The following is a 111573-nucleotide window of genomic DNA, read 5'->3' on the forward strand; positions in this document are numbered from 1 at the left end:
GGCGCGGATGCTCACGCCGATGATGGCCGCCTACATCCTGAAGCCCCTGGTCGGCGCCGAGAAGGAACCGCGCTGGCTCAGCTTCTACATGCGCCTGGCCGAGCGCAGCCTGCGGCACCGCTTCACCACCATGGTGCTGGCCACCCTCTTCTTCTTCGGCTCGATCGCGCTGATCCCGCTGCTCAAGACCGGCTTCATCCCGGCCGACGACAACTCGCAGACGCAGGTCTACCTCTCGCTGCCGCCGGGCGCGACGCTGGCCCAGACGCTGGCGATGGCCGAGGAAACTCGACAGCGGGTGATGGCGGTGGACCATGTCAAGAGCGTCTACACCACCGTGGGCGGCGGCAGCGCGGGCGGCGATCCCTTCGCCAGTTTCGGCACGCCGGAGACGCGCAAGGCCACGCTCACCATCAAACTGGCCGACCGCGGCGACCGGCCGCGCAAGCAGGGCATCGAGAACAACATCCGCAAGACACTCGAAACCCTGCCCGGCGTGCGCACGACCGTCGGCCTCGGCGGCTCGGGCGAGAAATACATCCTGGTGCTGACCGGCGAGGAGCCGCACACGCTCACGGCCGCGGCGCGCGCGGTCGAGAAGGACCTGCGCACCATCCCCGGCCTGGGCAACATCACCTCCACCGCCAGCCTGATCCGCCCCGAGATCGCGGTGCGGCCCGACTTCGCCCGCGCCGCCGACCTGGGCGTCACCAGCTCGGCCATCGCCGAGACCCTGCGCGTGGCCACGCTGGGCGACTACGACCAGGCGCTGGCCAAGCTCAACCTGGCACAGCGCCAGGTGCCGATCGTGGTCAAGCTGGAGGACTCGGCGCGGCAGGACCTGTCGCTGCTGGAGCGCCTGACCGTCCCCGGCGCGCGAGGCCCGGTCATGCTGAGCCAGGTCGCCACGCTGACGATGGAAGGCGGTCCGGCGGTGATCGACCGCTACGACCGCTCGCGCAACGTCAACTTCGAGATCGAACTCTCGGGCGTCGGGCTCGGCGATGCCAAGACGGCAGTGGAAGCGCTGCCGTCGGTGCGCAACCTGCCGCCCGGCGTGCGCGTGGCGGAGGTGGGCGATGCCGAGATGATGGGCGAGCTGTTCGCCAGCTTCGGCCTGGCGATGCTGACCGGCGTGCTGTGCATCTACATCGTGCTGGTGCTGCTGTTCAAGGACTTCCTGCACCCGGTCACCATCCTGTGCGCGTTGCCGCTCGCGCTGGGTGGGGCCTTCATCGGGCTGCTGCTGGGGCAGCAGGCGCTGTCCATGCCCTCGATGATCGGGTTCATCATGCTGATGGGCGTGGCCACCAAGAACTCGATCCTGCTGGTGGAGTATGCGATCGTGGCGCGGCGCGGGCACGATGGAAGCGACGGCCGACCGGCCGTCGCGGGCATGACCCGCTGGGACGCACTGCGCGACGCCTGCCACAAGCGCGCGCGGCCGATCATCATGACCACGCTGGCCATGGGCGCGGGCATGGCGCCCATCGCCTTCGGCCTGAGCGCGGCCGACTCCAGCTTCCGCGCGCCGATGGCGATGGCGGTGATCGGCGGGCTGATCACCTCCACGGTGCTGAGCCTGCTGGTGGTGCCGGCCGTGTTCACCTACGTCGACGACATCGAGCACTGGCTGCATCGGATGGTGGCGCGCATGCGCGGGCGCCAGCCCGACCCGGCCGATGCGCCGGAGGGGCCGCCGCCGCTGGCGCGCGAACAGCCGGCCGGCCACTGAGAAGGTGTCCGCGGCACGAACGCTCCTGCTGCTGGGCGCGGCCGCCCTGGCGCTGGGCTTCGCGTTCGACGCGCGCCTGCCCGCGCGCCCCCTGCTTCTGCCGGCCACGCATGCGGATCCGGTCCAGACGGCGGCCGCACAACCGGCCTTCGCCACGCACGTCGGCGGCGTCGACTATCGGATCGCACCGGCCGCCGACTACGACATCGCCGGACTGGTCGTCAGCCGGCACGACGCCGAGGCCTGGTGGGACTGGATTCACGCGGCGAGCAACGACCACCTCAACGTGGTGGACCTCTGCCTGATCTGGGGCGCCAATGCCGCCGACGGTGCCTACGAAAAGATGTCCTTCTCGAGCGGCCAATTTGTTTGCTACGTGAGCAGCAAGGACGCCTCGGTATGGCGGCCGGAATACCTCAGGTCGCTGTCCAACAACCACCTGCTGACCGACAGCGCGGCTGTCGCCCGGCGCCTTCGCGGACTGCGCGTCGGCGACCAGGTTCGCCTGCGCGGGCAGCTCGCGAGCTACAGCCACGACGCGGGCTTTGCCTTCACGCGCGGCACCTCGCTGACGCGCGAGGACACCGGCAACGGTGCGTGCGAAACCCTGTTCGTGCGCGACCTGGAGGTCTTGCGCAAGGCGCCGGCGTGGCCCCGTTGGCTGCAATGGCTGGGCGCGCTGCTGATCCTCGGCGGGCTCTGGCGGTGGTACGCGGCGCCGCATCGGCCGCGCTAGCAGGCACGCCCTTCGCCTACCCGCCTTCGCTGAACCCGCGCACAACACCCGGGCGCGCTCCATGCGAGGCTGCGGGAGCCCTGCGACGGAGAACACCGTGAAGTCTTCCCAGCTGCCCCGTTCCTTCTTCCTTTGCGCCGGCCTCGCGACGGCCTTCGCCGCGGCGGCCCAGCCGGCCCCCGACGCACTCCAGCGCCGCTACGAGCGCGAGATTGCGGCGTGCAACAACGGCACCCTGGCCGCACCGGCGCGTGAAGCCTGCATCCGCGCTGCCGGCATTGCGCTCGATCGCGCCCGCGGCGGCCCGCCGGCTGAAGTGCCCCAGCCCTCGGCGGACGGACGCGCCACGATCGTCGCACCGCCCGGGGCCGCCCCCTCCAGCGGCTCGGATGCGACCACATCGCGCGACGGCCGCGCGACCATCGTGCAGCCGGCTGGCCAGGCAGCGCCGCAGCGGTAGGAAGCAGGACGGGCTCCGTACCTGCCAGCTATTCCAGCGACTCCAGCGCCGAGGTCTGGTCCAGGTGGACCAGGGCGTCGAACTGCTCGGCGACGCGTGCCTCGAAATAGTGGCTCTGCCGCTCCGTCGCCGGTGCATAGATCACCCCGATGGCACGCTGCAGCCGCGCGCCGCGCAGCGCCTCGGCGAGCACTTCGTTGTTGCGCAGGATCAAGGCAAAACGACCGAGCTCGGTTTCGTGCAGCAGCGCCTCGATGCTGCCTGCCAGCGGCGGGTTGACGCGCTTGCGCTCCGCGTCCCGGTCCCAGGCCGAAGCAGCCGTGACTTCGCCGGAGGCGGTGGTGAAGCCGACGTTGAAGCACTGCGGCCCGTAGCGCTCGCGCATCAGCTGGCCCACGTTGAGTTCGCCGATGTCCGCCATCTCCGTGGCGCGCGCATCGCCCAGGTGCGAGTTGTGGGCCCAGACCGCAATGCGGGCGGGCCTCGACCGCTGCGCGCTCAGGTGCACGTGGAGCGCTTCCAGGGTCTGCGCCATGTGCCGGTCCCTCAGGTTCCAGGAGGCCACGCGGCCCTTGAACATGGTGCGGTAGTAGTGCTCGGCGTTGCGCACCAGCCGCGCGTTCTGCTCGGCATGGAAAGGTGCGTCGGCGCCGGCCTGGACCTTCGCCTCGCGCAGCTCCATCAGCTGCGCCACCGCCGCATCCTCGCAACTCGCGCTCAGGTCGAAGGCGGCAGCCTGCCCATAGGCCTGCGTGTCCTCGCCGAAATGATCGAAGCACCCATAGCGGTTGCGCGCCCGCCGGGCGGCCTCAGGATCGACCCGGTCCAGGTATTCGAGCACCGAGCCGATCGACGTATAGAGGCTGTAGAGATCGATGCCGTAGAAGCCGACCCGCTCCTGCGGGGGTCTCCCCTGGTTGAAGGCGCGCAGCCAGTCGACGAACTCGCGCACCGGCTGGTTGCGCCACATCCAGGCCGGGAAGCGCTGGAAATCGCCGAGCGCCTGCAGCGCGCTCGAATCGTCGGACAGGCCACGAACGAAGCGATCGACCCGCAGGGCGTCCGGCCAGTCGGCCTCGACCGCGACCGCCGCGAAGGCCTTGTCCTCGATCAGCCGCTTCGTGATCGCGGCACGCTCGCGGTAGAAGTCGTCAGTCCCGTGCGAGGCCTCTCCCAGGAGCACGAAGCGAGCGTCCGCAATGGCAAAGAGCAGCGCCGCATGGCAGTGCGGCGAGGTGCCGAGCGGGCACGCGGCGGCGCGGATCGCGCGGATCGCACCGTGGTCGTCGCGCCCGCCGTTGCCCATGGCATGCCGGGGAGCTCAGCCCTGCTGCTTGGGCTCGGAGCCCTTGCCGCCGCGCTGGCCGCGGCCCGGCCAGCCGCTGCGCCGTTCGTCATCGTCGCGCCAGTCGCGCACCGTCCCGGAGCCGCCGCGGCGGCGTGCATCGTCGTCGTCACGTGGGTACATATGCCGATCTCCTGCGTGGTCCTCAACCGAAGTGGGACTTGCAGGCTATGACGGCGGCTCACGGACGATGTCGGACCACGCTTCGCGCTGCGTAGGAATGCAGCGCGCAATAGCGCCTCGTCGCGGCCGCCGCCGGGCGGCATCGACAATTCAGCCTTTGGCCGGCGCCAGCGCGACGCCCCCCTCGTCGTGCTCGCCACTGTCCTTGCGCAAGGTCGCGATCAGCTCGTCCAGCGCGTTGACAGCGCCTTCGGCATCCCTGGCCCGCAGGCACTGCACCACCCTGCGCCGAAGCGGGAACGCGTCGGGCCTCGGGCGCGCCGGGATCACGTGCGTCATGCGCTCGCGCAACACGGTGGTCATCGTCTGCGCCATGAGCCGCAGCGCCTCGTTGTGGCCGGCCAGCGCAATCGACGAGAAGAAGCGCGCCGTGGCCTCGATGCGCCGCGCAAGCGCGTCCTTGCCCTGGTGCTGCTCGATCTCGTCCGCGGCGGCTTCGATCACGTCGACCTCCGCATCGGAAGCCCGTTCGCAGGCCAGCCGAAGCAGCGTGCCGTAGAGCGCGCGGTAGGCCTCGTCGATGTCGACCGTGCCGAGTTGTCCCCCCAGCACCAGCTTGCGCAGCGACTCGGCCAGCATCATGTAGGCGCCCTTGTAGAACACCAGTGCATGGTCGGCCGAACCGGTGGCCATGTGCTTCACCTCGCCGATGAAGATCTCGTGGTCGCCAGCCTCGTGGCGCGCGTGCACACGGCACTCGAAGCTGGCAAGGCAGTCGTCGATCAGCGGCGTCCCGAGCGGGCCCGGGCGCCAGGCCACGCCCTCGAACTTGTCGGCAATCTTGCTCGATGCAAATCTCGCGGACAGCACGTCCTGACTCTGCGACAGGATGTTGATGGCAAAGGTATCGGCCTCCACGAACGCGCGCAGCAGGCTGCTTGCCTTGCGCAGGCTGAAGAGCACCAGGGGCGGCTCGAGCGAGACCGAGCTGAACGAGTTGCAGGTCAGCCCCGCGGGCCGCCCGTCGGCGGCATTGGTCGTGATGACGGCCACTCCGGTCGGGAAACAGCCCAGCAACTGGCGAAACAGCTTGGGGTCGATGGCATCGATGTGCGGCGTCGGATGGCTCATGGTGTCTTCGTCCCCTGGCGCATGAAGAGTTGAACGATGTTGCCCTCGGGGTCGCGCAGCGACAGCACCGCGCCGTGCGAGCCCATGTCCCGCGTGCCGAGTACCTCGCCGCCCGCCGCCGCCACGCGCTCAGCGGCGGCGAAGTCGGCGACTTCGAACACCATGACGACGCCGGACGTCGCAGGCAGCGCTTCTTCGCGGCAAGCGAGGGCGACGCTGGTGTTGCCCACCCCGTACTGGATCCAACGATCCTTGTCGCGGAACTTGAGCTGCAGCCCCAGCGCCGATTCGTAGAAGGCATGGAGTTCGGCAGGCCGCTCGGCCACCACGAACACGTTCTGCAGGCGCTTTGGCGATTCCATGGTGTGGCTCACGGTGCGTTGTTGTAGACGTTGGCCAGGGAGGCCTTCAGGAATCCGCCATCGACCACGATGTCCTGCCCGTTGATGTACGTGGACGCATCGCTGGCCAGGAAGGAGACGGCGCCCGCGATGTCCGCGGGGACGCCGATGCGCCGAGCAGGAATCCTGGAGGTGCGGGTCTTCAGCACGGCCTCGTCGCGGTAATGCACCTCCGACAACGGCGTTCTGATCATGCCGGGGCTGACGGAGTTCGCCCGGATGCCGCGCGGCCCCCATTCCACAGCCATCTGATGGGTCAGCGCCCGCATGGCGGCCTTGGTCGGCCCGTAGGCGCCGACCCGTGTGGACACCTGGGCCGCGATCGACGCCACGTTGATGATGCTGCCGGCCTCCTGGTCGAACATCATCGGCACCAATGCCTGCGCGCACAGCAAGGCGCCGCGCAGGTTCACATGGAAGATGCGGTCCCACAAGTCGATCGGGAAGTCCTCGAGCGCCACGGGCGACGAAGTGATGGCTGCGTTGTTCACCAGCACGTCGCAACGACCGAAGCGCGAACGCGTCAGCTCGGCCATCGCGGCGATCGAAGCGGGATCGGAGATATCGCAGTGCAAAGCCAGCAAGCCATCGGCTTCGGTGGGCGCAGCCGGATAGCTGATGTCGGCCTGCACCACCTGCGCGCCGATGGCGCGAAGATGCTCGCAGATGGCGAGGCCGAGACCTCCGCAGGCGCCGGTGACCACGGCCACCCTGCCCTGCAAGGCGTGGCTGTCGAAAGCGTTGGAAGAGGCCATTCGGAAACGCTTCTTCAGGCCGCCACGGCGTTCATCGACTCGACTTCCCTGCGGATGGCCGGGATGATCTTCTCGCCCCACAGCTCGATCTGGCGCAGCATGGTCTTCTGGTCGAAGTCACCCAGCTGGGTCTGCAGCGCGATGTGCTTGGGGCGCAGGATGCTGATCTCTTCCAGCATCTTGTCGATCACCTGGTTGACCGAGCCCACGGGCAGGTTCCTGCGCAGTTGCTCGAAGCTCGGGTCCGTCGGCGACGGCACTTCCTTGACCATGTAGCCGTCGTCGGATTGCGCGCGGCGGAACTTGAGGCTTTCCGAGATGCGGCGCTGGAAGCGGGCGTTGTCCAGGTAGGCGTCGATCTCGGACTGCTTGTCGGAAGCAAACGCACAGCGCAGGAAGCCGAATTTCACGTCTTCATCGAGATCGGCGCCGTTGTCCTGCGCCACCTTCTCCAGGCGGTCACGCAGCGACACGATGGCGTCCGTGCCGTTGAGAAGTGCCGTCACGAAGAGGTTGTGCCCTTCGCGCACGCCGCGCCCCAGCGTCACGGGGTTGCCCGAGGTGATCCACAGCGGAGGCATCGGGTCTTGCAACGGGCGCACGGCGATGGAACTGGGCGGCAGCTTGAGAAACTTGCCGTCGTATTCCACGAGCTTCTGGGTCAGGCCCTTGGGAATGATGTCCAGGAACTCGTTGTAGATCGCGCCCGAGTCCTCGATCTTCACCCCGAAGCGTTCGAACTCGAACTCCTGGTAGCCCGAGCCGATGCCGAGCTCCAGGCGGCCATTCGACACCGTGTCGACGAAGCCCACTTCGGCCAGGAAGCGTGCCGGGTGGTACAGCGGAAGAATGCAGACGGCAGAGCCGAGACGGATGCGCTGGGTCCTGGCCGCCATGTGCGCGATCATCATCAGCGGCGACGGCGAGAGCGAGTAGTTGTTGAAGTGATGCTCGGCGTACCAGGCCGTGTTGAAGCCGGCCTGCTCGGCGACCACGGTCTGCTCGATCGAGTGCTGGATGACTTGCTGCGAACTCTGGTGATAGCCACGTTGCTGCGCCAGGATGAATACGCCGAATTCCATGTTTTCTCCGAGTCGAATGGGTGGATGTGCGATGAAGGGAATTCTCCGGTTGGACTCTTCCTTCGGGAATATGGAAGGAGCGTGATTCAGTCCTGCAAAAAAGTGCGGGATGCCGCCGCACTGCGGGACTCCCATGCTGCATGCGCCAAAAAAACCGGGGCCTTGGGCCCCGGTCCATCGTCCGCGCGGCGCGAGCGCCCAGCCGCTTACTTGTCCTTCAGGTCCGTCGTCTTCGCCAGCCCCTGCCAGATGGCAGCGTCCTTCTTGATCGACGCCGCGAACTGCTTGGCAGACCGCGCCGGGGGCACGATCATGTTCTGCCCTTCGATCTTCTGTCGCACCTCGTCGCTCTTCTGCAGGCGGTTGATCTCCGCGTTGAGCCGATCGATGATTTCCACCGGCGTTCCTGCCGGGGCGAACACGCCGTACCAGCCGTCGGCTTCGAACTTGTAGCCCTGTTCCGCCAGCGTGGGCAGGTCCTGCGTGGCAGGCCAGCGTTGCGAACCCGTCTGGCCCAGTCCCACCAGCCGGCCACTGCGCATGTGCTGAAGAGGGGACTGGATATCCGTGAAGCCCACGCTGATGTTGTTCGCGATCAAGTCCGTCACCTCGGTGACGAGCGTCTTGTACGGCGCATGGGGCATGTCGAGCCCGTAGTGCGCCTTGATGCCTTCCATGGCCAGGTGGCCGGACGAGCCAGTGCCCCAGGAGCCGTAGGCGAGCTTGCCGGGGTTGGCCTTGGCATAGGCCACCATGTCCGCCAGGTTCTTGAAACCCATGCTCGGGTTTGCCACCAGCAGGATGCCCGCCGCGCCCACCTGCGTGATCGGCACCAGGTCCTTTTCGGCGTCGTACGGAAGCTTCGGGTGGATCACCGGGTTGATGAGAATGGCGGACGACGGGGCAAACAGCAGCGTGTAGCCGTCACCCGCCGCCTTGGCCACCGTGTCGCATGCAATCAGGCCATTGGCGCCGGCCTTGGGCTCCACCACCACCGGCTGCTTCAGCACCTTCGACAGGGGCTCCGCGATCAGGCGGGCGAAGGTATCGCCGCCTGCGCCGGCTGAACCGGCAACCACCAGGCGGATGGGGCGCGCAGGCCAGGTGCCCGTGTTGGCAAAGGCGCTGACGCCGGCGCCGAGCAGCATGCTGCCGAGCAATACGGTGCGTCGTTTGATAGGTGTGTGGATCATTATCGAAGTCTCCTTTTTGGGGGCTGCGTGACAGAGAATGAGAAGGACCGCCTCTACGCAGCGAGCGCGCGGGCATCGGGCTGGTTGCGTTCCAGCTCCTTGTTGATGGCGGGGATGATTCTTTCGCCCCACAGCGCGATCTGCTCGAGCATGGTCTTCTGGTCGAAATCGCCCAGCTGGGTCTGCAGCGCGATGTGCTTGGGGCGCAGGATGCTGATCTCTTCCAGCATCTTGTCGATCACCTGGTTGACCGAGCCTACGGGCAGGTTCTTGCGCAACTGCTCCATCGTGGGGTCGGTCTCCGAGGGCACCTCCTTGATCATGTAGCCGTCGTCGGACTGCGAGCGGCGGAACTTCAGGCTCTCGGAAATGCGGCGCTGGAAGCGCGCGCAATCCAGGTAAGCGTCGATCTCCGCGTTGTCGTCGGAGGCGTAGGCACAGCGCAGGAAGCCGAACTTCACATCGCGATCCAGATCCTTGCCGGTGTCGCTGGCCACCTTCACCAGGCGTTCACGCAGATCCTGGATGCCCTCGTTGCCCTTGAGCAGCGCGGTCACGAACAGGTTGTGGTTCTCGCGCATGCCGCGACCCAGGGACACCGGGTTGCCCGAGGTGATCCACACCGGCGGCATCGGGTCCTGCACACAGCGCACCGCAATGGAGCTGGGCGGCATCTTGAGGAACCGGCCCTCGTATTCGAAGATCTTCTGGGTCAGTCCCTTGTTCAGGATGTCCAGGAACTCGTTGTAGATCGCGCCCGATTCCGCAAGCTTCACGCCGAATCGGGCGAATTCGAATTCCTGGTAGCCCGAACCCACCCCCAGGTCCAGCCGCCCGCCCGACACCGTGTCCACGAATCCGACCTCGGCCAGGAAGCGTGCGGGTTGGTAGAGCGGCAGGATGCAGACGGCGGTCCCCAGGCGAATGCGCTGCGTCTTGCCCGCCATGTGGGCCACCATCATCAGCGGAGACGGGGAGAGCGAGTAATTGTTGAAGTGGTGCTCCGCATACCAGGCGTTGTGAAATCCCGCCTGTTCCGCCGCGATGGTTTGCTGGATTGAATTGTCGATGACCTGCTGCGAAGTCTGGTGATAGCCCCGTTGCTGGGCCAAAATAAATACGCCGAATTCCATGAACGTCCCCGCAAAATTAGCAGCCGCCGAGCACCCGCAAAGGGCTGCTAAATTCTAGATAGACAAACAGGATCGACTATGGCAAAAACTGCAGATCTGAACTGCGCAAACCGGAGCATTCATGGATAGATTGCGGGCCATGGAGCTGTTTCTATCGATCTCCCAGACGCGGAATTTTTCCGAGACGGCGCGCCGCTTCGGCATATCGGCCACGGGCGTGTCGCGGATGATCACCGACATCGAGGAGGAGCTGAAGGTCAAGCTCCTGCTGCGTTCCACGCGCCAGGTCGCCCTGACGGAGTCGGGCCAGGAATATGCGCGCCAGCTGGAGGGCATCCTGTGGCGCATCAACGAACTCCAGGCCAACATCACGGCCATCAGCTCCGCGCCCCAGGGCTTGCTGCGGGTGCATTCGCGGGTGATGTTCGGCCTGGGTGTGTTGCCGCCGCTGATCGCTGCGTTCCGCAAGCTGTACCCCGAGATCCACATCGAACTCACGCTGACCGAGGCCGCCGTGGACCTGCGGCGCAACCAGTTCGACGTCGACTTTCGCATCTCGCCGCCCGTGGAGGCCGGCGTGAAGCGCCGCATGCTTTTCCAGAGCGAGCGCCATCTCGCGGCAACCCCCGCCTACCTGGCCGGCAAACCCGCCTTGCAGACGCCCGAAGGCATTCTCGAGCATGACTGCCTGGCCTACGAGCTGCCCGGCAACGAATACACATGGCTCTTCAAGCAGGAGGAGCGGCTCACCGAAATCGCCTTCAAGCCCCGCCATGTCAGCAACAACGGCATTGCCCTGCTGGAACTCGCCCGCCTGGGCGAAGGGCTGGTGCTGCTGGATGACTACACGGTGCACAACGACATCCGTGCGGGCCGGCTCGTCAGGGTGCTGACCGACTATCGCATCAGCAACAAGGGCTTCGATGAAGGCATGTACGCCACCATCCTGGACACCCCCATCATTCCCGCCAAGATCCGGCTGTTCCTGGATTTCGTCGCCGAACACGTGGCGGGACCCGAGCTGCGCTTTGCGGCGCACGGCAAGGCGGCCGGACTCGCGGGACTAGGCTCGACGCCCGCCGCGTAGCCGGCCCCGCCTACAGCGGCATGCGGCACGCGGGCCGCGCGGACCCGCGAAAGCCCAGGCCGGTCACTTTGAGCACGGCTCCGTCCAGGGGCCCCGATGCGCTCAGCCGGCCACTGTCGCTGATGGTGGTGACGAACAGGTCGGCCATCTCCGGCCCGCCGAAGCACAAGGCGCTCGGGTGGGCCACCGGGAGCTCGATCTTGTGGGTGAGCCGACCCTCCATGTCGAAACGCGCCAGTGCTCCCGTGCGGACCAGTGCAGTCCATAGCCCGCCCTCGCTGTCGAAGGCGCAGCCATCCGGCCCGGAGTCATGGACTTCGGTGCGGACGAAGACCTGCTTGTCCGCCAGCGTTCCGTCTGCCGCTAAAGCGTACGAATAGATGACCCTCGCGGCGCTGTCGGCCACATGCAGGCGCCCGCTGACCGGGTTCACGCAGGGTCCGTTGACGATCCCCAGCCCATCGTCGAGCTTGTGCAGGTGCAGCCGGGTATCGAGCCGGTACAGGCCGCCGAGCGGCGGCTCATCGGGCGCACGAAACACATGCATGGTGCCGACCACGAAGCTGCCGTCGGCCAGCGATATGCCGTCGTTCAGCCGCAAATGGGGGCTGCTCGCCTCGATCCTCGCCAGCGTGCGCAACTGCCCGGTACGAAGGTCCAGCGCTGCGATTTCCTCCTTCAGCGACAGCACGATGCAGTCGAGCCCGTCGCCGTTGAACGCAAAAGAGCCCAGGGGTGGCGGCGCTACATGGCGCGCCGTCGCCTGGCCCGTGTCCGGGTCGAGCGCATGGATCAGGCCCTTGCGGCAGTCCAACAGCCACAGTTGCGCCCCGTGCCACACCGGGCATTCGCCCAATGCTGTTTTCAGGTCCCCCAGGCGCTTGATTTCCATTTTCTTTTTCCAATACGCCTCTAATTGGCGACCTGAATTTTTATTTGGATGCGCGATGAATGGGTGAAATCAAAATAGCTGGAAACCCGTGCCATCGGCACGAAGCATCGCCAGCCTGATTTGGGTGTCCGCACATGGTAGCAACGCGGCACCCATACACCAACGGGCGAATGCTTCATTTTTCGCAGAACACTCTCTCGGATTGGTTGGAAATGAATTCGACCGCCATTTCTATAATCAATCGAGCAAATTCCTGCCGCAGCAAGCTGGCTTTTTACAGAGGTGGTGTATGAGTGATGAATGGGTTCGTTTGGAAGTTTCTGACGGCGTGGGCCTGGTCACCATGGACCGCAAGCCCGTCAACGCGCTGAGCCGCGAGATGCGCCGCCAACTGGTAGCCACCTTCGACGCCATCTCCGAACGCGAGGACATCCGCTGTGCGGTGCTCACCGGAGCAGGCGGCGTGTTCTGCGCGGGCGCCGACCTGAAGGATCGTCCCAACGCCGAGATCGCCGGCGACTTCCTCGAGCACAACCGCATCACCCGCGAAACGGGAAATGCCATTCGCGAGTGCGCCAAGCCCGTGATTGCCGCCATCAATGGTGCGGCCTTGGGGGCAGGGTTCGGGCTGGCCGCGGCCTGCGACATCCTGTATGCCTCGGAGAGCGCCACCGTGGGCATGCCCGAGATCAACGTGGGACTGGCGGGCGGCGCCTCCATGCTCAAGACCTTGTTCGGCCGCTCCACCCTGCGTCGCATGTTCTTCACGGGCCAGCGCCTGAGCGCGCACGACCTGCTCAAGCGCAACGTCGTCGAAGAGGTACTGCCCGAGAAGGACCTGCTGCCCGTGACGATGGCACTGGCCCGCGAGATCGCCTCCAAGGCACCGCTGGCCATCGCTTATGCCAAGCGTGCAGCCAACATGGTGGATGTGATGCCGCAGCGCGACGCCTATCGCTTCGAGCAGGAGTTCACCATGGCCCTGTCGAAGACCGAAGACGCCCGCGAAGCGCGCATGGCCTTCCTCGAAAAGCGCGCACCGGTTTTCAAAGGGCGTTGAGCACATGCTGACCCAGGTTCAACCATCACCGGGCGCCGGGCTCGACGCCTTCTTCAAGGCCGACGGCGTGGCCGTGATCGGTGCTTCCGACGACATCACCAAGATCGGCGGCCGTCCCGTCCAGCTGCTGCGCAAATACGGCTATGCCGGCGCCATCTATCCCATCAACCCCAAGGGCGGCACCATCCAGGGCCTTCAGGCCTACGCCTCGATCCTGGACACGCCCACGGCGCCGGAGATGGCGATCCTGGCCGTGCCCGCCGGCGCCACGCTGCAAGCGGTGCGCGACTGTGCCGATCGCGGTGTGCGCGGCGTGATCGTGCTGTCCACCGGCTTTGCCGAGGCCGGCCCCGATGGCGCGGCCCTGCAGGCTGAGCTGGTGAGCGTGGCGCGCAACCACGGCATGCGCCTGCTGGGACCGAACTGCCTGGGCGCCGTCAACGTCGTGGACAAGCTGGTGGGCTCTTTCTCGATTGCGCTGGAACAAGCCATGCCGCCTCCCGGGCAGGTGGGCATCGTCTCGCAGTCGGGCAACATCGGCAGCTTCACCATGCGCAACATGGCCGATCGCGGCCTGGGCGTGAGCCGCTTCATCGCCACCGGCAACGAGGCCGACGTGGACGTGGCCGACGGCATTGCCGCGCTGGCGCACGATCCCGGCACGCGCATCATTCTGTGCTGCATGGAAACCTGCCGCGATGCCGGGCGCCTGGTCGAGGCGCTCGACATGGCGCGCCGGCAGCACAAGCCGGTGATCGTCCTCAAGATCGGCGCCACCGAGCAAGGCCAGGCGGCCGCTGCGTCGCACACCGGCGCGCTGACGGGTTCCGACGCGGTGTTCGATGCCGTCTTCCGCCGCTATGGCGTGCTGCGCGTGCGCTCTTTCGAAGAGCTGCTGGAGGTGGGCCACGCTGTTGCCCTCCTGGGCGCAGCGCGGCTGCCCGCCACGGACGCCGTGACGCTGGTGGCCGCTTCCGGCGGATTCGGAATCATGATGGCCGATGCCATGGTGGAAGCCGGCATGACGCTGCCGCAGCTCGCCGACGCGACCAAGGCCCTGATCCGGGAGGCCGTGCCCACCGCCGGCACCAACAATCCGGTCGACGCATCGGCCCAGATGTCCGCGCGGCCCGACATCCTGCTGAAGATGCTGACGGCCCTCCAGAACGATGAGAACGGCAGCACGCTGGTGCTGCTGCTGGCGCTGTCGCTCTACAACCCCCGCCTGCGCGGCGTGTACCTGGAGGCGCTGTCGAAGATCCGCGCCAGCCACCCCGACCGCCTGCTGATCCTCATCAGCCAGGGCCCGCCCGATGCGGTCGCCGAGATCAATGCGCTGGGCATTCCGGTGTTCCCCGGCATTCCAGCGGCAGCCAGGGGCCTGGCGGGCCTGGTCAGGCTCGGCCGGCTCAACACCCTGCCCACCGCCGCAGCGTATGGTGGCCCGGTCGAAAAGGTCGATCCCGCCGTGTTCCGCAACGAGTTCCATGCCAAGAAGGCACTGGCGGCAGCAGGGATCAGCGTGCCGCGCGAGGAGGTGGTGGTTTCGGCCGACGATGCCGTGCGCAGCGCGCAGGCCATCGGCTACCCCGTGGTCCTCAAGATCGCGTCGGAAGACATCGCCCACAAGACCGAGATCGGCGGCGTGGCGCTGAACCTGCAGGACGACGACGCCGTGCGGGAAGCTTACGGCCGCCTCCTCGCCAATGCCGCCAGGCATGCACCGCAGGCGCGGCTGGATGGTGTGCTGGTGGCCCCGATGGTCCGCGGTGGCGTGGAGCTGATCGCCGGTGTCTCGCGCGACCCCGTGTTCGGCCCCGTGGTCATGGTGGGGCTGGGCGGCATCCATGCGGAGATCCTCAAGGATGTTGCCGTGCAGGTCGCGCCCGTCTCCGAAGACGAAGCCCTGCGGATGATCCGCGGCCTCAAGATGTTCGCGCTGCTGGACGGCGCCCGTGGCCAGCCCAAGGCCGACGTGGCCGCCGCTGCCCGCACGGTGGCCCGGCTCTCGGAGTTTGCATGCCGCCATGCCGAAGACGTGGCCGAAATCGACATGAACCCCATCCTGGTCAAGCCCGAGGGCGAGGGTGTCCTCGTCCTCGATGCCCTGATGGTTCCGACCTCCTGCAACAGCCCTGCACATTGAAGTCCCTCATGCACATGGAAAAGAACCCGGCCATTCCGGACGCTGCAGCGGGCCCGGCCGTCTACCGCCAGTACGCGCGCCAGTGGCTGCGCGCCAACCTGCCCGAGCACATGCGTGCGGACAACGTCAACTACCGCACGCCCACGCTGGACGAATGCCGCGACTGGGAGGCGTCCATGTACGACGCGGGCCTGGCGGGCATGACATGGCCCAAGGCCTACGGCGGCCTGGGCCTGACCCTGCGCGAGCACCTGGCCGTCAACAAGGAAGTGGGTGCGCTGGCCATGCCAGAGAGCGTGAGCTCGATCGGCAAAGAGCTGGCGGGGCCCATCATCCAGACGGTGGGGACGGAAGAACAGAAGCAGTTGTTCCTGCCTCGCATCCTCTCCATGCGCAGCTACTGGTGCCAGGGCTTCTCCGAGCCCGACGCGGGCTCCGACCTGGCGCGCCTGCGTACCAAGGCCGTGCAGGAGGGCGACACGTGGCGCATCAACGGGCAGAAGATCTGGACCAGCGGTGCCGCCAAGGCGCACTACTGCCTGCTCCTCACCCGCACCGGCACGGTCGCCGACAAGCACCGCGGGCTGTTGATGTTCGCAGTGCCCATGGACACGCCCGGCATCCGGGTGGTGCCCATCAAGTCGATCGATGGCAAGGAGTCCTTTGCCGAAGTCTTCTTCGACAACGTGGAGGTGCCCGACAGTGCGCGCCTTGGCGCACCGGACGAGGGCTGGAATGCCGCGATCCGCGTGTTGTCGATCGAGCGCGCCACCAATCGCATGTACCGTGCGTGGCGCTTCGAATGCGAACTGCGCCAGCTCGTCGCCGCGTGCAAGTCCGACCCGCAACTGTCGAAGTTGCTCGACGACGGTTACTACCAGCGCCGCATCGGCGATGTGGTGGGCGAGATCGACGCGCTCAAGGGCCTGGTCGAGCGCACGGTGAACCAGATGATGGCGGGCGACAAGATCGGTGCCCGGGGCTCGCTGACCAAGCTCTTCTGGTCGGAGTGCCATCAGGCCTTCATGGGCCTGGCGCTGTCCGTCGTGTCGCAGGTGAACCCGCGCTCCAGTGCGCAGGCACAGCGTGCCCGCAAGGCCTTCACCACGGGCTACCTGTACGCCCGCGCCGAGACCATCTACGCCGGCACCACCGAAGTGCAGCTGGACATCATTGCGCAACGCATCATGAACCTGCCGAAGGACCTTTGAGATGCCAACATCAGACAACGATCTCGAGCCCGAGGAATTTGCCCAGGCCGCAGCCGAGGCGATCGCGGATGCGCAGACGCGCAACTTCCGCGAGGCTGCCCAGGTCCTCGCCAACGCGGGGCTGTGCGGGGTGTGCGCCCACGAAGATGCCGGCGGGCTCGCGCTGGGTATCGAGTTCGCCCTGCCCATCGCGGCCGAAGCGGGCAAGCTGCGCTTGCGGTGGCCGCTGCTCGAAACCATCCTGATCGCCAAGGCGCTGGGTGACTCCCCTCTCGCTGCAGAACTTGCCAGCGGCGCACGCGTCGCCACATGGGCATTGCACGGCAGTCTTCAGGACCGATGGGCAGGACAGGCTCGCTGCGCCAAGGACAGTGACTGGGTGCTGGTCGCCGACGGCCAGGGCGGCGGCGCCCTGGTGGAACTGAGCTCCGTCGAAATTCAGGACGACGGCGCGCTGGACCCGGAGAGCCCTCAATCGTGGCTGGCGCTGGACAGCGCCCAGGTGCTGGCCACGCTGGATGCTGCCACCTTCGCAGCACTGCAGCGCAACGGCCAGATCCTGATCGCCGGCTTTGTCAACGGCGCCGCCGAGGCCGCGCTGGCCACCACGGCCGAATACATGTCGACCCGCGTGCAGTTCGGACGCCCCCTGTCGGCCAAGCAGGCCGTGCGCCACCTGCTGGCGCGCATGCGCCTGCTGCAGGAAGCCTCCAATGCGGGCATCCAGCGCGTACTCGGCGCCGATGAATACGGCAGCGTGCGCAGCACCCAACCCGTGCTGGCCAATGCCCTGGCCAGTGCGGCCTTCGTGCTGGAAAAGTCCATCCACCTGCATGGCGGCATGGGCTTTACCTGGGAAGTGCCCTTGCACTATGCCCTGCGCGAAGTACGGAAGTTCGACGCCGCATTCGGCTCGGGCGCGCTTGCCAGTCAGGTCGGCCGGGACTTCATCCGGTCCGTATGAACCAAGGAATATCCATGAACCAGGATCTGCTCGGCCGCGTGGCCCTCATCACCGGCGCCGGCGCCGGCATCGGCCGCGAGACCGCCTTTCAGATGGCCGCGCGCGGTGCCATCGTCTGCGTGAACGACCTCAAGGAAGAACTGGTGACACCCGTGGTGGAGGAGATCAAGTCCCGCGGAGGGCAGGCCATCGGCATCGCGCTGAACATCGCCAGCCGCGAAGGCATTCGCGAGGCCATCCAGCGCTCGTTCGAGCAGGGCAAGCGCTTCGACATCCTGGTCAACAACGCGGCCTGGGTGCGATACCAGGCCATCCCCGAAATCATGGCGGACACCGTGGATCGCATGCTGGACGTGGGCTTCAAGTCCGTGATCTGGAGCCTGCAGGAGGCCGTGGCGGTGATGGACCCGCAGCGCGGCGGTTCGATCGTGAACGTGGCGTCGGTCGCGGCCTTGCGCTCGGCCGCGAACTCGGTGGTCTATTCCGGCATCAAGTCGGGCATCCTGGGCATCACCCGCGCTGCGGCAGCAGAACTGGGAGCGCGCAACATCCGCGTCAATGCCGTGTGCCCGTCGGCTGTTCCCACCGAAGGCACGCAGCGCAACCGCAACGCCGAGCGCGATGCCAACCGCATTGCCCGCACGCCGCTGGGCCGGCTGGGCACCGTGGAAGACATCGCACGCAGCATCTGCTTCCTGGCCAGCGATGACGCGGGCTTCATCACGGCGCAGGCCTTGACGGTGGATGGCGGCATCACGCTGACCAACATCTGATCTTCCCAGGACTGCGGATGCCAACGGTTCTGATCACCGGTGCTGCGTCCGGCATCGGACGCGACACCGCACGGCTGTTTGCCGGCGCAGGCTGGCAATGCATGCTGGTCGACAACAACCAGCGGGCCTTGTACCTGTTGGGACAAAGCCTGCCCTCACCTGCCTCGGCCGCGCATGTGCTGCGCACGATCGACCTCACCGACTCGCAGCAAATCGCATCCCTGGGCGAAGGCACGCCCGAGCTGGACGCCATCATCAACAACGCCGGCATGTCCGACACGTCCAATATGCCGCTGGCCGAGCAAGGCGAGGCGCAGATCGGTCGTCTGCTCGCACTCAATCTGGCAGCGCCGGCAGCCGTGGTCGATGCGTGTGCCCATCTGCTCGAGCCCGGCGCACGCATCGTGAACGTGGCGTCCGGCGCCGGCCTGCATGCCATCCCGTGGCGCGGCGCCTACAGCCCGAGCAAGGCGGGACTCATCGCCCAGACCCTGGCGCTGGCGAAGGCGCGGCCCGACTGGTGCGTGACGGTGCTTGCCCCAGGATTCGTCCGGACCGAATTGGTGGACGGACTGATCCAGGCCGGTCGGCTCAGGCCCGAAAACGCAGTGGCGAAGATCCCGCTCGGCCGCATGGCCGCGCCGGAGGAAATGGCGCAGGCACTCTACTTTCTGGCCAGCGCCGGAGCGCAACCGCTGAGTGGGCAGATGCTCGCGGTGAATGGCGGCTCTTCCGTCTACGGCGGCAGTCAGCCGTTCGCGCCGGCCACACTGGACCCGCAGCCCTTCGATATGCCGGTGCGACTGGAAGTCTGCGGCGCAGATGCCGCACCATGGCAAGCCGTGGCACAAGCGCCTGCGGCAGGCCCGCACTATGCAGCCTGCCTTGACCTGTCGCCGCTGCACGGCGCATCTACATGCGTGTTGCAGGCGGTGCATGCTGCCGCCGCGCGTTTTGCAGCGCGCTACGCACAGCAGGCCAGCCTGACTGTGCTGCTGCCGGCCGAAAAGGCCGATCGTTGGCAAGACGCCGGCGATGCCGCCGCGGCCCGCATGCTGGTCTCGGCCCTCGCCTGCGAGTGGGGCAGTCGAGCCTTGCGCATCAATGCACTGGAAGTACCGAGAGATCTGGACCCAGGGGCATTGCACCCGCTGCTGCGCTTCGTCTGCGGATCTGCCGCCCAGTACCTGACGGGGCAGACTCTTGCCTGCCGAGGCACCACTGCCCAGGAGTCGCTATGACAACACCAGACGGTGTGCCCGATGCTGCGCGTGCGCAGATCAAAGAGTCCTTCATCGCGGAGCGAGGCTACTGGCGCCCCTGGACCGAGACCATGCTGCAGGTCTGCCCCGCCTTCGTGCAGCAATACGCGCGCTATGCGGGGTACCCAGCGCGCACCGGACCGCTGACGGAGCGCATGGTGGAGCTCATCTATGTGGCGCTCGATTCCTCCTCCTCCCATCTTTTCGAGCCGGGCTTGCACACCCACATGAAGCGGGCACTCGAGGTGGGCGCCACCCAGGCCGACATTTTCGATGTGCTGCACCTCGTTGCCGTGCAAGGCCTCGCCAGTGTGTGCCAGGCAACCGACATCCTGGCCGAGTTAGCCGACTTGAGCGCAGCGGCGATCGACGAGGCGCTCCAGGCCCGCATCGACAGGCTCGGTCCCGCGCACGCGCTGGCCCTGGCCTCCGTCGCGCGGCTCGACCCCCGCTACGCCGACGTGCTTCTGGACTTTGTCGAACAAGCTCGCCCCGGTGCGGGCCTGACCCCGGCGGAGCGCAGCTTGGTCCAGTTGGCACTGCACGCGTGCTTCACGGCTTTCAATCCGGACGCGATACGGCGGATCGTCGCCACGGCGCTGTCGCAAGACCTCACACCGGCCGAGCTGCTCCAAGCCATCCAGTTGGGCGCCCACCTGGCCGTCCATGGCACCGCACTCGGCACGAATGTATTCCGGCAGACCCAGGGCTGACGCCAGGCTCTCGACCTGGGAGATCGCCAGCATCGCAAGCGAGATGTGGACACCGTCGGGCGCGGCGCAGTAGCGGAACTGCTGCTTCAGCAGCATGGCGTGGGGTCGGCAGCGAGGCGGGGCTCCTCGTGCCATGGGGCGTGCGGCCTGTCAGCGGCCAACTACCATCGACACACCTTGATTCGCCCACGCCCGCCATGTCGAGCCTCCCACTGTCCCAGGCGCTCCTTCTGTCCAACGCCCAGATCGCGATCGAGGCCGCGGCCACGCTGGCGTTTGCGCTCTCGGGCCTGATCGAGGCGGCGCGCAAGCGGCTGGATGCGGTCGGCGTCTGCGTGGTGGCGGGCCTCGCGGCCTTCGGGGGCGGCACGCTGCGCGATGTCCTGCTGGACCGCCGGCCCTTCTTCTGGGTCCAGCACGCGGCCTGGCTCTGGGTGCTGCTCGCGCTGTGCGTCGGCGCCATGTTCTTCATGCGCTCGCGCCATTTCGCGCTCACCGAGCGGGCCATGCAGTGGCCCGATGCGCTGGGCCTGGGCCTGTTCACCGCCGGCGGCACGCAGATCGCGATCGACGCCGCCATGCCGCCCATCGTCGCCGTGCTCATGGGCATGGTGACGGCGGTGTGCGGCGGGGTGCTGCGCGACATCGTGTGCAACGAGATCCCGCGCGCCTTCAGCGACCACCGGCCCTATGCACTGTGCGCCTTTGCCGGGGCGTGGCTGGTGGTGCTGGCCCACCAGCTGGCGATGCCGCAGTGGCTCGGCCTGGCCGCCGCGGCAGGCACGGTCACGCTGCTGCGGGCGCTGGCGATGCTGACGGGGTGGAAGCTGCCGGCCTGGCGGGCTGACTAGCGAAAGCGAAACCGAAAGCGCAATGACACCTACGCACCGCGCACCTCCTCCACCATCCGCACGAGCCGCTGCGCATCGGTCAGCACCAGCGCCCGGCCGTCCTTGGCCAGCAGGCCGTCGCGCCGCAGGGCGTTGAGCTCGCGCGTCACCTGCTCGCGGTTGGTGCTGATCTGGCTGGCCAGCTCGGCATGGGTCGGCGCCGGCTCCAGCCGTGCCCGGTTGCCGTCGATGCCCGCAGCCTGTGCCAGGCGCAGCAGCTCGGCATGGACACGGTTCTGTACGCCGAGCGTGCTGAGGTCGATCACGCGCTCGGACAGCTGGCGCACCAGCGCGGTGAGGCTGCGCATGACACGCTCGGCAACCACCGGCTCGTCACGCAGCAGCGCGAGGAAGGCCCCGCGATCGAGGCTGGCGACCACACTGGGCGAGAGCGTCACCACGTCGGCCGAGCGCGGCTGGCCATCGATGGCCGCGATGTCGCCAAAATGCTCGCCCTCGAGCGAGTCGCGGAAGGTGACCTGCCGCCCGTTGGCTGCGTAGATCGTCACGCGCAGCCGGCCGGACACCAGGAAGTAGACATCGCTCTTGCACTCGGAGCGCAGCAGCAGCGGCTTGCCCGCCGGCAGGCTCTGCCACAGGCAGCGCGCAGCGAGCTGCTCCAGCCGCTCGCGCGACAGGCCCTGCAGCAGCGCGATGTGCTTCAGGCCCAGGCTGGAGCGATCAGGCGGCATGACACCGACTCCGTGATGACGGCCTCTTTGCAAAACCTGTGCGCTAACGCACAGCTCCCGGGGCAGTGGCGACTCACAGTAGGACCGTGATGGATGCGATTTCCGCACCCGCACACCCCGCAGAGGAGATTTCATCATGAATACGAAAGTTCTTGCTTTTTTTGCTGTCACATTCGCTGGTGTCGTATCTGCGCAGACGGTTCCTCCGGAACAATGGGTCGGCGCGCCGATTCCGTCGGCCAGCACCCTGAGCCGCTCGGCCGTGATGGCCGACTACGTCGCCACGGCACCTGCGGAAGGGAGAACGCCGCAGGAGTTCCGCGTCGGGCCGCCTGACGCGCAGCCTGGCGGATTGAGCCGCGCGGAGGCGGTGGCCGACCTCAACCTGTGGCTGCGTTCGGGCCTTGGCCAGAGCGCCTATCGCGACGACTTCGATCCCGCGCGCGGGCACTACCGCGCACAGGTGGCGATGTACCAGCGGCTGCGCCACGGACCGGAGTTCACTGCGGAAGTCGCGCGCATCCAGGGCGCGGGTGGATTCGCGACCGTCGCGCAGTCGGCACCGACGCCGGCCGACGAGTGAGGCCAGGGCGGCGCGCCGCGGGGCCGGCCTTTCAGCCGGGCGCGGCGCGCAGCTGCCTGCGTTCGCTCATGTACTTGGCCGCGCGCGGCAGCAGCAGCACCGCCAGCACGACCAGGATCAGCACGAGCGACATCGGGCGCTGGAAGAACACCACCGCACTGCCCTCGCCGATCGACATCGCGTTGCGCAGCTGCGCTTCGGCCAGCGGGCCCAGGATCATGCCCACCACCACCGGCGCGGTCGGGAAGTCGAAGCGGCGCATCACCACGCCCAGCACGCCGATCACGTAGAGCAGCACCAGGTCGAAAGCGCTCTGGCGCATGCCGTAGGCGCCCACGGTGGCGAAGATCAGGATACCGGCGTAGAGCTGCGGCTTCGGGATCTTGAGCAGCTTGACCCACAGCCCCACCATCGGCAGGTTCAGCACCAGCAGCATCACGTTGCCAATGTAGAGCGAGGCGATCAGCGCCCACACCAGCGCGGCCGAGGTGGTGAAGAGTTGCGGCCCCGGCTGGATGCCGTAGTTCTGGAAGGCGCCCAGAAGGATGGCGGTGGTGTTGGAGGTAGGAATGCCGAGCGTGAGCAGCGGGATCAGCGCGGCGGTCACGGTGGCGTTGTTGGCGGCCTCGGGGCCGGCGACACCCTCGATGGCGCCGCGGGTGCCGAACTCCGCCTTGTCCTGCGGATCCTTCACCAGCTTCTTCTCGGTCGCGTAGCTCAGGAAGGTCGGGATCTCGGTGCCGCCGGCCGGGATGCAGCCGAAGGGCGTGCCGATGGCGGTGCCGCGCAGCCAGGCCGGGATCGAGCGGCGCCAGTCGCGTGCGGTCATGTGCACGCGGCTGAGCTTGTTCTGCGTCTCGACCGTGCGTCCTTCGTAGAGCACCGCGTAGAGCACTTCCGCCACCGCGAACAGGCCGACCGCGACCAGCACGATCTCGATGCCGTCGAGCAGTTCGGGAATGCCGCCGGTGTAGCGGCCCTGGCCGGAGATCTGGTCGAGGCCGATGCAGCCCGCCGCCAGGCCGATGAACAGCGCCGTGAGCCCGCGCAGCGTGCTCTGGCCCAGCACCGCGCTCACGGTGGTGAATGCCAGCACCATCAGGAGGAAGTACTCCGGCGGCCCCAGCTTGACCGCGAACTCGGCCACGTAGGGCGCGAACAGCGTGACGATCACGGTCGCGATGGTCCCGGCGACGAAGGAGCCGATCGCGGCTGTCGCCAGCGCGGCCCCGGCCCGGCCGCTCTTGGCCATCTTGTTGCCTTCCATCGCCGTCACCATGCTGGCCGTTTCGCCGGGCGTGTTCAGCAGGATGGAGGTCGTCGAGCCGCCGTACATGGCGCCGTAGTAGATGCCCGAGAAGAAGATCATCGAGGCGGTGATGTCGACCTTGCCGGTGATCGGCAGCAGCATGGCGACCGCCACCGCGGGACCGATGCCGGGCAGTACGCCGACGGCCGTGCCGAGGGCGCAGCCCACCAGGCACCAGAGCAGGTTCGCGGGCGTGATCGCGGCCGCGAAGCCCTGAAGCAATGCATTGAAAATGTCCATGTCAGATCCAGCCCGAGCCGGTCAGGCCCGGCAGGTTGATGGCGAGGAACTTGGTGAACATCCAGTAGACGGGGGCCGAGATCAGCAGGCCCGTCGCGATGTCGATGAGCCAGGTGCGCGGCGAATTGACGCCGCCCTGCCCCTTCGAGCGCCGCAATCCTTGCACCGCGAACAGGTAGCACAGCGTGCAGCTCAGGATGAAGCCGATGGTGGTGATCAACGCCGCGTTGAGCAAAAGGCCGGCCGAAATCCAGGCGAAGCCGCTCCAGTAGGCAGGCCCGTCCGAGGGGGCCTCCATGTTGCGGAAGCCGCCGGTGCGCGATTCCCAGATGATCCAGGCGCCGCAGAGGGTGAGGGCCACCGACACCAGCCAGGGCAGGAAGTTGGGTCCGACGCCGCCGTAGCCCGCCTCCGACGAGATGCCGATCGCGCCATAAGCCAGGGCCAGGCCGGTGAGGAGAACGCCGGCGCCGACCAGGGTCTGGGGCCAGACCGCTGGCGGCCTCGGATCGGGTTCGAGCGGCACGTGCCCACTCGAGGTGGGGTCGATGTTGGACATTGTTCTGGGCCTTGCGTGTGATCGAAGGAAGAAGGGAGTGCGGCCCCAAGCCGCACTCCGCACGCGCGCGAAGCGCGTCAGACCATGCCGGACTTGTGCATGGTCGCGCGCAGGCTGGCGAACTCCTCGTCCACGAACTTGGCAAAGGCGTCGCCGGACAGGACGGCGGGCGTCCAGTCGTTCTTCTTCATCGCCTCGTTCCAGGCGGGCGTCTTGAGCGCGGCCAGCACCAGGTCGGTCAGCGCCTTGCGCTGCTCGGGGGTGATGCCGGGGGCGCCGTAGACGCCGCGCCAGTTGCCGATCTCGACGTCGATGCCCTGCTCCTTGAGCGTGGGCACGTTGATGCCGGGCAGCCGCTGCGCCGAGGTCACGGCGATCGCGCGCATCTTGCCGTCGGCGATGTACGGGGCGAACTCGCTGTAGCCGCTGCCGCCCACGGTGACGTTGCCGCCGAGGATGGCGGCGGTGGCCTCGCCGCCGCCGCGGAAGGCCACGTAGTTGATCTTGGAGGGGTCGGCGCCGACCTTCTGCGCGATCATGGCTGCGGCGATGTGCTCGGTGGAGCCGCGCGAGCCGCCACCCCACTTGACGCTGCCCGGGTCCTTCTTGAGCTGCTCGACCACGTCCTTCATGGTCTTCAGGGGCGAACTGGCCGGCAGCACGAACACGTTGTATTCGCTGGTCAGCCGCGCCAGCGGCGTGGCCTGCGAGAGGTTCACCGGCGGCTTGCCGGTGATGATGCCGCCCAGCATCACCGCGCCCATCACCATCAGCGCATTCGGGTCGCCCTTGGAGCCGTTGACGAACTGCGCCAGGCCCAGTGCGCCGGCGGCGCCGCCCTTGTTGTCGTAGGTGACGGTGTCGGCCAGCTTGCCGTCCGTCATGGCCTTGCCGAGTGCACGGCCCGTGGTGTCCCAGCCACCGCCCGGGTTGGCCGGGATCATCATCTTGACGTTGGGGGCGGCCCACGCCGACAGCGGCAGGGCACCGGTGGCGGCCAACGCGGCCATGGATTTCAGGAAGGTGTCTCGACGCATGCATGTCTCCTTGAAGAATCGGAAAGGCGGAACGCCGCTATGATGCGCGCCCCTGCTGTCAGTTGGCTGTCCTGCGCACTGGGGTAAACACCGAAATACCGGCCATGAAGCTGCTGTTAGTCGAAGACGACCCGTCGATGCAAACCACGCTGCAGCGCACCCTCGGCCGCCGCATGATCGACGTGCGCCTTTGCGGCGACGGCGCGCAGGCGCTGGCGCAGTGGCGAGCGCTCGAGCCCGACGTGGTCGCGCTGGACCTGAGCCTGCCCAACGTCGACGGGTTGCAGGTCCTGGCGCAGGCGCGCGCCCAGGGCCTGCGCACGCCGGTGCTGCTACTGACCGCGCGCGGCACCGTGGGCGATCGCGTGGTGGGCCTCAATACCGGCGCCGACGACTACCTGCCCAAGCCCTTCGACCTCGACGAGCTCGAGGCGCGCATCCGCGCATTGCATCGTCGCAATCAGAGCGCAGCACCCGACGCCGCGCACAACCCGCAGCAGGTCGGCGGCCTGCGCTACGAGCCCGACAGCGGCGCCATCTACCACCGCGCCGAGGTGCTGGAGCTGACGCCGCGCGAGCTCGCCCTGCTCAAGGCGCTGATGGTGAAGCCGGGCCATGCAGTGGCCAAGGAGCGCCTGTTCGAGCTGGTCTTCCCCAGCGAGACCGAGGTGCAGTACGAGGCGGTCGAGGTGGTGGTGTATCGCCTGCGCAAGAAGCTCGCCGGCACCGGCGCGACGCTGATGACCTTGCGCGGCCTGGGCTACCTGCTGCGCGAAGAACCGTGATGCGCGCCGCCTCGCTGCGCGCCAGGCTGCTCACCGGCATCCTGGTGCCGGTCGCGCTGTTCATCGTGGTCAACAGCGTGAGCCTGTACCGCCAGAGCCTCGCGGCAGCGACCACTGCCTACGACCGCACCCTGCTCGCCTCGGCCAAGACCATCGGCGAGCAGCTCGACGTCGAAGGCTACGACGAGCAGGCCTTGCTGCGCGCCATCGTTCCCTACTCCGCGCTGGAAGCCTTCGAGGCCGACAACCAGAGCAAGATCTTCTACCGGGTCTCCACGCTCGGCGGCGAGATGATCTCCGGCTTTGCCGAGCTGCCCTTCTGGCGCGGCAAGCTGCCGGACCGGTCGCCCTACGCGGCCCTGGTGGACTTCTATGACGCGCGCTTTCGCGGTCAGCCAGTCCGGGTGGCCGTGCTGCTGCAGCCGGTGGCCAGCGCGCGCGGGCGCGGCATGGCCGTGGTGCAGGTGGCCGAGACGCTGGAGCTGCGCGAGACGCTGGTGCGCAAGCTGCTGGTCGATATGCTCTGGCGGCAGCTCGTGCTGCTGGCCGTGATTGCCGGCGTGACCGTGTTCGTGGTGCAGCGCGCCACCCGGCCGGTGCGCCACCTGGGCGAGCTGATCGAAGGGCGTGCGCCCGACGATTTCTCGCCCATCGACGCGCCCGACACGCCGCGCGAGCTGCGCCCGCTGGTCGATGCCACCACCGAGGTCATGGGGCGGCTGCAACGGGTGCTCGACCACCAGAAGCGCTTCGTGCGCGACACCGCGCACCAGCTGCGCACGCCGTTGGCGGTGCTCAAGGCCCAGGTGCAGTCCGCGCGCCGCGGCGACGTGCCGACCGGCGAGGCGCTCGCAGAGATCAGCGATACGGTGGAGCGCGCCACCACGCTGGCCAACCAGATGCTGTCGCTGGCCAAGGTCGAGCAGTTGCGCCAGCAGCCGGATTCGCAGGTTCTGGACCTGGGCGAGGCGGTGCGCCAGGTCGCGCTCGACCTCTCGCCCCTGATGGCCGACAAGGCGCTGGACGTGGAGCTCTCGGCCGGCTCCGCGCCGGTGCTCGTGCGCGCGCACCGCTGGATGCTGCAGGAGCTGGCGCGCAACCTGCTGCACAACGCCATCAAGCACAGTCCGCGCGGGGGCGCGCTGGTGGTGCGCGTCGAGGCCCAGGACGGGACCGCCGTCTTCGTCGTGAGCGACCAGGGCGCCGGCATCCCCGACGAGTTGCGCCGGCGCCTGTTCGCGCCCTTCGCCGCGGGCGACGTGGCCAGCGGCTCGGGGCTGGGGCTGGCCATCTGCCGCGAGATCGTGCTCGCGCTGAGTGGAAGCATCGCGCTCGACAACCGGGAAATCGGCGGACAGCGTCACGGGCTCGATGCCGTGGTGCAGCTGCCGCTGGCCGGCGACAATCGCTGAAACCCCACTCACACGGAGACATGGACCGCCTGCGCATCGACAAATGGCTCTGGGCCGCACGCTTCTTCAAGACGCGCACCCTGGCCGCCGACGAAATCGGCAAGAACCGCGTGCAGATCAACGGCGAGGTGGCGAAGGCCTCGCGCGAGGTGAAGGCCGGCGACCTGGTCGCGCTGCGCGTCGGCGGCGGGCTCGACCGCATCGTGCGGGTGCGGGGCCTGAGCGGCCAGCGCGGCCCGGCGCCGGTGGCGCAGCAGCTCTACGAGGAGACGCCCGAGAGCCTGGCCGCGCAGGCGGCCGCGCGCGAGCAGCGGCGCATGGGCAGCGAGCCGGCGCTCAGCATCGTGCAGGGACGGCCGACCAAGCGCAACCGTCGCGACCTCGACCAGGCCCGGCACGTGGATTGGGACAACCGCTGGAGCGCTTCGCTCGATCCCGACAAAGACTGAACATCGCTTACCCTCGGACCCCGTGCCAGCAACAACCAGGAGTCCTGCGAATGGCCAGCCTCAACAAGTACCGTGTCGGCAGTGGATTCAGCCTCGACAAGATGGACCCCGCCGACTCTGCCTTCCTCGAAGACGACGAAGAGGTCGAGCGCGAACGGCTCGACGCGCTGGCCGGCGAGCTCGACGAGTTGCAGAACCTGCTGCATGCGGAGGGCCGGCGCAAGTTGCTGCTGGTGCTGCAGGGCATGGACACCAGCGGCAAGGACGGCACCATCCGCTGGGTGTTCTCGCGTACCTCGCCGCTGGGCGTGCGCGTAACGGCCTTCAAGGCCCCGAGCGAGGAAGAACGAGCGCGCGATTTCCTGTGGCGCTGCCACGCCAATGTGCCGCGCGCCGGCGAGATCATGGTGTGGAACCGCAGCCACTACGAGGACGTGCTGGTGCCATGGGTCGAAGGCTGGATCGACAAGGCGGAGCTGAAGCGCCGCTATGCGCAGATCCAGGATTTCGAGCGCCTGCTCGTCGAGTCCGGCACGGTGGTCGTCAAGTGCATGCTGCATATCAGCAAGGAGACACAGCGCGAGCGGCTGCAGGAACGCGTCGACGAACCAGGCAAGCGCTGGAAATTTCATCTTGCCGATCTGGACGTGCGCAAGAAGTGGGCGGCCTACCAGCGCGCCTACGATCAGGCGCTGCGCGGCACCTCCACCGACCATGCCCCCTGGCATGTCATCCCTTCCGACAGCAAGCTCAACCGGAACCTGATGGTTGCCCGATTGCTGATCAAGACGATGCGGGGAATGAAACTCGCGGTGCCGCCGGCGGACCCATCGCTGGACGGCCTGGAGGTCAAGTAGGACAGCGCCGCTTTCGACCTTTGGTCCTCCTCCATATGGCGTATTGAGGGGGCGGGATGACGGTGAGAGACTGCGTGGCGCTTGCTTCCGAGCCGCCACCCGTTCCAAGGACCCCAGATGGACGTCTTGACCTTTTCCGAGCTGATGACCGGACTTCTGTCCGTGATCGGCACCGGCATCCTGCTCCTGCTTGCCACCAGCCGCTCACCCAAGCCGCTGCACGACGAGATCGCGCGGAGGGTCGAGCACTCGATCGCGCTCCTCGACACTTGCAAGGACTCCCGCAGCCGCTGACCCGGTGCGGCAGGCGACCCTGCTCAGAGCTCGGCCAGTTCCCGGTTGATCTCCCGCGCCGTCTTCAGCAATTGGGGCACCAGGCGGCGCAGCACCTCCTCCAGTTCCCAGCGCGGTGAAGGCACCGCGATGTTGACGGCACCAATCGGTTCCCCCGAGCGATTGGTCAGGGCCGCCGCGATCGAGATGTCCCCCACGAAGGCTTCCTGGTCGTTCAACGCGTAGCCCAGCTCGCGCGCTCTTGCCAGCGCGGCGCGCAAGCCCGGCAGGTCGGTGACCGTGCGCTTGGTCATCGGTGTGCGCTTGATGGCCGCCAGCATCGCCATGGCCTCGGCTTCATCGAGCTTCGAGAGGATCGCGCGGCCGGCCGCGCTGCAGTATGCCGGCAGCCGCGAGCCGACGTGCAGGTTGACACTCACCGCGTGCAGGCTTGGAAAGCGCACGACGTAGACGATGTCAGGGCCTTCCATCTCCGTCAGGTTCACCGTCTCGCCGGTCTTGCGGTTCAGCGCCTCCAGGTGCGGGCTCGCCTTCTCGCGCAGCCGGTTGGTCGCGAGCACCGTGTGGCCGAACGCCAGCATTCGGCCCGAGAGCGTGAAGGCCCGCGTGAGCGGATGCTGGCGCAGGTAGCCCAGCGCGTGCAGGGTGTGCGTGACCCGCTGCACCGCGCTGCGGTCCAGCTGCGCCAGCGCCGCCAGCTCCGTCAGCGCGACCGCGCGCCCTGCCGCATTGAGCGCCTCAAGCACCTGGAAGGACTTGGCGACGGACGCCATGAAAAGCGGGCTGTCGTGCCCCACGTTCGCCTTGCGCGTTTTGCGCGCGGGGGCGGCTGCGATGGGTCTGGCGTGGGACATGGCGGCCTCGGGAATCGGGAAGCCTCATTATTGCATTCCAATACGCTGTATTGATAAACGATATGGCACGTAATAGAGTCCGCCTTTCGCCTTTCGCCTTTCGCCTTTCATCCGCCAAGCCCCCATGCCGCGCCGCCCCCTCCTGATCACCCCGCTCTCGGTCCTCTGCCTGCCCGGCCTTGCTCGCGCACGGGAAGCCGCCTCGCCTGCGCGGCCGATCCGCTCGGCCAATGGCCGGCGCGCCGGCTCCCATGCCGCCGTCTGAATTGCGGGTCGCCGTGGTCGGCGCCGGCGTGGTCGGCAGCTGCATCGCCCTGGCACTGCGCAAGCGCGGCGCGGCCGTCACGCTGCTCGACCGCGACGAGCCCGGTCGTGGCTGCAGCTACGGCAACTCGGGCGCGATCAGCCCGGGCTCGGTGGCGCCGCTGGCCATGCCGGGCATCCTGTCCTCGGTGCCGCAGATGCTGCTGGACGAAGAGAGCCCGCTGCACCTGCCCCTGTCCTACCTGCCGAAGGCGGCGACCTGGCTGATGCGCTTTGTCGCCTCCGCCCAGCCCTCGCGGGTCGCTCTCTCGGCTGCCAAGCTGGCGGCGCTGCACACGGGCGCCCTCGATCGCCACGAAGCGCTGGCGCGCGAACTCGGCGTGCCCGAGCTCTTCGTGCGCCGCGGCCACCTGCACCTGTACCCCGATGCGCGCGCCCTGGCCAAGGACGCCGCCGGCTGGCGCATGCGCCAGCACTACGGCTACCCGTTCACGCAACTGGACCGCGACGGCATCCTGGCGCTGGAACCGCACGTGGGCGAGCGCTACCGCATCGGGATGTTCCTGGCAGACCACGCCACCATCGTCAATCCCTTCCGGTATGTGCAGGCGATGGTGCGTGCCTTCACCGCGCGCGGCGGCCGGCTGCGGCGAGAGGAGGTGCGCGCGATGACGCCGCTGGAAGGCGGGCGCTGGCGCCTGGCCACGGCGGGCGCTGCCGATGGCGCCGAGGACTGCTTCAACCATGTGGTGGTGGCCGCCGGGGCCTGGTCGCGCCGGCTGCTGGACCCGCTGGGCGTGCACCTGGCGCTGGAGAGCCAGCGCGGCTATCACGTGCAGTTCCAGGGCGGGCGCGGCACGGTCTCGCGCACCGTGGTGCTGGCCGACCGCAAGATCTTCGTGACGCCGATGGAAGAGGGTCTGCGCGTGGGCGGCACGGTGGAGATCGGCGGCCTCGAGCGCCCGCCGGACCCGCGCCGCGGCGCGATCCTGGAGCGCATCGCACGGGAAACCTTCGAAGGGCTCGACGGCCTGCAGGCCACCCAGTGGATGGGCCATCGGCCCTGCATGCCCGACTCGGTGCCGGTCATCGGCCCGGCAGCCGGGCGGCCTGGGTTGTGGCTGGCGGTCGGCCACGGCCACCTGGGCCTGACGGACTCCATCAACACCGCGCAATCCATCGCGAGCGGCATGCTTGGCGCGCGGTCCATCACGCCGTGAACAGGAGAAATGCGATGCGCCCCGATCCAAGCCGAAGTGAAAAGTATCAATGCCGATCGCCGCGACGGTTTCGTGCTCCAGACTCGCTCACCGCAAGCGTCGAGGATTTAACAACGCGGGTGCATTTCTGGCGCCGCGCAGGCGTGCGCTCCCCTGCCAACAACGACACTTCATCGGGTACAACATTGACGACGTGGAGGAGTTGCCATGGAATCACCGGACCTTGAGCCAGTTGAGAAGGCGCGCGCGCTGATCGAAGAAGTCATCGCCGGGCGCAGTCACCTTGCCGCCGCCGTTCCGTACTTCGCCCCGACCGACATCGGTTGCCTGCCGCCCGCGCTGCAGGAGGCGGAATCGCGAATCGAGGAGGAGAACGATTTCGGCAATCGCGTGCGCGCCGCCATTCAGATGAGCCTGGCCGCCGCGGCCGCATCGTTGCGAGTCAGCGAATCGCTGATGCAGGACTTTGCCCAACTGGGGTCCCATGAGCGCCAGAAGGAGCTGGCGCGCTGCGCATGCGAGGCGCAGGCCGCCAGGGACATCACCGGCCATATCGCGGCGATCCTTTCGGGCAAGGAGGCGCCGAAGCTGGATGCGCTGATGGAGATCAAGCGGCTCAAGTCGGCCATCTACGAGCGATTTGGTCGCTGGCCAGGCCGCTGAGGTGGGCCGGTCGGCCCGCCGCTGACTGAGTTGCCGAGGCCCGCGGCACACAGCGAGGCATTGCATGGATTCACGGCGGACGTAGCATGGCGCCAACATGAAAGAAATCCGACTACGTTGGTCCCAGGACATCGCCACCGACGATGAGCAACTCACCGTCGAGGGCGTGCCTGCTCACCACGGCGGCGGAGAATGGCGCGCCGACACGCCGGAGAACCGCCAGGCACTCGAGCAAGCCGCGAAGGCCGGCGACGAAAGCTATGGCGCAGGCACGCACTGGATCGAGGAGCGCGAAGCCTGATCCTGCGAGCGCGTGCCGTGCGGCTCTGCGGCGTACACTGCGTCGTACCGGCATGGCGCCAAGGAGGAGGTCCCGCCCTCCATCATTTGTGCTGCACCTGATCGTCGCCCAGCCCTTGGCGGGGTCCGCGGCAGCTCCTGTCTCGAGAACGCGGCTGGACCGCGTTTCTTTTTGGAAGGTGCACGCGATGAAGAACCTGCAGGATGCCAGCGAGCGCATCTGCGAACTCAAGGGAAGCCTCATCGCCATCGATGCCCTCCTCCCCGCGCTCCTGGAGGCACTGCCGGTCGCCTCCCACGCTCAACTGGTGCGCTCGTTCGAAGCGCATGCCGAGGCCGCGCGCACGGTGATGCAGCCTGTCGCGCTCTCCGAGCAGGTCCTTGCCACCTTCGAGCGCGAGATTGCGCGCCTGCGCGCCGTGCTCGCAGGAACCGCGCCGCCGGCGCCGCGCAGTGACACCGAGGCGGCGCTCCTGACCACGACGCGCGTCAGCACCTTCCTGGGGCCGTGCTCCCTGTCGGGCGCCAGCGGTTTTTTCTTTCGCCGCAATGAGCGGCTGTTCCTCGTCACCAGCCGGCATGTACTTGCCGATGAAACGAGCAGCCACTTCCCCGATCGGATCGAGGTCGAGGTACATACCGACGAACTCGACCTGACGCGCTACGCGGCAGTCTCGGTGCCGCTGTATCGCCAGGGCCTGAGCCAATGGCGGCAGGCCGCCGACAGCGGCGGCGACGTGGATGTGGCCGCCATCGAGATCGACGTCGGCAGCTTGCCCGACTCCAGCATCCTGCACGCATTCGGGCCCGAGCACCTCGAGCCCTCCGGCGACCTTGCCGAGGTCGGCGACGCGCTGGTCATCGTCGGCTTCCCGCTGGGCTTTCATGACACGGTGCACCATCTACCCGTGGTGCGAAGCGCATCCATTGCCTCGGCCTTCGGCGTGCGCTTCCAGCAGCAGGGCTATTTTCTGACCGACGCCCGCACCCATCGAGGCAGCAGCGGCGCCCCGGTGCTGCGGCGCAGCCATGATCCGGACGCGGACCGGTCGCGACTACCCTGGCAACTGCTGGGGGTGCACTCCACGCGCATGGACATGCGCACGCGTGACCTCGTGCAGGACGAATCGCTCGGCCTCAACTGCGCCTGGTACGCGGACGTGCTCATGGCCTTGACCGAGCCCGCTGCGGCCGCGATGGAAGTCTGAACCGCTCACACGATTCGTCGCGCAGCAGCCTCCTAGAGCGAGCTTGCGTTCGCCGCCTCGGCCTCCTTGAACCGTCCCAACGCCCTGTGCCCCCGAGGGGTGATCGAATGAACGGTGGCCCAGACGGCGCGGCAGCTTTCTCGCCACTTGGGCAGCGTCGCCGTCACCATCCCGGCAGACTGGAGCCTCGCCACCTTCTCGATGTCGGCCAGGCCGGTGATGCATACCGGCAAGGCGCTCACGCCCAGCATGCGAAGCAGATGCATCGGCATCGCTCCTCCTTGGACGTCGAACTGAAAGGTCATTGGAGGTCTCGCAAGGCAGGCGCCTCTGGGTCAGCCGAGGCGCGGTGCTGGCGTCGGAAGCGGGTCAGGGCGCTTGGGACGGCGTGAGGCCAGTATGGCCCTATTCCGTCGTCGCGGGTACTTTGCACGCGCAGCCCGGTCGCGATGCCGCCGCGCGATTCGGACGGGCACAAAAAAGCCCCGTCTGGCGGGGCTTTGGGAGTCCTGGCGGAAACGGAGGGATTCGAACCCTCGATGAGGCTCTACACCCCATACTCCCTTAGCAGGGGAGCACCTTCGGCCACTCGGTCACGTTTCCAGGAAGCCGCAATTATGCCAGCTTAAGCGGGCGGTTGATCGAGATCGAAGGCCTTGTGCAGGGCTCGCACGGCGAGTTCCATGTACTTTTCGTCGATCACGACCGAGGTCTTGATCTCGCTGGTGGAGATCATCTGGATGTTGATGCCCTCCTCGCTCAACACGCGGAACATCTTGCTGGCCACGCCCACGTGGCTGCGCATGCCGATGCCGACGATGCTGACCTTGCAGATCTTGGTGTCGCCGACGATGTCGCTCGCACCCAGCGTGGGCAGCACCTTTTCCTTGAGCAGGTCGACGGTCTTGGCGTAGTCGTTGCGATGCACCGTGAAGCTGAAGTCGGTGCGCCCGTCCTTGCTCAGGTTCTGGATGATGACGTCGACCTCGACGTTGGCATCGGCCACGGCGCCGAGGATGTGGTACGCGATGCCCGGCTTGTCGGGCACGCCGATCACGGAGATCTTGGCTTCGTCGCGGTTGAACGCAATGCCGGATACGACGGCTTGTTCCATGTTTTCGTCTTCCTCGAATGTGATCAGGGTGCCCGAGCGGGCCTCTTCCTTGATGTCGATGTCCCAGGGCGTGAAGCTCGACAGCACACGCAGGGGCACCCGGTACTTGCCGGCGAACTCGACCGAGCGGATCTGCAGCACCTTGGAGCCGAGGCTAGCCATCTCCAGCATTTCCTCGAAGCTCACCGTGGTCAGGCGACGCGCGTCCGGCTCGACGCGCGGGTCCGTGGTGTAGACGCCGTCGACGTCGGTGTAGATGAGGCACTCGTGCGCCTTCATCGCCGCCGCGATCGCGACGGCCGAGGTGTCGCTGCCGCCGCGGCCCAGCGTCGTGATGTTGCCGGCGTCATCGACGCCCTGGAAGCCGGTGATGACCACCACCTTGCCGGCATCGAGGTCGGCGCGCACGCGCTCGTCGTCGATGCTCTCGATGCGGGCCTTTGTGAAGGCGCTGTCGGTCCTCACCTGCACCTGCCAGCCGGCGTAGCTGACGGCCTGCACGCCCTCGGCCTGCAGCGCGATCGCCAGCAGTGCGGACGAGGCCTGCTCGCCGGTGGCGGCCAGCATGTCGAGTTCGCGGTTGTGGTCGTCGTCGACCTTGCTGGGGGCCAGCTCTTTGGCGAGGCCGAGCAGGCGGTTGGTCTCGCCGCTCATGGCGCTCGGGACCACGACCATCTGGTGGCCGGCGCGCGCCCACTTGGCGACGCGCTTGGCAACATTCCTGATGCGCTCTGTCGAGCCCATCGACGTGCCGCCGTATTTGTGAACGATCAATGCCATGGGTGAAGTCAAGGAGAAGGATTCGGATACCTGCCGCAATGCCGGCGTCCGGGGCCTTGTCGTATGCCCGTATGCCCGGGTTGTCTGTTTCAGCGCAAGGCTGCAGGCTGCGACGGAGGCCGGGCATTGTACCAACGCAGGAAGTCGCCCTCGCGCTGCACGTAACCGTCCGCAACCTTGAGTCGGATGCGGTGGCCGCGGGTGCTGCAGGCCTCGATCTGGTCGAGCAGCTGTTCGAGCTGGGCCTCGCTGGGCACGGCATCGTGCTCGCGCTTGAGCCAATGGCGCAGCACATTGGCAAGCCGCTCGCGCGGCAAGACACGCAAGGCGGCCAGGGCGGGTGGCGATCCTGCTGCAGCGAAGTCCGAAGCGGCGACCTCGGCCAGCAGCCGCGAGGCCCTGGCGGCGTTGCGGGCGGAGCGCGCGAAGGTCTCGCGGAACTGCGGCAGCGTCGCAGCGAGCGCCGGCAGCAGCTGCAGCCGAATCCGATTGCGCGTGTAGCGCAAGTCGGCGTTGCTGGGGTCGTCGACGTGGCCGATGCCGGTGCGGGCGATCCATTCGCGCAGCGCGACCGCCTGCACCTCCAGCAGCGGCCGATGGAAATTCACGCCATGCCGCTGCATCTGGCGCGGCATGCCGGCCAGTCCGTCGAGGCCGGCGCCGCGACCAAGCGCGATGAGCATGGTCTCGACCTGGTCGTCGGCATGCTGGGCCAGCGCGACATCGCCCAGCCCGTGCGCCCGCGCCAGCGCCGCCAGCGTGACATAGCGCGCGCGCCGCGCCGCATCTTCAGGACTCTCGCCGGGCGCATGCCGAGCGTCGACGCGGCCCACGCGCAGGGGCACGCCCAAGGCCTCGCAGGTCGCGAGGCAATGTGCTTCGAAATCGTCGGCCGCCGCCTGCAGGCCATGATGCACGTGCAGTGCCTGCACCTGGCCCGGCCAGAGGCCGGCGGCCGCATGCAGCAAGGCAGTGGAATCGGCACCTCCGCTGTAGGCGATGCCCAGCGGCAGGGGCACCGCCCAGGACGCGAGCGCGAGGGCGGCGGGATTCTCCATCGGTCATGCGGCAGCCCTTCTGTGGGCCGCGGATTACTTGGTGCTCTCGGCCTTGGTATCGGCGAAGCGCCCGTAGCTCTGCAAGCGCTCGTAGCGGCGCTCGAGCAGTTCCTTGGGCCGCAGATCGGCGACCTGGCGGAAGGCATCGTTGAGCGCGCGCTTGAGGAAGGCAGCCATCTGCCGGTGGTCGCGGTGCGCACCGCCGACCGGCTCGTTGACGATCTTGTCGACCAGGCCCAGCGCCTTGAGCCGGTGCGCGGTGATGCCCAACGCGTCGGCTGCTTCCTGGGCCTTGTCGCTGGTCTTCCAGAGAATGGAGGCACAGCCTTCGGGGCTGATCACCGAGTAGACCGAGTACTGCAGCATCAGCACCTGGTCGCCGACCGAGATGGCCAGCGCGCCGCCGGAGCCGCCCTCGCCGATGATGGTGACGATCACCGGCACCTCGAGCTGCGCCATCTCGAAGATATTGCGGCCGATGGCTTCGGACTGGCCGCGCTCCTCGGCATCGATGCCCGGGTAGGCGCCCGGTGTGTCGACGAAGGTGAAGACCGGCAGCTTGAACTTCTCGGCCGTCTTCATGAGCCGCAGTGCCTTGCGGTAGCCCTCGGGCTTGCTCATGCCGAAGTTGCGCGCGGTACGCTCCTTGGTGTCGCGGCCCTTCTGGTGACCCAGCACCATGCAGGGGGTCCCGTTGAAGCGCGCGAGGCCACCCACGATGGAGAGGTCGTCCGCGAAGTGGCGGTCGCCATGGAGCTCGACGAAATCGGTGAAGATCTCGTGGACGTAGTCCAGCGTGTAGGGGCGCTCGGGATGCCGGGCGATCTTGGTGATCTGCCACGGCGTCAGGTCGCTGTAGATTTCCTTGGTGAGCTGCAGGCTCTTCTTGCCGAGCTGGTCAATCTCTTCCGAGATGTCGACCGCCGATTCGGTCTGCACATAGCGCAGCTCTTCGATCTTGGATTCGAGCTCCGCGACGGGCTGCTCGAAGTCGAGAAAGGTTCGTTTCGCCAACGTCTTCTCCTCTTGTCAGTATGCGACCACCGGCAGGGGGTCGAGCGATCGCCAAATATACCAAGTCGCGACGCTGCAGTAAGGGGCCCAGGCGACGGCCACCTCGCGCGCGTCGCTGCGGCTGACCGGATCGCCCGAGAAATAGCTGCGGCTGATGCCCGTGATCAGCCCGGCGTCGTCAAGCGGAAGGACGTTGGGGCGCATCAAGTGGAAGATGAGGAACATCTCGGCAGTCCAGCGGCCGATGCCGCGGATAGCGACCAGCTCCGCGATGATCATCTCGTCGGACATGTCTTCCCAGGCATCGACGTGCACGGTGCCGGAATCGAAGTTCAGGGCCAGGTCGACCAGGTACTCGACCTTGCGCACCGACAGGCCGGCAGCGCGCATGTCGTCGACCTTGAGCTTGAGCACGTTCGCCGGTGTCATCTTGCGCGGCAGTGCGGCGAAGCGGTCCCACACCGATTGGGCGGCCTTCACCGAGATCTGCTGGCCCACGATGCTGCGCGCCAGCGTGGTGAAGGCGTCGCCGTGCGACTCCAGGCAGGCGTCGCCGAACTGCGGGATCAGCCGCTTCATGACCCGGTCCTTCCGGGCCAGGTGCTTGCAGGCCTCTTCCCAGTAGGGCGGCGTGTGGATGTCGATGATGGGGGACTTCTTGGCGGCAGGCATTATGGTGCTCATGCCCTCACTTGACGGTGGTCCAGGTGGTGCCGGTCGGCGAATCCTTGAGCACGATGCCCTGCGCCAGCAGTTCGCTGCGGATGCGATCGGCCTCGGCGAAGTTCTTCGCCGCCTTGGCCTCGGCACGGCGCGCGATCAACGCCTGGATCGAGGCATCGTCGAGGGCGCTGCCGGCCTGCAGGAAGGCCTCGGGGTCGCCCTGCAGCAGACCGAGGCAGGCGCCCAGCGCCTTCAGCAAGCCGGCGGCCTGCGCCGACTTCGTCCGGTTCACCTCCCCAGCCAGGTCGAAAAGCACGGCCACGGCCTCGGGCGTGCCGAAGTCCTCGTCCATCGCGGCCTTGAAGCGTGCCGCATGCGGCTCGGCCCAGTCGATCGCGACCTCGGCCGGCGCCACCAGGTGCAGCGCCGTGTAGAGCCGCTTGAGCGAGGCGCGCGCATCGTCCAAGTGCACATCGCTGTAGTTGAGCGGGCTGCGGTAGTGCGCGCGCACGACGAAGAAGCGGATCGTCTCGGCATCGAACTGCTTCAGGACGTCACGGATGAGGAAGAAGTTGCCCAGGCTCTTGGACATCTTCTCGTCGTCGATGTTGATGAAGCCGTTGTGCATCCAGGTGCGGGCCAGCGGCTTGCCTGTCGCGCCCTCGCTCTGCGCGATCTCGTTCTCGTGGTGCGGGAATTGCAGGTCCATGCCGCCGCCGTGGATGTCGACAGTCTCGCCGAGCAACTGGCAGGCCATCGCCGAGCATTCGATGTGCCAGCCGGGCCGGCCAGGGCCGAACTGGCTGGCCCACTTGACCTCCTCGGGCTCCGTGGGCTTGGCACTCTTCCACAGCACCGGGTCGAGCGGGTCCTCCTTGCCGTCCAGCACGGCCACGCGCTCGCCGGCATGCAGCTCGTCCAGCGACTTTCCGCTGAGCTTGCCGTAGCCCGGGAACTTGCGCACCGCGTAGTTGACGTCGCCATTGCTCGAGCGGTAAGCCAGGCCCTTCTGCTCCAGCGTGGCGATCATCGACAGCATCTGCGGCACGTACTCGGTGGCGCGCGGCTCGTGCGTGGGCCGCTCGATACCCAGGGCGTCGGCGTCCTCGTGCAACGCCCGGATCATGCGGTCGGTGAGCGTGCGGATGCTCTCGCCGTTCTCGACCGCACGCCGGATGATCTTGTCGTCGATGTCCGTGATGTTGCGCACGTACTCGACCACGAAGCCCGAGACCTTGAGCCAGCGCTGCACCACGTCGAAGGCCACCATCGAACGCGCATGACCGAGGTGGCAGTAGTCGTACACCGTCATTCCGCACACGTACATGCGCACCCGACCGGGTTGCAGAGGAGAAAAATCCTCCAGTTCACGCGACAGCGTGTTGTAGATGCGAAGGCTCATGAGACAGGGGAATGCCGGATTCGCCCGCGCGACATGGCGAGCGACAGAGATTTTTTCAGGGGTGAGGATGCTATGGCAACGAGGGGATGAACGGAGCCCCTCGGCTACAATCCCGCGTCAGTATAAACGGCCGGTTCCGTTATTTTCCCGGGTGTTTTCGAGGCCCGCGTTCCTCCCCATCTCTCGAGGCTCATGAAGCACGCCGCTGCCCCCTCCCCCTCCTTCATCCCGCGCTTCCTGTCGGTTGTCCTGCTCGCCTTTGCCGCCGCCGCGGCATACGCCGACGACTACCTCGACGTCAACACCCTGCTGCGCCAGGGCAAGGCTGCCGAGGCGCTGACCAAGGCCGATGCCTACATCGCCGGCAAGCCGCGCGACCCGCAGATGCGCTTCCTGCGCGGCGTGATCCTGACCGAACAGGGCAAGCAGGCCGAGGCAATCACGGCCTTCACGCAACTCACCCAGGACTTCCCCGAACTTCCCGAGCCCTACAACAACCTGGCCGCGCTCTACGCCAGCCAGAGCCAGTTCGACAAGGCGCGCGCGGCGCTCGAGATGGCGATCAAGCTCAATCCGAACTACGCCACCGCGCACGAGAACCTGGGTGACGTCTATGCGCGCCTCGCCGGCCAGTCCTATGGCCGCGCGCAGCAGCTCGAGACGGGCAACACCAGCATCGCACCCAAGCTCGCGCTGATCCGACAGCTGTTCAGCGCGCCGGGCCGCGGTTCGTTGCCGGCCGCCCCGGCCGAAGCCCGCAAGCCGGTGCGCCGCTAGCCCGCTGCCCGTCCGCGGCGCTGCCCGGGGTTCGTCGTCTTCTTCAGCCCGTCCTACTCTTCACCATGCACATCCTTTCCCGTCGCACGGCACTGATCCTCGTCTCGACGCTGAGCCTGGCAGGCGCCGGCTGGGCGCAACAAGCTGCGCCTCGCGTCAAGCTCGCCACTTCGGCCGGCGACATCGTGGTCGAGCTCGCGCCCGACAAGGCGCCCAAAACGGTCGAGAACTTCCTGCAGTACGTGCGGGACAAGCACTACGACGGCACGGTGTTCCACCGCGTGATCGACGGGTTCATGATCCAGGGCGGCGGCTTCACGTCCGAGCTGAAGCAGAAGCCCACGCGCGCCCCCGTCCCGCTGGAGGCAAGCAACGGCCTGAAGAACGACAAGTACACGATCGCGATGGCGCGCACCTCCAACCCCAATTCGGCGACCTCGCAGTTCTTCATCAACGTGAAGGACAACGCGATGCTCAACGCCCCCAATCCCGACGGCCACGGCTACACCGTTTTCGGCAAGGTGGTCGCGGGCACCGAGGTGGTCGACAAAATCCGCGCCGTGCGCACGGGCAACAAGGGCGGCATGCAGGACGTGCCGCTCGAAAGCGTCACCATTGAATCCGCCACCGTGGCGAAGTAAGCCAATCAACAAGGAGCCCTCATGAGCAACCCCCAAGTCGAACTGCACATCAAGGACCAAGGCGTCATCACGCTCGAACTGGACCAGGACAAGGCGCCCAAGACGGTCGAGAATTTCCTCGCCTACGTGACCAAGGGCCACTATGACAACACGGTGTTCCACCGCGTCATCCCGGGCTTCATGGTGCAAGGCGGCGGCTTCGAGCCGGGCATGTCGCAGAAGCCGACGGGCGCCGAGATCCAGAACGAGGCCGACAACGGCCTGAAGAACGACAACTACACGGTGGCGATGGCCCGCACCAACGCTCCGCACTCGGCCACGGCGCAGTTCTTCATCAACGTAGCCGACAACGGTTTCCTCAACCACACCGCGCCTTCCGCACAAGGCTGGGGCTATGCAGTGTTCGGCAAGGTGGTCGGCGGCAAGGAAGTGGTCGACAAGATCAAGGCGGTGAAGACCGGCCGCAAGGGCTTCCACGACGACGTGCCGCTGGAAGACGTGGTCATCGAGAAAGCTGTCGTCAAAGGCTGAAGATGACCGCTTTCGCCGAGCTCGTGGCTCCTGCGGCGTGGCGCACGGTCGACCTGATTTCCGACCTCCACCTGCAGTCCTCGGACCCGGCGACCTTCGAGGCGTGGCACGGCTACCTGCAGACCACGCCGGCGGACGCGATCTTCATCCTCGGCGATCTGTTCGAGGTCTGGGTCGGCGACGACGCGGCCGCCGAGCCCGGCTTCGAGGCGCAATGCGCGGAGGTGCTGCGCGAAGCCGGCGCGCGCCGGCCGCTGTTCTTCATGCACGGCAACCGCGACTTCCTGCTCGGCCCCGCCTTCGCGGCGCAATGCGGCATGCAGTTGCTCGACGACCCGACGGTGCTGGCCCTGCATGGCAGGCGCTGGCTGCTGAGCCACGGCGATCTTCTCTGCCTTGAAGACACCGAGTACCTGCGCTTCCGCGCCGAAGTGCGCGCCCCGGCCTGGCAAGGCACCTTCCTCGCGCGCCCGCTGGCGCAGCGCCGCGCCCTCGCGCGCTCGATGCGCGCGCAAAGCGAAGATCGCAAGCGCAGCCCCGGCATGGTCTGGGCCGATGTCGATGCCGACGCCGCGCGCGCCTGGCTGCGGCAGGCCGGCGCGACGACGCTGATCCACGGGCATACCCATCGGCCGGCGACCCACGCGCTCGGCGACGGCCTCAAGCGCATCGTGCTGAGCGACTGGGACCTGAAGGCGCACCCGGCGCGCGCGCAGCTGCTGTGCCTGTCGAGCGCGGGCCCGCAACGCGTCGACCTGCGCTGATGTTCGATTGGCTGCGTGGGCTGCGGACCCCGCCTCCTATTCCCGATGCAGCCTGGCAGGCCACGCTGCTGCGCTACCCCTTTCTGGCCGACCGCGCCGGACGCGATGTGGAGCGCCTGCGCCGCCTGGCGGCGGAGTTCCTGCGCGACAAGGAATTCCATGGCGCCCATGGCTTCGCCATCACCGACGAGGTCGCGCTCGCCGTGGCGGCGCAGGCTGTGCTGCCGGTGCTGCACCTGCCCGGTGGCCTGCGCTGGTACGACGATTTCGTCGGCATCGTGATCCACCCTTCCGAGGCGGTGGCGCGGCGCAAGACCGTCGACGAGACCGGTGTCGTCCACGAGTACGACGAGATCCTGGCCGGCGAGGCGATGGACCGGGGCCCGGTGATGCTGAGCTGGCAGGACGTGCTGGCAGGCAGCGTCACGCAGGACGCGGGCTACAACGTCGTGATCCACGAATTCGCCCACAAGATCGACATGAAGAGCGGCGAGGCCGACGGCTGCCCGCAGCTGCCGGCCGGCTTCGCAGGCACGTCGACAGCGCGCGATGCGCGACTCGCCTGGTTCGCGGTGCTGCAGCCGGCCTACGACGACTTCCGTGAGAGGACCATCGTCGCCGAGCGCTTCGGCGGCCAGGCGCCGTGGCTCGATGCCTACGGCGCCACGTCGCCAGGCGAGTTCTTTGCCGTGGCCTGCGAGGCCTATTTCGTGAACCGCGCGAAGCTGGCGTCCGAATTCGCCGGCCTGGTCGCGCTGTTCGACGAGTTCTTCAGGCGCCCGGCCTCGGCGGCGTGACCACCAGGCGCAGGCGCCCTGCCCTCACTTGCGCAGCAGCGCCTTGAGCGCGTTCTGCAGGCGGCGCGCCGAGGCCGCGTCGTGCGCGGCGGCGAGCACCGTGCCGGCATCCTGCCCCCAGGTCTGCGCCGGCGCGGGATCGCCGCGCCGCGTCAACAGCTTCAGCTGCAGGGCGCGACGCGCCTCGAGCTGATCGGCCGGCGTCGGCACCTCTGCCGCCATCTCCAGCCGCAGCAGGGCCTCGGCGGCGGCATCGGGCTTGGCCGAGGGGCTGGAGGCCAGGGCCTGGGTCCACTGCCCGCGCACCGCAGGCGTGACGACACGGCCCAGTTCCTGCACGCTGGGCAGCTTCGAGGCATCGCGCTGCTCCCACGCCCCCAGCACCTGGGTCAGTGCCTCGCCGTGTGCCTGGGCGGCAAGCTTGCGCAAGGCCTGATCGGCACGCTCCAGCGCCTCGCGCTGAGCACGGAAGGCGGCATCGCCGAGGCGCGGGCCACGCTCCTCGCGCGGCGGACGGTCGCCGAAGCGGCCGGCGCCCGGGCCGCGGTCGCCGGGGCGCGACGGTCGCTCGTTGGCGCGGCCGGGTGGGCCGCCACGGCCATCGCGGCGATCGCCGCCGAAGCGGCTGTTGCCTCCGCGTCCCGCAGGCAGGGCTTCGGCCTTCCTGTTGCCGGGCCGGTCGTCACCGCGCACCGCGATCACGGGCTTGGGCGCCGGCTTGGGCGGCGCCGCGAGCGCCGGCGCGGCCCCTGCCTCGGCCTCGGCCTCGCCGGCGTCGGCACGGGCCGACACATCGGCGCCGTCGGCCGGCGCCACCAGGTCGGGCGTCGGCGCCGCGACTTCGTCGGCGGCCGACGGGGGCGAAGCCTCGGCATCGCCCGAGGCGGGCGCCTGCTCGGCACTTTCGCCGAACTCGGCCGCCGCCTGGCCCGGCGCCACCACCTCGGTCGCGCCCACGGACGGGCCGTCCGCAGCCGCGGGCTTGTCGGCGGCCGCGGGCTTGGGCGCGGGCGGTGCCTCGCCGCGCAAGGCGGCTTCGAGCTGGGCCACGGCAGCACGGATCTTCTGGGCATCCCCCGTGGCGTTCGCGGCTTCCAATGCCTTCGAGGCGTCGAGCACGTAGCGGTCGTGCTCGCTCAACGCGGCCGCCGCCTTCTCGCGCTCGGCGCTCTTGCGGTTGAAGGCCTCGTCGATCGGGGCGCGGAAGGCGTCCCAGAGCTTCTGTTCCTGCCGGCGGTCCAGCGGCACGGTCTGCGCCTCGGCCTGCCAGCGCTGCTGCAGGGCCTTGACGGCATCGATGCGTAGCATCGGCGCGGCGCCGAGCTCGGCGGCCTCGGCGATCATGCCCTGGCGACGCTCGATGCTGGCCTTCTGCGCGGCCTCGAAAGGCCCACGCGCGGCACCGAAGGCCTCGTTCCACTGAGGCTGGAGCTCGGCGAATACCTTCTCGCCCACATGGCCTGCGTCGCGCCAGCGATCGGCGAACTGGTGCAGCGCGCGGTTCCAGGACTTGAGGTCGGTGTTGCCGGCCTGCGCCTCGGCCCAGGCCTTCACCTCCTCGATCAGCGCCAGGCGCTGAGCACGGTGCTCGGCCGCATCGGCGCGCACCTTCTCGAGCCAGGCCTCGACGACCTTGTGGGCTTCGTTGCAGGCCTCGTCGAAGCGCTTCCACAGCGCATGGTTCGGCACGCCGCCCTGGTCGGCCTGCTTCCATTGCTCGCGCAGGCTGCGCAGCGTCTCCTGCATCTTGCGGCCGCCCAGGGCCTGGCCCTCGGGGCGCTTGAGCAGTGCCTCGGCCTTGGCCACCAGCTCCTCGCGCACCTTGTCGGCGCTCCAGCGCTGCCAGCCTTCGAGCTCGCCGGCGGCCACCAGGGCCGCATGCACGCGGGCTTCCAGGGCCGCGTCGACCATCTTGCCGTGCTCCTTGAGCACCGCGCGCAGCGCTGCCGCAGCGCCGGCGCTGGCCTTGCCGTGGCCTTCGGCGGTTTCCTGCTCGAGCTTGGCGAGCGCAGCCTCCACGGCCGCCTGGGCCGCGGCCCGCTTCTCGGGATCGACCTTCGGCGCCGGCGGCTTCTGGACGGCGGGCGCTGCCTCGGGCGCACCGCCGCGCGCGACGCGCAGCTCGTCGGCCCACACCGGCACGGGCGGCAGGGGCGCTGCCGCATCCTCGGCGGCGGCCACGGTCTGCGCGAGCGCCTGGTGGAACGCATCGGATACCACCAGCAGTTGTGCCCTGGACGATTCCAGCTGCGGCGCGAACTTGGCATCCAGGCTGTTCCAGTTGGAGTCGGCCGCGATCTCGTCGGCCTGCTGCTGCCAATGCGCCACATCGGCGCGCAGGGATTCTTCGGCAGCCTGGGCATCGCGCCAGCCCTTGGTCGACAGCACCTCGAAGCGCTGCGCCAGCAGCACGGCCGCTTCGCGGTGCACCTGGGCACGGTGCTGCAGGTCCTCGATGCCCTTCACACGCTCGGCGAGACGGGCCTTGAAACTCGCCAGCGGCTCGCGCGACAAGGGGGCGCCGGCCTTGGCGGCATCGCGCTGCCAGGCCAGCGCATCGGCGATGTTGAGCTTGGCCTGGGCCAGCAGCGCTTCCGCCTTCTGGGCCCATTCGGCGGCGATGGCTTCCTGGCCGCGGGCACGCTTGAGCTCGTCGAGCTTCTCGCGCAGGAGGCGCGCGGCGCCCTTGTCGCGGCCGCTCAGTTCCTTGAACACCTCCTGCATCTGCTCGGGCGCCGGATTGCCAGCCAGCCAGTCGCGGATGCGCTGCGCACGCTCCCCCGAGGTCGGTGCAGTAAAGGCGCCGCCCGTCATCGTGTCGAGGGACTGGAGGTCGTGGGGCTTGGTCGATGTTGAAGTCACTGCGCGAATAAAACCTGATCTGTAGAGGAAAAGCGAAGGCGCCGGCATTTGCCGGCGCATTCCGCCATTTTCGCCGACTTGCGGCGCGTGGGGTCAGCGGGTGGCGAGATTCAGTTCCGCACCGGGTTTCCAGTTGGCATCGCCGGCCCGGGTGCGCACCGCGCCGAGAAACAGCCGCTCGCTCGGCAGCTTCTGGGCCAGCAGGTAGTCGCGCACCGCGGCGCCGCGCTCGACGGCGAGTTGGCGTATCGACTCCTCGTCGACCGGGATACTGGCCATCAGCAGGTCTTCCATCTCCTGGGTCGGGACGTCCTTGGCCAGGCCGATCATGTTGCGGGGCTTGGTCTTGAGGTCTGCGCGCTTGTACACGGAGGCCAGCAGCTCGGGGTACTCCGCGTCGGTGACCGGCGCCACATCGGCCGCATTCTGGTTGCCACGCACTGCCGCTCGGCGCTTCTCGGCCTGGGCGAGCTGGCGCAGACGCTGGCGCTGATACGCCTCGCGCTCCTGCTCGAGACTGGCGGTGCCCACCACCGTCATGCGCAGCGCAGGCCGGTCGATGAGCGCCTTGGCGACCTTGTCCAGGCTCTGCTTCGCCTCGGCCGAGAGCGCCGCGCTGCCGGGCGCGAAGGCAATGGTGCTCGAATCCCCGCCGCCCCCACCGAGGCCGCCCGTCAGCAGCGCGAAGGGCGCGGTCGCGGCCTTGACGATCAGGTTGACGATCGCCTTCAGGATGAGGGGCCCGAGGCTGAACTGCGGATCGTTGAGCGACCCGCTGATCGGGAAGTCGATGTCGATCACGCCGTTGCGGTCGGCCAGCAGGGCAACCGCGAGCCGCACCGGCAGGCTGTTGGGCGCACCCTGCACCTCGTCGCCGAACTGCAGCTGGTTCAGCACCAGCTTGTTGGTGGCGGTGAGCTGGCCCTCCGGCGTGATCTTGTAGTTCACCTCCATGCTGAGCTTGCCGCGCTCGATGCCGTGGCCGGCGTAACGCACCGAATAGGGCGACAGCGGCGGCAGATCGAGCTCGCGCATCTTCGCCGTGACGTCGAGCTCCAGCGGCTTGGCCAGCGGGTTGAGCTTGCCGGTGATCTCCAGCGAAGCCGTCTGCTGGGCCTTGCCGCGCAGCTCGAGGTCTGCCAGCGCCGGCTTGTCGCCCTGCGGCTTGGACGAAAAGGCGCTGAGCTTGCCGGTCAGCTCGCTGAGGTCGGCCGAATAGTTGGGCTTGACGAATAGGTCGCTGAAGTCGATGCGCCCGTTGACCAGGTTGATCGGCCCGAAATTGATGACCGGCGCGGGACCAGTACTCTCTGCCTCCGGTGCCCTCGACGTCGTGGCGGGAGCCGCGGCAGGGAGCGGCGTGGGCTCACCCCCGACCATCGCCTCCGCGGACGCCGGGGCGCCGCGGGCGGGCGCGGCCGGCGTCCTGGCGATCGTGGTCGTGGTGGTGCCGCCGAGGCTGCGCCGCGTGCTGGCCTCGCCGGCCGGCAATGGCTGCCCGGGCTTCCTGGTCAGGTCCTGCAGGTTGAGGCGGCCGTTCGGATCGATGATCACACGGGCGAAGAAGTCGGTCAGCGCGGTTTCGCGCACGTCCACCGCCAGCGGCGCCTTGGGCACCAGGTTGACCTGCAGTCCCCGCAGGCTCAGGGTCTTCCAGCTCAGCAACTGGTTGCTGCGATTGGCCAGGCCGGCCGACTGCGTCAGCGTCGCGCTGTTGGCGCGAAAGTCGTCCAGCGTCGTGTCGCCGGCCAGCTTCACGCTCATGCCGGCAGGCGCGGCGGTGTATTTGACCGTGCCGCGGTAGCTGGCAAAGGCGCGGCGGATGTCGATATTGAGCGCGTCCGCGTAGTACGCCTTGAAAGCATGCGCCGGGATGGAGGCCACTTCCAGCCGGCCCTCGGCCGCCAGCGGCTTCAGAACCACCGTGCCCTTGTATTCGAAGCGCCCGGGCTCCGCGCGGCCGGCGGCGATGCGCCCGGACAGCTGCAGCGGCGAGGCGGCGGCGGAGTTGGGCGCTATCTTCTGCGCGTTGAGCTTCAGGGCGCTGATCTCGAAGGCGACCGGCGTCGCGTCGGCCTTGTCCGAATAGGACAGCACGCCGTTGTCGACCGCCACGGTGCCGATGGACAGCTCCCACGGCTTGGCGTCGGCACCGGCTGCCTTCGGATCCTTGGGCGCGGCGACCTTGGCTTCCGTGCCGGCGGTCTGGCTGCCGCCGGGCGGGGCCTTGAGCCAGCGCTCGAACATCCAGCGCTTCTCTTTGTCGCGCTCGACCAAGACCTTGGGGCTGCTGGCGCTGAACGAGGCGATGTTCAGCGTGTGCTTCGTCATGTCGACTTCGGCATCGACCAGCTCGAAACGTCCCACGCTGGCCAGCGCGGTCTTGGCCTGTGTCAACGCCAGCCCGTCGAGGGCAACGCGGCCTGCCTTGAACTTGAGCTCAGGCTGGTTCCAGGCGACATCGATCTTGCCGCTCAGCTTGCCGTCGAGCGTGGGCTCCAGGCTCTGCGCCAGGTACGGCGCAGCCAGCGACAGCGGCAAGGCCTCGACCTCGGCCTGCACCTTCGCGACCTTGTCGGTCGCCTCGCCGCCGAACTTGAGCGCGGCACCGCCCACGGCGGTGGAGCCGTTGAAGACGGCCGGCTTCTCCATCGGCCAGACAATGGCGCTGGCATCGACCTGGAGCTGCTTCATGTCGATCGCCGCCGCCGGCTGGACGCTCTGGTCCCGCCACCCGATCTCGCCGCCGGACAGCGCCAGCTTGTCGACTTGCACGCGCCAGCCCGGCCCCGCCGCTGCGGGCTTGGCGCCGGCCTCGCCGTTCGGCGGACCGCCGGGCGACGGCGCCTTCTCGGCCGTCCCGGCGGGCTGGCCGGCAGGCAGCAGGTTGAGCCGGCCGGCCGCATCGCGGGCCACCACCAGCTGCGGCGCGGCCAGCGCCACCTCGCTCAGGTGCACCACCCGCTCCAGCGGCCGCACATCGGCCAGCGCCAGTTTGAGGGTATCGAAGCGAAGCAGGTCGCGCGCTTTCGCGTCCGCCAGCCGGATGCTGTGCGCCGCCACGGTCCCGGTGATCTTCAGGCCGGTCGTGGTCGTCTGCGCGAAATCGATCTTCAGGTCCGCGTCCAGCTTGCCTGCCTGCAGGGCGACCGGCAAGCCGCCGGGGATATACCCGAGGTACGGCGCCAGGTCCAGGTCCTTGAAATTGATCTGCGCGTCGGTCTTGCGGTCATCGGCGAAGGGCGTGCTCAAGGCGGCCGAATCGAACGCGCTGCCGTTGAGCACGAAGGCCAGCTTGGGCTCGGTCTTGATCTCGCGCTGCGAAGGCAGGTTGCTCAGGAGCGGCACCTTGAGCACGAAGTTGCGCAGCTCATGCTTGCGCTTGATCGTCTGGTCGTCGAAGTCGACCGACCCGTTGGTGATGGCGATGTTGTAGACCGCGAAGCGTGGCGGCTCGCTTTTTGGCGCCTCCGGGGCGCTGGCCAGCTTGGCGAGGATGTCGTCGATGTCGTACTTGCCATCGGCCTGGTGCGTCAGCAGGACGGCGGGAGCGTCGATGGTGACGGCGTCGATCACCGGGGCCAGCCGCAGGATCGACTGCAGTTCGGCATCGGCATAGATGCGACCCACTGCGAGTTGCGACCGGCTGCCGTCGGCTGTCGCGATTCGCAGGTCGTCGAGCGCGAGCTCGAGGGTCCAAGGCTTGAAGTCGATCTTGCCGACAGTCACCTGGCGCCCCAGCTTTTCGCTGGCGATCTTCTGGATCTGGCTCTTGGCAATCGGCGGCACGGCCAGCCAGGCGACGAGCCAGAATACGAACAGCACCAGCAGGGCCAGCACCGCTCGCCGCACCCACTTGTTTTGTTTCAGCGAAGCAGCATTCATCGGACGGCGAGTGTGCCCCAAACCGATGGAGCTTCCCAGAAACAAGAAAGCCCGGACGCCGGACATAACGTCTGGCCTCCGGGCTCGATGGCGGGCGCCACGCCCATGCCATCTTTTCGCTCGACCGGAAGTTGGATTGTTCCGGTCTGCTGGCGGCAAGAGATTGCCACCATGGGGCCTCAGCCACTGAACCGTTCGAGAGTCTTCTCTCCCGGCTACCGGACTTCGGTTAAACGCCTGAACTTCAGGCCACCACAGCGTAAGCCCGCTGTCGCGAGAATGCAAATAACCTTTTCAATGGCTACACGGCAGACAATTTCGCTCGCCTTCCTAAGCTCCCAATAGCATAAAGTGCGACTTCCTTATTCTTGACCGGGTATTAAGCGCCTTTTAAAATCCGCGCTGCCCCAGCCGCCCATTTCCCGGCCGGGACTGCCCTATACCTGCTGCCGAATTCTTTTGGCTTAATCAGGCAACCGCGCCCTCTCCCCTCATCATGCGCGGCACCTGACTCGTACCAATCCACAAGCGCCGTCGCCTTGACCATCGCCTCCCAGGCTTTGCGACCCAGGTGCCGCACAAAGGAGGAAGAGCGATGAAACAGGCGTTTGGTGCCACAGCCCGCGGGCTGCGGACTTTCATGTCCGATGTGGCCGAAGGCTTTTTCGAAGTGACCCACAACGGCTTTGCCCTGCTCGGCTTGGCCATCGTGTTCGGCGTGCTGGCGCTGGCCGCGCGTCCGGATCTGCGCCAGTCGGGCGAAGAGCAGCTGATGGGCTGGCTCCAGTCGCGCAAGCCGCCGCCCGAGGTCTCCGACCTGGAGCCGACGGCCATCGACCGCACGACGGCGGCCAGCCCGCACGAGCTGCCGAAGCCGCAAGCCGCGGTCGCCTACTGGCTGAGTAAGAAGTACCGCGTGGCGGTCGAACCGTTGAGCGTGCTGGTGTCGGAAGCCTTCGAGATCGGCAAGCGCACCAAGCTCGATCCCACGTTGATCCTGGCGATCATGGCCGTCGAGTCCAGCTTCAATCCCTTCGCCCAGAGCCATGTCGGTGCCCAGGGCCTGATGCAGGTGATGACCCGGGTGCACGGCGAGAAGTATGAAAGCGCCGGCGGTACCCTGACTGCCTTCGACCCCGTGACCAACATGCGTGTCGGCGTCAAGGTCCTGCAGGAATGCATCGCGCGGGCGGGTTCGCTCGAAGGCGGCCTCAAGTACTACGTGGGTGCAGCCAACCTGCCGGACGACGGCGGCTATGCGGGCAAGGTGTTGGCCGAGCATGCGCGGCTGCAGCTGGTGATCGCCGGCCGTGCGCCCTCCACCGCACCCACGCCGCCCGGCATGCGGGCGCAGCCCCTGCCGGTGGTCGCGCCGGCCAAGCCGGAAGGCGACAGCCAGCAGAAGGTGGCGCTGGTCTCCGATCTTTAGGCCTTTTTACAGCGGCGCCCGAACCCGTCGGCTACACTCGCACGGCACGCGACTGGCGATAGGCGCCGCACCTATTCAGGTGCCATGCGCTGACGTGGATGACCACTGGGAAGCGTGCCGCCTGCGGCGCACAGCAGGCGTTCCGCCGTTCGCCTGGGCAGCCCTTGTTTGGTTGAAGAACAAGGACCATCCGTCTTAAAGGACTGCCATGTACAACCGCCAGATCCTGGTCGAACAGACCGATCCCGAAATCTGGGCCGCCATCCAGGCCGAGAACACCCGCCAGGAACAGCACATCGAGCTGATCGCGAGCGAGAACTACGCCTCCCCGGCCGTCATGGCTGCGCAAGGCTCGCAGCTCACCAACAAATACGCCGAGGGCTACCCCGGCAAGCGTTACTACGGCGGCTGCGAGCACGTCGACGTGGCCGAGCAACTGGCCATCGACCGCGTCAAGCAGCTCTTCGGCGCCGACGCAGCCAACGTGCAGGCCCACTGCGGCGCCTCGGCCAACGAGGCCGTGATGCTCGCCTTCCTCAAGCCTGGCGACACCATCATGGGCATGAGCCTGGCCGAAGGCGGCCACCTGACCCATGGCATGCCGCTCAACATGAGCGGCAAGTGGTTCAACGTCGTGAGCTACGGCCTCGACGACAAGGAAGAAATCGACTACGACGTGATGGAGCGCAAGGCGCACGACGCCATGCCCAAGCTGATCATCGCGGGCGCCTCGGCCTATTCGCTGCGCATCGATTTCGAGCGCTTCGCCAAGGTGGCGAAGGACGTCGGCGCCATTTTCATGGTCGACATCGCCCACTACGCGGGCCTGGTCGCGGCTGGCGTGTATCCCAACCCCGTGCCGCACGCGGACGTGGTGACCTCCACCACCCACAAGAGCCTGCGCGGCCCGCGCGGCGGCATCATCCTGATGAAGTCGCAGCACGAGAAGGCCATCAACAGCGCGATCTTCCCAGGCCTGCAGGGCGGTCCGCTGATGCACGTCATCGCGGCCAAGGCCGTGGCCTTCAAGGAAGCGTTGTCGCCGGAATTCAAGGTCTACCAGCAGCAGGTCGTGAAGAACGCGCAGATCGTGGCCGAGACGTTGAGCGCGCGCGGCCTGCGCATCGTCAGCGGACGCACGGAAAGCCACGTGATGCTGGTCGACCTGCGCGCCAAGGGCATCACCGGCAAGGAGGCCGAGAGCGTGCTGGGCAGTGCCCACATGACGATCAACAAGAACGCCATCCCCAATGATCCCGAGAAGCCGATGGTGACCAGCGGCGTGCGCATCGGCACGCCCGCGATGACGACGCGCGGCTTCAAGGACGAGGAGGCGCGCCTCACCGCGAACCTGATCGCCGACGTGCTGGACAACCCGCGCGACGCCGCCACCATCGAGGCGGTCCGCGCCAAGGTGCATGCGCTGACCAGCCGCTTCCCGGTCTACCGCTGATCAAGCGCATGGCGTCCGCATGAAGTGCCCTTTCTGCGGTCATCTCGAAACGCAGGTCGTCGAGACCCGCGTGTCGGAGGATGCCGACTTCGTGCGGCGCCGCCGTCAGTGCGGCACCTGCGAAAAGCGCTTTACCACCTACGAGCGCCCGGACGTCAACTTCCCGGTGGTGGTCAAGAAGGACGGCAGCCGCGCCGACTTCGACGCCAAGAAGGTCCGCGCCTCGATGATGCTGGCGCTGCGCAAGCGGCCGGTGAGCATCGAGCAGATCGACCATGCGCTCTTGCGCATCGAGCAGAAGCTGCTGTCCAGCGGAATGCGCGAGATCGAATCCACCAAGGTCGGCGAACTTGTGATGCGCGAGCTCAAGCGCATGGACAAGGTGGCGTACGTGCGCTTTGCCTCCGTGTATCGCAGCTTCGAGGACGTGGACGAGTTCCGGCAGTTGCTCCGAGACATCTGACTTTCTGACAAAAGCTCGCCGCCGTCGTCAGATGGCGCCAGAGTCCCGGGCTCAACGGCTCGACGACGCCGCCCAGCGGCCCCTTCTTCTCCCCCTCTGCCTCCCAGAATCGCCGGCTGAGTCGCCATCCCGGCGGCCTCTTTGCTGGAGTCAGTGGTGCAGTCGAGTATTCAACCGCGCAGGCGAGCATCGGGCTTTTCTCTGATCGAGGTGCTCGTCGCACTGCTGGTACTTTCATTTGGCTTGCTGGGCATGGTGGGCTTGCAGGCAATGGCCTTGCAGAACAACCGCGAAGCCCGCCTGCAATCAGTCGCCGTTGATCTCGCACGCGAACTGGCCGAGATGATGCGCGGCAACAAGAACGTCGCGATGCTGGACGCCTCCAATCCCTACATCGGCGATTTCTCTTCCGCCCCGCTGGCTCCGGCGACGACATCCTCCTGTTTGTCAGTCGGCTCATCGTGCGCCAATACAACGCTGGTAGCCAACGCCGAAATGACAGACTGGCTAGCCCGCGTGGGGGAAGACCTTCCCGGCGCACGGGTCAAGATCTGTTCAGACACGGCGCCGTACACAGGCGACGGATTGCCGCAGTGGGATTGCACGGCAGGTGCAACGAACGATCTTCTTGTCATCAAGATCGGCTGGAGCCACTTGTCCACCAATGCCGCGGAGCAAAGCCGGACCATCCGCGCGACCGCAGCACGCGATGAAAACCGGCCAGGCGTGATCGTGCCTGTTACTGCTGGCAGCACCACGCTATGAAGCACGCAACCCGCTTTCGCTCCCTTCAAGGGCGCCGTCCGCTGACTGGCATGACGCTCGTCGAATTGCTCGTTGCCATGGTGGTGGGCCTGCTGATCGTCTTGGCGGCGACTTCTGCACTGCTCGCTGCGCGCCGCGGCTTTACCACTGTCGATTCGGCTTCGCAGTTGCGTGACAACGCCCGCTTCGCCACCAGCCTCATCCAACGTCTTGCGGTTCAGGCTGGCTACCGAGACGTATCCAATGTCGCAACGAAACGCAGCGCCACTGTTGGATCGGGTGCCAGCGCGCTGCCCTATGTGTTTGGTTTCGACAATGCCCTGGCAAGCAGGACTTCACTGGACAACGGTAGCCCGAGGCCTTCGGGTTCCTTCGGCGATGTTCTCGTCCTGCGCTTCCAACCCACCGAAACCTTTCCTGGCTCGGGGAAGGCAGATTCGGGGATGATCGATTGCGCCGGGCAGCCAGCCGACACGCCAGCGAGCAACCGCGACGACGCGCGAACCAGCGTGTTCTTCGTGGACATGTCCAACGACGGCGAGCCCGCGCTGAAATGCTATCGCTCCGACACAGGTTCACCACCTTTCGATTCAGCAGTGACGCTGATCCGCGGCGTCGAAAATTTTCAAGTGCTGTACGGCGTTGATGGCGTCAATCCCGGGACGGCTATCGACCCCGCAGACACCGCCCGGACACCGGACACTGTGCCCGATAGCTACATCCGTGCCAATGAGTTCGAGGTCGCAGGCGATGCCGCAGCCACCCGCGCCAACTGGCGACGGGTGCGCAGCCTGCGTATCGGACTTGTCTTGCGCAGCGACGCCGCATCCACTCAAAAATCCGAAGCGCGGACATTTTTCCCTCTTGGTAGTGCCAGCTTTGCATCAACTGGCGACGTCGGCAGCCAGTATCAGGCGCCGGTCGATGGCAGGCTGAGGCAAGTTGTGAGCTTCACGGTCCATCTGCGCAACGACCAGGGGGAGTAAACATGAAGCTACCTTTGCAAGCTCGATGCACGAGCCGCCAGAGCGGCGCTTCCTTGATCGTGGTGCTGCTGATCCTGATCGTCGTTTCGATCCTCGGAGTCGGTGGTGCGCAGATTGCCCTCTTGGCCGAGCGCGGCGCACGCAACGACCGCGATATGCAGATGGCTTGGCAAGCTGCGGAGGCGGCGCTGCAAGACGCGGAATTCGACATCCACGGACCTGGCACCGGCAATCGCAGCGCTGTTCTGGGTTCGCTTCAGAACACAAATGTGTTCGTCGCCGACTGTGGAACCAACGTGACCTCGGGGGGCATCAGCACGCTGGGATTGTGCGAACTCGCCATGAGCGGAAAGCCGGCTTGGCAAAAGGTGAATTTCGCCGTCACCGGCAGCAATGCGAAAACCGTCGAGTTCGGCCGTTTCACCGGCCGGAGCTTCGCAGCCAACAACACCAGTGTCCCCAATGGCATAGAGCCCTTCCAAGCACCTCGCTATGTGATCGAGCCCATTCCCGATCCCGGCGAACGGGATCTTTCCTCGGTCAACAAATATGTCTTCCGAGTGACGGCCATGGGATTCGGACCCCGCGATGACATTCAGGCAGTGACTCAGATCATCTATAGAAACTAGCGTAGGGACTCTCATGCTCATGTTCGACCATCTCTGTAATTCCGGGCACTGGCTGCAGAAATTCCTGCGCACACGCCGACGCCTGCTGGCGTGGCTGTCGCTTCCCTGTGTCGCCCTTGCCATTTCGCTTGTCGTGCATAGCCAGACGGCTCCGCCTGCCATTCCGCCCGTGGCGCTTGCGGACGACCCTTTGTACGCGACCGGCACGAGAGAGAAGCCGACCATGGCCTTGGCTCTTTCCGTGGAGTGGCCGACCGCGGGTGCGCAGTACCTCGGTGCGCCAAACAGTACACTCGACACTACCTACACCCCTAGCACTGAATACATCGGCTATTACGATACCGAATCCTGCTACGCCTACAACGACAGCCCAACAGAGACGCCCTTGGCTTCCCAGTCAAAGGCTGACTACAAGCGCTTCGACCGCATTGGTCCCGCAACCGGCCGGACTTGTGCCGATGCATTCAGCGGTAACTTTCTTAATTGGTCGAGTAGTTCCGCCATTGACATGCTTCGCCTCGCACTGTCGGGAGGCGATCGCTACATCGATCGCGAAGATCTGACGATTCTTCAGCGGGCAGTCCTGCCCGACGGAGACCCCCAGTGTTTGTGGAACAGCGTCACCTTTCCGTCCAAAATCGTGCTACGCAATGGCGGAGGCACAGGCAACTACTGGGGCGCTGTTCCAATTGCCATGCGCGCGGCCGCCGGAGCCTACAACATCTATGTACTCAACACGCTCAACAAGATCTATTTTGGGCTAAGCGCGTCCGGTGGTTGCGGCGGCAAGAACGGTGCACAAAGACTGGCGGCCGAAGTTCCCAACAGAGTAGCGCCTGCTGTCAATGTGGCTCAAGCCTTGCCTGCCGATGCTTCGCCTGCATGTGCGACAGAGGATGTTACATGTACATTCAGCGGGATCAAGGAAGTCTGGTATGGCACTGGGACTCAGTGGGCCGTGGCGCCGGCATCGGACAGCGTCCTCTGCAGTGCCTCCGTGTTTGGCGACCCTGCTTTTGGAGTCGCCAAAGCATGCTACACGCGCAATTACACCGGATCATGGGCGCCATCGTCCTCCACAATTGGTCCTCGCACCATATACACGACCCAGCCACTACCTGCGGATGCGGTGGAATGTGCGTCCCAAGGCGGCGCCTGCACACTTACCGGGATCCAGGAAGTCTGGTACGGTACAGGCACCGTATGGTTTCTCCTGCCGGCTTCGGGCACAGTCCCATGCAACGGCCTCGAGGTATTTGGCGACCCTGCCGTCAATGCTGCCAAGAAGTGCTACGTACGCGCCTACACGGGCTCCTGGAAGCCCAAGCCTCTCAACAGCGACGGCTTTTTCTACGCACGCGTCAAGGTTTGCGATCAGGACGCGTCAGGCAATCTGCTGGATGTTCGCGAATACGGATCCGAGCACAACTTCTGCACCCGTTACCCCAGCAATCAGTTCAAGCCCACCGGCACCATACAAAAATACAGCAACTCGTTCCGGCTAGCTGCGTTCGGATACGCATTGGACCAAGGTTACGACGGTACCGCTAGCCGCCGTTATGGAGGCGTGCTGCGCGCGCCCATGAAATGGGTCGGCAGCAAGACCTACGACAACAATGGCCAGGAAAACACGCCTGCCAACGGGAACACCGCAGCCGAATGGGATCGCCAAACGGGCATCTTCAAGTCCAACCCCGATGGCGATACCACGCAGACCCCCCCCATCAGCGGCGTAGTCAACTACCTGAACAAGTTCGGCCGCATCGGTTCCAAGCTGGGGCGCTACAAAGAGGGGGATCCGGTAGGAGAACTCTATTACGAAGCATTGCGATATCTGCAAGGCCTGCCGCCCAGCCCGAAGGCAGTCGAGGGCCTTACGGCGCAGATGTATGACGGCTTCCCTATTTTTGCGGATTGGACAGGGCTTGATCCCTTTGCCAACGGGTCTCGAGCCGGCGACTACACCTGCCTCAAAAACAACATCGTTGCCATAGGCGACATCGAATCCCACGACGGCCTGGACTATGCGCGCTTTCCCGCCGCAAACTCTGCAGCCAATGTTCCGGATTTCAGAACCTGGCGCAACACTGTCGCGGCATTCGAAGGGGGTCTCGTACGTTCATATGTCGATGGAAAGGGCGAGACTCGAAGCACGGGCAACCCTAACTCCCCGAATCCCTATACCTTCGGCGACCAGTTTGATCTCGTCGGTACGGCCTATTGGGCTCACACGCATGACATCCGAGGAACGAACTGGACCGACCAGGAGAGCAAGCAACGTCCCGGCCTGCGGGTCAAGAGCTTCTTCTTCGACGTGAATGCATACGGCAAACAGAATGTCGAAGCAACCCGTCGCTACAAGAACCAGTCTTTCATGGCTGCGAAGTACGGTGGCTTCGAGTCCACAAGTTCTCCGAACAGCCTGGCGCAGCCCTATAACACTTGGGGAAATCCGTTCGTAGACATGAGGAACCAGCCGAACAACAACGTCTGGCAAGACCCCGCCCGTCCCGGTGAAGCATCCGCATATGCACTGCAAAGTAACGGCCGTTCCGTGCTGGCTGCCTTCGACAGCATCTTTGCAAGAGCGGGGGAGCGAATTCGCAGCATCGCCGGCGCGGCTGCGCAATCCAGCACCTTGACCGAGGCAGGGAACTTCATCTATCAAGCGGAGTTCAGTTCCCAAGATTGGAGCGGTGACCTTGCCGCATATGCGGTATCGACGGTGTCGACGGCTAGCGGGAAGGTCGCGCAGTTGTCCAGCACCCCTGCATGGCGAGCCGCGGAAAGACTCAGGGCGCTGACCAACGTCGACGCACGCAAGATCGTGATAGGCAACAGCGGCGCCACGAGCACCCAGACTGCGTCCAACTTCACATGGGATTCGATCAGCGCCGATCTGAAGCAAAGCCTCAACAAGGACCCTGACTCGGAGTCGGCGTCCACATCCGACAACTTGGGAGCGGACCGGCTCAACTTCATTCGCGGAGACCATTCCAACGAGATCACTCGGTTCCGCGATCGCGACGGCCAGCGTATTGGAGACATCGTGAACTCAGGGGTTGCTTACTCCGGCGCACCAAGCAGCACGATTCAATCGACCACCTATCCGGCATTTCTCGAACTCAACAAGAGTCGCAAGGCTGCCGTGTTCGTTGGCGCCAACGACGGCATGCTTCACGCATTCGACGCGAGCAATGGCGACGAACTGTTCGGCTATATCCCCAGTTGGCTGGGCCCGAGGCTCTCGGCCTTGAGCAGCAAGAAATACCTCGACAACCATCAGGCTTATGTGAATGCGAGCCCAAGCGTTGCCGAAGCTCAAGTCGGCAGCGATTGGAAGACCGTGCTCGTCGGCGGCACCGGCGCCGGAGGCCGAGGTGTTTTCGCGCTCGACGTCACCGATCCGACCCAATTTTCCGCATCGAAGGTCATGTGGGAATTCACATCTGCCGACGACATCGATCTGGGCTATGTGGTCGGACGTCCCCAGGTCCTGAAGTTCCGCACCAGCGCGCCGGATGCCCCTCCCGACTACAAGTGGTTTGCGGTCGTGGCCAGCGGGGTGAACAACTACGTGCGCGATAACGCCGGCAACTTCAGCACGACTGGCCGACCTGCGCTGTATCTTCTCGACCTCGCGAAGACCGCAGGCACTGCCTGGGCACTCGGCACCAATTACTACAAGATTTCATTGCCGGTCGATGTCAGCTTGAGCGCCAGCAAGGCGACGGGTCTCCTGAACTTCAAGGCGACGCTCGGTGCACAACAGGAAGTCAGCAAGTTGTTCATGGGAGACCTGCATGGCAACCTGTGGAAGCTGGATTTCAGAGCCCAGGGCTCGACCAACTGGAATATCGGCAAGCTTTCGGCTTTCGTCGACACCAGTGGGAATCCCTTCCCGCTCTATATCGCCAAGGATCGTCTGGGCAATGTGCAACCGATCAGCGCCGCTCCCTTCCTGATCCGCGGCGAGGGCAAGGAATCGATCTACGTCGCTTTCGGCACCGGCAAGTACCTTGAAGGCACGGATCGCTCCTCGACAGCGGCCAATTCGTTCTACATGGTGCATGACAACGGCACCAGCACGGCGGACAGCACCGGTACCCCAACCAGCGCCATCAGCGGCCGCAGTCGTTTGCAAGGCGGAACCTTCGATAGCGAGACGGGCCGGATCGACGTCTCTGCCTTCGTGTGGGGACGCCCTGCCAGCGATGCCGACAACACGCAAAAGTCAGGCTGGTATTTCGATTTTCCGAGCAGTGGAGAGCGCCAGGTATTCGCATCGCTGCTGCGAGGCGACACGCTGGTTTTCAGCAGCCTCATCCCTGATCAAGGCACCAACGCGAGCAGTTGCAGCCCCGCAGGCGGAAGTGGCCGCGAATACCGATTGGACGTGAATACGGGCGATGGCACCTCGTCCGTCTCGACCGTCGGTCTCCTGGGCGCGAGCATGGCCATGGATGTCGAAGCGGCCACAGCCTTCACGACCACCGACAGCACGGGCCGTCGAACGCGCACCATCAAGACACAGACCTTGAGCCAAGGGAGCACCGGCCTGGCCACAAGTGGAACCGTCACGACCGTGCAGATTGCCGGACGCTTGAGCTGGCGGCAGATCCACAACTATCAGGACTTGAAAAATAAATGACGAAACGAATGCAAGTAAAGGGCTTCACGCTCGTCGAACTGATGATCGTGGTGGCAGTCGTTGCCATCCTTGCGGCGATCGCGTACCCGTCCTATGCCTGGGCTGTACGCAAGGGGAAGCGAGCCCAGGCGCGCACGGCGATTCTCGAATTGCTGCAGCAGCAGGAGCGCTACATGACCCAATACAACACGTATCTCAAATTCTCCAATGTTGCCGGTGTAACGACCCCGGGGAACGTTCCATTCAAGACCTTCTCAGGGGACAGTTCAACTGATCCGCCTTATCAGCTCTACGCCGACGAATGCGCCAGCGGTCGGGCAATGACTGAGTGCGTGAAGGTCATCGCGAAACCGACACTTGCAGATGCCGAAGTTGACTCGCTTTGGGCAACCAGCGAGGGTGCCAAGAACTGCACCGGAACAGCCGGCACATCGACATCCTCTCCTCCGAAGGTGTGCTGGCCATGATCTCGAGGCGCAGTCCTGGGGTCGAGGCCGGCTTCACCCTCATCGAGCTGATGGTGACCCTCGCCATCGCCGCAATCCTACTGGTCGTCGCTGTACCCGGCTTCCTGGCGTTCCAGCGCAATTCCGAGCTGACGTCGACGACCAACCGCTTGGTTTCGGCCATTGCGGCAGTCCGGAGCGAGGCGATGAAGACGGGGATGACAGCCATGGTGGTTCCTGCAGACGGGGCCGATTGGAACAATGGCTGGCTGGCGTTCATCGACAAGGATCGAGATCAGAAGTTCACCGCAGCCGGCGACAAAGTCATCTTTGCTCAGGCCCCAATGCCCACCTACCTCACCGCCAGCGCCAATGGCACCGGCGCCTCGGCCAAGCCGTACGTCATGTTCGATGCTTCGGGCTATCCGAAGACCAAAACAGGCGGATTTGGTAACTTGACCATCACCGTGGCCCGGTCCGACCTCACCGGAGCGGCCGCCCTCGGCGATACCCGGAGCGTTATCATTTCCCACGCGGGTCGGGTGCGTTCATGTCGCCCTGTCAGCGCTCCGGATGCCAAGTGCCCCATATCCACCGATTCTTCGAACGACAGCGAGTGATAGCTGCGCGCCAGCCTTTGGCGCGGCAATGCGTCTGGCGCTGGACCTGGGCGCTGCCGCGACGGCACTGTCAGACCCCAATCCGCGCGTAGGCTGTGTCATCTCCGCGCCGGGCGGGCAAACCATCGGGGTGGGCCACACCCAATCTGCTGGTGGCCCCCACGCCGAAATCATGGCCCTGCGCGATGCTGCTCTCAAGGGCCATTCAGTTGTCGGCGCCACCGCCTACGTCACCCTCGAACCTTGCTCCCATCACGGCCGCACTGGCCCGTGCTGCGACGCCCTGATCGCCGCCGGAATCCGCAGGGTCGTCGCCTCGCTCACCGACCCCAATCCGCTGGTCGCCGGGCAGGGCTTCGAGCGCCTGCGCGCGGCCGGCGTCCAGGTCGAGGTGGGTCCCGGAGCCGAGGAGGCGCGCGAACTCAACATCGGTTTCTTCAGCCGCATGATCCGCAAGACCCCGTGGGTCCGGCTCAAGGTCGCCGCCTCGCTGGACGGCAAGACCGCCCTGCCCGACGGGACCAGCCAATGGATCACCTCCGAAGCCGCTCGCACCGATGGCCACGCCTGGCGCGCGCGTGCCGGTGCCCTGCTCACCGGTGTCGGCACCGTGCTCGAGGACGATCCGCGGCTCGACGTGCGCCTGGTCGAGGCGCCACGCCAGCCGCCACTGGTGGTAGTCGACAGCCAGCTGCAGACGCCGCCAACGGCACGCCTCTTCGAGCCTGCCCGGCCGGTCTGGATCTACGCCGCCGCTCCCAATGCGCCCGCTCAGGCAGCCCTCGAAGCGCGGGGCGCCGTCGTCCGCCATGTGGCCAACCCGCAAGGCAAGGTGGATCTCGCGGCCATGCTGCGCGACCTCGCGCTGCGCGAAGTCAACGAGCTGCACGTCGAGGCCGGCCACAAGCTCAACGGCTCGCTGATGCGCGAAGGCCTCGTGGACGAATTGTTGCTGTACGTCGCCCCGAAGTTCATCGGCGACGGCCTCGGCATCGCGCACCAGCCGAATTCCGCTGGCAACCTGACCCGCCTGGACCAGGCCCTCGGGCTGGAGTTCAAGTCCGTCGAAGCCCTTGGTCCGGACCTGCGCATCGTCGCCCGCATCGCAGGCCGCGACCGCTTCTAGCCTTCCCTTTCCAGGGCGGCCTCGCATCTCTGCGAAAATGCCGCGATGTTCACCGGAATCATCACCGGCGTGGGGCGCATCGCCGCCGTCCACGACCTCGGCAGCTCTTCATCCCACGGCAAGCGGCTCGGCATCGCGGCGCCCGCCGGCTATCTGGACGACGTGGGCCTGGGTGACAGCATCGCGCTCAACGGCGCCTGCATGACCGTCACTTCCCTCGATCCCGCGCAGCAGCTCTTCACCATCGACATCTCGGCCGAATCGCTCGACAAGACGGCCGGTCTCGCCGAACCCGGCAGCCGGGTCAATCTCGAAAAGGCCCTGCGGGCCAGCGACCGCCTGGGCGGCCACATCGTCTCCGGCCATGTCGACGGCATCGGCACCGTCAGCCGCTTCGCCCCGGTGGGGGAAAGCTGGGAGCTGCGGGTGCTGGCGCCTCGTGCCCTGGCCCGCTTTCTCGCCTACAAGGGCTCGATCACCGTCAACGGCGTGAGCCTCACCGTCAACAGCGTGAGCGACGGCCCCGATGGCAGTGAGATCAGCATCAACCTCATCCCCCACACCGTCGAGAACACCGCCCTCGGCGGCCTCGAGGCCGGCAGCCGCGTGAACCTCGAGATCGACACTGTCGCACGCTACGTCGAGCGCATGCTCCAGGCCGGCGCCCTGCCCGCCATCCCCAAGGACCCCACCCCATGAACGCTTCCGTAAGCCCGATGCCCGCCCCCCGCAGCGCACGAGCGCCCGCCCCCATCTCGCCGATCGAGGAGATCGTGGCCGAGCTGCGCGCCGGCCGCATGGTGATCCTGGTCGACGAGGAAGACCGCGAGAACGAGGGCGACATCGTGATCGCGGCCGACCACGTCACGCCCGAGGCCATCAACTTCATGGCGCGCCATGCCCGCGGCCTGATCTGCCTCACCCTTTCGCGCGAGATGTGCGAGCGGCTGCAGCTGCCGCCGATGGTGGCACGCAACGGCGCCAAGCATTCCACCGCCTTCACCGTCTCGATCGAGGCGGCCGAGGGCGTCACCACCGGCATCTCCGCCGCCGACCGTGCGCGCACAGTGCAGGCCGCCGTCGCCCCCAATGCGGTCGCTGCCGACCTGGTCCAGCCGGGCCACATCTTCCCGCTGCAGGCCGTCGACGGTGGCGTGCTGATGCGCGCTGGTCACACCGAGGCCGGCTGCGACCTCGCCGCCATGGCCGGCTGCTCGCCGGCCTCCGTGATCTGCGAGGTCATGAACGAGGACGGCACGATGGCGCGCCTGCCCGACCTGCAGCTCTTCGCGGCCGAGCACGGGCTCAAGATCGGCACCATCGCCGCGCTGATCGAGCACCGCAGCCGCACCGAATCGCTGGTCGAGAAAATCGGCTGCCGCGAGATCCACACCGCCTGGGGCTGGTTCACCGCCCATGCCTTCCGCGACAAGCCCAGCAAGGGCGTGCACCTGGCGCTGGTGCGCGGCAAGTGGAATCCGGGCGACACCGTGGACGTGCGCGTGCACGAGCCGCTCTCGGTGCTGGACGCACTGGAAGTCAACCGCTCCCTGCACTCCTGGAGCCTCGATGCCAGCTTGGCCCACATCGCGGCCCAAGGCAAGGGCGTGGCCGTGCTGCTCAACTGCGGCGAGACCGGCGCCGAGCTGCTGTCGCAGTTCGACGGCACGGCACGGCCGGCGCAGGCGCCCGAGCGCGGCCGCATGGACCTGCGCAGCTACGGCATCGGCGCGCAGATCCTGCGCGAGTGCGGCGTGCACCGGATGAACCTCCTGGGCACGCCACGCCGCATGCCCAGCATGGCGGCAGGCTACGGCCTGGAGATCGCCGGCTACCTCAGCAAGGACGAACAATGACCCACAACCCGGGAAGGCAGGAACACTGATGCAGGACGCGAACAAGGGCGGCGCCGTCGCGCTCGACGGCAAGGGCCTGCGCATCGGCATCGTGCAGGCACGCTTCAACGAGGACATCACCGACGCGCTGGCGAAGGCCTGCCTCGGCGAGCTCGAGCAACTGGGCGTGGCGGCCGAGGACATCGACCGGCTCAGCGTGCCGGGCGCGCTCGAGGTGCCTCTCGCGCTGCAGGCCCTGGCCGAGCGCAACCGCTACCACGCGCTGATCGCGCTGGGCTGCATCATCCGCGGCGAGACCTACCACTTCGAGCTGGTGGCCAACGAATCCGGCGCCGGCGTAAGCCGCGTCGCGCTCGACTATCGCATTCCGGTCGCCAACGCCATCCTCACCACCGAGAACCTCGACCAGGCAATCGCCCGCCAGACCGACAAGGGCCGCGACGCGGCGCGCGTGGCGGTCGAGATGGCGCGGCTGATCGGGTCTGCCAACAGGCCCTGACCTCTCTTTCATGACCGACGACACCAAGACCAGCGGCGAGCGGCCGCACCAGTCGCGCCCCGGGCTCACCAGCACCGGCGCCCGCAAGGCCTCCGCCAAATCCACCCGCAGCCGTGCGCGCGAGTTCGCGCTGCAGGCGCTCTACCAGCACCTGGTGGGCCGCAACGACGCGGCTTCCATCGACCAGTTCACCCGCGACCTGGCCGGCTTCCACAAGGCAGACGCGGCACACTACGATGCCCTGCTGCACGGCGCCATTGCCTCCGCGCAAGAGCTCGATGCACTGATCGTGCCACTGCTCGACCGCAAGCTGGAGGAGATCTCCCCCGTCGAGCATGCCGTGATGTGGATCGGCGTCTACGAGTTCCAGAACTGTCCCGATGTGCCGTGGCGCGTGGTGCTCAACGAGTGCATCGAGCTGGCCAAGGAATTCGGCGGCACCGACGGCCACAAGTACGTGAACGCAGTGCTCAACGGCCTCGCGCCGCAATTGCGCCCCGCGGAGGTGGAGGCGGATCGCGCGAGCGGCAAGGCCAGGCCATGAGGATTTCGAAGCGCGCCGAGCGTATCGAGCCCTTCTACGTGATGGAGGTTGCCAAGGCGGCCTCCGCCCTGGCACGCGAGGTTGCGCACACCGATCGGCCGATGATCTTCCTCAACATCGGCGAACCCGACTTCACCGCGCCGCTGCCGGTCCAGGAAGCCGCCCTGCGCGCCGTGCGCGCCGGCGCCACCCAGTACACCCACGCGACCGGCCTCGAGGTGCTGCGCGAGCGCATCAGCGGCTGGTACCGCGAGCGCTTCGGCGTCGACGTGCCGGCGCACCGCATCGTGGTCACGGCCGGGGCTTCGGCCGCGCTGCAGCTGGCCTGCTTGGCGCTCATCGAGGCCGGCGACGAAATCCTGATGCCCGATCCCAGCTATCCCTGCAACCGCCACTTCGTGAGCGCTGCCGAGGGCCGCGCGATACTGATCCCGACCACCCCCGAGGAGCGCTTCCAGCTCAGCGCCGCCAAGGTCGAGGCCGCCTGGACGGAACGCACGCGCGGCGTGCTGCTGGCCTCGCCCTCCAACCCCACCGGCACCTCGATCGAGCCGGGCGAGCTGCGCCGCATCCACGAAGTGGTGACGCGGCGCGGCGGCATCACGTTGATCGACGAGATCTACCTGGGGCTGTCGTACGACCAAACGTTCGGGCAGAGCGCACTGGGCATCGACGACCAGATCATCAGCATCAACAGCTTCAGCAAGTACTTCAGCATGACCGGCTGGCGCCTGGGCTGGCTGGTGGTGCCCGAGGCGCTGGTGCCGGTGGTCGAGCGGCTGGCACAGAACCTCTTCATCTGCGCGAGCACGGTGTCGCAATACGCCGCTCTCGCCTGTTTCGAACCTGCGAGCATCGCCGAATACGAGCGCCGTCGTGCCGAGTTCAAGGCGCGACGCGACTGGTTCATCCCGCAGCTGGAGTCCCTCGGACTTCCCGTGCCGGTGGTGCCCGACGGCGCCTTCTACGCCTGGGCCGACTGCTCCGCGTTCGGCGAGCGCCTGGGCATCGCCAACAGCTGGGACTTCGCCTTCGAGGCGATGAAGAAGGCGCATCTCGCCATCACCCCCGGCCGCGACTTCGGCTCGGACCAGACCGCCCGCTTCGTCCGCTTCTCGACGGCCAGTTCGATGGCACACCTCGAGGAATCGGTGGAGCGGCTGCGGGCGTGGGCGGGCACCGCCGATCCCGCATGAGCTTTTCGTTCCCCATCCGCGTCTACTGGGAGGACACCGATGCCGGCGGGATCGTGTTCTACGCCAACTACCTCAAGTACATGGAGCGCGCCCGCACCGAGTGGCTGCGCTCGCTGGGCATCGCGCAGCGCGCGCTGCGCGAGCAGACCGGCGGCATCTTCGTGGTCAGCGAGACCCAGCTCAAGTACCACAGGCCAGCTCGGCTGGACGATGAGCTGCTCGTCACCGCCGAGCTGCGCCAGATCGGCTCCGCGTCCCTGATAATCGGTCAGCGCGTGCTGGCCCGGCCCGCACACGCCCCCGCCGCCGATCCCACGGCCGATGCCCCGGTGCTCTGCGAAGGCACGATCCGCATCGGCTGGGTCCACGCAGACACGCTGCGGCCCGCGCGCATCCCGGCGCAGGTTTCGGGAACCCTGGCGCGCTGCGCGGGCTCCATGTCTCAACCTCAGAAGCCATGAATCAAGACCTCTCGATCCTTTCCCTCCTGCTGCATGCCAGCCTTCCGGTGCAGCTCGTCGTGCTGCTCCTGATCGTGGTGTCGATCGCCAGCTGGGCGGCCATCTTCCGCAAGTACTTCTCGCTCAAGCGCACGCGCTTGCTCAACGACGACTTCGAGCGCGAGTTCTGGTCCGGCACCAGCCTGAACGAGCTGTTCTCCTCGGCGGCCCAGCACGCCAAGTTCGCCGGCCCGATGGAACGCATCTTCGCCTCCGGCATGCGCGAGTACCAGAAGCTGCGCGAGCGCCACGTGTCCGACGCCGTCACCCTGCTCGACGGCGCGCGTCGCGCGATGCGCGCGAGCTTCCAGCGGGAGCTCGACGCGGTGGAGCAGAACCTCTCCTTCCTCGCCACCGTCGGTTCGGTCTCGCCCTATGTCGGCCTGTTCGGCACGGTGTGGGGGATCATGCATGCCTTCACCGGCCTGGCGGCGCTGGCGCAGGTCACGCTCTCCACCGTGGCGCCCGGCATTGCCGAGGCGCTGGTCGCCACCGCAATCGGCCTGTTCGCCGCCATCCCGGCCGTGGTCGCCTACAACCGCTTCGCGCGCGAGATCGACAAGATCGCGATCGGCCTGGAGACCTTCATCGAGGAGTTCTCGAACATCCTGCAGCGCAACCTGACCGCCCACGTCGTCAACCCGTCCCAGATGGGCCCGGCCACGGTGCGCTGACAGACAGCCGGAGAAATCACCATGCCAGCCATGTCCTCCCGCGGCCGCGGCCGCCGCACGATCAACGAGATCAACATGGTCCCGTTCATCGACGTCATGCTGGTGCTGCTGATCATCTTCATGGTCACGGCGCCGCTGATCACGCCGAGCGTGATCAACCTTCCCACCGTGGACCGCGCCAACAAACAGCCCGACCGGCCGGTCGAGATCGTGATCAAGAGCGACGACGAGGTCCAGATCAAGAAGGACCCCTCCACCGGCACAGGCGCGCTCTCGATCCCGATGACCCAGATCGGCAGCGCCGCGCGCACCGCGCAGAGCGGCGATGCGCAGCGTCCCGTGGTGATCAGCGCCGACAAGTCGGTCAAGTACGAGACCGTGGTCAAGGCGATGAACCAGCTCAAGGCCAGCGGCATCGAGCGCGTCGGCCTCTCGGTCCAGACCACGGGCGCCAAGTAAGCCATGTCGCTGGCCGCAGACCGCCCCGAGTTCGCGCCGCCGCCGCAGCGCGGGACCTTTCGTGCAGTGCTGTTGGCGCTGGTCGCACATGCGCTGCTGATCATTGCGCTGACCTGGGGCGTGAGCTGGCGGCGCGAGGCAGAGAACGACGCGGTCGAGGCCGAGCTGTGGTCCTCGACCATCCAGCAGGCGGCGCCGCGCGCCGTCGCGCCGACCCCGCCGGCACCTGCCCCGGCCCCCACGCCGGCACCGCCGCCACCCCCTCCACCGCCGCCGCCCCAGGCCGCGCGACCGCCGGAGCCCGCGCCGCCGCCACCCAAGCAGCCCGACATCGCCCTCGAGCGCGAGAAGAAGCTCAAGGAGCAGAAGGAGCGCGAGCGCGAAGAAGAAGTGGCCCGGCAACAGCAGCAGAAAAAGCTCGAGGCCGCCCGCAAGGCCGCGCAGGAAAAGAAGGAACAGGAAGCAAAGGAGCGCGAACGCGAGCGCGCAGAGGACGAGGCCGAGCGCAAGAAGGAACAGCAGCAGAAGCTGGCCGAGGCGAAGAAGAAGCAGGAAGCGGAGGCCAGGAAGGAGGCCGAGGCCGCCAAGAAGAAGGAGGCCGAGGCCAAGGCCGCCGCGCAAGCTGCCGCCGACCGTGCCGCCACGCTCAAGCGCATGCAGGCCATGGCCGGCACCGGCGGCGAAGGCAATGCCGCGCGCTCCTCGGGTCCTTCGGGCAGCTACGGCGGCAAGGTCGCCGCGGCGGTGCGGCCCAATGTGGTGTTTCCTGAAGCAGAGCTGGTCAGCGGCAATCCTGGCGCCGAGTTCGACGTCCGCCTTGCGCCCGACGGCACCATCGTCGGCACGCCGGCACTGGTCAAGACCAGCGGCCTGCCGAACTGGGACGAAGCCGCGCTGCGCGCGCTGCAGAAGACCGAGAAGCTGCCGCGCGACGTCGACGGTACCGTTCCGCCGCGCCTGACCGTCGTCCTGCGACCGAAGCGCTGATACCGCTCAGAGAGCCGGCTTCCATGGCGGCCGCGGGCGGCGGGCTGGTCGGAAGCGTCTGAAAGCGGACATCCGGGACCCGCAGACCCGGAGGACCCGGAGCCTATTCGTACACGATCGCAGCCTTGCCCGCCTCGGCCTGCGCCATCCAACTCGCCAGCGCGGCATCGGTCGGAAAGAACTTCGCCCGCTCGCCCAGCTGCAGTTCCACCTGTGCGCCGCCGCGTGCCATCGACAGGCGCACGCCCAGGCCCTGCAGCAGCTCGCCGTGCTCGCTCTGCTCGGTGCGCGGCGGGAACTCGCGCACGAGGCGCGCGATATCGGGCGCCTTGCCGTTGACCGCCACGCGCAGGAACTTGCCGAAGCGGCAGCGCGCGGTGGCGAGGTCCCACACCTGCTGCACCTGGAAGCGCGCCTCGAAGCCGCCACGGCCGGGCTGCAGGCGCCCGCTCACGATCACCAGTTCGTCGTCCTTCAGCGTGTTGCGGTTGTTGTTGATCAGCGCCTCGTCGGCCGTGGCCTCGATGGAGGCAGACTTGTCGTCCAGCTTGAAGATCGCCAGCCGGCCGCGCTGGCCGTTGATCACGCGCATGTCGCTCACGATGCCGGCGATGACCTGTTGCTCGCGGCTGTCGATCAGGTCGTCGATCTCGCGCTTGCAGAATCGCCGCACCTCGTGCGCCACCTCGTCGAACAGGTGGCCCGAGAGGTAGAAGCCGACAGCGGTCTTCTCCAGGGTCAGCCGCTCCTTCACGCCCCAGGGCGTGGCGTCGACCAGCTCGGGCTCCTGCGTGGCAGATCCGTGCTCGCACTCGCCGAAGATGTCGGCCTGCGCGGCATTGGCCTCGGTCGCAGCCGCGAACTCGAAGGCGCGGTCGATCGAGGCGACCAACGCTGCGCGGTTCTGCTGCAAGGCATCGAAGGCGCCAGCCTTGATCAGTGCTTCCACCGTGCGCTTGTTGATGCGCTGGCGGTCCACCCGCACGCAGAAGTCGAACAGGCTCTTGAAGGGCCCACCCTCCTCCCGCGCCCGCACGACGGCCTCCACCGCGAGCTGGCCGGTGCCCTTGACCGCGCCGAGGCCGTAGCGGATCACCTTGTCGGTGACAGGCTCGAAGCGGTAGTTGCCGCGGTTCACATCCGGCGGCTCGAAGGTCATGCCGAAGTTCTTCTGCGCGTCCTCGAACAACACCTTGAGCTTGTCGGTGTCGTCCATTTCCACGGTCATGTTGGCGCAGAAGAACTCGGCCGTGTAGTGGACCTTGAGCCAGCCCGTGTGATAGGCCAGCAGCGAGTAGGCCGCGGCATGCGACTTGTTGAAGCCGTAGCCCGCGAACTTCTCCATCAAGTCGAAGATCTCGTCGGCCTTCTCCTCGCTGATGCCATTCTTGGCCGCACCGGCGCGGAAGGTCAGCCGGTGCTCGGCCATCTCCTCGGCCTTCTTCTTGCCCATCGCGCGGCGCAGCAGGTCGGCGCCGCCGAGCGAGTAGCCGCCCAGGATCTGCGCGGTCTGCATCACCTGTTCCTGGTAGACCATGATCCCGTAGGTCTCGGAAAGCATTTCCTCCACCAGCGGATGCGGGTACTCCACCGGCTCGCGGCCGTGCTTGCGCGCGACGAAGCTGGGGATCAGGTCCATCGGCCCCGGGCGGTACAGCGCGTTCAGCGCGATCAGGTCCTCCAGCCGCGTCGGCCGCGCGTCCTTCAGCATGCCCTGCATGCCGCGCGATTCGAACTGGAACACGGCCTCGGTCTTGCCTTCGGAGAACAGCTTGTAGGTGGCCGTGTCGTCGAGCCGGATGTTCTCGTAGGCGAAGTTCTCCTGGCCCTTGTGGCGCTTGACGATGAACTCCTTGGCGATCTCCAGGATGGTCAGCGTCGCCAGGCCCAGGAAGTCGAACTTCACCAGGCCGATGGCCTCCACGTCGTCCTTGTCGTACTGGCTCACGGCCGAATCGCTGCCGGGCTGCTGGTAGAGCGGACAGAAGTCGGTCAGCTTGCCCGGCGCGATCAGCACGCCGCCGGCGTGCATGCCGATGTTGCGGGTCATGCCCTCGAGCTTCTGCGCCAGCTCGACCAGCATGCGGACTTCTTCCTCCTTCTCGATGCGCGCCGCGAGCTGCGGCTCCATCTCGATCGCGTAGTTGTTCTTGTCGCCCTCGACCTTCGGCACCGGCGGGTATTGCAGCGTGACCGACATCCCGGGCTTGTTCGGGATCAGCTTGCTGATGCCGTCGCAGAAGGTGTAGCTCATGTCCAGCACGCGGCCCACGTCGCGGATCGCGGCGCGCGCGGCCATGGTGCCGAAGGTCGCGATCTGGCTCACGGCGTCGCGGCCGTACTTGTCCTTCACATAGTCGATCACCCGGTCGCGGTTGCTCTGGCAGAAGTCGATGTCGAAGTCGGGCATCGAGACGCGCTCAGGGTTCAGGAAGCGCTCGAACAGCAGCTTGTATTCGAGCGGGTCCAGGTCTGTGATCTTCAGCGCGTAGGCCACCAGCGAGCCGGCGCCCGAGCCCCGGCCAGGCCCCACCGGGCAACCGTTCTTCTTGGCCCAGTTGATGAAGTCGCCCACGATCAGGAAGTAGCCCGGGAAGCCCATCTTGAGGATGGTGTTGATCTCGAACTCCAGCCGTTCCACGTAGCGCGGGCGCTCGGCATCGCGCTTCGCCGCATCGGGATACAGGTGCTCGAGGCGTTCCTCCAGGCCGGCATAGGAGGCGACGCGGAAGTACTCCTCGATCGGCATGCCGTTGGGCGTCGGGAAGTTCGGCAGCCTGGGCTTGCCCAGCGTGAGCGTGAGGTTGCAGCGCTTGGCGATCTCCACGGTGTTGGCGATCGCGCTCGGCACGTCGGCAAAGAGCGCCTCCATCTCGGCCGCCGACTTGAAATACTGCTGCGGCGTGAAGCGGCGCACGCGGCGCGCATTGCCGAGGATTTCGCCCTCGGAAATACACACGCGCGCTTCGTGCGCCTCGAAGTCCTCCGCGGTGGCGAACTGCACCGGGTGCGTCGCGACCACCGGCAGGTTCAGGCGCGCGGCCAGTTGCACCGCGGCCACTACGTGCGACTCGTCCTCGGGGCGGCCGGCGCGCTGCAGCTCGATGTAGAAGCGGTGCGGGAACAGGCCCGCGAGCTGCAGCGCGACCTCGGCCGCGCGCTCGGCCTGGCCCTGCAGCAGCGGCGCGCCCAGCGGGCCGGCCTGCGCGCCCGACAGCGCGATCAGGCCGCCTTGCAGCTCTTCGAGCCAGGCCAGCTTGCACGCCGCCTGCGCCTGGCCACGGCCCACGTTCTGGGTCCAGGCTCGCGCAAGCAGTTCGGACAGGTGCAGGTAGCCTTCCATGTTCTGCACCAGCAGCACGATCCGCGTCAGCGCGCCGGGCTCGGTCCCCAGGCCGTCGACGAAGATCTCGGCGCCCAGCACCGGCTTGACGCCCTTGCCGCGTGCTTCCTTGTAGAACTTGACGCCGCCGAAGATGTTGTTGAGGTCGGTGATCGCCAGCGCGGGCTGCTTGTCGGCGGCGGCGGCCTTGACGGCTTCGTCGATGCGGTTGGTGCCGTCGACGACGGAGAACTCGGTGTGCAGGCGCAGGTGAACGAACATGGGCTCGATTGTAGAAACCCGCCCTTCCACCCTGTGAGTTGGCGATAAAAATATGGCCCCCAGCTCGCCACTTCGTGTGCTTCGCCACCCCCCGAGGGGGAGCCTCGATCGTCTTGGGGCGACCCGGCGGCGACCTACAATCCGCCCCCGTGCAAGAGATTTTGAATATCGCGGCCTACAAGTTCGTCGCCATCGAGGACGGCGAGGCCCTGCGCGAGGTGCTGCGCATCCGCACCCATGCGCTCGCGCTCAAGGGCACCATCCTCCTGGCGCCCGAGGGCATCAACCTGTTCGTCGCCGGTGCCCCCGCCGCCGTGGACTCCTTCCTCGACGGCCTGCGTGCCGATGCACGCTTCGCCGATCTGGAAGCCAAGAAGAGCTGGTCCGAGACCCAGCCCTTCCGGCGGATGCTGGTCAAGCGCAAGCGCGAGATCATCCGCATGGACCATCCCGCCATCCAGCCCGCCGCCGGCCGCGCCCCCAGCGTCGACGCGCCCACGCTGAAGCGATGGCTGGACCAGGGCCACGACGACGCGGGCAAGCCGATCGCGCTGCTCGACACGCGCAACGCCTTCGAGGTAGACCACGGCAGCTTCGAAGGCGCGATCGACTGGCGCATCCGCAAGTTCACCGAATTCCCGAAGGCCTTGCGCACGCACCGCGAGCAGTTGGCCGGCAAGACGGTGGTGAGCTTCTGCACCGGCGGCATCCGCTGCGAGAAGGCCGCGATCCTGATGCGCGAGGAAGGCCTGAGCAACGTGCTTCAGCTTGAGGGCGGCATCCTCAAGTACTTCGAGCAGGTGGGCGGCGCGCACTACCGTGGCGAGTGCTTCGTGTTCGACGGCCGCGAGACGCTGGCGCCGGATCTGAGCGCGCGCTCGAACCGGGCAAGCGCTCGGGCAGCTGAGGATCCGGACCTGGCGATCAAGGGCTGAGAAGCGTACAGCCCGCCCTCACTGCATTCAAACAGGCGTGGTCTTCACGTCGGGCTCCTGCCCCTGCACCCGGAACGGATGTCCCGGCAGCGGGATGAACTCGGTTTCGCCTGGCACCTGGCCCATGCGCTGCGCGGCCCAGGCTTCGCCGGCTTCGAGGATGCGCTCGCGGCGGCTGGAGACGAAGTTCCAGGTGATGTAGCGCGGGCCGTCGAGCGGCTCGCCCCCGATGATCACGACGCGCACCGCGGCGTCGGTTTCGAGCACGCCGCCCTGGCCGTCCGGCAGGGTCGCCATCTGGTGCTGCGCCACCGGCACGCCGTCGAGCCGGATCGCGCCGTCGATCGCATAGACCGCCATTTCATCGGCCAGTGCGGGCAGCTCGAAGCGCGCGCCCGCGGGCAGGGCCAGGTCGAGGTAAAGCGTCTTCGAGTAGGTCTTGACCGGCGAGCTTGCGCCGAAGGCCTCGCCCACCAGCACCCGCACCGCCACGCCCTGCACCTCGACGGCCGGGATCTGGTCGGCCGCGGTATGCGAGAAGCTGGGCTCGACCTCCTCGAAGGCCTGCGGCAGCGCGGCCCAGAGCTGCAGGCCGTGGTTGACGTAGGTGGCCTCGAGCAGCGGCTCGGGCTTGCGTTCGGAATGCACGATGCCGCGGCCGGCCGTCATCCAGTTGATCGCGCCGGGACGGATCTCCTGCACCACGCCCAGGCTGTCGCGGTGCATCATCGCGCCCTCGAACAGGTAGGTGACGGTAGCCAGGCCGATGTGCGGATGAGGCCGCACGTCGTGCTCCTTGCCCGGCGTCTCGGTGGCCGGGCCGAAATGGTCGAAGAACACGAAGGGCCCGACCGAGCGCCGCTTGGCGGCGGGCAGCAGGCGGCGGACCTTGAAGCCTCCGCCCAGGTCCTTGTCGTGCGGTTGAAGGAGCAGTGCTTCTGTCATCGTGAGTTCTCCGTCGAATGGTCGGGAATGGTTCCAGGGTCCAGGCCCTCGCGCAACACGGCCGTGGCACGAAGGCCGGGGAACACCGCGGAACCGGCTTCGCCGGGCCGCTGGTGTTGCCCCCGGCGAGGGGGTGGGCGGCCACACGAAGTGGGCCAACCTGGGGGTGTGCCTATTCTCGTGATGCTGCCACCTCGGCCACGTGCTCGCCAAAGGCGATGGCGGTCTCGAGGTCGCCCTTGGCCATTTCCGCCGGGCTGGCATCGGTCGGCGATGTGGTCAGCAGGCCGCCGTAGCCGCCGACGTAGTTGATCGAATCGCGCCGCGCTGCCTTGTCGTTGCTCGGCATCATGCCGATCGGCACCCACAGCCCGCCATGCTGGCTGGCCAGGTGCCACAGGTAGGTCAGCGTGGCGCCCTTGTCGCCGTTCATCGCGGCGCTGTTGGTGAAGCCGGCGAAGAGCTTGTTCTTCCAGCCCTGGACGAACCAGACCTTGGAGGAGGCATCGGCGAACTTCTTGAACTGCCAGCTCACGCCGCCCATGTAGGTGGGCGAGCCCATGATGATCGCGTCGGCCGCGGCGAGCAGATCCCAGCCCTCGGACGGCAGGTTGCCGTCGGCATCGATCTGCAGCAGCCGGGCCTCCGCGCCATCGGCCACAGCCTGCGCGATGCGCTGCGTGTGGCCGTACCCCGAATGAAAAACAACAACGATGTCGGTCATGCGGGATTATTGGCGATCCACGCTCCGGGCCTTCTTCAGCGCTTGTCGATGCTGAAGCGGCCGGCACCGACGGCCGCGAACGCGAGCAGGCCGCCTGCCACCGCGATGTTCTTGAAGAACATCAGCTGGTTCACGAAGGCTTTGTCGGCCGGCATGCCCCAATAGTTGTGGAAGAAGATGCTGGCCGCGACGGTGAACACGGCGAGCACGATGGCAGCGATGCGCGTCTTGTAGCCGACGAGGAACATGAGCCCCACGCCGAGCTCCACGACGATCGCGATCACCGCGCCCAGTTGCGGCAGCGGCAGCCCGACCGAGCCGATGTAGCCGACGACGCCGGCAAAGCCCGTGAGCTTGCCGAAGCCGGCCGGCACGAACAGGAGCGCGATCAGCACGCGGCCGATCAGGGCCAGCGTGTCCTGGGCCGTGCTCGCCGTCGCTGGCGCGGCAAAGGTCGATGCGGTGGTGGTGCTAGTGGACATTGGAAGAACTCCTCTGGTTGATAAAAAAGAAAAAGGCGGCGGCGCTCAGGCCGCCAGGTCGAACACCAGCACTTCGGCATCCTTGCCGGCGCCGAGCGTGAGTTGCGATTCGCGCTCGATCAGCGCGGCATCGCCGGTCGCAAGCTTCGTGCCGTTGACTTCGAGCTCGCCTTTCACGAGATGCACGTAGCTCTTGCGCTGCGGGTCGAGCGTCAGCTCGGCCTTCTCGTCGCCGTCGAACAGGCCGGCGTACAGCCGCGCATCGGCATGCACCAGCACCGAGCCATCGGTACCGTCGGGCGAAGCCACCAGGCGCAGCCGGCCCCGCTTGTCGGCATCCGGAAAGGCCTTCTGCTCGTAGCCCGGCGCGATGCCGCGCACGTTCGGCTCGATCCAGATCTGCAGGAAGTGCGTGGTCTCGTCGGCCTTGTGGTTGAACTCGCTGTGCATCACGCCGCGGCCAGCGCTCATGCGCTGCACGTCGCCCGGCGGGATCGACTCGACGTTGCCCATGCTGTCCTTGTGCGCCAGCTCGCCCGAGAGGACATAGCTGATGATCTCCATGTCCCGATGGCCGTGCGTGCCGAATCCGGCACCGGCGGCAACGCGATCCTCGTTGATCACGCGCAGGTTGCCCCACCCCATGTGGGCAGGGTCGTAGTACCCCGCAAAGGAGAAGCTGTGGAAGGAGCGCAGCCAGCCATGATCGGCATAACCGCGTTCCTGGGATTTGCGAACCTTCAACATCTCTGAACCTCCTGCCCCGGGTGCTCAAACCTCGGGGCTTTCATATGCCGCGCCGCATGCGCAGCGGATGAATGGAACTTTAGGGCCCGCCCCCTGTCCCGGAAGCGCCACGATTTGATGGCATCATTCAAATCGTTTGAACGATCGGATTCGCCATGCACAGTGCCCGCGACGTCCTCACCCCCGATGCGCTCGCCATGCTGCAGACCGTGGTCGACACCGGCAGCTTCGCCGCCGCTGCACGCCACCTGGACCTGGTCCCGAGCGCCCTGAGCTACCGCGTGCGCCAGATCGAGGACGCGCTGGACGTGCTGCTCTTCGACCGCAGCGCGCGGCAGGCGAGGCTCACCGAGGCCGGCGCCGAGCTGCTGCGGGAAGCGTCCTGGCTGCTGAACGAGATCGATGCCGTGGCCAATCGGGTCAAGCGCGTCGCCACCGGCTGGGAACCGATGCTCACCATCGCGATCGACAGCGTGATCGCGCGCGACCCGATGCTCGACCTGGCCACTGCCTTCTTCGCCCTCGATCCGCCCACCCGCCTCAAGCTGCGCGACGAAACCCTGCTCGGCACCATCGAGGCGCTCAGCAGCGGCGTGGCCGACCTGGCCGTGGGCGCCGTGCTCGACGCCTCCAGCCTCGCCTTCGGCAGCACCGGCATCCGCAGCCGGCCGCTGGGGCACCTGCGCTTCGTGTACGCGGTCGCGCCGCACCATCCGCTCGCGCGCCTCGAAGGCCCGCTCTCAGACGCCGTGCTGCGCCAGCATCGCGCCGTGGCGGCGGCCGACTCCTCGCGCGCCGGGCCGAGCATGACGGTCAATCTCGTGAGCGGCCAGGACGTTCTCACCGTGCCGACCATGCAGGCCAAGCTGGCGGCGCAGCTGCACGGCCTGGGTGGCGGCTTCCTGCCCGAGCCGATGGCGCGGCCCTACATCGAGGCCGGCCACCTGGTCGAGCGCAAGACCGAGCGCGCCCCTCCGACGGCCACCATGCATTGCGCCTGGCGCGAGCGCACCGCGGGCAAGCCGGGCCGCGCGCTCAAATGGTGGCTCGAGCAGTTCGAGCACGAGGGCACGCGCCGCGCACTGCTGGAGCGCCATCGCGGACGCTGAACGCCTCCCGGTATGTCGGGCCGGTTAGAGTCGGCCACTGCCCAGCCAAACCTCGACCGAGACAACGCCATGATCCTCCGCCCGCCAGCCGACCGCCACCGATCCCCCGCTCCGCGCCACTACGCCATCGTCGGCGCAGGCATGGCCGGCGTGGCCTGCGCCCGCACCCTGGTCCAGGCCGGACACCGCGTCAGCGTCTTCGAGCGCGAACCCGCGCCCGGCGGCCGCATGGCGAGCGAGTCGACGCCCTTCGGCCGCTTCGACAGCGGCACCCAGTACTTCACCGTGCGCGATCCGCGCTTTGCACGCGCTCTCGAGACCGCGGATGGCTGCTGCCGGCCCTGGAGCGCCAACCTCGTGCGCGTGCTCGACCCGCACGGCCGCGTGGCAGAGGCGGCCTTGCCGGGCCGCGAGCAGCACTGGGTGGCCCAGCCCGGCATGGATGCCCTGGTCGCGCATTGGGCAGCGCCATTGGGCGATGCGCTCATCACACGTACCCGGGTGACGTCCATCGAGCCCGATGCGCTCGATTCGCAGCACTGGCAGCTGCGCACCGAGGGTGCCGACGATGCGCGGCACGTCTACTCCGGCTTCGATGCCGTCTTGCTGGCCGTCCCACCCGGGAGCGCGCGCGCCCTCCTCGGCGGCAGCGCGGCGATGGCACAGTTGCGCGAAAAGACCGAGGCGGTGCGCATCGCCCCCTGCTGGACCTTGATGATCGCCTTCCCGCAGGCCAACCAGCCCACGCTCTCGCACCTCGGCCCGCAATGGAACGCGGCACGCAGCAACCACCATCGCGTGGCCTGGCTCGCGCGCGAATCCTCCAAGCCCGGCCGCGAGCGCATCGAGCGCTGGACGCTGCAGGCCAGCCCGGCTTGGTCGAAGGAGCATCTGCGCGACGATGCCGCGCGGGTCGAGGCCAAGCTGCTGCGCGCCTTCTCCGAGATCACCGGCATCCGCGCCACGCCTTCGCATGCGCAGACGCGCTGCTGGCCCGAGGCGCAGACCCAGGTGCCGATCGGCGCCCCGCACCTTTGGGATGCCAAGACCCGCCTCGGCCTGGCCGGCGACTGGTGCACCGGCCACCGCGTGGAAGACGCCTTCCTGTCAGGCCTGACCCTGGCGCTGAAGGTGGCCTGACGAAGCGTGCATGCCATGACTGCCGTCGGCCGCTTCGCGCCCTCGCCTACCGGTCCCCTGCATGCCGGCTCGCTGGTCGCCGCGCTCGCGAGCTGGCTCGACGTACGAGCCCACGGGTCGCAAGCGCGCTGGCTGGTACGCATCGAGGATGCCGACACCGAGCGCTGCCTGCCCGGCATGGGCGAGCACATCCTGTCGCAACTGGCGGCCTGCGCCCTGCTGCCCGACGCGCCGCCGGTCTGGCAGACGCAGCGCGGCGCGCTCTACGCACGCGCCCTGGAGCACCTCAAGGCCCTGCAGCTCGCTTACCCCTGCGGCTGCTCGCGCAAGGACATCGACGAGACGCTCGCGCTGCACGGCGAACCGCACCAACGGCACGGCGAGCGCGTCTATCCCGGCACCTGCCGCGACGGCCTGCATGGCAAGCCGCCGCGGGCCTGGCGCTTTGCCGCGGAGCAGTACGAAGCCGCCCGGACCTCCAAGAGGCTCTGCTGGACCGACCGCCGGCTCGGCTGCCAGTACCAGGACGTCGCGCGCGAGGTCGGCGACTTCGTGCTCAAGCGGGCGGACGGCCCGTGGGCCTACCAGCTCGCGGTCGTGGTGGACGACGCCGACCAGGGCGTGACCGACGTGGTGCGCGGCGCGGATCTCGCCGACAACACCGCCCGCCAGATCCTGCTGCAGCGCGCGCTGGGACTGCCGCAGCCGCGCTACCTGCACACGCCGGTGATACTCGGCGCCGACGGCGAGAAGCTGTCGAAGCAGAACGGCGCAGCGCCGATCGACACCAGCACGCCCGCCGCTGCCGTGGCCGCGCTGAATGCCGCGGCCGGCGTGCTCGGCCTCGCTGCCGCGAACGCATCGACGCCCGCGCAGGCCCTGGGCGGATGGGTCGAAGCCTGGCGCGCTCTTTACAATCCGCGCCCGTGATGATGACCGAGCCCGCCAACGATCCCGCGCACGAAGAGGATCCGCCCTCCGGCGACACCCCGCCGCATCCCCTGCACCGCCGCCTCAAGAGCTTCGTCCGGCGCGCAGGCCGCACCACCGATGGCCAGGCACGCGCCTTCGCCGAGCTGGGGCCGATCTTCCTGGTGCCCTACCGCGCCGAGCCGCTCGACCTCGAAGCCGCCTTCGGCCGCGCCGCGCCCACCGTGCTCGAGATCGGCTTCGGCATGGGCGAGGCCACCGCGCACATCGCCGCGCTGAAACCGGAGACGAACTTCCTCTGCTGCGAAGTCCACGAGCCCGGCGTCGGCGCACTGCTTAAGCGCATCGGCGAGCAGCAGCTCGCCAATATCCGCATCTGCGCCCACGACGCGGTCGACGTGCTCGACCACATGCTCGTGCCGGGCACGCTGGCCGGCGTGCATGTGTTCTTCCCCGACCCCTGGCACAAGAAGCGGCACAACAAGCGGCGCCTGATCCAGTCGCCCCTGGTTCGCAAGCTGGCCGAGCGGCTGGCGCCCGGTGGCTACCTGCATTGCGCCACCGACTGGCAGCCCTATGCCGAGCAGATGCTGGAAGTGCTGTCGCAGGAGCCGCTGCTGCGCAACACGGCCGCGGCCTATGCCCCAAAGCCGGACTACCGGCCGCTCACCAAGTTCGAGAACCGCGGCCTCAAGCTGGGCCACGGGGTGTGGGACCTTGTCTTTACGCGCGTGTAGGGCGGCGGAGGCAAATCGCGCCCTGCTGGGTGCAAAAAAAGATGGCTCCCCCGAAGAGGAGCCATGGGAAAAGCCGTTCCCGGCTTTGCCGGCAGGGAGTCGGGTAGTGCTGAAAGCACAACCCATTGAAAACCGGCCGGGCATTACAGCTTTCAAGACATCCATATGCCTCGACCGCCATCTCGCCGATCGCTGCTCCCAAGGCGCCCGCCCCGCACCCGCTTGCACTGTCTGCGCGGACTGCTCCCACCACGCACCCTGCAACCGCGTGCGCGCAAGGCCCTGGGGACCGAAGTCGCCGCGACGCCGGCGCTGATCGCCGCCGACCTGGTTGCGGTCGATCGTGCCGGGGATGCGAACCCCGCGCACACGATGCCCTTTGCTGACACTGCCCAGATTGATGTCACTCTTGCAGAGATCGGCGCCCAGCCGCATTGAGATTGCGCGCGTTGAGCTACTTCTTCGAAACCTCAACTCCTTGCTTCTGCAAGTCCTCCAGTGCCTCGGAAAGATCCACGCCTTCTTCGGTCTCCGCGATCCCGCAGGGTTTCGCGCGCATGCGCTTGCGACGTGGCCACACGGGCTGCGACAGCAGCAAGACAGGCTCGTCGCAACGCAGAGGACGCGAGCTAGCGCTCAGTGTGCGAGGCCGCTGTAGACGCTCTCCGACTGCACCTCGCCCTGCGCCGCGAGCACATGCTTCTGCGCCGCCATGATGAGCGCCGCGCGGTAGGCCGAGCGGCTTGCGATCTTGGTGTGGGCGATGATGGTCTGCCACTCGCGCTCCAGGGTCTGGGGCGAGCGGTCCGCGCTGCGGTTCATCAGCGCCTGGCTCACATCGATGAGCGCGGCGGCCGAGCCGAGGCAGATGTTGATCGCCGATTGCGCAGCGCTGACGCGGAAGCGGTCGTCGCTAACGGCCGAGCCGGAGTCCTGCAACACATCCAGTGGCAGGTTGGCGGTGGGGCCGAGATACGGCGCGCCTTGCATGTCGTTGTCGGCGCGCGCCAGCACCTGTTCGATGGTGGAGAGTGCACTTTCCAGCAGGGAAAGGTCAGAGGGCTTTTTCTTCATGTCGGTCGCCGGGAGGGCCATCAGGATCGATCGGCATGTTGCCATCGGAGGGTTCTTTCGCCGTGTGCAATAAGCCACGAACTACAAACAATAGTTAACACTTGACTTCAGTTAACGAACCTGGCCTAGCGTGAACTTGTGCCTTCGTCCAAAGGCACCGAAGTTGCTACATTTTTCGGTCATATAACGAAAGGGCCTCTCATGGATCGGTCACGAAGGCTCTGGCTGGGCAAGGCGGGTGCAGCGCTGCTGCTGGGCAGCGGGCTGGCCAGGACCGGCCAGGCGCAAACCGCCCGCCCCGCGGGCCGCACGGTGGTTCTGGGACAGTCCGTCCCGCTGACGGGCGCCGCCAGCGAGATCGGGTTGGCCTTCGCAGCGGGTTGCCGGCTCTATGCGAACCAGTTCAACGACGCCAGCGCGGCCACCGGCCTGCAGCTGAAGCTGCTGCAGCTCGATGACGGGTACGACGCGCAGCGCGCCGCGGCCAATGCGCGCACCTTGCTGGTCAACGACAAGGCCGACATGCTGTTCGGGTTCGTGGGCACCGCCAGCAGCGAGGCTGGCGCCGCTGCCGCGGCCCAGCAGGGTACCGTGCTCTTCGCGCCCTTCGCCGGCGCGGACAGCCTGCGCAGCGCGGCCCATCCCAACGTGTTCCACGTGCGGCCCAGCATGGCCGACGAAGCCATCAAGATGGTGCGCCAATGCGCCACCGTGGGCCAGACCCGCATCGCGCTGGTCGGCGACGACGACGCCATGGGCCGTGCCGGCCTGGCCGCGGTGCAGCAGGCCATGGCCGAGCAGAAGCTCGGCCCGCTGGCCGCCCAGGCGCTGGTGCCGGCCGCCGACGGGAAGCTCGATGCCGCGCTGGCCGACGTGCTGAAGGCCTCCCCGCAGGCCATCGTGCTGGTGTCGCTCTCCGGTACCACGGCCGAGGCCATCCGCAAGCTGCGCAAGAGCGGCTACAGCGGCAACTTCATGGCCTTCTCGATCGTCGGCATCGACCCGCTCTACGCCACGCTGGGCAAGGACATCCGCGGCATCGTGATTGCGCAGGTCGTGCCCTCGCCGCGTTCCGCAGCCATCCCCATCGTCAAGGAATACCTCCAGGCTGTCGACAACTCGGACCAGACGGCCTCCTACGAGGGCCTCGAAGGCTTCATCGCCGCCAAGGCCGCCGGCGAGGCGGTGCGCCGCGCAGGGCGCGCCTTCACGCCGGCCAGTCTGCAGCGCGTGATGGCGGGCATGACCGACTACGACATCGGCGGCCTTCGCATCAACCTGCGGCCGGGCCTTCGCGATCCGCAGCGCACCATCGACCTCATCAGCATCACGGCGGACGGGCGAGTGCTTCGGTAGAAGGAAAGGTCCTACGTGACAGCCTGCCGGCCAGCGCATAGGATTCCGCGTTGTCGCGGCACGCTGCCCGCGGCATCCGCCATCCGGGCGCGAAGGACAACATCATGGCCGTACGTTCCATTGCTTCGTTGACGCTGAGTTTCGGGTTGGTTTCCATCCCGGTGCGCCTGTACTCGGCGACCGAAAGCGCCTCCACCGTCAGGTTCAACCTGCTTGCCAAGGACGGTTCGCGCGTCAAGCAGCAGTACGTCTCCGAGAAAGACCAGAGCGTGGTGCCGCGCTCGGAGATGATCAAGGGCTACGAATTCGAGAAGGACCGCTTCGTCCTGTTCACGCCCGACGAGCTGAAGGCGCTCGAGGAAGGCAGCAGCCACATCGTCGAGATCACGGCCTTCATTCCCGAAAGCGCGGTCGACCCCATCTACTACGACAAGGCCTACTTCCTGGCCCCCGACAAGCGCGGCGGCAAGCCCTACGCCCTGCTCACCGAAGCCATGCGCAAGAGCGGGCGCTGCGCCCTGGCCAAATGGTCTTGGAAGGCCAAGCAGTACGTGGTCCAGATCCGGCCCGCGGAAGATGGCCTGATCCTGCAGCAGCTGCTCTACGCCGACGAGGTGCGCTCGATGAAGGAGCTGGACATCGAGCAGGTCAGCGTGTCGCCGGCCGAGCTGCAGCTCGCGCTCCAGCTGATCGACCAGATCTCGGAAGACGCCTACGACCCGAGCCAGTACGTGGACGAGGAAAAGAAGCGCGTGCTCGCCGCCATCGACGAGAAGATCGCCGGCAAGCACATCGTCGCCTCCGCCCGCGCCGAGGAGACGGGCAGTGGCCAGGTCATCGACCTGATGGACGCGCTCAAGGCCAGCCTCGGCAAGAAGCCCCGTTCCACGCCCGCCACCCCTGCCGCGCCCGCTGCACCCGGCAAGACCGCCGCCAAGACGGCGCGCGGCAACGTCTCTCCGATGTTCGAGGCCACCGAGAGAAAGGCGCCCAGGCGCGCCACCAAGAGCAACGAACCCGCCGCGACGCCCGCGCGCGCGCGTGCCAGGAAAGGGTGAGCGCCGCCCGGCCGCCCGAAGGCGCTCGCCCCCTCCTTCAGGAGGGGGTGCGCGAAGTACACGAAGTGACGAGCCTGGGGGAGGTTGCCTTATGACCGCTGCCGGCACCGCGTCGCCGTACACAATGCGGCGCGTGCAGCAGATGCTGGGCATCTCGCGCGTGGCGATCCAGCGCCTGGTGAGCGCCGGGTTCGTCATGCCGACGCGCGGCACGCGCAACGAGTTCCGTTTCAGCTTCCAGGACCTGATGCTGCTGCGCACGGCCCAGGGGCTGCAGGAGGCGCAGATCCCGCCGCGCAAGATCCTGCGTTCGCTGCGCAGGCTGCGGGCCACGCTGCCGGACGAGTTGCCGCTGACAGGCATGCGCATCACCGCCGTGGGCGCCGACGTCGCGGTCCGTGATCGCCGGGGCACCTGGGAAGCGGGTTCGGGGCAGTTGCTGCTGGATTTCGAGGTCGCGCCGGTCGACGGGCGCGTGGCCTTCCTGGACTCGAACAGCGCCCGCTCGACCAGTGCCGTGGACGCGCAACAGCTGTTCGCCCACGCCGAAGCGCTGGAGGACACCGATCCCGCCCAAGCCGAAGCCGCCTACCGCGCGGTCATCGCCGCAGCACCCGACCACATCGACGCGTATGTCAACCTCGGTGCCCTGCTCTGCGATCTGCAGCGCTATGAAGACGCGGTGCAGCTCCACGAATCCGCCCTGCCGCGCCGCCCGGCCTCGGCCCTGCTGTTCTTCAACCATGCGATCGCGTTGGAAGAGCTGGGGCGCCTGCGCGCGGCGGCCCTGAACTACGAGCGCAGCCTGCAGCTCGACCCGGACTTTGCCGACGCGCACTACAACCTGGGCCGGCTGAAGGAGCTGTTCGGCGACGCCCGCGGCGCGCTGCGCCACCTCAACGCGTACCGGCGACTGACCCGCTGAGCGGCCGCGCGCATGAACCTCGAAGGCGTGATCGCCAAGCGCCGACAACGGTATCGGGTTCGACGTCAGCTCACCGATCGGAGGGAGCCTTGGGCTGATCGGCATGCGGGAACGGGTGCTTGCGATCGTTCCCGCTTAAGTTTCCCCTAAGACTCGGGACAGACACTGCATGCCGGCAGCCCGCTCTCTTCCTCCCTCCTCCCTCAACCAGGGCTGTCCTTCACCCGCTTCGGCGGGTTTTTTCTGTGCGCGAGGCAGCGGCGATCCTGGAGAGCGAAACCGTGCGTCGAGGCACGGCCGGCGCCTCATTGCAGCGCCTGCCTCGCAGCGGCAATGAACGGCTCAATGAACGGACTGTCCACATCGTGGCGCCGACTCACGGCCACATCGAAGCCTTCGATGACACCCGCCAGCTTGCGCACGACCACGCCCGAAGGAAGGCCGGCGGCAGCGCACGCAGGAACCACAGCACACCCCTCTCCCGCGAGCACGAGCGCCAGCGCAGCATGTACCGTTTCCACACGCTCGACCACTTGCACCGTCACCTGATGCCGCCGAAGCAACGCGGCGACCATCGACGTGTCGGCGTCCTCTTTGAGTGAGGGCAGCGCGATCATCTTCTGGTCCTGAAGCCGCGCCATAGGAATCGACGTGAGGCGAGCGAGCGACGAATTTGCCGGTACGGCCAGCCGCAGCGGTTGCGAACCGACGATGGTGTTCGCCACCTCGGCACGCTGGATCGGCGGCATGCACAAACCCACCGTCACCTTGTGCTGCAGAACCTGCGCTTCGCAAGTGGCCGCGCTCATCTCGACGAATTGCAGTTCGACATCCGGCATGCTGCGATGGAGAAGCGGGACCAGCTTGGGCAGGATGGCGTAGCCCAGCGAGAACATGTAGCCCACCGTGAGCCGGCCGCGCCGCCCGGCCCCGACCGCGCGAGCGGCCTCGAAACCTTCGTGCGCCAGCGCCAGTGCTTCGCGCGCGCGCGCGAAGAGGGCACTGCCTGCGTCGGTGAGCCGCATCCCCGTCGATTCGCGCAGGAACAGCGGGGTCCCGATCTGCGCCTCGAGGTTGCGGATCTGGACGGTCAATGGCGGCTGAGCCATGTGCAGCCGCTGGGCGGCCTTACCGACGCTGCGGGCCTCCGCCACGGCGACAAAGTAACGCAAGCTCTTGAGGTCCATGCCCATACGATTCCGATATGTGCGGATTGTGAAGGAGTATTGGACCGGCAAGCAGGTCGTTGGCACTCTTTGTCCTGTCGCCGGCCAGTGTGGCCGGCAGCTGACAGAGGGATGCTGGATGGCCGAGGAACTTTGCTTTTGGACTGCCGTGCGCCTTCGCGAAGCGATCGCGCGCCGTGAAGTCTCGCCCGTGGAGCTGACCCGGGCGGTGCTGGACCGCGCCGCGCGGCTGCAGCCGAAGCTCAATGGCTTCATCACGCTCTGCGCGGACGAGGCAATGCGCGACGCCAAGACCGCGGAGCAAGCCGTCATGCGCGGCGCGACCACGGGACTGCTCCACGGCATTCCCTATGCCTGCAAGGACCTCGTCAACACCGGGGGCGTGAAGACCACCTTCGGTTCGCTGCTGTTCGCCGACAACATCCCGGCCGAGGATGCGGTGGTCACCGCTCGCCTGCGGCAACAGGGGGCGATCCTGATCGGGAAGACGACGACGTCGGAGTTCGGTGCGAAATGCCTGACCGATGCGCCCTTGTTCGGGCGCACGCGCAATGCCTGGCACCCGGATCGCACCAGCGGCGGATCGAGCGGCGGCGCAGCCGTTGCGGTGGCGGCAGGGCTCGCGCCGATCGGCATCGCCACGGACGGCGGCGGCTCCACCCGGATCCCGGCGGCTTGCAATGGGGTAGTGGGGCTGAAGCAGTCGATCGGTCTGGTCCCCCATTCGCAGGCAGAAGACGTCATCGGCAATCTCACCTACGTCACGCCCATTTCGCGCACGGTCGCCGACACCGCCCTCATGCTCCAGGCGATGGCGGGCGAGGATGCATGCGACCCCTGGTCTGCCGGCGTTCGGGCCGAGGACTACCTGCAAGCCGTGCAATCGGCGAGGAACCTGCGCGGCAAGCGCATCCTCTTCGCGGATGTGCCCCCCGGAAAGCCGATCGCGGCCGACGTTGCGTTGTGCTTCGAGTCAGCCCTGGGCCTGTTGCGCGACCTCGGCGCGGACCTGGCCGAGATGCCGCCAGGGGCTGACTTCGACGTCGAGCCGCTCTGGCGCACGATCAATCACACGGTGTGGAAGGCACGCTTCGGCAAGATGGCCGAGGAGCAGCCACATCGGCTGAGCCCTTCATTGCTCCAGCAGATCGCCCTCGCGAACGACTACACCGCGGTGGACTACCAGCGAGCGAATTTCGCCCGCACCCGGCTCTTCCGGCAGGTGCAGGCGCTGCTGCAGGAGCACGATTTCATCGTGGTCCCGACGCTCGCGCGAACCGCCCTGCCGATCGACCAGGACCTGTTCGGCAAGCTCGAGATCGACGGGCGGCTCTTCGACGAGGTGCGCTCCAACTGGTTCCCCTGGACCATGCCCTTCAATCTGACGGGCCATCCCGCCATCACGATCCCCTGCGGCTTCGGGCGCGACGGACTGCCGATCGGGCTGCAGCTGGTGGGGCGGCTGCGCGGGGAGTCGGATCTTCTTGCCGCGGCGGCGGTGTTCGAGGCTGCCAGCAATCTTTTGGCCCGTTGGCCGGACATGGAGGTGCAGTGATGAACGTGTTGCAGACTTTCCGTTCCACCTTGTGGATCGCAGCCCTTGCGGCGCTGGCAGTCGCCTCGGCGCCGGTGCAAGCGCAGGCGCAAGTGCCGGCCGCAGGCGCCCATCCGCTGCGCCTCGTTGTCGGATTTCCGCCTGGCGGCGCGCTGGACACGCTCGCGCGGGCGCTGGCCGAGCAACTGCGCACCGGAGGGGAGGAGCAGGTGGTCGTGGACAACAGGCCCGGCGCCGGCTCGAGGATCTCCATCGAGTACGTGAAGCGCGCCGCGCCCGACGGCAGGACCGTGCTCCTGTCTTCCAACGCGCCGATGGTCATCTTCCCGATGACCTACAGGCAGCTGGCCTACGACGTCGATCGCGACTTCATCCCCGTGGCCCATCTCGTCGAGGTTCCCACGGTGATTTCCGCCGGCGCGGACCGGCCCTACAAGACCTTGCAGGACTACGTGAGCTGGGTGCGCGCCAACCCGTCACAGGCGAGCGTCGGGCTCACCAACCTCGGCGGGACGCTCCATTTCGCCGTCCTCGGCATGGCCAAGACCGTGGGCGTTGCGCTGACGCCCGTGGCCTACAAGGGTGGCGCACCGCTCGTGACGGACTTGGTGGGCGGCCACGTTCCCCTGAGCACCGATGCCCTGGCGAGCCAGTTGGAACTCCATCGCGCCGGCAAGGTGCGCATCCTGGCGGTCTCCGGCACGCGCCGCAACGCGTCTCTGCCCGATATTCCGACCGCGCACGAGGCCGGCATCGACGCCTTCGACCATGCAAACGCCTCCTACAGCGCCTTCGTTCCGGCAGGCACGCCCGCGGTGGTCGTGCAGCGTCTGGAGCGGGCCTTCGTGGCGGCCATGCAGCAAGCGCAGGTCAAGAGCGCAATGGCCCGCGCAGGCATGGTGGCGACGGGGCTGCCCGGCGACGCGGTGAAACGCGCGCTGAGTGCGGAGCGTGACTTCTGGCGCCCCCTGGTGCAAGCCTCGGGATTCCGCAGCGAGGAGTGACGGCGCTGCGCCCACCGCGCAACCGAAGGAGATGACCATGCACAGAACGATCCGGAAGTCTTCCGCATGCACGCACCGTCGTGCAGCCGTGCAGGCATTGGCGCTGCTCCTGGCGGCGTGCGTGCTGCCGCCAGGACGCGCGGCCGCTGCGGGCTACCCGGAGCGCCCGGTGACGATCGTCTCTGCGTTCCCCGCAGGCGGCATCGTGGACGTGATTGCGCGCCGGCTCGCGCAGCATTTTTCCGAGCGCTTCAAGCAGAGCTTCGTCGTCGACAACCGCTCGGGTGCTGCAGGCAGCATCGGCTATTCGGCCGTTGCGCGTGCGGCCCCCGATGGCTACACGCTGGTCGTGGCCAGCGGTCCCACGACAATGGCGCCCCCGGGCGCGGCGGCGCCGTCGTGGCAGCCGCAGACAGCGTTCAGCGCGATCGGGATGATCGGCACCATTCCCCAGGCGATCATCGTGAGCAACGGATTGCCGGTGGGCTCGCTGTCCGATCTCGTGGGCTACGCCAAGGCACGGCCGGGCCAGGTCAACTATGGCTCTGCAGGCGCCGGCACGACGCCCTTCTTCACGATGGAACTGCTCAACCGCCAGCAGAAGATCGACCTCACGCACGTGCCCTATCGAGGCCAGCCCGAGGTGATGACGGACCTGATGCGCGGCGAAATCGGCGTCACCGCGATGACCGTGCCCCTGGTCGTCCAGCAGGTCCAATCGGGCAAGATCAAGGCCATCGCCGTCACCTCGAGCGCCCGGGTCGCGGCGCTGCCGCAGGTGCCCACTGTGGTCGAACAGGGCATGCCCGACCTGGCCATCTCGAACTGGTTCGCCCTGATGGCGCCGGCCGGGCTGTCGCCGCAGGTGCTGGCCACGCTCGCCCGCGCCCTGTCGGAAGCGCTCGCGGCGCCCGATGTCCAGGCCAGCCTCAAGGACCTGGGGCTGGTCATTCAACCCGAGCCGCCCGCGCAGACGCAGGCTTTCGTGCAGGCGGATCTCGCACGTTGGATCGCCATGTCCAGAACGCTCGGCACCGACACCCCCAATGCCAAGGAGACAACGAAGTGAACAACGATATCGCGCAACTTTCTTCGCATGCCAAGCCCGAAGCCATCGAGGCCGACGAGTGGCGGCTGCGCTGCGACCTCGCGGCCTGCTACCAGCTGACGGCTCTGCACGGCATGTCGGACTTGGCCTCGACCCACATCTCCGTGATGCTGCCGGGGCCCGAGCATCACTTTCTCGTCAATCCGCTGGGCACCCTTTTCGAGGAGATGACGGCATCCGCCTTGATCAAGGTCGACCTCGACGGGCGCGTGGTGCAAGGGGACCCGTCACTGCTCAACCCCGCTGGCTTCATCATTCACAGCGCCATTCACATGGCGCAGACTCAGCTCGTGTGCGTCATGCACAGCCACACCCGCGCGAACAACGCGATCGCGATGCAGGCCATGGGCCTGCGGCCTCTGAGCCAGAAGGCCTGCGTCATGCTGGACTTCCTGGGCTACCACGACTACGAGGGCACGGCGCTCGACGAAGACGAGCGCGAGCGCCTTGTACGTGACCTCGGCCCCGAGGGTCGCGTCCTGGTCCTGCGCAACCACGGCGCCCTGAGCGTGGGGCGCAGCGTCGCGGAGGCCTTCTGCTGGATGCTGCGCCTGGAGACAGCGTGCCAGTTCCAGATCGATGGCCAAGCCGGCGGCGTGCCGCTCCATGAACTTTCCGAAGCCACCATCCGGCACACCCGCGCCCAGGGCCGCAAGATGCTGGGGCCCGGCGGCTTCATGGAGGTCGGCAAGCTGGAATGGCCGGGACTGCTGCGCCAGCTGGAGCGCGAGCGCGGGAGCTCTTACCGGACTTGAGCAGGCGGCGGCGCCGGCCGCATGGCGCTAGAGAATGGAAAAGGAAATCGAGCTCGCGACCGCGTCGCGAATGTGCCGGATGCGCTCGCGGTTGAGGCGTTCGGCATCTTCGGCATCGCCGCGTGCGATCGCGTCCAGCAGCTTCTGGTGTTCCTCGATGGCGGCTTCCAGGCGCCCCGGCAGCAGCGCAGTGCGGCTACCCGTCAGGCGCAGGCGGTTCTCGATCGCCAGGACATGCTCCGACAAGGTGGCGCTGCGGCAGCATTCCACGAGCGCACGACGGAACGCCAGCGCGTGATCGAGGTACACGGCGACGTCGCCTTTCCTGGCGCTCGCGGCCAGCTGCTGCATCAGCTTCCTGAGCCGTTGCAGGTGGACGCTGTCCATGTTGCGCGTGGCGAGCCGTGCGACCAGCCCTTCGAGGACTTCGCGGATGTCCAGCAGTTCGATCACTTCCTCCGGGCGCAACTGGGCCACAGTGACGCCCACGAATGGCGTTCGGCTGACCAGGCGCTCCACCTCCAGCTGGCGTATGGCCTCGCGGATCGGCGTGCGGCTCACTTCGAGTTCGGCGGCGAGATCCTGTTCCGTGAGTTTCGATCCCGGCTTGAGCTCCCCGTTCAGGATCGCGGCGCGGATGCGATCGCAGACCTGCTCGGCCGACAGCGTCTGGGGAGCTCGCTTGCGCAATGCGTTGGACTTGTCCGATGTCATGCAACCGTTATACAAGAGATGGCGGCGCGTCACCCGGTCGAATATTCGGGCGCGACGGCCGGCATCTGGAGCACCAGCAGGTGAACGCCGCTCGCGCCGGCAGTGCATCCGCCTGCATCTTCGCTGGGCGAAAGGTAGCGGCTTTCCCAGGGTCGCAGCCGCCCCTGCGGCGTTTCGAGCGCGCCGGCAAGGACCAGCTGGAACTGGCCCGAGCCGCGCGCGTCGATCGGCTCGAGTCGCGACAAGGGCGGCAGCTGCAGCGCATAGGCCTCGAGGCCGTCCTGCGGCGCGATCAACGGGACCCGGCGTGCCGACGCCAGGCCGCGAAGCGCGTCGACCGCCAGAGGCGCATGCACCGGCCCGTGGGCATTCCGCTTCGGTCCGCGCCGCAGGCGATCCCGTGCAGCGGGGAGGAAGTTCGCGCCCGTTTCGTACACCGCCCGAATCGTGAAGTAGCTCAGGCCGGCAGGGCCTGCCACCAGTGGCCCGTAGCCCGTGAAGGCGCCGGCGTAGTGAACGCAGCCGGGGCCCAGCGCGTGCTTACCCAGAGTGCCGCTGCCCTCCTTGATGACCTGGAACTGATTCTGCGTGTGGAAGTGCGGCGCAAGCACGACGTTCGGCGGCTGCTCGACGAGGAAGACGGTCGGGGACAGCCCCGGGCCGGGGTCGCTTCGCATCCACTCGCTTCGATGAAAGCTGAAGCCGTTCTCCAGCACACGATGGTGCCGGGTTTCACCGGCGAGGGCGGCGCTGCCGAGTGCAATCATCGTGTCACTCCAGCCGGGCGCCAGAGCTCTTGATGATGGCCGCCCAGCGGTCGACCTCTACCCCCACGAAGCGCTTGAACTCCGCAGCCGGCTTGGATCGGGGCCGCCCTCCAAGGCCGACGATCCGCTGGGAGAAATCGGGCGAGCGCACGATCTTCGCGAGTTCTTCGCTGACCTTGTCGAAAACGGCCCTGGGCGTGCCGGCAGGCGCCAGCAGTCCGACCCACGGCACGAGATCGAAATCGGCCAGGCCGCTCTCCGCGACCGTCGGCACAGAGGGCAGCACCGAAATGCGCTCGCCAGAGCTCACGGCGATCGCGCGCACCCGCCCGCCCGCCAGGAAGGGCTGGGCCGCGCCATATGCGTCGAAGGAGACCTGCACCTGGCCCGCGGCCAGGTCCGTGAGCGACTTGGCCGCGCCCTGGTAGGGCACGTGCGTCATCTCGATGCCGGTGCGTCGCATGAGCTCCGACATGGCCAGGTGCGACACGGAGCCGTTACCCGGCGACGAGTAGTTCACCTTGCCCCGATTCTCCTTCACGTAGGCGACGAGTTCGTCCAGTGACGTGACCGGCAGCCTGCTGTTCACCATCAGCACGAGCGGCGCGTCGTAGATCAAGCCGACAGGCTCGAAGTCCCTCACGCTGTCGTAGCGCACGTTCTTGTACAGGACCGGATTGCCCGCGACGGCTGCGGATGCCGACAAGGTCATGATGCTGCCGTCGGCCGGCATGCGCGCCACCGCCTCGAGGGCGATGCTGCCCGACTGGCCGGGCATGTTTTCCACGATCAGGGACCGGCCGATCGCCGGGCCCAGGCGATCGGCGAGCAGGCGAGCGACCGCATCGACGGACTGCCCTGCCGGATAGCCGACGATCAGCTTGCCCGTGTCCTTTTGGGCAAAGGCGGCGGTGCCGGTGCACAGCAGCGCGACGATCGCGCCGTTGAAGGTGCGGCGGATGATCTTCATGCGCGTCTCCTTGTCTGGCTCGTTCAGGAACGCGCGGGCTGCGCTGCGCCGAGCATCTGGATGATGGAAGAGAAATCGAGCCGGCCCCGGCCCGCGGCGCAATGCATCGCGTAGACGGACGCTGCAGCTGCGCCGAGCAGCGCAGGCGAGTGGCTCTCGACGGCGGCCTGCTCAGCGAGGCGCAGGTCCTTGAGCATCAGCTCGGACGCAAAGCCGCCCTCGTAGCCGCGATTGGCGGGGGCGGACGGCACCAGGCCTGGCTCGGGTGCGTAGCTCGTGAGGGCCCAGCACTGGCCCGACGATGTCGAGGCGATCTCGAAGAACTTCCGGGCATCGAGGCCCAGGCGCTTTGCCAGGTAAAGGGCTTCCGACACCGCCAGCATGGAAATGCCGGCGAGCATGTTGTTGCAGATCTTCGCAGCCTGCCCGGCGCCGGCCGCGCCTGCGTGGATGATGTTCTTGCCCATGGCGCGCAGCAGTTCGAGCGCACGCGCAAAGGCCGCTTGCGTTCCGCCGGCCATGATGGTGAGCGTCCCCGCGGCGGCGCCGCCGACGCCGCCGGAGACGGGCGCGTCGAGGGTGGCGAGCCCCTTGGCTTGCAAGCGCTCGTGGAAGGTGGCGCAGGACGCGACATCGATCGTCGAGCAATCGATGACCAGTGCGCCCGGGGCGAAAGGCAGCGCCCCCGCCGCAAGCACGTCCAGCACGTGGCGTCCGCTGGGCAGCATCGTGATCACGACCTGCGCGCCGGCCACCACCTGGTGGGCCGATGTGCGTGGGTGCAGCCCCGCGTCATGCGCGCGCTCCATGGCGCCCGCGCTCACGTCGAAGCAGCGCACCTCGTGCCCCGCTTCCTTCAGTCGGCATGCCATGGGAAAGCCCATGTTGCCCAGTCCGATGAAACCGATCACAGCCATGGTGTTGTCTCCTTGGTTTGGAAAGCAGTCGACTCAGCTCATGTTGAAGATCACTGTCTTCTTGTGGGTGAAGTGGTCCAGCATCGCTTCCAGGGAGGCCTCGCGTCCCAGTCCCGATTGCTTGACGCCGCCATAGGACAGTCCGGGCTGGACGACGATGTTCTGGTTCACCTGCACGAAGCCGGCCTGTAGTCGCCGCGTGGCGTCCAGGGCCGTCTTCAGGTTCTGCGTCCAGATGGTCGCTGCCAGCCCGAAGTCGCTGTCGTTGGCCATCGTCAAGGCCTCTTCGTAGCTGGAGAAGCGGATCACGCAGGTCACGGGGCCGAAGATCTCCTCCCGCGCGAGGCGGGAGGTGTTGTCGAGCCCGGTGAAGATGACAGGCCGCACGAAGAGGCCCGAGCGAAGCGCTTCGCCCGCGGGCAGCTGCGAGCATTCGTGCGCCAGCGCCCCGGGCTCGGATCGGCCGCTTTCGATGTAGCCCAGGACCTTGTCGAGCTGGGGCCGCGAGATGATGGTGCCGATGTCCGTCTCCTCATGGAGCGGGTCGCCCATCTTCATCGCATCGACGCGCGCCTTGAGCATGGAGACGAACTCGTCGTGAACCTTCTCGTGCACGAGGATGCGGCTGGCCGCGGTGCAGCTCTGGCCCTGCCGGGTGAAGCGCATGCCGCTGACCGCGCCGGCGACGGCCTTGGGAAGGTCCGCGTCGTCCATCACGATCATCGGGCTCTTGCCGCCGAGTTCGAGCGTGACGGGGATCAGCTTTTCCCCGGCCGTGCGCGCGACGATGCGGCCGGTCTCGACGGAGCCGGTGAAGGTCACCTTCCCCACGCCAGGGTGCGCGACGAGCGGCGCCCCGCAGTCCGCGCCGTAGCCGGAGACGATGTTGAGCACACCCGCAGGCAGCTTCTGGTTAAGGATCTGGCACACGCGCAGAACCGCCAGCGGCGCTTCTTCTGCCGACTTCACCACGACCGTGTTGCCCGCCACCAGCGCCGGCGCGATCTTCAGCGCCATCAGCATCATGGGCGCGTTCCAGGGAATGATCACCCCCACGACACCGATCGGCTCGCGCTGCGTGAGGGTCAGCATGTCGGGGCTGAAGGGAATGGTCTCCCCCTTGAGTTCCGAGCCCAGGCCACCGTAGAACTGCAGCGCGTCGGCGACCACCGAAGCCTCCACACGGCTCTCGGTTCGCAAGGCCTTGCCTGTCTCGAGCGCGACCAGCCGGCCGAGCTCTTCCACGTGCTCGGCCAGAAGACGTGAGCATTCAGCCACGAGGGTGCCTCGCTTGCGCGCGGCCGTTGCGGCCCACGCAGGCTGGGCACTTGCTGCTGCGGCGACTGCCTGGTCCACGTCGCTTGCATCGCTATAGGCGGCATGGCCGATCTCGCGGCCGGTGGCGGGATTGACGACCGGGAAGGTGCGCCCAGAGCGCGCCTCGACCAGTACGCCGCCGATCAGGTTGTACCCGCCGATGGCGCGGGCGAGACGGTGCGGATCCGTGTCCGCATTGAGCTTCGCGTGAGTCATGCTGCGCCTCCTTCATTTCCCTGCGGCGGCCAGTGGCGGCCAGCGCTTCTTGACCTTGATCACCCGGGCACTGCCGCGGCGCACGAACCGGCGCGTGTCGTCGGTGCTGGCCTGGTAGTCCCAGACCGGCTGCATGGCGTCGGGCAGCGAGTTGATGAACTTGCGCCTGGCCTGGCTGGCCAGAACCTGCTGCGTGATCGCCTCCGGGTCCCAGCGGGAGAGCACGCGCGCCTTGAGTTCGGCCAGGACCTGCGGTTGCTGCTGCGCGATGTCGACGAGCTCGTTGGGGTCGGCCTCCATGTCGAACAGGAGGTCGGGATGGCCGTGCGTGTACATGTACTTGTACTTGCCGCGCCGCAGCATGCAGCAGGGGCCGGTCACGCCTTCGGCGGTGTATTCGACGAACGCTTCCGCGTCGGCGCTGTCGTCGCCCGTGGCCACCAGCGGCACGAGGCTGCGGCCATCGATCGGTTCGACCCACGCGGGCGACTTCCCATCGGTGGCGTAGTCCACGAGGGTCGGCAGCAGGTCCACGTGCGAGACCGGGTCTGCGATGCGCCGCGGCTTGGGTGCGCGGGGATCGAAGACCAGCAGGGGTACCTTGGCCGACCAGTCGAAGAACACCCGCTTGAACCACATGCCGCGTTCTCCCAGCATGTCGCCGTGGTCGGAGGTGACCACCACGATCGTGTTGTCGTCGAAGCCGGCGCGCTTGAGCGTTTCGAGCAGGCGCCCGACCTTGTCGTCGATGTAGCTGACCATCGCGTAGTAGGCGTGGCGCGCGCGGCGCACCTGCTCGTCGGTGGCGCCCTTCTCATTGAGCCCGTGGGAGTACTGGACCCACTGGCTGAGCTTGTCGCGCTCCTGCATCGGCATGTCGCCGACGATGGGCAAGTTGATTTCTTCCGGCGAGTACCGCTCGAGGTACTCCGGAGGGATGTGGTACGGCGGGTGGGGGTGGGTATAGGACACGCACATGAAGAATGGCTGCTCGTCCTCCCGCGCGAGGTCGTACAGCCGCTGGATCGCCTTGGCCTCCACTTCCTCGTCGAAATCGAGTTGCAGGCTTCTGAAGCAGGAGCCGCTTTCATCCACCGTGCTCAGGTTGTGGCCCGGCGAGTAGAAGCTGAATTCACCTTCCGTCCAGTCCGCCACCCAGCCGAAGTCCGCGGGGTAGATGTCGGTGGTGAGCCGCTCTTCGAAGCCGTGCTTCTGGTCCGGCCCCACGAAGTGCATCTTGCCGCTGAGGATGGTCTTGTAGCCCTGCTGGGCGAGGTAGTAAGGGAGCGTGGGCGTGGCCGCCTGGAACTCGCAGGCGTTGTCGAACGCGCCGATGCGCGTCGCGAACTGGCCGGCAAGAAGCGAGAAGCGCGCCGGTGCGCACAGCGGGAAATTGCAGTAGGCATTCTCGAAAACGGCGGAGCGCTCGGCGAGCGCCTGCAGGTGAGGCGCTTTCACGACCGGGTTGCCGTGGAACGGCAGGACGGGGGCCGACAGTTGATCGGCCATGACGAACAGGATGTTGGGTTTTCGCATCGGGTCTCCTTGATTGCACAATGATTGCATTTCGGTTGTATGCAATATAGACTGGCCTCAGCGATATGACAAGCGGAGAAAACATGAGCGACCCAACATCCCTGCCCCTGTCCGGCGTTCGCGTCCTGGATCTCACCCGCGCGCTGGCCGGCCCCTTCTGCACCATGGTCCTCGGCGACCTCGGCGCCGATGTGGTCAAGGTCGAGCCGACCGGCGGCGACATGATCCGCAACTGGGGGCCCTTCGACCGCGGCACCAGCGCCTACTACCTGAGCGGCAACCGGAACAAGCGCGGCATCGCCGTCAACTTCCGCGACCCTGCGGCGCTGGACCTGTTGCGAGAGCTGGCGGGAAGATGCGATGTCATCGTGGAGAACTTCCGCGCCGGCGCAATGGAGGCGATGGGCCTCTCCCACGAAACGCTCGCGGCCGCGAATCCACGCCTCATCTACGCGAGCGTGACCGGCTTCGGCCGCACGGGACCGGCCAGCGGCCGCCCGGGCTTCGACCAGATTGCCCAGGGCTACTCGGGCCTGATGAGCGTCACAGGGACCGCGGAGTCCGGTCCTGTTCGCGTCGGGGTGGCCATCGGAGATCAGACCGCCGGCATGTGGTGCGCGATCGGCGTGCTCGCCGCCATTTCAGAGCGGCACGTGAGCGGCCGCGGCCGGCGGGTCGACACCTCCTTGCTGGCCGGCCTCGTCGGACTCATGAGCGTGCAGGCGCAGCGCTACCTGAGCCTCGGCGAAGTGCCGAAGCTCGCGGGGAACACCCACCCCGTCATCTCGCCGTACGGCGTGTTCGAGACAGCCGACGGCCCCTTGAACATCGCGCCGGCGACCGCCGAGATGTGGAAGCGGCTTTGCGAGGTGCTCGAAATGCAGCAACTGGTCGGCGATCCGCGCTACGCCACCAACGCCGCGCGGATCGAGCGGCGCCTGGAACTCAAGGAACTCATCGAGGCGAGATTGAAGGAGCGCAGCCGGGGCGAATGGACGCAAAAGCTGCTCGCCGCCGACATCCCGGCAGGCCCCATCAACGACCTTGCCGACGTCTTCGCGGATGAACAGGTGCTCCACTCGCGGCTCGTGGAGGAGGTGCAGCACGCCGAGCTCGGCGTGATCCGGCAGGTGGGCAGCCCGATCTCGTTCGATGGCCGCCTGGGCGGGTCGATCCGCCGCGCACCTCCGGTCGTGGGGGAACACACCTTCGAAGTGCTTCGGGAACACGGCTATGCAGAGGCGGACCTCCAGGCGATGGCTCGCAAGGGGGTGATCGTGCAGCACGCACAAGGGGCCGTCGCATGAGGGGCGACTCGGCACCCACGCTGGAGATTGCGGACTCGATGGCGATCATCACCTTGCGCCGTCCGGGGCAACACAACCGCATCGATCCGGACGACCCCGCGGTCCTGCTGAAACAGATCGAGCAAGTCCGCGCCGCGCCCTCCGTGCGGCTGCTAGTTCTGACCGGTGAAGGTGAAAAGACCTTCTGCGCCGGCTATACGCTGGGGCAGATCGGCGCACGCCTGGATCGATCTCTCGAGGAAATGCTCGATGCCTTGGAGAAGCTCAACGTTCCCACCCTATGCGCGATGAATGGCAGTGCCTATGGCGGCGGCACCGACCTGGCGCTCGCGTGCGACTTCCGGATTGGTGTGCGTGGATGCCGCCTGTTCATGCCCGCAGCGAGGTTCGGCTTGCACTACTACCCGGGCGGGCTGCGACGCTTCGTCACACGGCTGGGCTGTTCCGCAAGCAAGAAGATCTTCCTGACCGGGATGACGATGGACAGCGAAGAGTTGCTAAGGATCGGCTTCCTCACGGAGCTGGTGGAACGCGATGAGTTCCAACCGCGGATCAACACCTACCGGGACCACATTGCCCGGTGCGAGGTGGAGGCCGTCCGCTCGATGAAACGGCACATCGACGCCATCGCGGCAGGCGATTGGAACGAGGACTCAGGCAGGTCTGCGTACCAAGCGTCCTTGTCGTCGAAGGAAACCGCGAGACGGCTGGCGAGCCTGGCGGATGCGGCAACGAAGTGATCTTCAAGCCTGCGTCGGAAGCGGGAGAAGCTCCCTAGAAGCTCTCCCAATCGCCGCCGGCAGGCACAGCCGAAGGCTTGTGCGGCGTTGCGGCGGCGATGCGCTGGACGGGCGCCTTCGCGCGCGGGGCGGCCTGGGTCGCCGGCCTGACCTGGACCGCAATCACGGCCGCGCGCACAGGCGGCGCTTCATCGTCGTCGAGCTTGAAGGTGCCGACCACCTGCGAAAGCTTCCCGGCCTGGTCCTGCAGCGAGCTTGCCGCGGCCGCCGCCTCTTCCACCAGCGCCGCGTTCTGCTGGGTCACCTGGTCCATCTGCGTGATCGCCTGGTTGATCTGCTCGATGCCTTGGGTCTGCTCGTGGCTCGCCGCGCTGATCTCGCCCACGATATCGGTCACGCGGCGGATGCTGCCCACGATCTCTTCCATCGTCTTGCCGGCTTCGCCCACCAGCGCGGTGCCGGCATCGACCTTGCCCACCGAGTCGTCGATCAGGCCCTTGATTTCCTTGGCGGCTGCAGCCGAGCGCTGCGCGAGATTGCGCACTTCCGATGCCACCACCGCGAAGCCCCGGCCCTGCTCGCCGGCCCGCGCCGCTTCCACCGCAGCGTTGAGCGCGAGGATGTTGGTCTGGAAGGCGATGCCGTCGATCACGCCGATGATGTCGACGATCTTCTTGGACGAGGCGTGGATCGAGGCCATGGTGTCCACCACCTGGTCGACTACGCTGCCGCCCTTCACCGCCACCTCGGAGGCCGAGAGCGCCAGTTGGTTCGCCTGCCGCGCGTTGTCGGCGTTCTGCTTGACGGTGGAGGTCAGCTCTTCCATCGACGCGGCCGTCTGCTCCAGCGAACTGGCCTGCTCCTCGGTGCGCGACGAGAGATCCTGATTGCCCACGGCAATCTGCTGCGACGCGGTCACGATCGAATCGGTCGATTCCTTGATGCGGGTCACCACGTCCGTCAGCGTGTCCTCCATCTCGCCCATGCCCCGCAGCAGGCGGCCGAACTCGCCGCCGCGCTCGGTCTCGAATTCCTTGCTGAGGTCGCCGGCCGCCACGGTCTCGGCGATGAAGATGGCCTCGTCCAGCGGCCTGACGATGCTGCGCACCAGCCCGATCGTCCAGGCGATGCCCGTCGCGAGCGCGAGCAGGCCCAGGCCCAGCAGGAGCCAGCGCGCGCCGTCGATCGCCTGCTCGAGCTCGACGGCTGTCGCGCGGGCCTGCCGGCCCTGCTGTTCGGCCAGGGCCGCGAGCTGCTTCTGGACGCCTTCCGGTACCGTGGCGCCCTGCCCCAGCTGCCGGATACCGCCCTGCAGCATCTCCTGTTGTATGGCCTCGGCGCGCTCGTGGATCTCGGCCATGCCGCGCAAGCGCACCATGCCCATCGCGATCGATGCTGCCATCAACAGCAGCACGATTCCGAACCCCCATCCGAGACGGGTCGCGATCTTCATATTCCGCATGCTTGTTCCTCGACGGCCGCCGATGCGGGGCCTGGTCATGAGGCTTATCGGCAGCACCCGCTGGAACTTGAGAGCCCGAGCCTAGGTGTAATCCCCCAGGAAGCTCCGGAATCGCGATTCGCCCGTGCGGCGGCTATCCGTCGATAGGCACGCCGCCGCCGAAGCGGACCACCCACTGGTCCCAGAGCTCCTGGTTGACGGCGGCAAAGGGGCGCTGCCAGGCGGTCAGCATTTGCAGCTGGATCTGCTGCGCCTGCATCAGGCTCTGGATGACGGCGGCCTGCCAGTCGAGCACCGGCTGGAAGCTGCCATAGGGACTGTTCGACAGATCGGCGGCGGAGGCGAGGGTCATTGGATGTCTCCAGGAAGTTCGGATTGAAAGCGGTCGCTCGCAAGGCCGCGGCGCCTTTGCGCCGGGTCGAAACATGAAGCCTAGTGGATCCCCTCTGGCCCTTCAAGTCGACGCGACGAGTATGCGCTGCAACTTGCCGCTGGCGCCCCGGCATTCGCGTTCGCCGCTCCGGCAGCGGATGTGCACGCCGACGGCGCCGATCCGCAGCAGGAAGGCTGACAGCGCCGCGCGCGCGCGGCGCAGGCTCGCGTCCGCCGCCTTGCCCCGCAGGCCGGTGCGAAGGAGCAGCTCGCACGGGCCCTGCTGGACCAGCTGGAAGTCGAACAGGCCGGCGTCGTCCTCCAGCACTGTGCTCACCGCCAGCGGGGGGACGCAAACGGCGCGGGCGCCCGGGCGGCCGAGCCGCAACGCATCGTCGTTGCGGCCCTCCACCTCGATCGCCGGTAAAGCGGAGCCGCAGGGGCAGGGCTCGGCATCCTGCCGCACGCGGTCCCCGAGCTCGTAGCGGATCAGCGGCTGCACGTGGTTGGCGAGGTTGGTCAGCAGCGTGCTGGCGCCGCGCTCCCCGGGCCGGACCGTGCGACCTTGCGCGTCCAACGACTCGAGGATCGCCCAGTCGCTGTTGAGATGAAGCCGCCCGTGGCGGCATTCGCTGGCCAGCGTGAGGAATTCCGAGGCGCCGTAGCTGTCGACCACGGGGCAGCCCAGCGCCTGCGCCACGAAGCCGCGCCGCGTCGCCGACAGTTCCTCGCCTCCGGTCCACATCTCTCGCGGCACCGTGTGCAGCCGGCCGGCCATGCGCTCCTCGGCCAGCAGCAGCGCCACGCTGGGATAGGTGGCGACGACGGCGGGCCGCAGGGCATCGAGCTCGGCCACCAACGCTTCGGAAGACTGCAGGAAGGAGATGCTGTGCAGGCTCAGCGAGAGCGCCGGGTTGAGACGGCGCAGGCGCTCGATCGAGACCGTGCTCGCAAAATGCCCCCCGGTGGCGCCGACGAAGGCAATGCGCTCGCCCAGCCCGAAGGGATTCATCAACCGCTCGAGCGAGCGCGCCGCTGGCCGGCGCACGAACTCGAGCGCGTCGTAGACCGCCATCGCCTGGGCGTCCTGCACGAAGATGCCCGGCTCGCCGCTGCTGCCCGAGCTTTCCCAGACCATATAGCGTTCGGCGAAAGGGTCGGCGATGCGAGAGCGGTCGGCGGTGAAGCGGCGCAGCGCATCGAGGCGCAGCGCCGGGTCGGCGACCCAGTCGTCGAAGGCGCCCATCAGCTCGGCCTTGCGCACGACCGGCAGTTCTTCCAGCCGCACGCTGGTGGGGTCGAGCCCCTGGAACCGTCGTCGGTAGAAGGCCGATCCGCGCACGGCCGCTCGCAGAAGATCTGCCAGGCGCCGCGCCTGGCGATCGGCCAGCGCCTGGGCGCCGGCATGCGGCACCGCGGCCGCATCGAGCGCGATGCGGCTGGTGAGCCAGGGGTCGAAGGGAGGCAGCATCGCAGGCGGGAGCAGGACCCGCCATGGTGGACGCAGCCGCCCGGCTTGCCAAGGACTATCGAAATACCAGTCGAACACGGCAGGCGATCGGCCCGCCGCGCTGCATCAGCGCGTCTCGCGCCGGGCGAGCTGCACGTTGCCGCCGGTGGTGTTGAAGGAAATGGTCGGCGCGCTGAAGTCGCTCAACGGCGCGCCCAGCCCGATTTCCCCGCTCCCGTGCAGCACGCACTCCTCGCGCCGCAGCGCGATCTCGCCGCTCGCGCCGGCAGTACCGTGGAACCGAACCCAGGTGCCGTAGGTGCTGATGTCGACCAGCACACAGCTGCCCTGCCGCGCCTCGATACGCGCATGCAGCCGCGACACGCGCGGATCGTTGACGACGAACTGCGCCTCGTCCACGCGGCCCAGGTGGATGGGCAGCTCGGCGGCGCGGAACATCGAGCGCACGTCGAGCCACGCGAGCTCGATCTGCCCGAAGGAGGAGTCCGCCACGCGCGACGGCACGGCCAGCGTCGCCGGCATGGTGAGGAACTCGGTGACTTCGTCCTGCCAGTCGATGCGGTGCACCACCGGCATCTCGTTCTTGCCGCGGATATTGATCGGACCGAGGCTGCGATGCCGCGCCTCGCCGCCCTGCAGCTGGTCGATGACCGACTCGGTGGCCCAGATCTGCCCCGGGCCGGCCAGGTCGCTGAGCCGGGACGCGAGGTTGACGGCGTCGCCGTAGCAGTCGCCGTCCACCTCCACCACCTCGCCGCTCGCCACGCCGATCTGCAACTCCATGCGCAACGGGGCCGGCCAGGTTTGCAGGCGCTTCTGGTGATTCCGCTGGAGCTCGAGGACCGCCTTGGTGGCATTGATGCCGCTGGTGAATATTGCAAACACGCCATCGCCCAGCGATTTCACGACACGGCCGCCATGCGCCTCGCAGACGCCGCCGATCCACTGGATGAGGCGGGTAACGGTTTCAGTGGCCCTGGCGTTGCCCATGGCCTCGAAAACCCGGGTGCTTCCCGTCAGGTCAGCGAAAACGACAGTGGGATGGCCGGTCATTTGTGCAATTTTTGGTGGCTCGCGCCGAACGATTATGGCAAAGCGCCGCACGAACGCCCGAGGGGGCGTCAAATCTGACGGTTAGCACGCAAAGCTGTTGCTTTTTCATTAGGAACAAGGCTGAACATCAGGTGCACGGCGGCGAGTACAACTTAAGCATCAAATCTTCGTCCAGTGCTTGAAGATATTCGTGAAGTATGTTGTTTTTGAACATGAAATTATGCGCCCAGCCTTGTAAGACGCCATTCCTAGGCTTAACGTTGTAATCCTCTAGGCTCCTGGCACTGCCTTTCATCACATGGCACTACAAAGTTTCTTTCGCTTGTTGTCGTTCCCGGCCCTCGGCTTGCGCCGTTCGGCGGATCGTCAAATGGGCCAGATTCGCAGTGCCATGCTGTCGCTGCTGCAGACCCATGGCGGCCATTCCGCCCAGCGGGTCGCCCAGCGCGTGCGCTTTGCCGGAGACCTCGAAGCGCTCTGGTACCTGCGCCAGGATGTGCTGACGGCCCTGAGCGCGGTGGACGGCGAGGCCGCGGCCCGCCGCCAGATGCGCCAGATCAACCGCATGTTCAAGGGTGGCCTGCCCGGCGCGATGGTGCCGCGGCCGCATCACCGCATCACCACCTGAGGCGTCCCTGCCCTACCGGAAGCCGCTGCCCTGCAGCGGCTTTTGTTTTTCCGGGCCTCGCTCAGTGCGAATGCCGGTGGCCCCACACCATGAAGACGTCCCGGCCATCCGCCGCCACTTCCACCTTGGCACCCACCGGCAGCAGCACCTTGGTCGGGACATGGCCGAAGGGCAGGCCCGTGAGCACCGGCGCCTTGATCAATGTGCGCAGGCGTGCGATCACCGTCCCCAGGTCGAACCCGCGGTCGTGCGGTACCGTGCGCCCTCCGGTGAACTGGCCGAAGAGCACAGCCTTCTGGCGCGCCAGCACGCCGGCATGGCGCAGCTGGTCGAGCATGCGCTCCACCCGGAAAGGATGCTCGTTCACGTCCTCGAAGAAGAGCACGCCCTTGTCGACCGCCGGAAAGTACGGCGTGCCCAGCAGGCTCACGAGCACGCAGAGGTTGCCGCCCCACAGCGTCGCGCCATGCAGCCCGCGGAATCCTGCCACGGCCTCGGCGTCGCGCTTCGGCACGCGCCAGCCGGTGCCTTCGCCCTGGCCGTGCAGCAGGTCGTCGAAGCAGGCTTCCATGATCTCGTCGGCACCCTCCTCGGCGCCGAAGTCTTCGCCCACGGCCGGGCCCTGCCAGCTCACGGCGCCCGTCTTCGCCAGCAGCGCGTTCTGCAGCGCGGTGAAGTCGCTCAGGCCCACGAACTCGGTGCCGCGATCGATGGCCTTGGCGACCGCCTTGTAGGGAATTGCATCCAGGATGCGCGTGAGGCCATAGCCGCCGCGCGATATCAAGGCCACGTCGGCCCGGCTCGCGGCGGCGCGGGAGATGGCCGCCAGCCGGGTTGCATCGTCGCCGGCAAAACGTTGATGGGTGGCCAGCGCGGCCTCGTCGATCTCCACCTCGTGGCCCAGCGCCTGCAATCGCTTGATCCCGCGCCGGAAGGCAGCCTTGTCGCGTACGGCGCTGGAGGGGGAGTAGATATAGATGTGTTTCTTCTTCACGGGCCGAAGTATCCCATCGCCACCTGCGCGAGCCGGGCTGCCTGCGCGGCGCCGGGACCCGAAACGCCCTGCGGAATCGGGCCGAGGGCACGCAGTGCCGCCTCGTAGCCGCGATCGGGAAAGGGCGCGCGCCAGGCATCGATCACGGCCTCGCCTGCATCCGGCGCCATCCGCACCAGCGCGAACCGCCCGGGGGCGGCGCTCGCGATCAGGGATGCGAGCGGCGCCGCGCCGGCACTGTGCACCAGCGCGAGCGGGCCGGGCTGCAGCCGGTCCAGCCATTCGAGCAGCAGGTCGCGGTGCCAGGCCCACGTGTGCACCGTCTCGCGCTTGGGCTTGTCGCTGCGGCCGAAGCCGATCAGGTCCGGCGCCAGCACGCGCCATCCCGGCACGCGCGCGAGGTGCCTGAAGAAGTAGCTCCACTCGCCCGGGCCGTGCAGGCACAGGCAGGCCCATGCTGCGGCCGCCGGCCCTTCGTCGAGGTAGTGCATGCGCCAACCTCGCTGGCTCGGGAGATCGCTGACGTAGCGCGGCTCGAAGCCATAGCCGGCCACGGCCTCGAAGCGCTCGTCCGGGGTGCGCAGCGCATCGTCGCGCAGCGGTTCGGCCGCCTCGCGCGCCGCGCTGCGGCGGCCCTTGAAGAAGTCCTGCAGCAGTCCCTGGCAGTCCGCCGCCAGCACGCCGCCCTGCACTTGCGTGTGGTGGTTGAGCTCGCGCCTTGAGAACAGGTCCAGCACCGAGCCCGCCGCGCCGGTCTTCGGATCGGCCGCGCCGAACACCACGCGTGCCAGCCGCGCATGGAGCATGGCGCCGGCGCACATGGCGCATGGCTCCAGCGTCACGAAAAGCTCGCAGCCGTCCAGGCGATAGTTGCCCAGGGCTGCGCCGCCCGCGCGCAACGCATTCATCTCGGCATGCGCGCTGGGGTCGTGCAGCGCGACCGGGGCATTGCGCCCCGCAGCGATCAGCCGCCCCTCCTTCACCAGCACGGCGCCGACCGGCACCTCCCCGGCCTCGGCCGCCCGGTGCGCCTCTGCCAGTGCGAGGCGCATCCAGTGTTCGTCATCGGGCGTCATCTGGGATGGGACGCGGCTGCTGCATCGCCTCGTCGAGCGATTGCTTGAATTGCTGCTGGACGTGCAGTGCCTGCTCAGGCTGCGACAGCTGCGGGCGCGCATCGGCTGCCGGCGGCGTGACGGCCATGCTGCTCATCTGCCGCTTGACCAGCACCCCGACGATCACGAGCGCGAGCACCAGTCCGATCAATCCGAGGGAGCGCATTCTTCAGTTCTCCTGCGCCTGTGCCGCATCGGTCCGCATGCCCAGGCGCTGCATCCAGGCCGCGAGGGCCTGCTCGTCCGGCGTGCCCGCGCTGTAGCGCGCGTACATCGCCGGATGCGACTCGCGCCGGTGCTGGTTGAGCTTGAGCTTGCATTGCAGCGCCGTCACTTGCAATTCGAAGCCGACGATGCCGTTGAGCATCTTGAGCTGGAACTCCTCGCCCAGGTCGCGCCACTGCTGCGCATAGGCCGGCTCGTGCTCGCCGATCAGGCGCTTGAGCAGCGCGTCCTTTTCGACCGGCGTCTCGATGAGGCGGGCCTCGACCGTGCAGTGCACCGCCAGGTAATTCCAGGTCGGCACGCGCGCGAGGTCCGGGTAGACCGAGGGCGACAGGTAGGCATGCGGCCCGAGAAAGCTCGCGAGCGCCCGCGGCCTCGCCTGCAGGTAGCGCCACTGCGGATTGGGCTTGGCGCAATGCCCCAGCAGCGAGAAGCCACCCTCCGGCCCGCGGTCGTCGAGCACCAGCGGCAGGTGCGTGACGAAAGGCAGGCCCTCCTCATCGGTCGAGATCAGGCTGGCGAAGGGGTGCTGTCGCATCAGCGCCGCGGCGATGGCGCGGTCCTGGCTGTTGAACTGGGGCGGCATGTACATGGACGATCCTCCTCGTGGGACCGCCCATTGTCCGCGAGGCGCTCTACTTCGCGCCTGCCGCCTTGAGTTTGGCGATCATCGCCGCATAGCCGCGCGCACGCGCCAGCTGCAAGGGCGTGTTGCCCTGCCGATCGGCCAGTTGCAGGCTGGCCCCCGCATCGACCAGCGCCGCCAGCGTGCGCTGGTGCCGCGGCCCGCCGTCGCCGAGCACGATCGATTCGATCAGCGCGGTCCAGTGCAGGTTGTTGACATGGTCCAGCGGCGCGCCCGCCACGATCAGCCGCCGCACCACCTCGTCATGCCCGAGATGCGCCGCGGCGATCAGCGCGGTGCCGTCATAGCGGCTGGTGGTCTGCCCGGGGCTGGCACCCAGCGACAGCAGCAGCGACAGCGTGGCAGGGTCATCCGCCACGGCGGCGATGGTGATCGCGTCGTAGCGGTCGTCCTCGAGCACATCGAGCTTCGCGCCGGCCTGGGCCAGCACGCGGATCGCCTCGCGCTGGCGTGCATGCGTCGCCACATGCAGGGCCGTGCGGCCGCGCCCGTCGCGCGCCTCCAGATCGGCACCGGCCGCGATCAGGGCCTTGAGGCGAGCAAGATCGCCGCGCCAGGCCGCCTGGTGCACACCCTCGTAGGCGAGCGCCTCCGGTGCCGTGGGCGGCACCTGCGCCGCCGCCGGCGCCACGCTGCCGATCGCCAGCGCGGCCAGCAGGGCGAGGCTCGCACAATGCATGGCCTTCATCCTCGTGCTCAGAAGAAGCTCAGCCCAGCTGGGCCTTGACCTTCTCGATGCCTGCGTTGGCGCATTGCTCGTCGAGATGCCCGCCCGGTGCGCCTCCGACACCGACCGCGCCGATGACCTCGTTGCCGGACTTGACCGGCACGCCGCCGCCCAGCAGCAGGAAACCGGGGATGTTCACCAGGTTCGCCGCGCCCGGATTCTTCTGGGCGTTCTCCATCATCGCCAGCGTGGGCGCCTTGGCCGAGGCCGAGGTCCAGGCCTTGCGCTCGCTGGCGGCCACGGTGTGCGCCCCGGCGGTGTCGGCGCGCTGCACCGCGCGCACCACGCCGGCCCGGTCGACCACGGTCGCCGCGACCGCGTAGCCGTTGGCTGTGCAGGCGGCCACGGTGGCGGCGGCGATCTGGTTCGCGAGCTCCAGCGAGATGTTGCGCTCGGTGCGCACAGCGGGCGCCGGGGCTTGCTGGGCCTGCACGCTCCATGCACAGAGGGCGAGAGAGACGGCGAATGCGCCGAGGCGAAGGGACGAATGCATGCGGAGTTCTCCGAAGTGGTTCTAGGCAGTTTGAATAAAGCGCCGGCGCCTTGCCGACCGCACCGCCACTGTAGGAATCGCGGCCCTGCGCCGCCATTCGTACGGCTACGCCCGCCCTCCGTAGAACTACGGAGCGTCGCGGCCGGCCAGCGCCGCGTAGCGCCGGATCAGCTGCGCCAGCGACTCGCAGCCCAGCTTCGCGAACAGGTTGGCGCGATGGGTCTCGACCGTGCGCGGCGACAGTGCCAGCGTGCGCGCGATCTCCTTGTTGGTCAGTCCCTCGACGATGAAGCGCAGCACCTCGCGCTCGCGCTCGGAAAGCTGCGCGTGCCGCTCGCGCGCCGCCTGGTCGGCCTGGGTCCGCTCGCGCGAGCGCACATGCTGGCGCACCGCCTGCTGCAGGGCCTCGAGCAGTTGCTCGTCGTCGACCGGCTTCTCCAGGAACTCCGCGGCGCCGGCCTTGAAGGCACGCCGGCACATCTCCACCGTGCCGTGGCCGGTCAGCATGATCACCGGCTGGTCCACGCCCTGCGAGACCAGCGTATCGAGCACCGCGAGGCCGCTGATGCCCGGCATGCGCACGTCGAGCACGATGGCGCCGATGCCGCCGCGGTCGAAGCCTGCGACGAAGGCCTGTGGGTCCGGCCAGCACTGGGTGCGCAGTCCGACCGTGCCGATCAGCAGCGCCAGGCTCTCGCGGACGGCGCGGTCGTCGTCGATCAGGTGGACAAGTGGCGACTGCGGCTCGTTCGGCATCAAGAGACCTCCGTGCTTCGCACTGCGGTGCTCTTCGACTTGGGAGCGGCCCGGCGTCTCATCAGGAAACCTCCGTGCTTCGCACTGCGGTGCTCTTCGACTTGGGAGCGGCCCGGCGTCTCATGCGTTTCCCTCCTGCAGCGCCAACGGCAGGCGCAGCGTGAAGCGCGCGCCGCGCGGCTGCTCGGGCTCGGCGGCCAGCGAGCCGCCCATCGCGCCGGCCAGCGTCTCGCACAGGCTCAGGCCCAGGCCCAATCCACCCTCGCGCGTGCTGAAGAAGGGCTCGAAGATGCGCGCGAGCAGCTCGGGCGCGATGCCGCGGCCGTTGTCGCTCACGCGCAGCACGCCCTGGCCGTCCTGGCGCTCCACCGCGAGCCGCAACTGCCGCTCGCCGGCCGGGAGCTCGTCGAGCGCCTGCAGCGCGTTCATCAGCAGGTTGTGGACGATCTGCTCCAGCGCCACCGGTTCAGCCTGCACGCTGACCGGCGCCTGCGCGGCCCCTTCGAGTACCGGCGCGATCGCGCGCTTGTCGAACTCCGGCGCCAGCAGGTGCAGCGCGCTGCGCACCGCGTCCTGCAGCGGCACGGGCCTGGCGGCGCCGGCCTGGCCCGGCCGCTCGATCACGCGGCGCAGGCGGCCCACGACATCGGCCGCGCGCCTCGCCTGCTCGGCCGCCTGCTGCATCGCACCGCGCGCGGTCGCGAGCTCGGGCGGGTCCTCGTCGAGCAGCCGGCGCGCCGCCTGCGTGTTGGCGAGCACGGCCGTCAAAGGCTGGTTGAGCTCGTGCGCCATGCCGGCCGCGAGCTCGCCCAGCGCATTGAGCCGCGCGACCTGGCCGAGCCGCAGCAGTTCCTCGGCGCGGCGCCGCTCGATGCGCTGGCGCCGCAGCGCGCGGGCGCCCCACAGCACCACGCCGATGGCGCCGGCCCATGCCAGCATCCAGCCCCAGGGCAGTTCCCCCCAGGACACATGGCGCTCGGCCACCAGGTCGAAGGGCTGGCTGTCCGACGCCAGCACCTTGCGAAACGAGAAGGACCAGCCCTGCGGCAACGCGGGCCGCCCGGCCTGCACCACGAACTGCTGCCCGGCGCGCTCCAGCACCACGCGCACCGGGCTGGTCTTCGGCTCCATCGGCCAGTCGCGCGCGGGCACGGTGCCCGCGAGGTCGATGTCGAGTGCATAGCTGGTCGGCGTGGCGCCGATCACGAGCCGGTAGCGGCCCGTCGCGAGGTCCTGGCCGGCCAGCTCGGGACGACGAAGCTCGCGCGACCTCGCTTCGGCGTCTGCCAGCACGCGGTCGGACCAGCCCGCACCGGCCTCGCGCCGTTCGACGCCGAGGATCGACGGGTAGACCGCCGACAGCCGCTGCTCGGGCCGCTCTGCATCCGCCGCAGGCGCCAGCAGCGCCAGCGTGGCCAGCACGGCGTCGTACTGCACCACCTGCTGGCTCATGAGGCGATGCGCGATGCGGCCGTTGACCTCGAATTCCTCGTGCAGCTTAGCCAGCTCGGCGCGCGCGATCCACGTCGCGCCGGCGCCGGCGAGCAGCAGCCATGCGAGCCACCAACCACCCTGCGTGCGCAACCATTGCCTCATGGCGCGAATTGTGCCCGCGCCGGCCGGGAAGCCCGACGCAAGCCGGGGTGTATTGAGCAGGCCGCCACAATGGCACCGATGAGCGTTCGCAGCAGCTTCCCTCGTCTCGTCCTCGCCCTCCTTCTCCTTGCCCTCCTCGGCGCCTGCGCCACCGGCCCCTCGCCCGGCGGGCTCGACCGCGCGTCGCTCGCGCGCATCGAGTCGCTGATCGCGCGCATGACGGTGGAGGAGAAGGTGGGCCAGCTGAGCCTCTACGCCCCCGCCGCGGTCGACACCGTGGCCAACCCGCAGGGCGCGCGCCAGAGCGAGGAGGAGCAGCTGGCCCAGATCCGCGCCGGCCGCGTGACGGGACTCTTCAACAACGAGGGCCTCGAAGGCAAGCGCCGCGCGCAGCGGGCCGCGGTGAACGAGTCGCGCCTGGGCATCCCGCTCATCTTCGGCGCAGACATCATCCATGGCTTCCGCACCGTGTTCCCGGTGCCGCTGGCCGAGGCCGCGAGCTGGGAGCCCACCCTGGCCGAGCGCACCGCGCATGCCTCCGCCGTGGAAGCCACGGCCGACGGGTTCCGCTGGACCTTCGCGCCGATGGTGGACATCGCGCGCGACGCCCGCTGGGGCCGCGGCATCGAGGGCGCGGGCGAAGACGTCTACCTCGGGCGCCAGTTCGCCGCCGCGCGGGTGCGCGGCTTCCAGGGCCCCGAGCTCGGGCGCGCCGACGCCATGCTGGCCACGCCCAAGCACTTCGCCGGCTATGGCGCGGCCGAGGGCGGCCTGGACTACAACGCGG

At 67.5% G+C, this 111573-nt stretch carries 109 protein-coding genes, 1 tRNA gene and 1 riboswitch (2 of these 111 running past the window's edge); of the genes, 62 read left to right on the forward strand and 48 right to left on the reverse strand.

The annotated features are described in order from the left end of the window. The 3 genes from E5P3_RS16490 to E5P3_RS16500 all read left to right on the forward strand — a co-directional run. Positions 1-1735, forward strand: partial view of an efflux RND transporter permease subunit gene (locus E5P3_RS16490; protein ID WP_162586954.1) — the 3' portion only. The gene continues 1424 nt to the left of window position 1, outside the view; only the last 1735 of its 3159 coding nucleotides appear in the window; its start codon lies off the left edge, out of view; its stop codon occupies positions 1733-1735. A gap of 4 nt (positions 1736-1739) precedes the next feature. Continuing rightward, the gene (locus tag E5P3_RS16495; RefSeq protein ID WP_162586955.1) at positions 1740-2471 is read left to right on the forward strand and encodes a hypothetical protein; all 732 of its coding nucleotides are present in this window, start codon (positions 1740-1742) and stop codon (positions 2469-2471) included. A 97-nt stretch (positions 2472-2568) separates the two neighbouring features. Beyond that, positions 2569-2931, forward strand: coding sequence for a hypothetical protein (locus E5P3_RS16500; RefSeq protein ID WP_162586956.1), 363 nt, complete (start codon positions 2569-2571; stop codon positions 2929-2931). A 28-nt stretch (positions 2932-2959) separates the two neighbouring features. Here the strand turns inward: E5P3_RS16500 and E5P3_RS16505 are convergent, their stop codons facing one another. From E5P3_RS16505 to E5P3_RS16540, 8 genes are all read right to left on the reverse strand, one after another. Then, positions 2960-4237 (reverse strand): erythromycin esterase family protein, encoded by a 1278-nt coding sequence (locus E5P3_RS16505; protein WP_162586957.1) that lies wholly within the window; start codon positions 4235-4237, stop codon positions 2960-2962. A 15-nt stretch (positions 4238-4252) separates the two neighbouring features. Then, the gene (locus E5P3_RS16510; RefSeq protein ID WP_162586958.1) at positions 4253-4399 is read right to left on the reverse strand and encodes a hypothetical protein; all 147 of its coding nucleotides are present in this window, start codon (positions 4397-4399) and stop codon (positions 4253-4255) included. 150 nt (positions 4400-4549) lie between these two features. Beyond that, positions 4550-5530 (reverse strand): flavin reductase, encoded by a 981-nt coding sequence (locus E5P3_RS16515; RefSeq protein WP_162586959.1) that lies wholly within the window; start codon positions 5528-5530, stop codon positions 4550-4552. Next, positions 5527-5892, reverse strand: coding sequence for a VOC family protein (locus tag E5P3_RS16520; protein ID WP_162586960.1), 366 nt, complete (start codon positions 5890-5892; stop codon positions 5527-5529). Before E5P3_RS16520 ends, E5P3_RS16515 begins: the two co-directional genes overlap by 4 nt. Before the next feature lie 8 nt (positions 5893-5900). Next, positions 5901-6686: an SDR family NAD(P)-dependent oxidoreductase gene (locus tag E5P3_RS16525; protein WP_162586961.1), complete on the reverse strand. Its 786-nt coding sequence runs from the start codon at positions 6684-6686 to the stop codon at positions 5901-5903. A gap of 14 nt (positions 6687-6700) precedes the next feature. After that, positions 6701-7768, reverse strand: coding sequence for an LLM class flavin-dependent oxidoreductase (locus tag E5P3_RS16530; RefSeq protein WP_162586962.1), 1068 nt, complete (start codon positions 7766-7768; stop codon positions 6701-6703). Between the two features lie 206 nt (positions 7769-7974). After that, positions 7975-8961, reverse strand: coding sequence for a Bug family tripartite tricarboxylate transporter substrate binding protein (locus tag E5P3_RS16535; protein WP_162586963.1), 987 nt, complete (start codon positions 8959-8961; stop codon positions 7975-7977). Between the two features lie 53 nt (positions 8962-9014). Next, complete coding sequence (locus E5P3_RS16540; protein ID WP_162586964.1) at positions 9015-10094, reverse strand: LLM class flavin-dependent oxidoreductase; 1080 nt, start codon at positions 10092-10094, stop codon at positions 9015-9017. Between the two features lie 121 nt (positions 10095-10215). Between E5P3_RS16540 and E5P3_RS16545 the strand changes: the two genes are divergently transcribed. Continuing rightward, positions 10216-11181, forward strand: coding sequence for a LysR family transcriptional regulator (locus E5P3_RS16545; protein WP_162586965.1), 966 nt, complete (start codon positions 10216-10218; stop codon positions 11179-11181). Between the two features lie 10 nt (positions 11182-11191). Here E5P3_RS16545 and E5P3_RS16550 read toward each other — a convergent pair whose 3' ends face one another. Continuing rightward, complete coding sequence (locus E5P3_RS16550) at positions 11192-12073, reverse strand: SMP-30/gluconolactonase/LRE family protein (protein ID WP_162586966.1); 882 nt, start codon at positions 12071-12073, stop codon at positions 11192-11194. 289 nt (positions 12074-12362) lie between these two features. Here E5P3_RS16550 and E5P3_RS16555 point away from each other — a divergent pair, with 289 nt between their 5' ends. From E5P3_RS16555 to E5P3_RS16590, 8 genes are all read left to right on the forward strand, one after another. Further along, positions 12363-13133, forward strand: coding sequence for an enoyl-CoA hydratase/isomerase family protein (locus E5P3_RS16555; RefSeq protein WP_162589715.1), 771 nt, complete (start codon positions 12363-12365; stop codon positions 13131-13133). A gap of 4 nt (positions 13134-13137) precedes the next feature. After that, positions 13138-15279: an acetate--CoA ligase family protein gene (locus E5P3_RS16560; protein WP_162586967.1), complete on the forward strand. Its 2142-nt coding sequence runs from the start codon at positions 13138-13140 to the stop codon at positions 15277-15279. A gap of 8 nt (positions 15280-15287) precedes the next feature. Beyond that, entirely contained in the window at positions 15288-16490 is a 1203-nt protein-coding gene (locus E5P3_RS16565) for an acyl-CoA dehydrogenase family protein (protein ID WP_162586968.1), read from the forward strand. 1 nt (position 16491) lies between these two features. After that, the gene (locus E5P3_RS16570) at positions 16492-17454 is read left to right on the forward strand and encodes an acyl-CoA dehydrogenase family protein (protein WP_162586969.1); all 963 of its coding nucleotides are present in this window, start codon (positions 16492-16494) and stop codon (positions 17452-17454) included. A gap of 14 nt (positions 17455-17468) precedes the next feature. Then, positions 17469-18227 (forward strand): SDR family NAD(P)-dependent oxidoreductase, encoded by a 759-nt coding sequence (locus E5P3_RS16575; RefSeq protein ID WP_174263075.1) that lies wholly within the window; start codon positions 17469-17471, stop codon positions 18225-18227. 17 nt (positions 18228-18244) lie between these two features. After that, complete coding sequence (locus E5P3_RS16580; protein ID WP_162586970.1) at positions 18245-19468, forward strand: SDR family oxidoreductase; 1224 nt, start codon at positions 18245-18247, stop codon at positions 19466-19468. After that, on the forward strand, positions 19465-20202 hold the full coding sequence (locus tag E5P3_RS16585) for a carboxymuconolactone decarboxylase family protein (RefSeq protein WP_162586971.1): 738 nt from the start codon (positions 19465-19467) through the stop codon (positions 20200-20202). Before E5P3_RS16580 ends, E5P3_RS16585 begins: the two co-directional genes overlap by 4 nt. Positions 20203-20399: 197 nt before the next feature. Beyond that, the gene (locus E5P3_RS16590) at positions 20400-21053 is read left to right on the forward strand and encodes a trimeric intracellular cation channel family protein (protein WP_162586972.1); all 654 of its coding nucleotides are present in this window, start codon (positions 20400-20402) and stop codon (positions 21051-21053) included. Between the two features lie 29 nt (positions 21054-21082). Here the strand turns inward: E5P3_RS16590 and E5P3_RS16595 are convergent, their stop codons facing one another. After that, the gene (locus tag E5P3_RS16595) at positions 21083-21784 is read right to left on the reverse strand and encodes a Crp/Fnr family transcriptional regulator (RefSeq protein ID WP_162586973.1); all 702 of its coding nucleotides are present in this window, start codon (positions 21782-21784) and stop codon (positions 21083-21085) included. Between the two features lie 136 nt (positions 21785-21920). On the opposite strand from E5P3_RS16595, the gene E5P3_RS16600 reads away from it, so the two are divergent. Next, a complete protein-coding gene (locus E5P3_RS16600; protein WP_162586974.1) occupies positions 21921-22367 on the forward strand; it encodes a hypothetical protein in 447 nt (148 codons plus the stop codon). 31 nt (positions 22368-22398) lie between these two features. On the opposite strand, the gene E5P3_RS16605 is transcribed toward E5P3_RS16600, so the two are convergent. The 3 genes from E5P3_RS16605 to E5P3_RS16615 all read right to left on the reverse strand — a co-directional run bounded on the left by E5P3_RS16605 (position 22399) and on the right by E5P3_RS16615 (position 25512). Next, positions 22399-23916, reverse strand: coding sequence for a tripartite tricarboxylate transporter permease (locus tag E5P3_RS16605; protein ID WP_162586975.1), 1518 nt, complete (start codon positions 23914-23916; stop codon positions 22399-22401). A 1-nt stretch (position 23917) separates the two neighbouring features. Beyond that, the gene (locus E5P3_RS16610) at positions 23918-24475 is read right to left on the reverse strand and encodes a tripartite tricarboxylate transporter TctB family protein (RefSeq protein WP_162586976.1); all 558 of its coding nucleotides are present in this window, start codon (positions 24473-24475) and stop codon (positions 23918-23920) included. Between the two features lie 77 nt (positions 24476-24552). After that, positions 24553-25512: a Bug family tripartite tricarboxylate transporter substrate binding protein gene (locus E5P3_RS16615; RefSeq protein WP_162586977.1), complete on the reverse strand. Its 960-nt coding sequence runs from the start codon at positions 25510-25512 to the stop codon at positions 24553-24555. A gap of 104 nt (positions 25513-25616) precedes the next feature. Between E5P3_RS16615 and E5P3_RS16620 the strand changes: the two genes are divergently transcribed. The 5 genes from E5P3_RS16620 (at position 25617) to E5P3_RS16640 (ending at position 29309) form a co-directional block, all read left to right on the forward strand. Continuing rightward, positions 25617-26297: a response regulator transcription factor gene (locus E5P3_RS16620; protein ID WP_162586978.1), complete on the forward strand. Its 681-nt coding sequence runs from the start codon at positions 25617-25619 to the stop codon at positions 26295-26297. Then, positions 26294-27709 carry a sensor histidine kinase gene (locus tag E5P3_RS16625; RefSeq protein WP_162586979.1) on the forward strand — a complete coding sequence of 472 codons (1416 nt, stop codon included), beginning with the start codon at positions 26294-26296 and terminating at the stop codon, positions 27707-27709. Before E5P3_RS16620 ends, E5P3_RS16625 begins: the two co-directional genes overlap by 4 nt. Before the next feature lie 20 nt (positions 27710-27729). After that, on the forward strand, positions 27730-28158 hold the full coding sequence (locus E5P3_RS16630; protein WP_162586980.1) for an RNA-binding S4 domain-containing protein: 429 nt from the start codon (positions 27730-27732) through the stop codon (positions 28156-28158). 50 nt (positions 28159-28208) lie between these two features. Beyond that, the gene (locus tag E5P3_RS16635; RefSeq protein ID WP_162586981.1) at positions 28209-29015 is read left to right on the forward strand and encodes a PPK2 family polyphosphate kinase; all 807 of its coding nucleotides are present in this window, start codon (positions 28209-28211) and stop codon (positions 29013-29015) included. A gap of 117 nt (positions 29016-29132) precedes the next feature. Then, positions 29133-29309, forward strand: a complete 177-nt coding sequence (locus tag E5P3_RS16640) for a hypothetical protein (protein WP_162586982.1) — start codon at positions 29133-29135, stop codon at positions 29307-29309. A 23-nt stretch (positions 29310-29332) separates the two neighbouring features. Here E5P3_RS16640 and E5P3_RS16645 read toward each other — a convergent pair whose 3' ends face one another. Beyond that, positions 29333-30163 (reverse strand): IclR family transcriptional regulator, encoded by an 831-nt coding sequence (locus E5P3_RS16645; protein WP_162586983.1) that lies wholly within the window; start codon positions 30161-30163, stop codon positions 29333-29335. Positions 30164-30414: 251 nt separating this feature from the next. Between E5P3_RS16645 and E5P3_RS16655 the strand changes: the two genes are divergently transcribed. The 4 genes from E5P3_RS16655 to E5P3_RS16670 all read left to right on the forward strand — a co-directional run bounded on the left by E5P3_RS16655 (position 30415) and on the right by E5P3_RS16670 (position 33818). Further along, the gene (locus E5P3_RS16655; protein ID WP_162586985.1) at positions 30415-31647 is read left to right on the forward strand and encodes an NAD(P)/FAD-dependent oxidoreductase; all 1233 of its coding nucleotides are present in this window, start codon (positions 30415-30417) and stop codon (positions 31645-31647) included. Between the two features lie 207 nt (positions 31648-31854). Next, positions 31855-32310 carry a hypothetical protein gene (locus E5P3_RS16660; protein ID WP_162586986.1) on the forward strand — a complete coding sequence of 152 codons (456 nt, stop codon included), beginning with the start codon at positions 31855-31857 and terminating at the stop codon, positions 32308-32310. Between the two features lie 97 nt (positions 32311-32407). After that, on the forward strand, positions 32408-32611 hold the full coding sequence (locus tag E5P3_RS16665) for a hypothetical protein (RefSeq protein ID WP_162586987.1): 204 nt from the start codon (positions 32408-32410) through the stop codon (positions 32609-32611). Between the two features lie 187 nt (positions 32612-32798). Next, entirely contained in the window at positions 32799-33818 is a 1020-nt protein-coding gene (locus E5P3_RS16670) for a S1 family peptidase (RefSeq protein ID WP_162586988.1), read from the forward strand. Positions 33819-33850: 32 nt separating this feature from the next. On the opposite strand, the gene E5P3_RS16675 is transcribed toward E5P3_RS16670, so the two are convergent. From E5P3_RS16675 to cysS, 7 genes are all read right to left on the reverse strand, one after another. After that, the gene (locus E5P3_RS16675; RefSeq protein ID WP_232073164.1) at positions 33851-34090 is read right to left on the reverse strand and encodes a hypothetical protein; all 240 of its coding nucleotides are present in this window, start codon (positions 34088-34090) and stop codon (positions 33851-33853) included. 238 nt (positions 34091-34328) lie between these two features. Next, positions 34329-34421 (reverse strand) — tRNA-Ser (locus E5P3_RS16680). A 22-nt stretch (positions 34422-34443) separates the two neighbouring features. Next, complete coding sequence (locus tag E5P3_RS16685; RefSeq protein WP_162586990.1) at positions 34444-35712, reverse strand: aspartate kinase; 1269 nt, start codon at positions 35710-35712, stop codon at positions 34444-34446. Positions 35713-35801: 89 nt separating this feature from the next. Further along, positions 35802-36770 carry a tRNA lysidine(34) synthetase TilS gene (gene tilS / locus E5P3_RS16690; protein ID WP_162586991.1) on the reverse strand — a complete coding sequence of 323 codons (969 nt, stop codon included), beginning with the start codon at positions 36768-36770 and terminating at the stop codon, positions 35802-35804. A gap of 33 nt (positions 36771-36803) precedes the next feature. After that, complete coding sequence (locus E5P3_RS16695) at positions 36804-37784, reverse strand: acetyl-CoA carboxylase carboxyltransferase subunit alpha (protein WP_162586992.1); 981 nt, start codon at positions 37782-37784, stop codon at positions 36804-36806. A 15-nt stretch (positions 37785-37799) separates the two neighbouring features. Further along, the gene (locus E5P3_RS16700; protein WP_162589717.1) at positions 37800-38456 is read right to left on the reverse strand and encodes a DNA-3-methyladenine glycosylase family protein; all 657 of its coding nucleotides are present in this window, start codon (positions 38454-38456) and stop codon (positions 37800-37802) included. A 16-nt stretch (positions 38457-38472) separates the two neighbouring features. Beyond that, positions 38473-39849, reverse strand: a complete 1377-nt coding sequence (cysS, locus tag E5P3_RS16705; protein ID WP_162586993.1) for a cysteine--tRNA ligase — start codon at positions 39847-39849, stop codon at positions 38473-38475. A gap of 192 nt (positions 39850-40041) precedes the next feature. On the opposite strand from cysS, the gene E5P3_RS16710 reads away from it, so the two are divergent. From E5P3_RS16710 to E5P3_RS16730, 5 genes are all read left to right on the forward strand, one after another. Next, positions 40042-40626: a tetratricopeptide repeat protein gene (locus tag E5P3_RS16710; protein WP_162586994.1), complete on the forward strand. Its 585-nt coding sequence runs from the start codon at positions 40042-40044 to the stop codon at positions 40624-40626. 65 nt (positions 40627-40691) lie between these two features. Further along, the gene (locus tag E5P3_RS16715; RefSeq protein WP_162586995.1) at positions 40692-41267 is read left to right on the forward strand and encodes a peptidylprolyl isomerase; all 576 of its coding nucleotides are present in this window, start codon (positions 40692-40694) and stop codon (positions 41265-41267) included. 21 nt (positions 41268-41288) lie between these two features. Further along, positions 41289-41798 (forward strand): peptidylprolyl isomerase, encoded by a 510-nt coding sequence (locus E5P3_RS16720; protein WP_162586996.1) that lies wholly within the window; start codon positions 41289-41291, stop codon positions 41796-41798. Positions 41799-41800: 2 nt separating this feature from the next. Next, positions 41801-42562, forward strand: a complete 762-nt coding sequence (locus E5P3_RS16725; protein WP_162586997.1) for a UDP-2,3-diacylglucosamine diphosphatase — start codon at positions 41801-41803, stop codon at positions 42560-42562. Next, positions 42562-43359 carry a zinc-dependent peptidase gene (locus E5P3_RS16730; RefSeq protein ID WP_162586998.1) on the forward strand — a complete coding sequence of 266 codons (798 nt, stop codon included), beginning with the start codon at positions 42562-42564 and terminating at the stop codon, positions 43357-43359. Before E5P3_RS16725 ends, E5P3_RS16730 begins: the two co-directional genes overlap by 1 nt. Positions 43360-43383: 24 nt before the next feature. On the opposite strand, the gene E5P3_RS16735 is transcribed toward E5P3_RS16730, so the two are convergent. Further along, on the reverse strand, positions 43384-46221 hold the full coding sequence (locus tag E5P3_RS16735) for a DUF349 domain-containing protein (RefSeq protein ID WP_162586999.1): 2838 nt from the start codon (positions 46219-46221) through the stop codon (positions 43384-43386). A gap of 93 nt (positions 46222-46314) precedes the next feature. After that, positions 46315-50106 carry a DUF748 domain-containing protein gene (locus E5P3_RS16740; protein WP_162587000.1) on the reverse strand — a complete coding sequence of 1264 codons (3792 nt, stop codon included), beginning with the start codon at positions 50104-50106 and terminating at the stop codon, positions 46315-46317. A gap of 595 nt (positions 50107-50701) precedes the next feature. Between E5P3_RS16740 and E5P3_RS16745 the strand changes: the two genes are divergently transcribed. The 19 genes from E5P3_RS16745 to tolA all read left to right on the forward strand — a co-directional run bounded on the left by E5P3_RS16745 (position 50702) and on the right by tolA (position 69389). Continuing rightward, positions 50702-51535: a lytic transglycosylase domain-containing protein gene (locus E5P3_RS16745; RefSeq protein ID WP_162587001.1), complete on the forward strand. Its 834-nt coding sequence runs from the start codon at positions 50702-50704 to the stop codon at positions 51533-51535. Between the two features lie 38 nt (positions 51536-51573). Beyond that, positions 51574-51701, forward strand: a riboswitch (ZMP/ZTP riboswitch). Between the two features lie 42 nt (positions 51702-51743). Next, on the forward strand, positions 51744-52988 hold the full coding sequence (gene glyA / locus E5P3_RS16750) for a serine hydroxymethyltransferase (protein ID WP_162587002.1): 1245 nt from the start codon (positions 51744-51746) through the stop codon (positions 52986-52988). A gap of 19 nt (positions 52989-53007) precedes the next feature. After that, a complete protein-coding gene (gene nrdR, locus E5P3_RS16755; RefSeq protein WP_162587003.1) occupies positions 53008-53451 on the forward strand; it encodes a transcriptional regulator NrdR in 444 nt (147 codons plus the stop codon). A 156-nt stretch (positions 53452-53607) separates the two neighbouring features. Continuing rightward, positions 53608-54216: a type IV pilus modification protein PilV gene (gene pilV, locus E5P3_RS16760; protein ID WP_232073166.1), complete on the forward strand. Its 609-nt coding sequence runs from the start codon at positions 53608-53610 to the stop codon at positions 54214-54216. A 50-nt stretch (positions 54217-54266) separates the two neighbouring features. Continuing rightward, positions 54267-55202, forward strand: coding sequence for a PilW family protein (locus E5P3_RS16765; protein WP_232073168.1), 936 nt, complete (start codon positions 54267-54269; stop codon positions 55200-55202). Positions 55203-55204: 2 nt separating this feature from the next. After that, positions 55205-55831 (forward strand): pilus assembly PilX family protein, encoded by a 627-nt coding sequence (locus E5P3_RS16770; protein ID WP_162587005.1) that lies wholly within the window; start codon positions 55205-55207, stop codon positions 55829-55831. 13 nt (positions 55832-55844) lie between these two features. After that, a complete protein-coding gene (locus tag E5P3_RS16775) occupies positions 55845-60482 on the forward strand; it encodes a pilus assembly protein (protein WP_232073170.1) in 4638 nt (1545 codons plus the stop codon). Beyond that, a complete protein-coding gene (locus E5P3_RS16780) occupies positions 60479-60949 on the forward strand; it encodes a type IV pilin protein (protein ID WP_162587007.1) in 471 nt (156 codons plus the stop codon). Before E5P3_RS16775 ends, E5P3_RS16780 begins: the two co-directional genes overlap by 4 nt. Continuing rightward, on the forward strand, positions 60946-61548 hold the full coding sequence (locus tag E5P3_RS16785; RefSeq protein ID WP_162589719.1) for a GspH/FimT family pseudopilin: 603 nt from the start codon (positions 60946-60948) through the stop codon (positions 61546-61548). The genes E5P3_RS16780 and E5P3_RS16785 overlap by 4 nt, the downstream gene beginning before the upstream one ends. A 28-nt stretch (positions 61549-61576) precedes the next feature. After that, a complete protein-coding gene (gene ribD, locus E5P3_RS16790; protein ID WP_162587008.1) occupies positions 61577-62674 on the forward strand; it encodes a bifunctional diaminohydroxyphosphoribosylaminopyrimidine deaminase/5-amino-6-(5-phosphoribosylamino)uracil reductase RibD in 1098 nt (365 codons plus the stop codon). A gap of 45 nt (positions 62675-62719) precedes the next feature. Then, positions 62720-63373 (forward strand): riboflavin synthase, encoded by a 654-nt coding sequence (locus tag E5P3_RS16795; protein WP_162587009.1) that lies wholly within the window; start codon positions 62720-62722, stop codon positions 63371-63373. Then, on the forward strand, positions 63370-64530 hold the full coding sequence (ribBA, locus tag E5P3_RS16800) for a bifunctional 3,4-dihydroxy-2-butanone-4-phosphate synthase/GTP cyclohydrolase II (RefSeq protein WP_162587010.1): 1161 nt from the start codon (positions 63370-63372) through the stop codon (positions 64528-64530). The genes E5P3_RS16795 and ribBA overlap by 4 nt, the downstream gene beginning before the upstream one ends. Positions 64531-64558: 28 nt before the next feature. After that, positions 64559-65029 (forward strand): 6,7-dimethyl-8-ribityllumazine synthase, encoded by a 471-nt coding sequence (gene ribH / locus E5P3_RS16805; RefSeq protein ID WP_162587011.1) that lies wholly within the window; start codon positions 64559-64561, stop codon positions 65027-65029. A gap of 10 nt (positions 65030-65039) precedes the next feature. Continuing rightward, entirely contained in the window at positions 65040-65573 is a 534-nt protein-coding gene (gene nusB / locus E5P3_RS16810) for a transcription antitermination factor NusB (protein ID WP_162587012.1), read from the forward strand. After that, positions 65570-66769 carry a pyridoxal phosphate-dependent aminotransferase gene (locus E5P3_RS16815; RefSeq protein ID WP_162587013.1) on the forward strand — a complete coding sequence of 400 codons (1200 nt, stop codon included), beginning with the start codon at positions 65570-65572 and terminating at the stop codon, positions 66767-66769. The genes nusB and E5P3_RS16815 overlap by 4 nt, the downstream gene beginning before the upstream one ends. Continuing rightward, positions 66766-67230 carry a tol-pal system-associated acyl-CoA thioesterase gene (ybgC, locus tag E5P3_RS16820; RefSeq protein ID WP_162587014.1) on the forward strand — a complete coding sequence of 155 codons (465 nt, stop codon included), beginning with the start codon at positions 66766-66768 and terminating at the stop codon, positions 67228-67230. Before E5P3_RS16815 ends, ybgC begins: the two co-directional genes overlap by 4 nt. Further along, positions 67227-67943 carry a protein TolQ gene (gene tolQ, locus E5P3_RS16825; protein WP_162587015.1) on the forward strand — a complete coding sequence of 239 codons (717 nt, stop codon included), beginning with the start codon at positions 67227-67229 and terminating at the stop codon, positions 67941-67943. Before ybgC ends, tolQ begins: the two co-directional genes overlap by 4 nt. 21 nt (positions 67944-67964) lie before the next feature. Continuing rightward, positions 67965-68402, forward strand: coding sequence for an ExbD/TolR family protein (locus E5P3_RS16830; protein WP_068679857.1), 438 nt, complete (start codon positions 67965-67967; stop codon positions 68400-68402). A 3-nt stretch (positions 68403-68405) separates the two neighbouring features. Further along, complete coding sequence (gene tolA / locus E5P3_RS16835) at positions 68406-69389, forward strand: cell envelope integrity protein TolA (RefSeq protein WP_162587016.1); 984 nt, start codon at positions 68406-68408, stop codon at positions 69387-69389. 103 nt (positions 69390-69492) lie between these two features. Here the strand turns inward: tolA and dnaE are convergent, their stop codons facing one another. Further along, positions 69493-72993, reverse strand: coding sequence for a DNA polymerase III subunit alpha (gene dnaE, locus E5P3_RS16840; protein WP_162587017.1), 3501 nt, complete (start codon positions 72991-72993; stop codon positions 69493-69495). A 149-nt stretch (positions 72994-73142) separates the two neighbouring features. Here dnaE and E5P3_RS16845 point away from each other — a divergent pair, with 149 nt between their 5' ends. Beyond that, entirely contained in the window at positions 73143-73928 is a 786-nt protein-coding gene (locus E5P3_RS16845) for a sulfurtransferase (protein WP_162587018.1), read from the forward strand. Positions 73929-73955: 27 nt separating this feature from the next. Here E5P3_RS16845 and E5P3_RS16850 read toward each other — a convergent pair whose 3' ends face one another. The 4 genes from E5P3_RS16850 to E5P3_RS16865 form a co-directional block, all read right to left on the reverse strand. Then, positions 73956-74873: a pirin family protein gene (locus E5P3_RS16850; RefSeq protein WP_162587019.1), complete on the reverse strand. Its 918-nt coding sequence runs from the start codon at positions 74871-74873 to the stop codon at positions 73956-73958. 172 nt (positions 74874-75045) lie between these two features. After that, positions 75046-75597, reverse strand: a complete 552-nt coding sequence (locus tag E5P3_RS16855; protein ID WP_162587020.1) for a flavodoxin family protein — start codon at positions 75595-75597, stop codon at positions 75046-75048. Positions 75598-75632: 35 nt separating this feature from the next. Further along, a complete protein-coding gene (locus E5P3_RS16860) occupies positions 75633-76079 on the reverse strand; it encodes a DoxX family protein (protein WP_162587021.1) in 447 nt (148 codons plus the stop codon). A 45-nt stretch (positions 76080-76124) separates the two neighbouring features. Next, entirely contained in the window at positions 76125-76826 is a 702-nt protein-coding gene (locus E5P3_RS16865; RefSeq protein WP_162587022.1) for a pirin family protein, read from the reverse strand. A gap of 155 nt (positions 76827-76981) precedes the next feature. Here E5P3_RS16865 and E5P3_RS16870 point away from each other — a divergent pair, with 155 nt between their 5' ends. From E5P3_RS16870 to trmB, 4 genes are all read left to right on the forward strand, one after another. Then, positions 76982-77935 carry a LysR family transcriptional regulator gene (locus E5P3_RS16870; protein ID WP_162587023.1) on the forward strand — a complete coding sequence of 318 codons (954 nt, stop codon included), beginning with the start codon at positions 76982-76984 and terminating at the stop codon, positions 77933-77935. A gap of 69 nt (positions 77936-78004) precedes the next feature. Beyond that, complete coding sequence (locus tag E5P3_RS16875; RefSeq protein WP_232073172.1) at positions 78005-79075, forward strand: NAD(P)/FAD-dependent oxidoreductase; 1071 nt, start codon at positions 78005-78007, stop codon at positions 79073-79075. Positions 79076-79090: 15 nt separating this feature from the next. Then, positions 79091-80005, forward strand: a complete 915-nt coding sequence (gene gluQRS, locus E5P3_RS16880; protein ID WP_162587024.1) for a tRNA glutamyl-Q(34) synthetase GluQRS — start codon at positions 79091-79093, stop codon at positions 80003-80005. A gap of 2 nt (positions 80006-80007) precedes the next feature. Beyond that, positions 80008-80742, forward strand: coding sequence for a tRNA (guanosine(46)-N7)-methyltransferase TrmB (trmB, locus tag E5P3_RS16885; RefSeq protein ID WP_232073470.1), 735 nt, complete (start codon positions 80008-80010; stop codon positions 80740-80742). Positions 80743-81378: 636 nt separating this feature from the next. On the opposite strand, the gene E5P3_RS16890 is transcribed toward trmB, so the two are convergent. Next, entirely contained in the window at positions 81379-81861 is a 483-nt protein-coding gene (locus tag E5P3_RS16890; protein WP_162587025.1) for a hypothetical protein, read from the reverse strand. Between the two features lie 156 nt (positions 81862-82017). Here E5P3_RS16890 and E5P3_RS16895 point away from each other — a divergent pair, with 156 nt between their 5' ends. The 3 genes from E5P3_RS16895 (at position 82018) to E5P3_RS16905 (ending at position 85155) form a co-directional block, all read left to right on the forward strand. Further along, positions 82018-83172: an ABC transporter substrate-binding protein gene (locus E5P3_RS16895; RefSeq protein WP_162587026.1), complete on the forward strand. Its 1155-nt coding sequence runs from the start codon at positions 82018-82020 to the stop codon at positions 83170-83172. A gap of 104 nt (positions 83173-83276) precedes the next feature. Then, positions 83277-84230 (forward strand): non-homologous end joining protein Ku, encoded by a 954-nt coding sequence (ku, locus tag E5P3_RS16900; protein WP_162587027.1) that lies wholly within the window; start codon positions 83277-83279, stop codon positions 84228-84230. Positions 84231-84321: 91 nt separating this feature from the next. Then, on the forward strand, positions 84322-85155 hold the full coding sequence (locus E5P3_RS16905; RefSeq protein WP_162587028.1) for a tetratricopeptide repeat protein: 834 nt from the start codon (positions 84322-84324) through the stop codon (positions 85153-85155). Positions 85156-85460: 305 nt separating this feature from the next. On the opposite strand, the gene E5P3_RS16910 is transcribed toward E5P3_RS16905, so the two are convergent. Beyond that, the gene (locus tag E5P3_RS16910; RefSeq protein WP_162587029.1) at positions 85461-86342 is read right to left on the reverse strand and encodes a LysR family transcriptional regulator; all 882 of its coding nucleotides are present in this window, start codon (positions 86340-86342) and stop codon (positions 85461-85463) included. A gap of 118 nt (positions 86343-86460) precedes the next feature. On the opposite strand from E5P3_RS16910, the gene E5P3_RS16915 reads away from it, so the two are divergent. The 4 genes from E5P3_RS16915 to E5P3_RS16930 are packed head-to-tail and all read left to right on the forward strand — an operon-like array spanning position 86461 to position 90764. Next, positions 86461-87897, forward strand: coding sequence for an amidase (locus tag E5P3_RS16915; protein ID WP_162587030.1), 1437 nt, complete (start codon positions 86461-86463; stop codon positions 87895-87897). Further along, positions 87897-88901 carry a tripartite tricarboxylate transporter substrate-binding protein gene (locus E5P3_RS16920; protein WP_232073173.1) on the forward strand — a complete coding sequence of 335 codons (1005 nt, stop codon included), beginning with the start codon at positions 87897-87899 and terminating at the stop codon, positions 88899-88901. The genes E5P3_RS16915 and E5P3_RS16920 overlap by 1 nt, the downstream gene beginning before the upstream one ends. A gap of 37 nt (positions 88902-88938) precedes the next feature. Further along, entirely contained in the window at positions 88939-89970 is a 1032-nt protein-coding gene (locus tag E5P3_RS16925) for a Bug family tripartite tricarboxylate transporter substrate binding protein (RefSeq protein ID WP_162587031.1), read from the forward strand. After that, positions 89967-90764 carry a class II aldolase/adducin family protein gene (locus E5P3_RS16930; protein ID WP_232073174.1) on the forward strand — a complete coding sequence of 266 codons (798 nt, stop codon included), beginning with the start codon at positions 89967-89969 and terminating at the stop codon, positions 90762-90764. The genes E5P3_RS16925 and E5P3_RS16930 overlap by 4 nt, the downstream gene beginning before the upstream one ends. Before the next feature lie 27 nt (positions 90765-90791). On the opposite strand, the gene E5P3_RS16935 is transcribed toward E5P3_RS16930, so the two are convergent. The 6 genes from E5P3_RS16935 to betC are packed head-to-tail and all read right to left on the reverse strand — an operon-like array spanning position 90792 to position 97201. Further along, positions 90792-91478, reverse strand: coding sequence for a GntR family transcriptional regulator (locus tag E5P3_RS16935; protein WP_162587032.1), 687 nt, complete (start codon positions 91476-91478; stop codon positions 90792-90794). A gap of 29 nt (positions 91479-91507) precedes the next feature. After that, positions 91508-92245, reverse strand: a complete 738-nt coding sequence (locus tag E5P3_RS16940) for a hypothetical protein (protein WP_162587033.1) — start codon at positions 92243-92245, stop codon at positions 91508-91510. Between the two features lie 4 nt (positions 92246-92249). Further along, positions 92250-93215, reverse strand: coding sequence for a Bug family tripartite tricarboxylate transporter substrate binding protein (locus tag E5P3_RS16945; RefSeq protein ID WP_162587034.1), 966 nt, complete (start codon positions 93213-93215; stop codon positions 92250-92252). 23 nt (positions 93216-93238) lie between these two features. Continuing rightward, positions 93239-94132 carry a 3-hydroxyisobutyrate dehydrogenase gene (mmsB, locus tag E5P3_RS16950; RefSeq protein ID WP_162587035.1) on the reverse strand — a complete coding sequence of 298 codons (894 nt, stop codon included), beginning with the start codon at positions 94130-94132 and terminating at the stop codon, positions 93239-93241. Between the two features lie 33 nt (positions 94133-94165). Beyond that, complete coding sequence (locus tag E5P3_RS16955) at positions 94166-95665, reverse strand: aldehyde dehydrogenase family protein (RefSeq protein WP_162587036.1); 1500 nt, start codon at positions 95663-95665, stop codon at positions 94166-94168. 12 nt (positions 95666-95677) lie between these two features. After that, positions 95678-97201 carry a choline-sulfatase gene (gene betC, locus E5P3_RS16960; protein ID WP_162587037.1) on the reverse strand — a complete coding sequence of 508 codons (1524 nt, stop codon included), beginning with the start codon at positions 97199-97201 and terminating at the stop codon, positions 95678-95680. Between the two features lie 83 nt (positions 97202-97284). Between betC and E5P3_RS16965 the strand changes: the two genes are divergently transcribed. Next, positions 97285-98508: a CaiB/BaiF CoA transferase family protein gene (locus E5P3_RS16965; protein WP_162587038.1), complete on the forward strand. Its 1224-nt coding sequence runs from the start codon at positions 97285-97287 to the stop codon at positions 98506-98508. 38 nt (positions 98509-98546) lie between these two features. Beyond that, positions 98547-99248: an enoyl-CoA hydratase/isomerase family protein gene (locus E5P3_RS16970; RefSeq protein ID WP_162587039.1), complete on the forward strand. Its 702-nt coding sequence runs from the start codon at positions 98547-98549 to the stop codon at positions 99246-99248. Positions 99249-99282: 34 nt separating this feature from the next. Here E5P3_RS16970 and E5P3_RS16975 read toward each other — a convergent pair whose 3' ends face one another. The 4 genes from E5P3_RS16975 to E5P3_RS16990 all read right to left on the reverse strand — a co-directional run bounded on the left by E5P3_RS16975 (position 99283) and on the right by E5P3_RS16990 (position 103606). Further along, positions 99283-100710, reverse strand: a complete 1428-nt coding sequence (locus tag E5P3_RS16975) for a methyl-accepting chemotaxis protein (RefSeq protein WP_197893970.1) — start codon at positions 100708-100710, stop codon at positions 99283-99285. 133 nt (positions 100711-100843) lie between these two features. Next, positions 100844-101062 (reverse strand): hypothetical protein, encoded by a 219-nt coding sequence (locus E5P3_RS16980; protein ID WP_162587040.1) that lies wholly within the window; start codon positions 101060-101062, stop codon positions 100844-100846. 102 nt (positions 101063-101164) lie between these two features. Next, the gene (locus tag E5P3_RS16985) at positions 101165-102553 is read right to left on the reverse strand and encodes a phenylacetate--CoA ligase family protein (protein WP_162587041.1); all 1389 of its coding nucleotides are present in this window, start codon (positions 102551-102553) and stop codon (positions 101165-101167) included. A 105-nt stretch (positions 102554-102658) separates the two neighbouring features. After that, a complete protein-coding gene (locus E5P3_RS16990) occupies positions 102659-103606 on the reverse strand; it encodes an adenylate/guanylate cyclase domain-containing protein (RefSeq protein ID WP_162587042.1) in 948 nt (315 codons plus the stop codon). 370 nt (positions 103607-103976) lie between these two features. Here E5P3_RS16990 and E5P3_RS16995 point away from each other — a divergent pair, with 370 nt between their 5' ends. Beyond that, on the forward strand, positions 103977-104234 hold the full coding sequence (locus tag E5P3_RS16995; RefSeq protein WP_232073175.1) for a hypothetical protein: 258 nt from the start codon (positions 103977-103979) through the stop codon (positions 104232-104234). Positions 104235-104295: 61 nt separating this feature from the next. Here the strand turns inward: E5P3_RS16995 and E5P3_RS17000 are convergent, their stop codons facing one another. The 8 genes from E5P3_RS17000 to E5P3_RS17030 form a co-directional block, all read right to left on the reverse strand. Continuing rightward, complete coding sequence (locus tag E5P3_RS17000; RefSeq protein WP_162587044.1) at positions 104296-105228, reverse strand: LD-carboxypeptidase; 933 nt, start codon at positions 105226-105228, stop codon at positions 104296-104298. Further along, positions 105225-106280 (reverse strand): tRNA adenosine(34) deaminase TadA, encoded by a 1056-nt coding sequence (tadA, locus tag E5P3_RS17005; protein WP_232073176.1) that lies wholly within the window; start codon positions 106278-106280, stop codon positions 105225-105227. The genes E5P3_RS17000 and tadA overlap by 4 nt, the downstream gene beginning before the upstream one ends. Positions 106281-106290: 10 nt before the next feature. Continuing rightward, positions 106291-106509 carry a hypothetical protein gene (locus E5P3_RS35805; RefSeq protein WP_232073177.1) on the reverse strand — a complete coding sequence of 73 codons (219 nt, stop codon included), beginning with the start codon at positions 106507-106509 and terminating at the stop codon, positions 106291-106293. 3 nt (positions 106510-106512) lie between these two features. Then, positions 106513-107160: an FMN-binding negative transcriptional regulator gene (locus E5P3_RS17010; RefSeq protein WP_162587046.1), complete on the reverse strand. Its 648-nt coding sequence runs from the start codon at positions 107158-107160 to the stop codon at positions 106513-106515. 43 nt (positions 107161-107203) lie between these two features. Continuing rightward, positions 107204-107893: an ankyrin repeat domain-containing protein gene (locus E5P3_RS17015; RefSeq protein ID WP_162587047.1), complete on the reverse strand. Its 690-nt coding sequence runs from the start codon at positions 107891-107893 to the stop codon at positions 107204-107206. A 28-nt stretch (positions 107894-107921) separates the two neighbouring features. Beyond that, on the reverse strand, positions 107922-108434 hold the full coding sequence (locus tag E5P3_RS17020) for a GlcG/HbpS family heme-binding protein (protein ID WP_162587048.1): 513 nt from the start codon (positions 108432-108434) through the stop codon (positions 107922-107924). Between the two features lie 126 nt (positions 108435-108560). Then, a complete protein-coding gene (locus E5P3_RS17025; protein ID WP_162587049.1) occupies positions 108561-109190 on the reverse strand; it encodes a response regulator transcription factor in 630 nt (209 codons plus the stop codon). Positions 109191-109310: 120 nt separating this feature from the next. Then, entirely contained in the window at positions 109311-110786 is a 1476-nt protein-coding gene (locus E5P3_RS17030) for a sensor histidine kinase (RefSeq protein WP_162587050.1), read from the reverse strand. 78 nt (positions 110787-110864) lie between these two features. Here E5P3_RS17030 and E5P3_RS17035 point away from each other — a divergent pair, with 78 nt between their 5' ends. After that, positions 110865-111573, forward strand: partial view of a glycoside hydrolase family 3 N-terminal domain-containing protein gene (locus E5P3_RS17035; protein WP_162587051.1) — the 5' portion only. Its footprint extends 1592 nt past the window's final position; 709 of the gene's 2301 nt are visible here — the first part of the coding sequence; it begins with the start codon at positions 110865-110867; its stop codon lies beyond the right edge, outside the window.

Origin of the sequence: Variovorax sp. RA8 (assembly GCF_901827175.1) — a bacterium.
Classification (GTDB): domain Bacteria; phylum Pseudomonadota; class Gammaproteobacteria; order Burkholderiales; family Burkholderiaceae_C; genus Variovorax.

Coding starts and splice junctions, on each gene's coding strand:
- tolA (WP_162587016.1), top strand. CDS start 68,406: ATGTCGCTGGCCGCAGACCGCCCCGAGTTCGCGCCGCCGCCGCAGCGC.
- E5P3_RS16595 (WP_162586973.1), bottom strand. CDS start 21,784: ATGCCGCCTGATCGCTCCAGCCTGGGCCTGAAGCACATCGCGCTGCTG.
- E5P3_RS16505 (WP_162586957.1), bottom strand. CDS start 4,237: ATGGGCAACGGCGGGCGCGACGACCACGGTGCGATCCGCGCGATCCGC.
- E5P3_RS16765 (WP_232073168.1), top strand. CDS start 54,267: ATGACGCTCGTCGAATTGCTCGTTGCCATGGTGGTGGGCCTGCTGATC.
- E5P3_RS16980 (WP_162587040.1), bottom strand. CDS start 101,062: ATGACCCTCGCCTCCGCCGCCGATCTGTCGAACAGTCCCTATGGCAGC.
- E5P3_RS16660 (WP_162586986.1), top strand. CDS start 31,855: ATGGAATCACCGGACCTTGAGCCAGTTGAGAAGGCGCGCGCGCTGATC.
- gluQRS (WP_162587024.1), top strand. CDS start 79,091: ATGACTGCCGTCGGCCGCTTCGCGCCCTCGCCTACCGGTCCCCTGCAT.
- E5P3_RS16710 (WP_162586994.1), top strand. CDS start 40,042: ATGAAGCACGCCGCTGCCCCCTCCCCCTCCTTCATCCCGCGCTTCCTG.
- E5P3_RS16645 (WP_162586983.1), bottom strand. CDS start 30,163: ATGTCCCACGCCAGACCCATCGCAGCCGCCCCCGCGCGCAAAACGCGC.
- E5P3_RS16920 (WP_232073173.1), top strand. CDS start 87,897: ATGAACGTGTTGCAGACTTTCCGTTCCACCTTGTGGATCGCAGCCCTT.
- E5P3_RS16745 (WP_162587001.1), top strand. CDS start 50,702: ATGAAACAGGCGTTTGGTGCCACAGCCCGCGGGCTGCGGACTTTCATG.
- E5P3_RS35805 (WP_232073177.1), bottom strand. CDS start 106,509: ATGCGCTCCCTCGGATTGATCGGACTGGTGCTCGCGCTCGTGATCGTC.
- E5P3_RS16865 (WP_162587022.1), bottom strand. CDS start 76,826: ATGTTGAAGGTTCGCAAATCCCAGGAACGCGGTTATGCCGATCATGGC.
- E5P3_RS16955 (WP_162587036.1), bottom strand. CDS start 95,665: ATGACTCACGCGAAGCTCAATGCGGACACGGATCCGCACCGTCTCGCC.
- E5P3_RS16990 (WP_162587042.1), bottom strand. CDS start 103,606: ATGACCGGCCATCCCACTGTCGTTTTCGCTGACCTGACGGGAAGCACC.
- E5P3_RS16890 (WP_162587025.1), bottom strand. CDS start 81,861: ATGGCAACATGCCGATCGATCCTGATGGCCCTCCCGGCGACCGACATG.
- E5P3_RS16510 (WP_162586958.1), bottom strand. CDS start 4,399: ATGTACCCACGTGACGACGACGATGCACGCCGCCGCGGCGGCTCCGGG.
- ribD (WP_162587008.1), top strand. CDS start 61,577: ATGCGTCTGGCGCTGGACCTGGGCGCTGCCGCGACGGCACTGTCAGAC.
- E5P3_RS16515 (WP_162586959.1), bottom strand. CDS start 5,530: ATGAGCCATCCGACGCCGCACATCGATGCCATCGACCCCAAGCTGTTT.
- tadA (WP_232073176.1), bottom strand. CDS start 106,280: ATGCGCCTCGCACTGGCAGAGGCGCACCGGGCGGCCGAGGCCGGGGAG.
- E5P3_RS16580 (WP_162586970.1), top strand. CDS start 18,245: ATGCCAACGGTTCTGATCACCGGTGCTGCGTCCGGCATCGGACGCGAC.
- E5P3_RS16875 (WP_232073172.1), top strand. CDS start 78,005: ATGATCCTCCGCCCGCCAGCCGACCGCCACCGATCCCCCGCTCCGCGC.
- E5P3_RS16605 (WP_162586975.1), bottom strand. CDS start 23,916: ATGGACATTTTCAATGCATTGCTTCAGGGCTTCGCGGCCGCGATCACG.
- E5P3_RS16740 (WP_162587000.1), bottom strand. CDS start 50,106: ATGAATGCTGCTTCGCTGAAACAAAACAAGTGGGTGCGGCGAGCGGTG.
- ku (WP_162587027.1), top strand. CDS start 83,277: ATGGCCGTACGTTCCATTGCTTCGTTGACGCTGAGTTTCGGGTTGGTT.
- E5P3_RS16730 (WP_162586998.1), top strand. CDS start 42,562: ATGTTCGATTGGCTGCGTGGGCTGCGGACCCCGCCTCCTATTCCCGAT.
- E5P3_RS16640 (WP_162586982.1), top strand. CDS start 29,133: ATGGACGTCTTGACCTTTTCCGAGCTGATGACCGGACTTCTGTCCGTG.
- E5P3_RS16830 (WP_068679857.1), top strand. CDS start 67,965: ATGCCAGCCATGTCCTCCCGCGGCCGCGGCCGCCGCACGATCAACGAG.
- E5P3_RS16935 (WP_162587032.1), bottom strand. CDS start 91,478: ATGACATCGGACAAGTCCAACGCATTGCGCAAGCGAGCTCCCCAGACG.
- E5P3_RS16870 (WP_162587023.1), top strand. CDS start 76,982: ATGCACAGTGCCCGCGACGTCCTCACCCCCGATGCGCTCGCCATGCTG.
- E5P3_RS16905 (WP_162587028.1), top strand. CDS start 84,322: ATGACCGCTGCCGGCACCGCGTCGCCGTACACAATGCGGCGCGTGCAG.
- E5P3_RS16860 (WP_162587021.1), bottom strand. CDS start 76,079: ATGTCCACTAGCACCACCACCGCATCGACCTTTGCCGCGCCAGCGACG.
- E5P3_RS16915 (WP_162587030.1), top strand. CDS start 86,461: ATGGCCGAGGAACTTTGCTTTTGGACTGCCGTGCGCCTTCGCGAAGCG.
- E5P3_RS16780 (WP_162587007.1), top strand. CDS start 60,479: ATGACGAAACGAATGCAAGTAAAGGGCTTCACGCTCGTCGAACTGATG.
- E5P3_RS16560 (WP_162586967.1), top strand. CDS start 13,138: ATGCTGACCCAGGTTCAACCATCACCGGGCGCCGGGCTCGACGCCTTC.
- E5P3_RS16965 (WP_162587038.1), top strand. CDS start 97,285: ATGAGCGACCCAACATCCCTGCCCCTGTCCGGCGTTCGCGTCCTGGAT.
- E5P3_RS16530 (WP_162586962.1), bottom strand. CDS start 7,768: ATGGAATTCGGCGTATTCATCCTGGCGCAGCAACGTGGCTATCACCAG.
- E5P3_RS16985 (WP_162587041.1), bottom strand. CDS start 102,553: ATGCTGCCTCCCTTCGACCCCTGGCTCACCAGCCGCATCGCGCTCGAT.
- E5P3_RS17010 (WP_162587046.1), bottom strand. CDS start 107,160: ATGTACATGCCGCCCCAGTTCAACAGCCAGGACCGCGCCATCGCCGCG.
- mmsB (WP_162587035.1), bottom strand. CDS start 94,132: ATGGCTGTGATCGGTTTCATCGGACTGGGCAACATGGGCTTTCCCATG.
- E5P3_RS16590 (WP_162586972.1), top strand. CDS start 20,400: ATGTCGAGCCTCCCACTGTCCCAGGCGCTCCTTCTGTCCAACGCCCAG.
- E5P3_RS16620 (WP_162586978.1), top strand. CDS start 25,617: ATGAAGCTGCTGTTAGTCGAAGACGACCCGTCGATGCAAACCACGCTG.
- dnaE (WP_162587017.1), bottom strand. CDS start 72,993: ATGTTCGTTCACCTGCGCCTGCACACCGAGTTCTCCGTCGTCGACGGC.
- E5P3_RS17030 (WP_162587050.1), bottom strand. CDS start 110,786: ATGAGGCAATGGTTGCGCACGCAGGGTGGTTGGTGGCTCGCATGGCTG.
- E5P3_RS16785 (WP_162589719.1), top strand. CDS start 60,946: ATGATCTCGAGGCGCAGTCCTGGGGTCGAGGCCGGCTTCACCCTCATC.
- E5P3_RS16940 (WP_162587033.1), bottom strand. CDS start 92,245: ATGATTGCACTCGGCAGCGCCGCCCTCGCCGGTGAAACCCGGCACCAT.
- E5P3_RS16565 (WP_162586968.1), top strand. CDS start 15,288: ATGCACATGGAAAAGAACCCGGCCATTCCGGACGCTGCAGCGGGCCCG.
- E5P3_RS16850 (WP_162587019.1), bottom strand. CDS start 74,873: ATGACAGAAGCACTGCTCCTTCAACCGCACGACAAGGACCTGGGCGGA.
- E5P3_RS16945 (WP_162587034.1), bottom strand. CDS start 93,215: ATGAAGATCATCCGCCGCACCTTCAACGGCGCGATCGTCGCGCTGCTG.
- E5P3_RS16720 (WP_162586996.1), top strand. CDS start 41,289: ATGAGCAACCCCCAAGTCGAACTGCACATCAAGGACCAAGGCGTCATC.
- E5P3_RS16665 (WP_162586987.1), top strand. CDS start 32,408: ATGAAAGAAATCCGACTACGTTGGTCCCAGGACATCGCCACCGACGAT.
- nusB (WP_162587012.1), top strand. CDS start 65,040: ATGACCGACGACACCAAGACCAGCGGCGAGCGGCCGCACCAGTCGCGC.
- E5P3_RS16725 (WP_162586997.1), top strand. CDS start 41,801: ATGACCGCTTTCGCCGAGCTCGTGGCTCCTGCGGCGTGGCGCACGGTC.
- E5P3_RS16815 (WP_162587013.1), top strand. CDS start 65,570: ATGAGGATTTCGAAGCGCGCCGAGCGTATCGAGCCCTTCTACGTGATG.
- E5P3_RS16520 (WP_162586960.1), bottom strand. CDS start 5,892: ATGGAATCGCCAAAGCGCCTGCAGAACGTGTTCGTGGTGGCCGAGCGG.
- E5P3_RS17025 (WP_162587049.1), bottom strand. CDS start 109,190: ATGCCGAACGAGCCGCAGTCGCCACTTGTCCACCTGATCGACGACGAC.
- E5P3_RS16795 (WP_162587009.1), top strand. CDS start 62,720: ATGTTCACCGGAATCATCACCGGCGTGGGGCGCATCGCCGCCGTCCAC.
- E5P3_RS16535 (WP_162586963.1), bottom strand. CDS start 8,961: ATGATCCACACACCTATCAAACGACGCACCGTATTGCTCGGCAGCATG.
- E5P3_RS16895 (WP_162587026.1), top strand. CDS start 82,018: ATGGATCGGTCACGAAGGCTCTGGCTGGGCAAGGCGGGTGCAGCGCTG.
- ybgC (WP_162587014.1), top strand. CDS start 66,766: ATGAGCTTTTCGTTCCCCATCCGCGTCTACTGGGAGGACACCGATGCC.
- E5P3_RS16715 (WP_162586995.1), top strand. CDS start 40,692: ATGCACATCCTTTCCCGTCGCACGGCACTGATCCTCGTCTCGACGCTG.
- E5P3_RS16610 (WP_162586976.1), bottom strand. CDS start 24,475: ATGTCCAACATCGACCCCACCTCGAGTGGGCACGTGCCGCTCGAACCC.
- E5P3_RS16700 (WP_162589717.1), bottom strand. CDS start 38,456: ATGCCTGCCGCCAAGAAGTCCCCCATCATCGACATCCACACGCCGCCC.
- E5P3_RS16670 (WP_162586988.1), top strand. CDS start 32,799: ATGAAGAACCTGCAGGATGCCAGCGAGCGCATCTGCGAACTCAAGGGA.
- E5P3_RS16925 (WP_162587031.1), top strand. CDS start 88,939: ATGCACAGAACGATCCGGAAGTCTTCCGCATGCACGCACCGTCGTGCA.
- E5P3_RS16910 (WP_162587029.1), bottom strand. CDS start 86,342: ATGGACCTCAAGAGCTTGCGTTACTTTGTCGCCGTGGCGGAGGCCCGC.
- E5P3_RS16585 (WP_162586971.1), top strand. CDS start 19,465: ATGACAACACCAGACGGTGTGCCCGATGCTGCGCGTGCGCAGATCAAA.
- E5P3_RS16770 (WP_162587005.1), top strand. CDS start 55,205: ATGAAGCTACCTTTGCAAGCTCGATGCACGAGCCGCCAGAGCGGCGCT.
- betC (WP_162587037.1), bottom strand. CDS start 97,201: ATGCGAAAACCCAACATCCTGTTCGTCATGGCCGATCAACTGTCGGCC.
- E5P3_RS16655 (WP_162586985.1), top strand. CDS start 30,415: ATGCCGCCGTCTGAATTGCGGGTCGCCGTGGTCGGCGCCGGCGTGGTC.
- E5P3_RS16775 (WP_232073170.1), top strand. CDS start 55,845: ATGCTCATGTTCGACCATCTCTGTAATTCCGGGCACTGGCTGCAGAAA.
- E5P3_RS16540 (WP_162586964.1), bottom strand. CDS start 10,094: ATGGAATTCGGCGTATTTATTTTGGCCCAGCAACGGGGCTATCACCAG.
- cysS (WP_162586993.1), bottom strand. CDS start 39,849: ATGAGCCTTCGCATCTACAACACGCTGTCGCGTGAACTGGAGGATTTT.
- E5P3_RS17020 (WP_162587048.1), bottom strand. CDS start 108,434: ATGCATTCGTCCCTTCGCCTCGGCGCATTCGCCGTCTCTCTCGCCCTC.
- trmB (WP_232073470.1), top strand. CDS start 80,008: ATGACCGAGCCCGCCAACGATCCCGCGCACGAAGAGGATCCGCCCTCC.
- E5P3_RS16675 (WP_232073164.1), bottom strand. CDS start 34,090: ATGCCGATGCATCTGCTTCGCATGCTGGGCGTGAGCGCCTTGCCGGTA.
- glyA (WP_162587002.1), top strand. CDS start 51,744: ATGTACAACCGCCAGATCCTGGTCGAACAGACCGATCCCGAAATCTGG.
- E5P3_RS16550 (WP_162586966.1), bottom strand. CDS start 12,073: ATGGAAATCAAGCGCCTGGGGGACCTGAAAACAGCATTGGGCGAATGC.
- E5P3_RS16570 (WP_162586969.1), top strand. CDS start 16,492: ATGCCAACATCAGACAACGATCTCGAGCCCGAGGAATTTGCCCAGGCC.
- E5P3_RS16630 (WP_162586980.1), top strand. CDS start 27,730: ATGGACCGCCTGCGCATCGACAAATGGCTCTGGGCCGCACGCTTCTTC.
- E5P3_RS16600 (WP_162586974.1), top strand. CDS start 21,921: ATGAATACGAAAGTTCTTGCTTTTTTTGCTGTCACATTCGCTGGTGTC.
- E5P3_RS16855 (WP_162587020.1), bottom strand. CDS start 75,597: ATGACCGACATCGTTGTTGTTTTTCATTCGGGGTACGGCCACACGCAG.
- E5P3_RS16615 (WP_162586977.1), bottom strand. CDS start 25,512: ATGCGTCGAGACACCTTCCTGAAATCCATGGCCGCGTTGGCCGCCACC.
- E5P3_RS16685 (WP_162586990.1), bottom strand. CDS start 35,712: ATGGCATTGATCGTTCACAAATACGGCGGCACGTCGATGGGCTCGACA.
- ribH (WP_162587011.1), top strand. CDS start 64,559: ATGCAGGACGCGAACAAGGGCGGCGCCGTCGCGCTCGACGGCAAGGGC.
- nrdR (WP_162587003.1), top strand. CDS start 53,008: ATGAAGTGCCCTTTCTGCGGTCATCTCGAAACGCAGGTCGTCGAGACC.
- tilS (WP_162586991.1), bottom strand. CDS start 36,770: ATGGAGAATCCCGCCGCCCTCGCGCTCGCGTCCTGGGCGGTGCCCCTG.
- E5P3_RS17015 (WP_162587047.1), bottom strand. CDS start 107,893: ATGCATTGTGCGAGCCTCGCCCTGCTGGCCGCGCTGGCGATCGGCAGC.
- E5P3_RS16545 (WP_162586965.1), top strand. CDS start 10,216: ATGGATAGATTGCGGGCCATGGAGCTGTTTCTATCGATCTCCCAGACG.
- E5P3_RS16995 (WP_232073175.1), top strand. CDS start 103,977: ATGGGCCAGATTCGCAGTGCCATGCTGTCGCTGCTGCAGACCCATGGC.
- E5P3_RS16970 (WP_162587039.1), top strand. CDS start 98,547: ATGGCGATCATCACCTTGCGCCGTCCGGGGCAACACAACCGCATCGAT.
- E5P3_RS16635 (WP_162586981.1), top strand. CDS start 28,209: ATGGCCAGCCTCAACAAGTACCGTGTCGGCAGTGGATTCAGCCTCGAC.
- E5P3_RS16975 (WP_197893970.1), bottom strand. CDS start 100,710: ATGCGGAATATGAAGATCGCGACCCGTCTCGGATGGGGGTTCGGAATC.
- E5P3_RS16525 (WP_162586961.1), bottom strand. CDS start 6,686: ATGGCCTCTTCCAACGCTTTCGACAGCCACGCCTTGCAGGGCAGGGTG.
- E5P3_RS16575 (WP_174263075.1), top strand. CDS start 17,469: ATGAACCAGGATCTGCTCGGCCGCGTGGCCCTCATCACCGGCGCCGGC.
- ribBA (WP_162587010.1), top strand. CDS start 63,370: ATGAACGCTTCCGTAAGCCCGATGCCCGCCCCCCGCAGCGCACGAGCG.
- E5P3_RS16555 (WP_162589715.1), top strand. CDS start 12,363: ATGAGTGATGAATGGGTTCGTTTGGAAGTTTCTGACGGCGTGGGCCTG.
- tolQ (WP_162587015.1), top strand. CDS start 67,227: ATGAATCAAGACCTCTCGATCCTTTCCCTCCTGCTGCATGCCAGCCTT.